Below are 114,174 nucleotides of genomic sequence, written 5' to 3' on the forward strand. Positions count from 1 at the left end.
TCAGTGCGGTTGGGCATCATGCCCGGAGTAGGCCGGGCACCGCCGGGACGCGGGGCACCGGGACGGGGTGCGCCGGGCCGCGCGGGAGCACCCGGACGCGGTGCAGCGCCGGGACGCGGTGCGGCAGGACGGGGGCCGCCCTGGCCGGCCGCCGGGGGACGCGGGCCGCCCGGACGAGGCATACCCTGCGAGGTTGCAAACGGGTTGTTGCCCGGACGCGGTGCACGCTCGGTGTCGCGGTCGCCGCGGCCACGGGGCATGCCCTGCGAAGTAGCGAAGGGGTTGTTGCCGGGGCGGGGGCCGCCGGGGCGCGGAGCACCCGGCCGTGCGGCGGCGGGACCGCCGGGCCGCGGAGCTGCAGATCCCGGCTTGGCAGCCGGTGCTTCTGCACGCTTCGGGGCTTCGGTCGCCTCCGCAGCCGGAGCCGCCGGAGCGGCCGGGGCAGCCGGAGCGGCCGGGGCGGCAGGCGACGGCTTGGCGGCTTCCGCGGCCGGAGCCGGTTCCGCCGCCGGGGCGGCCGGCGCTGCGCTCGGAGCGGGCTTCGCTCCCGGCTTGGGCGCTGCCTTTGGCGTTGTCTTGGGGGCCGCCTGTTCGCCCTTCGGGGCGGCGGCGGGGAACGCGTCGCGAAGCTTCTTCACGACGGGTGCCTCAATGGTCGATGACGCTGAGCGGACGAATTCGCCCAACTCCTGCAGTTTGGATACTGCATCTTTCGAGGTAATACCGAGCTCTTTTGCCAGCTCGTGTACGCGGACCTTGGCCACATTTCTCCTGTCTCGGTCCGCACGAGGCAGGTCTGCCGGGCACGAACCGTCTATTTCTTGCTGCGGCTTTCAGCAGAAAGGGCTGAAACGCCGCGGGCGGAGCACAATGAAGTACTCATCACTTGGCACTCATCGGGTTTCCATCAGTTTTCTGACCCGCTTTCAGGTTGGACGGTTGGGGTGACGGGGCCGGCCGCGGTGGCCGCCTCGTCGTCAGCACGGAACTGGTGTGCAACAGCGCTGCTGTCGACAGTGGCCCGGAAGGCCCTGCCGAAGGCACGCCGTTTCAGTGCCAGCTCCATACATTCCGGTTCGCGGTGCATCCAGGCACCGCGTCCGGGCCTGCGGCGGGCCGGATCGACGACGACGGTGGGAACACCGCCGACCTCTTCGACTGCCAGCCGCAGCAGAACGGCCTGGTCTTCCCGGCGCCGGCAGCCTATGCAGGTCCGCTGGGGCGGCGTGGCCGCCTGGGCGCGCGCCTGCATGGGCTTTTGACTGTCGGGAAACCCGGCCATGGATATTCTACCGCTTCCAGTGCCCGGCCAACGAACCGGGCGTGTTGCAGGCTCGCAGCCTGGCTTGGTCTTCGCTTCTACAGGCGCTATCCGGCCATGGCCGCGTCGGACACGATGTCGATCCGCCAGCCCGTCAGTTTCGCCGCCAGCCGGGCGTTTTGCCCTTCCTTGCCGATCGCCAGCGAGAGCTGGTAATCCGGCACCACGACCCGGGCGGAACGGGTTTCCGCGTCGGTAATGGTCACGGAGCTGACCCGCGACGGCGACAGCGCACTGGCGATGAACGTCGCCGGATCCTCGCTGAAGTCGACGATGTCGATCTTCTCGTCGTGCAGCTCGGTCATGACGGCCCGCACGCGCGAACCCATCTCGCCGATGCAGGCACCCTTGGCATTCAGTCCGGGCACGTTGGCCTTGACGGCGATCTTCGTCCGGTGGCCGGCCTCCCGCGCCAGGGCAACGATCTCCACGCTCTTGTCCGCGATTTCCGGTACTTCAAGTTCGAAGAGCTTGCGCACCAACCCCGGATGGGAACGGGACAGCGTGATCGAGGGGCCCTTCATGCCGCGGTGGACATCCACCACATAGGCGCGCAGGCGGGTGCCGTGGACGTAGCTCTCCCCCGGGACCTGTTCGGGCGGCGGCAGCAGTGCCTCCACAGTGCCAAGGTCCACCTGGACCATATGGGGGTTGTGGCCCTGCTGGATCAAGCCGGAAACCAACTCCCCCTCCTTGCCGCGGAACGCGCCCAGGACGTTGTCGTCCTCGGCGTCGCGCAGCCGCTGCAGGATGATCTGGCGTGCCGTGCTGGCGGCGATCCGGCCGAACCCGCTGGGCGTGTCGTCGAACTCACCGATCACGGTGCCGTCGTCGTCCACCTCGGCCGCCCAGATGGTGACGTGGCCGCTCTTGCGGTCCAGCTCGGCCCGGGCCTGGTCGATCGAGCCGGGGGACTTGTGATAGGCCACCAGCAGGGCCTGCTCGATCGTGGGGATCAGCAGGTCCAGCGGAATTTCGCGTTCGCGCTCAAGCAGCCGCAGGGCGCTCATATCGATATCCATCTCAGGCCTCCTCCTCGTTCTCCAGCTCGCCGTCGGCGTCGGCTGCAGTCGTGTCTTCGTCCGCCGGGGCAAATTCCACTTCGACCTTGCCGGAGCGGATGTTCGCAAAGTCCAGCTGGACCGGTTCGCCCGGACGGGGCTTCATGCCCTTCTTCGGCGCTTCTTCCGGCCGCACCGTCACGCCGCCCTCGCGGACTTCCAGCAGGCGGCCGGAAACGTCTTCCCCAGCCACCAGCTTGACCTTGACCAGCCTGCCCACGTTCCGGCGCCAGTGGCGCAGCTGGGTCAGCGGCCGGCTGAGCCCCGGCGAGGATACCTCCAGGCTGTAGGCCCGGCCGTCGTCCCGCGGATCCTCATCCAGCGTCTTGGAGAGCGCCTGCGACACGTCGGCGATGGCATCGAGCCCCACGCCGCCGGTCTGGTCCTCGGGGAGATCCACGACGACATGGACGGTGCGCTGTGATCCGGCGTAGCGGATTTCAACATCCTCAAGGAACAACTCGTGCGCAGCCACGGACGGTTCCAGCAGCTCTTTCAGGCGTGCGGCCTCCGCGGACGTGTCGGTACCGGATGTCCCTCCGGTAGTGGGCACGCCGCTGTGATCGCGCCGCTGGGCCATGCTGCCTCCCTGTCTTGTAAGTCTGTCTTCTAGACTAGCGACTTTACCGTGACTGGTGGCCTCCCCGCCGCCAGTACCGGCTGCCGCCGGTGCAGCGGAGGCCGAACCCGTGACATCATTTCCAGTTGTGGGATCTACTTCGAGGCGCCGCGGCGGCAAGCAGGCCGCGCCATCCCGGGCATGGCGCCGGGCGCCGCTGCTGTTGCTCACCGCGGCGATCGTGGTCAGCACCGGCACCGTGGTGGCGAGCATCACCGAGTCCGTCCCGCCCCCGAGCACCACCGAGCAGGCCCGCCTTGACGCTGTGGCGGGCCTGGAGGGCCTGGCGTCGGCCTTCGAGGAACACGACGACGACGGCGCCTCCCCCACCGCCGACCTGCTCCGCACCCAGGCGGACCTGCTGAAGCTGACCACGTCCTGGCCATCCGGATCCCCTGCCGCGCCCGGGACCGCCGCGCCGCCTTCCGCCGCCGCCTCGGCCAGCGGCTCCCCGCAAGCCGTGCCGCCACCCGGCCCCGGAGACCTGGCCGCGCTGGCCGGCGACCTGCTCGCCGACGCCCAGGAGACGGACCCGGGGCTCGCCCGGCTGCTGGCCTCGATCGGCTCCGCCGTCTTCGCCCAGGCGCAGGCGTTGGCCGGCGGGACGGAAGTAGCTGTGCCGTGGGACGCTCCGGAGAAACAGCTGGCGGCCGCCAGTTGCCCCGGCACTTCCGCTCCGGCGGAGGACGGGCGCGAGTCGCCAACGGCCGGCGCGCCGACCACGGCGGAGGCCATGGCCGCCGTCGTCCGCAGCCACGAACGCCTGGCGTACGCCTATGAAACGGTGCTGCCGCGCCTCGCCGGCGCCGAACGCGGGGCTGCCGCCGAACGTCTGGCGGCGCATTCCGACGCGGCCGGGAACTGGCGGGCGGTGGCGGCCGCCGAATGCCTGGACCTGCCGTTGCCGGAGCCGGCGTATGCCCTGGGCAGCGACTTCGCGGCCGATCCGCTGCCCGCGCTGCAGGACGCCGAGGAGGCCGCCCTCAACCCGCTGGCCGACCTGGTTTCGCTCAGCAGCGGCAGGGTGCGGCAGCACGCGGTGTCCGGCCTCGCCGCCGCCACGGCGGAGTTGGCGGCCTCCACCGGCGTCGTGCCGCCGGCCCCGGGACTGGACGACGAACTGTCGGCCGCGCCTGCCACCGCCTCGTGAGGGCGTGCATCCGCGCTCGATGTGGGCTCAGCGGCCCAGCACGTTCTCCTGCAGCACGTCGTAGCCTAGCTTGAGGATCAGGGCCGCGACCACGACCAGGAAGACCACGCGGATGAACTTGCTTCCTTGCGAGACGGCCATCCGCGCACCGACATAGCCGCCGGCCATGTTTGCGACGCCCAGCACCAGCCCGAGCCCCCACAGCAGCGCTCCGCTGGGCAGGAAGAAGGCCAGGGCGCCCAGGTTGGTGGCCATGTTGACGATCTTGGCCTTCGCGCTGGCGGCCAGGAAGTTGTAGCCGAGCATCGCCACCATCGCGATGATCAAAAACGACCCGGTACCGGGACCGATCAAGCCGTCGTAGAAGCCAATGACCAGGCCGATTCCGGCCGCCGTGCCCAGATGCCGGGCACCCTTGTACCTCAGCTTGGTCAAGGAACCTGCCGTCGGGCGGAGCGCGGTAAAGACGGCTACCGCGATCAGCGCGACGACGATGATCGGCTTGAACACCTCGGCGGGCAGCACGGTGGCCACGATGGCCCCGCCGAAGCTCCCTGCCAGCGCGATGCCGGCCATCGGCAGGGCGGTTTTCAGGTCCGGGTGGGCCCTGCGGTAATAGGTGACCGCGCTGGTGGTGGTGCCGAAGATGGAGCCCATCTTGTTGGTGGCCAGTGCCTGCACGGGACTGATCCCGGGTACCAGCAGCAGCACCGGCAACTGGAGCAGGCCGCCGCCGCCCACCACGGCGTCCACCCAGCCGGCGGCGAAGCCACCCACCACCACGAGGGCGAGGGTGGCCAGCTGCAGTTCCTCGAGTCCGGAGCTCACCTCCCGGCCAGTGCCGCCAACTGCCCGGCAGCCTCGGCCAGCGGCACGTTTTCGGCCTGGCCGGTGGCCCTGTCCTTGATTTCGACGACGCCGTCGGCCAGCCCGCGGCCGACCACCACGATGGTGGGCACGCCGATGAGTTCGGCGTCGGAGAACTTCACGCCCGGGGAGACCTTGGGCCGGTCGTCGTAGATGACCTCGACGCCGGCGCCGGACAGTTCCTCGGCCAGCTTGTTGGCTGCCTCAAAAATCTCCGTGCCCTTTCCGGTGGCGACAATGTGGACATCGGCCGGGGCCACGTTGCGCGGCCAGGCCAGGCCCTTGTCGTCGTGGTAGGCCTCGGCCAGCGCGGCGACCGCGCGCGTGACGCCCACGCCGTAGGAACCCATGGTCACCGTGGCCAGTTTGCCGTTGCGGTCCAGCACCTGCAGTCCCAGCGCCTCGGCATATTTGCGGCCAAGCTGGAAGATGTGGCCCATTTCGATGCCGCGGGCCGCCTCCAGCGGACCGGAGCCGTCGGGAGCGGGGTCGCCTTCGCGGACCTCGACCGACTCGACGACACCGTCCCAGCCGAAGTCGCGGCCGGCGACCAGGCCGAACACGTGCTTGCCGTCCTCGTTCGCGCCGGTGATCCAGCGCGTGCCGGGTACCACCCGGGGATCCACGAGATAGAGCAGGCCGGTGGCTGACTCGGTCCCGAGGACCGCGGCATCCAGGCTCTCGCCGGGACCGATGTAGCCCCTGACCAGGCCCGGATGCTTTTTCAGGTCTTCCTCGGTGGCTGCCTCGACCTCGACTTCGCCGCCGACAGGGAGGAAGGCACCGATGTTCGCCTCGACGCGCTTGAGGTCGACGGCGCGGTCGCCCGGTACGCCAATGACCACCAGGCTCCGCTCTCCGGTGGGCAGCTTGATGGCCAGGACAACGTTCTTCAACGTGTCCGCGGCGGTCCATTCCCCGTCCGCGCGCGGTGCCAGCTGGTTGGCCGCGGCCACCAGGGTATCGATGGTCGGGGTGTCCGGGGTGTCCTTGACCTCGGCAGCCGGGGCATCGGCGTAGTCCACCGGCTCCGGAGCAACGGTGGTGACGGCCTCCACGTTGGCGGCGTAGCCACCGGGCGAACGCACGAAGGTGTCCTCGCCGATCGCGGTGGGATGCAGGAACTCCTCGCTCTTTGACCCGCCCATGGCGCCCGAGGTGGCCTTGACGGTCACGACTTCCAGGCCCAGGCGCTTGAAGATCCGCAGGTAGGCGCGGCGGTGCGCGTCATAGCTGACGTCCAGGCCCTCGTCGTCGATGTCGAAGGAGTAGGAGTCCTTCATGATGAACTCGCGGCCGCGCAGCAACCCGGCGCGCGGGCGGGCCTCGTCCCGGTACTTGTTCTGGATTTGGTACAGCGTCACCGGCAGGTCCTTGTACGAGGAGTACAGATCCTTGACCAGCAGGGTGAACATCTCCTCGTGCGTGGGGGCCAACAGGTAGTCGGCACCCTTGCGGTCCTGCAGGCGGAACAATCCGTCGCCGTACTCGGTCCAGCGATTGGTCGCCTCGTACGGCTCGCGCGGCAGCAGCGCCGGGAAATGGACTTCCTGAGCGCCGATGGCGTTCATTTCCTCGCGGACAACTGCCTCCACCTTGGCCAGCACCTTCAAGCCCAGCGGCAGCCAGGAATAGATGCCGGGGGCGGCGCGGCGGATGTAACCGGCGCGCACCAGCAGCTTGTGGCTGGCAACTTCGGCATCGACCGGGTCATCGCGCAGGGTGCGCAGGAACATGCTGGACAGGCGAAGAACCACTGCAGGAATCCGTTTCTCAAGGTTTGGGCCGGCAGCGGCCCGCGACATCAACTGCCTTCTAATCTACTGGCTCCGCACGCGTGCCAGCGACAGCCCGCGGGGCCGGGCGGCGGCGGGCGGCAGGGGCGCCGGTCCGCCCCGCGCCTAGAACAAGACGGTGGCGAAGGTGCCGACCTGCCGGAAGCCGACCGCGGCGTAGGCGGCCATGGCCCGGTGGTTGTAATCGTTGACGTACAGGCTGGCCACCGGCGCGTACTTTCGGGACAGCTCGACGACGGCGGCCATGCAGCCGGAGGCCAGCCCCCGGCCACGGTAGGCGGGGTTCACCCACACGCCCTGGATTTGTACCGCATCGGCGCTGACGTTGCCCAGCTCTGCCTTGAAGACGACCTCCCCCTGGTCGTCCCGGCGGATCAGCGAGTGTCCCTTCCCAATCAGGGTGGCCACGCGCTGCCGGTAGTGCTGCCCGCCGCCGATCAGCGGCGAGTACCCGACTTCTTCCTCGAACATCGCCACGCAGGCGGGCACCAGCACGTCAAAATCGTCGTCGGTGGAGAACCGCACGTGCGGGTCGGCGGCCACGGCGGGAGTTCCGCGCAGCTCCATCAGGGGCTGGTTGGGCCGGACGTCGAAGGCCCGCGGATGGGCGTGCCGGAACGAAGACCAGATGCCGAGCACGCCTTCTGCCGGCCCGAAGATCGAGGACATGCGCCGCCCGCCGGCGGCCAGGTGGGCGCCCAACCGTGCGCCCTGTTCGGCATCCAGCCCGGACGGGACCACATTCACGCCGGCCCAGCAGGCCCCGGTGAGGACGCCGTCGTCGTACATTCCCAGGATCTGCGCACCGGACGGGGTGGGGCCGGCGGTGCCGGCGGACTCCAGGTGCGCGGCGAGGAAGACGTTGGCTACCGGATCGGCGCGCACCAGCTCCCACAGCTCGCCGGTATCCGCATGCTCCAGCGGCCGTATTCCGGCATGCTGATCGGAGGGCACGGCAGCTGCCGCACCCGCCGTGTCACGGCTAGCTGACGTTAACCACGGGGCTACCCTTGACAGCATTCTCGCCATCGGAGTCACCCATTTCCTCGGCAATCCTGAGTGCTTCTTCAATCAGCGTTTCCACGATCTGGTCTTCCGGGACGGTCTTGATGACCTGGCCCTTCACGAAGATCTGGCCCTTTCCGTTTCCGGAGGCCACACCGAGGTCGGCTTCGCGGGCTTCGCCCGGTCCGTTGACCACGCAGCCCATCACTGCGACCCGCAGCGGCACCTCCATGCCCTCGAGCCCGGCGGTGACTTCGTCGGCCAGCTTGTACACGTCGACCTGCGCGCGCCCGCAGGAGGGGCAGGAAACGATTTCGAGTTTGCGTTCCCGCAGGTTCAGCGACTGCAGAATCTGCAGGCCGACCTTGATCTCTTCCGCCGGCGGGGCGGACAGGGAGACGCGGATGGTATCCCCGATCCCCTGCGAGAGCAGCGCCCCGAAGGCGGTGGCGGACTTGATGGTGCCCTGGAAAGCGGGACCGGCCTCGGTGACACCGAGGTGCAGCGGCCAATCACCGCGTTCGGCCAGCAGCTCGTAGGCGCGGACCATGACCACCGGGTCGTTGTGCTTGACCGAGATCTTGAAGTCGTGGAAGTCGTGTTCTTCGAACAGCGAGGCCTCCCAGACGGCGGATTCCACCAGCGCCTCCGGAGTCGCCTTGCCGTACTTCTGCATCAGCCGCGGGTCCAGCGAACCGGCGTTGACGCCGATCCGGATGGATGTGCCGGCGGCCTTCGCGGCCTCGGCGATCTCCTTGACCTGGTCGTCGAACTTGCGGATGTTGCCCGGATTCACGCGGACGGCGGCGCAGCCGGCATCGATCGCGGCGAAGACGTACTTGGGCTGGAAGTGGATGTCAGCGATCACCGGGATCTGGGACTTCTTGGCGATGATCGGCAGGGCCTCGGCGTCGTCCGCGCTGGGGCAGGCCACCCGGACGATGTCGCAACCGGAGGCCGTCAGTTCGGCAATCTGCTGCAGCGTGGCATTGATGTCCGTGGTGGGCGTGGTGGTCATCGACTGCACGCTGATGGGCGATTCCGACCCGACCCCGACGGACCCGACCTTGATCTGCCGGGTCTTGCGGCGCGGCGCCAGGACTGGCGGTGGTGAAGCTGGCATTCCAAGATTGACCGAGGTCAAAACGTCCTCCATGTGCCGGTAGGCAGTTGCTGATCAGGTTTCATTATCCCCTTCCCGCACGGCCTTGGCACATGCTGCGCGAGTGGGATGAATCATGCGTGGTCGGCGAACGCCCCGGTGACCGGCTTCCAGTCGGTGACTTTCAGGCCGGAGACGAAGTTGTTGACGTTGAACGGATCCTGCTTCAGCTCCTCCAGCAGACTGGCTTCGTCCTCGGCGGTGAAGATCAGCAGCGCACCGGTGCCGTCGGTATAGGGGCCGGAGGCCAGCAGGCGGCCCCGGTCCATGAAGCCGCCCAGCCAGGCGCGGTGGGCGGGACGGTACTCGTCCCGGCCGGACTCGGAATCGGCGGCGTAGACGTATTCGACGGCAAAGACACTCATGGTCTTCACCTTACCCGCCGGCGGATGCGGGCGGGCTACTGGTAGGAAACGAACCACGGAACCGGCTTCACGCCGGTGTAGGTGCGCTCCGGGCTGAAAGTCGGGGTGTCTTCGTCGTAGAAGTTCTTCCAGCCCATCCAGATGTTCTTCGGCAGGTCCTCCCGGAGGACGCGCCAAGTATCCAGTTTCTGGCCGGGGTCGCCATGGCCGTCGGCGTGCAGCACCATGGCCAGCTCCTCGTGCCCGGTTTCCAGCTTCTCGCGGTCCGAAATCATCTGGTACTGGAACTGGTGCAGGATCAGCACCTTCTGGGGCAGGGAGTTCTTCCGGGTGAGTTTCGCCAGCCAGTCGCTGACGTGGTTGATCTCGGCAGCGGACACCGAGCCGATTTGCTCCATGTGCCGCTGCCCCTTGCCCAGCCGCCATTCCGGGTCCAGGGCCAGGCCCACGTGCGGTTCCTTCAGCAGGTCCTCATAGATTTTGGCCTGGGTGAGGAAGTCCGACCGCCCCGGCTGCAGGTCCAGCACCACGTACACCCCCGCCTCGCCGGCGGCATCAATCCAGGGGCGCAACTCGTCCGGATCGGTCTCCTCCGAATAGTCGCCGTCCTTTCCGGCCGAGGCACTGGCAACCGTGGCGATGATCTCGAACGCCGGGACCACCGGTTCCTTGCTGTGCGGTTGGTACTGCTTGGCGAGTTTCTTCACGCGCGTCACCGCCGCCTTGGCATCCTGCTCGCCGAGTGCGCCGAGGGCGGGCCCGGAGGGGTGCCCGTACAGCGCCACCATCCGCCGGGACGGGAAGGCGAACTGCCCGCCGCCGGGCAATTCCGGCACGGTCAGCGCTGCCGTGGTCCGGCGGGCGAAGGTGTCGCTGTTGCCAAAAGCTTCGCCGACGGCGAGCACGCGGTTGTCGGGCTCCTTGCGCAGGAAATCGATGGTGTCGCCACTCCGCCGCGGGTCTGCGTGCGGGTCCTGGAAGACCCGGGCGCCGGCTGCCTCCGCGACGGCCAGGGTCGCGGGGTAGTCCTGCCCGCCGTCCTTGCCGGTCAACACCGACACGGCCGCGGGCTCGTCCGGACGCTCGGGCGCCTTGACGTCCCCGTCCGGGGGGAGGATTTCCGCGTCCACCAGCAGCGGGGCCCACGCCTCGATGCCGCGGTCCGGTTCGGTGTCCGACACGGTCGAGGCGGTGTTCCGGGCGGCGGAGCCGGCAGCGTTCGAGGCGGTGGGCTCCGCCGCGGAGCCGGCAGCGTTCGAGGCGGAGGGCTCCGCCGCGGGGCCGGCCTCCGGCGCGGCGCTCGGGGAATCGACCGGCTCGGCGGGCGGCTGGCCGAAAGCCTTGACCCGGCGGACGCCGAGCCGCTTCAGCTCTTCGGCCAGCCCGTCTCCGGCCAGCAGCAGCGGCACGCCCATCGGCACCGACTCGGCAGCCGCGGCAGCGATGGCCTTGGCATCGTCCGGCGGTGCGACGAACGCCACGGGGCTGGAATCAAACAACGCCTCGCTGGCGGCCAGCGACGCTTCGGCGTCGGAGCCGGCGAGCACCTGCGCATCCGCGGCTCCCGCCCTCAGCTGCACGCGGTCCGGGGCGGCCTCTGCCGAGGCTTCCGATGATTGCGGGCCCTGCGCTTCGCCCGGCGCGGTGCAGCCGGCAAGTGCCACAGCGGCCGCCACGACAGCGGCCGCGCCGGTCCTGAACCAGGTCCTGCGGCGCGTCGTCTCCGCCCGGGCAATGCCCGGAAGGCTCGCTGCGGTACGGGCTGTCCGCGGTGCCGTGCTCACGGGTTGTGGCTCCCTTCGCCGGTTCCGGCCAGTCTAACCACGGGGACCTCCGGGGTTCCAACCTCCGGACGGCGTGCCGCGCATGCCGGCGCGTATCGCCGTCGTGCCGGGCCAGGGGTGCGGTTCGCCGAGGCCGCCGCCGGGAACCCCGCGTCAGCCGAAGATGTTGACCGGTTTGACGATGTCCGCGTAGATCAGCAGCGCGCCCATGCCCATCAGCACCACGGCCACGACGTAGGTCAGCGGGAGCAGTTTGGCGATGTCCACCGGTCCCGGATCCGGGCGGCGGAACAGCTTGGCGACGCCGCGGCGGATGGCTTCCCAGAGCGCACCGGCCACGTGCCCGCCGTCCAGGGGCAGCAGCGGGATCAGGTTGAACACGAACAGTGCAAGGTTGACCGAGCCGACCAACCCGATCAGCGAGGCCGCCCGCGCCTCGAAGGGGATCTCGTCCATCGCGCTGATCTCGCCGGCAATCCGGCCGACGCCCACCACGCTCATCGGCCCGTTCGGGTCGCGCGGAGCATCGCTGAAGGCGGCTTCGGCCACGTCGGCCAGCCGCTGCGGCAGATGGAGCACCACGCCGGTGATCGCCTGCAGGTTCTCCCCCACGGCAGGGAGCACGTCGCCGGCCGGCTGCGGCACCAGGGCGGTGGTGGCCCCCATCCCCACGAAACCTGCCTGCTCCGTCACCGGCTCGCCATTGCCGTCCAGCAGCGGTTGCCCGGCGTCGTCGAACACCGGACGTTCGGTGAGGATCGGGGTGATGGTGGTGGTGATTTCCCTGCCGTCGCGCAGCAGCGTGATCGGCGTCTCCTCCCCCGCTGCGTCCCGGATCCAGGCGGTCAACTGGTACCAGTCGGTGACCGGCTTGCCTGCGAAGGCGACGACGGTGTCCCCCGGCCGGATTCCCGCCGCCGTGGCCGGAGCTTCGGGATCGCTGGGCAGGCAGTCGGTCTGACCGGTCTCGGCGGCCTGCGACGCCGGGACCACGCATTTATTGACCTGGGCAATGGTGGTGGTGGCCTGGGCGGAGCCGAAGCCGACCAGCACGATGCCGATCAGCACCGTGCCGATGACCAGGTTCACGAACGGGCCGCCGAGCATGATGATGATCCGCTTCCAGACCGGCAGTTTGTAGAACATCCGGTTCCCGTCGCCGGGCTGCAGCCGCTCGGCTTCGGCCTGCCGGGCGTCGTTGGCCAGTTGCTGGAACATGCCGGTGCTGGACCGGCGGACCGAGCCGCCGCTCGCGCCGCCGCCGCTGATGATGCCGCTGCCGCCGCTGGCGCTGTCGCTGTCGCCGCTGCCGCCGCTGTCCTTGGCCGGCGGGTACATGCCGATCATCGAGACGTAGCCGCCGAGCGGGATGGCCTTGACACCGTATTCGGTCTCGCCGCGCCGGCGGGAGAAGAGGGTCTTCCCGAAGCCGACCATGTACTGGGTGACCCGCACCTTGAACAGCTTGGCGGGCAGCAGGTGGCCCACCTCGTGCAGGGCGATGGACACGGCGATGCCGACGGCCACGAAGAGGACGCCGAGAATGAAAAGCAAGATGGTCACAACATAGCCAAACGTTCGTGGGCCCGCGAGCGTGCCCAGTCCTCTGCGGCCAGCACGGCGGCAACGGTCAGTTCGCCGGAGGGAGCGTGTTCGTCCACCACGGCAGCCACCGTCTCCACGATCTCGTCGAAGCGGATCCGGCCGTCATGGAAGGCGTCGACGGCTTCTTCGTTGGCCGCGTTGTAGACGGCCATGAAGGTACCGCCGCGGCCGGCCGCCTCCTTGGCCAGCCGCACCGCGCCGAAGACCTCCTCGTCCAGCGGCTCGAAGGTCCAACTGGTGGCCCGGCTCCAGTCACACGGCTGCGCGGCGCCCGGCACGCGGGCCGGCCAGCCCATGCCGAGGGCGATCGGCAGGCGCATGTCCGGCGGCGAGGCCTGCGCGATGGTGGACCCGTCGGTGAACTGCACCATGGAGTGCACCACCGACTGCGGGTGCACCACCACGTCGATCCGCTCCAGCGGGACGTCGAAGAGCAGGTGGGCTTCGATGACTTCCAGCGCCTTGTTGACCATGGTCGCCGAATTGGTGGTCACCATCCGGCCCATGTCCCAGGTGGGGTGAGCCAGCGCCTGCGCCGGGGTAACGTCGCGCAACTCATCCCTGCCGAAGCCGCGGAACGGACCGCCGGAGGCGGTGACGATCAGCCGTTCCACTTCGGCGGCCGTGCCCGCCCGGAGCGCCTGGGCCAGCGCCGAGTGTTCCGAATCCACCGGCACGATCTGCCCGGGACGCGCCGCCTGCTTGACCAGCGGCCCGCCGGCAATCAGGGACTCCTTGTTGGCCAGCGCGAGCAGATGTCCGGCACCCAGCGCGGCCAGTGTAGGCGCCAAACCAATGGACCCGGTGATGCCGTTAAGCACGACGTCGGCGTCCGGCCACGCGGCGATCCTCGCGGCTGCGTCGGGGCCGGCGAAGAGCTCGGGCGAGTAGCCGGAAACGCCGGCGTCCGCCGCGGCGGCCTTGACCGCAGTCGCCAGGTCATCCACCGTTCCGGCGGCGATTCCGACGGCCTGGGCCCGGGTGTGGACCGCCTGCCGGGCCGCCAGCTCCACGTTGCCGCCGGCTGCGAGCGCCGTTACCTCGAAGCGTTCCGGGGCCGCGTCCACCACGTCGATCGCCTGGGTGCCGATTGAACCGGTGGAACCCAGCAGCACTACCTTGCGTCGGGCGGGATGCGGGGCGGCGGGGGGCGGATCTCGGAACTCCATGCGCTCAATTATCCAGCACCGGCGGCCCGCCCGCCGAGCACGGGCTGTGTGGCGTCCAAGTTACCCCTTGGCTTTGAGATCACCGGTTAAATGGGGTGACCTCGAAGCCATTCCCTGACCTGGTGGCGATGTCACCTATCTGGTGGTGAGATCACCCTCCACGGCGGGTTATCTCGACGACAACCCCTGACCGACCGCGCGGGCTGCTCCCCCGGTCGCGCGGGAGACGACACCGGTACAGGGAAAAACTGCCGGGGCAGGGCTCGTGCGCCCTGCCCCGGCAGCGGAACCCTGCCCCGGTGAATCCGGTCCTATCCGATTGCGGCTCCCGGCGCGCGCGGGATAGACGCAGGCGGTAGGGCCTGCCCCTCGGCGGTCCGCCCGGCGAGCGCGGGGGTGCCGACTGCGGCTGGTCATATCGCCGCTGGGCACCGGTTACCCCTGCTTCACCGCCAGCACGTTGCAGGACGCGCCCAGCAGGATGGTTTGCGCCGTGGAACCCATGACCAGCTTGCCCACCGGCGTGCGGTTGCGCACCCCGATGACAATCAGGTCCGCCCCGGACTCTTCGGCGGCGTCGAGCACGTCGTCGGCAGCCAGTCCGTCCGAGATACCGTGCCTGATGCTGTAGGTGACGCCGGCCCCGGACAGGACTGATTCCAGCCGGGTGACGTCGGCGGCGTCCGCATAGGTCGGATCCACCAGCCGGTCCGCCCTGGTGGTGTTGACCACCAGCAGCTCCGCCGAACGGCGGCCGGCCTCGTCGATCGCGGCGGCCAGTGCGGCGTCGCCCAGGGCGTTGGGAACATATCCCACCACTATCGTGGTCATGCGCTGACCTCTTTGCCTTGCGGGTTGTCGTCGTCGAGCACCGCCGCTTCCATCAGGCGTTGGCGCTTCTTCAGCCAGAAGGACAGCACAAAGATGACCACCAGGGCGATGTAGATGCCGGCCGAGATCGGGGTGGACACCAACGCCATCGGGTCGCCCTGGGAGATGGCCAGCGAACGCCGCAGCTGGCTCTCGAAAATCGGCCCCAGGATCATGCCCACCACGAGCGGGGCAATCGGGTAGCCGTAGCGGCGCATGAAGAAGCCCAGCACGCCCACCACCAGCAGCACGAACACGTCGACCGGGGTGAAGTTCACCGAGAACGCGCCCATGGCCGCGAAGACCAGGATGCCGGCGTAGAGGTATGGCCGCGGGATCTGCAGGATCTTCACCCAGATGCCCACCAGCGGCAGGTTCAGCACCAGCAGCATCAGGTTGCCAACGTAAAGGCTGGCAATCAGTGCCCAGACCAAGGCGCCCTCGACCTCGAACAGCAGCGGCCCGGGCTGGATGTTGTAGCGCTGGAACGCCACCAGCATCATCGCCGCCGTCGCCGTCGTCGGAATGCCCAGCGTCAGCAGCGGGACCAGCACGCCGGCCGCGGCCGCGTTGTTGGCCGACTCGGGCCCGGCCACGCCTTCGATGGCGCCGCGCCCGAATTGCTTCTTGCGCGCGCCCCTGGCCAGTTTCTTCTCGGACGCGTAGGACAGGAAGGTGGCCACGTCGGCGCCGCCGGCCGGCATGGTGCCGATCGGGAAGCCGATGAACGTCCCCCGCAGCCACGGCTTCCAGGAACGTTTCCAGTCCTCCTTCTTCATCCACGACGTCCAGCCCCCGGTCACCGGGATGACCTTGACGGGCCCGTGCCGCAGCCGGGACGCCACATACAGCGCCTCGCCCAGTGCGAACAGCCCCACGGCCACCAGCACGACGTCGATCCCGTCCGCCAGGAACGGGCTGCCGAAGGTGTAGCGCTGCTGGCCGGTCATCAGGTCCACGCCCATGAACGCCATGAACAGTCCCAGCCCCAGCGAGGCCAGGCCGCGCAGCACCGACGCGCCCAGCAGCGCGCCGACGGTCAGGAACGCCACGACCATCAGGGCGACGTACTCCACCGGACCGATCTGCACGGCGAACGCAGCCACGTAGGGCGCCACGAAACTCAGCAGCACCGTGGCGACCGTGCCGGCGATGAAGGAGCCGAGCGCCGCCGTCGCCAGCGCCGCGGCACCGCGGCCGGCTTTGGCCATCCGGTTGCCCTCGAGCGCGGTGACGATGGAGGCGGATTCACCCGGCGTATTCAGCAGGATCGAGGTGGTCGAACCGCCGTACATGCCGCCGTAGTAGATGCCGGCGAAAACGATGATCGCCGCCGTCGGCTCGAGGCTGTACGTGATCGGCATCAGCAGGGCAACGGTCATCGCCGGCCCGATACCCGGCAGCACGCCCACTGCCGTTCCGACCAGCACGCCGCCCAGGGCGTACAGCAGGTAAATCGGCTGCATGGCCACGGAAAAGCCCTCCAGGAGGGCGTAGAAGTTATCCATCCAGGAACGGCACCCCTTCGAGCACGCCGGCAGGCAGCGAGACGCCGAGGAGCCCGGCGAAAGCGAACTGCAGCAGCAGCGCCATGACTACGCCGACCACGGCCGCACGCCACAGCGGCTTGGCGCCGAGCGCCCAGGCGGCGCCGATGAACAGCACCGCCGCGGCAACCGGCCAGCCCAGCGGCACGATCAGGAAAATATGGACGACGACGGCGCCCGCCATCTTGGCGACGGTCAGCCAGTCCGTCTTGACATTCGGATCGATGTCTTCGCCCTCTTCAGCCTCGCCGGTGACGCCGCGCAGCAGCTGCACGATCAGCCCGGCACCGACGGCCACCAGCAGGCCGGAGACGATATAGGGCAGCGCCCGGGGCCCGATGTCGCTGGCCGAGTCGGGCGTCTGGATTCCTGCCCCGGCCACGAAGCCGACGATCCCGATGCTCAGGATCACGGCCGCGAAGATTATTTCTCCGAGCGGCTTGCCCGGGGCGGCGGTGCCGCCCCGGGCCGCTCCAGCAGTGGAAGAGGCCATGATTACTTCAGGAGACCGATATCCGTCAGGGTTGCGGTGACGGTCTTGATGTCCTCCGTCAGGAAGCTGGCGAATTCGTCGCCGGCCAGGAAAGCGTCGCCCCAGTTGTTCGTGGACAGGGTCTCCTTCCACGCATCGGTGCCGTGCAGCTCGGTCATCAGCGCGGTGAGCTTCTCGGCCTGGGCATCGTCGATGGACCCGGGAGCCACGACGCCGCGCCAGTTGGTGAGTACCACGTCCACGCCCTGTTCCTTCAGCGGCTTGACCTCGGGCAGCTGCGGCGCGGCCTCCGGGCCGGAGACCGCCAAGGCACGCAGCTTGCCGGCCTTGACCTGCTCCGCATACTCGCCCACGCCGGAAATGCCGGCCGAGACCTTGTTGCCCAGCAGCGCCGCCAGCGATTCGCCGCCACCGGAGTACGGGATGTAGTTCAGCTTGTCGGCGCCGATTCCGGCCTCCTTCAGCATCAGGCCGGCCAGGATGTGGTCGGCGCCGCCGGCGGAGCCGCCGGTGATCGAGACGCCCTTGCCCTTGGCCTTGACGTCAGCGATCAGGTCGTCGATCGTCTGGTACGGCGAGTCGGCGGGAACGACGACGACGAGCGGCTCTTCGGTGAGCCGGGCGATCGGCGTCGTGTCTTCGATCCGGTTTTTCGACTTGTTGGTTTCCACGGCGCCGACCATGACGTACCCCATCACCATCAGGGTGTCCGGGTTCTGTTCGGTGGCCAGCTTCGCCAGCCCATTGGTGCCGCCGGCGCCGCCGATGTTGACCACCGAGGCGCTGGAAACCAGGTCGTTCTCCTGCAGGTCCTTCTGGATGGCGCGGCCGGTTTGGTCCCAGCCGCCGCCCGGGTCTGCCGGGACAATGATATTGAGCTTGTCGATGCCGGCCTCTTCGGCGCCGTTGCCGCCGCCACCAGTAGTGGATCCGCAGGCTGCCAGGACCAGGGCGGACGCTGCCGCGGCGGCCACCAGGGCCGAACGGCGTCTCATCGTACGGTCGAGCTTCATGTGGGTTCTTCCTCCTCCAACCGGCGTGATGGGCATCACCATGCCGTGCGCCCCAGCGTAGGGGCCGGTTCGGCGCCCGGGAAGAATGCGGTCATTGTGGCCGTATTGGTCATTGTGGTCACAGCCGGTCCCGACCGGGGCGCAGCTCACAGCATTGAGAGTGGCGCAGCTAACAGCATGCGAAAATGGTGGTGTGTTCCGATCCCTGTCGCTGCGGACCCAGCTGTTTGTGCTGCAGCTGTCCATCCTGCTCGCCGTCGTCCTGGTGGCCGGCTCGGTCGCCATATCGATGCAGGAGCAGCAGATCCGCGATGCCTACGAGGGACGGATGATCGGTGTGGCGCGCTCGGTGGCGCAATTGCCGTCCATCGTGGAGGCCTTCGACGACGAAGACCCCAGCGAGACCATCCAGCCGATCGCCGAGCTCATAGCGCAGTCCACGGGCGTGACGTACGTGGTGGTCACGGACGACCGCGGGATCCGCTACTCCCACCCCAACGAGGCGTTGATCGGACAGATGGTTTCCACCGACCCGTCGATCCCCTTGTCCGGCGAGACGTTCGTCGGCAGGCAGACCGGCACGCTGGGCGAGTCGTGGCGGGTGAAGGTGCCCGTGTATGACCGGTCGGGGAGCACAGTGATCGGCACCGCGTCTGTCGGCACGTTGGAATCCACGCTGCGCGACGACCTCAACGACGACCTGCCCGTCCTGCTGGCCTGGCTCATCGCGGCGGCACTGGTCGGATCGGCCGGCGCCATCTACATCTCGCGGCTGGTCTGGCGGCGGATCTACCAGCTCGAGCCGGAGGAGATCGCCGCCCTGCTCGAAACCCGCGACGCCATGCTTCACGGCATCGGCGAAGGCGTGGTTGCCGTGGACGACCGCGGGCGCATCGCGTTGCTCAACGACGAGGCGAAACGCCTCCTGGAGGTCTCCGACGCCGCCTTGGGCCAGGCGGCCGGCAAGATCCTGGATCCCGTGCTGGCGGCCATGCTGGCGGCCACCGGCGGCGCCGACGAAACGGTCCTCGCCGGCGAACGAGTGCTGCTGGCCCGGGCCAACGCGGCCACCGTGGACTCGCGCCGCGTGGGCAGCGTCCTCATCCTGCGCGACCGCACCGAACTGCACCAGCTGCTGCAGGATCTGGACGGCGCCCGGGATGTCACCCAGGCGCTGCGGGCCCAGGCACACGAATTTTCCAACAAGATGCATGTGATCTCCGGCCTGCTGGAACTGGGCCGCGCGCAGCAGGCAGTGGACTTCATCTCGCGTGCCGGCCACGGCGGTTCGGTGGTGGCGGGCGAACTGGCCCCGGGCATCACCGACCCGGACGCGGCCAGCCTGCTAATGGCCAAGACCACTATTTGCGACGAAAAGGGCATCAGGCTGCTCATCGATCCGGCGTCCGAGCTCGCTCCGGACGGCACGACGGACCCGGTCACCGTGCTCGGAAACCTGATCGACAACGCCATCGAAGCCGTGGGTGTGCAGGGAACCATCACGGTCGCCATCACCAGTGGCCCGGGCGGTTGCACCATCACGGTCGCCGACGACGGTCCCGGCGTCCCGCCGGAGGAATACCAGCGCATCTTCGAGCCCGGCGTCTCCGGCAAGGAGGCCGCGCTGCCGGGCAGCCGCGGTTTCGGCCTCGCGCTGGTCAGCCGCGTTGCGGCGCGGCGCGGCGGCAGCGCCCGGGTGGCGGCCTCCGCCTCCGGCGGCGCCGAGTTCACGGTAACGTTCTCACCGACCCCGCCGAACGCCCGACCGCAAGGAGTTCCGGTTCCATGAGCCTGATCCGCACTGTCGTCATCGACGACGACAAAGAGGTCGCGGGGGTGCACACCGGCTTCCTGCTGGCCCACGGCGCCTTCGATGCCGTGGGCACCGCGTACACCGGGGCCGAGGGGCTGGCAATGGTCGCGAAGCTTCGCCCCGAGCTGGTGCTGCTGGACATTCACCTGCCGGACATGAGCGGCATCGAAGTACTGCGCGCGGTCCGGAACCTTCCCGGGGAACCCGTTGACGTCATCGCGATTACCGCGGCACGCGAACTGGACACGGTGCGGGCCGCGATGGCCGGCGGGGTGCTCCACTACCTGGTCAAGCCGTTCAACGCGCGGGTTCTCATGGAGCGGCTGGACGCGTATGTGGAGCACCGCCGGCAGATCAGCGGCGACGACTCCGCCGTGCTGGACCAGGACGGCATCGACCGGCTGCTCGCGCCGCAGCTCGACGCCGGCAGGGACTCCGCCCGGGAGGATGACAGCACCGCTGAAGGGCCGGCGTCCCGCCGTGCCCCCGGCCAACCGACGCTGCGGCGCGCTGCTGCGCCCGGAAGCGGCGCCGGCCGCGCCGCGCTTTCCGCCGTCACGCTGTCCGGCCCGGGGACTGCTGTTCCGCTGCCCAAGGGCCTGTCCTTGCCCACCCTGGAGGCCGTGATCGCCGACCTGAATGCGGCCGGCGCGGCCTCCTCTGCGTCCGAGGTCGCCGGGCGGCTGGGCTTGGCCCGGGTCAGCGCACGGCGCTATCTGGAGTACCTGGTGTCGCGCGGCGAGGCCCGGATCACCCCGCGGTACGGGGCTGCCGGCCGGCCGGAGAAGTTCTACGTCCCGCTCACCCGTTAGGAGTGAACTGCCGGGCCCGCCGCAGGATCTGCTCCGCGTGCTTGAGGACCGGCCCGTCGACCATTTGGCCCCGGAACCGGAAGGCGCCGGCTTCATTGGCGGCGGCGGCCAGCAGCGCCGCCGCCTGGTCGGTTTCCTCCTCGCCGGGGCGGTAGGCGGCCCGCACCACGTCGGCCTGGCTGGGGTGGATGATGGCCTTCGCTGCGAAACCCGAGGCGACTGCATCCTCGGCCTCGGCCGCGAGCCCGCCCAGGTCCGGTATGTCGATGTAGACCGAGTCGATGGCGGCCTTGCCGTAGGCGCCGGCGGCAAGCAGGACCTGCGAACGCGCCTGCCGGGCGACGTCCCGGTAGGTTCCGGACGCGAACCGGCTGGAACTGCCGCCCAGTGAGGCGACCAGGTCCTCCGCCCCCCACATCAGCGCGGTGACGTTCGCGCAGCGTGCCAGTTCCGCGGCGTGCAGCACGCCGAGGGCCGTCTCGCACAGGGCCACCACCGAGTACTCCCCCAGCCCGCCGGCCGCCGCCGCGTCCTCCGCCTTGGCCAGCATGATGGTGCGGTAGCCGGACCGGCGGACGGCGTCCAGGTCCGGCGCGTGGTCGGCTGTGCCGGCCGCGTTGACCCGCACGATCGTCCGTTCGGGGTCGAGCGGGTTGTCGATGATGGCTGACCGCGCCGCGGCGCGGTCCGCGGGAGCAACCGCGTCCTCCAGGTCCAGGATCACCGCGTCGGCGCGTTCGGCGGCCTTGCCGTACCGGTCGGGCCGGTCTGCCGGACAAAACAGGATGGCCGGTCCCATGCCGAAGCCGGTCATCGGACGCCCCCGGGCCGGCCGTCCCACAGTTCGGCGTCGCCGGTTTCCGAGCCTGCGATGGCTTCGGCGTGGCCGTCCTTGGTCCACATCAGGCAACTGCGCGTCACCGTGGCCACCACATCCCCGTGCTGGTTCCGGCCGGTGTGGTGCATGGTCACCACGCCGGTCCCGGGCCTGGACCTGGAGAGCCGCTTGTCGGTGACCACCGTCTCCGTATACAGCGTGTCCCCGTGGTAGAGCGGGTGCGGGAAGGTTACGTCCGTCATGCCCAGTTGAGCCACAATCGTGGACTGGGTGAGTTGGCCGACGGACTGGCCCACCACCGTGGCGAGGGTGAACATGGAATTCATCAGCCGCTGGCCGAACGGCTGCCCTGCCGCCCACGCCGCGTCCAGGTGCAGGGCCTGGTTGTTCATGGTGACGGTGGTGAAGAAGACATTGTCCGCCTCGGTGACGGTGCGGCCCGGCCGGTGCGCGTAGATGACGTCCGCTTCGATCTCCTCGAAGTAGAGCCCCCGCTGGATGATCACTTTCTGCGCCCCGGCGGCTTCGGAGGGCGTCGCCGCTGCCCCGGCGTCGGTGTTCACCGGGCACCCGCCTGGTACTGGTCGATCCGGAGCTCGGCTTCGGTGGCGGCCACGACGTCCTGCACGTCGACGCCCGGGGCCGTCTCGCGCAGCACCAGTCCCTGCTCAGCGACGTCGATGACCGCCAGGTCCGTGATGATGGTGTCCACGCAGCCCCTGCCGGTGAGCGGCAGCGTGCATTCGGTGAGGATCTTGGGGTTCCCGCCCTTGTCCACGTGCTCCATCATGACGATCAGCCGTTTGGCGCCGAACACCAGGTCCATGGCACCGCCCATGCCCTTGACCATCTTGCCCGGGATCATCCAGTTGGCCAGGTCTCCGGTCCGGGACACCTGCATGGCGCCGAGAACGGCGACGTCGACGTGCCCGCCGCGGACCATGCCGAAGGAAGCGGAAGAGTCGAAGATTGCCGCTCCGCGGTTGAGCGTCACGGTCTCTTTGCCCGCGTTGATCAAGTCCGGGTCGATGTTGTCCTCGGTCGGATACGGGCCGACGCCGAGGATCCCGTTTTCGGAATGCAGGATGACCTCCACGCCGTCGGGAATGTAGTTGGGAACCAGGGTGGGCATGCCGATGCCCAGGTTTACGTACTGCCCGTTTTCCAGTTCCCGGGCCACCCGGGCGGCCAATTCGTTGCGTGTCAGCGCCATGGCGTGCTCCTTTGCTTCCCGGTCGCGCCGGCGTCTTGGCCGGCCAGCCGCACCGTGCGTTTTTCGATACGCTTTTCCACCTCCGGTGCCACCACCACCCGCTGGACGAAAATGCCGGGGGTGTGGATCTGCTGGGGGTCCAGTTCGCCCGGTTCCACGAGTTCTTCGACTTCGGCGATCGTGATCTTGCCGGCCATGGCGCACAGCGGATTGAAGTTCATGGCGGTCACGTGGAACACCAGGTTGCCCAGCCGGTCGCCCTTCCAGGCATGCACCAGGCCGAAGTCCGGCCGCAGCGACTCCTCCAGCACGTAGTCGGCCCCGCCGAAGCTGCGCACTTCCTTCGGTTCCGATGCCTTGGCGACCCCGCCGTCGGCGTCGTATTTGCGCGGCAGCCCGCCCTCGCTGACCTGCGTGCCGACACCGGCGGCCGTGTAGAACGCGGGAATCCCGGCGCCGCCGGCCCGCAGCTTCTCCGCCAGCGTCCCCTGCGGGGTCAGCTCCACTTCCAGCTCGCCGGCCAGGAACTGCCGGGCGAACTCCTTGTTCTCGCCCACGTAGGAGCTGATGGTGCGCCGGATCCTCCCGTCGGCCAGCAGCACGCCCAGCCCCCAGTCGTCCACGCCGCAGTTGTTGCTGATGGTCTCCAGGTCGGTGGTGCCGGCGTCGTGCAGGGCCTGGATCAGCGCCACCGGAATGCCGCACAGGCCGAAGCCGCCCACGGCCAGCGAGGCGCCGTCCGGAATATCCGCCACGGCCTCCGCGGCGGAAGCCATTACCTTGTTGATCACTGCGTCCTCCTTTGCCTGTGCGCTCCGTCAAAGCCCCAGTTCGCGGGCGATGAGCATCAACTGCACTTCGGTGGTCCCTTCCCCGACCTCCAGGATCTTCGAGTCGCGGTAGTGGCGCGCCACCCGGAATTCGTTGATGAAGCCGAAGCCGCCGAAAATCTGCGTGGCATCGCGGGCGTTGTCCATGGCGGCTTCGCCTGCCACCATCTTGGCAATCGCCGACTGCGTTTTGAAGTGCCGGCCGGCGAGCATCCTGGCGGCGGCGTCGTAATACGCCAGCCGCGCCGTGTGCGCGCGGGCCTGCATCCGGGCGATCTTGAACTGGATGGCCTGGAAGGAACCGATGTTGGTGCCGAAGGCCTGGCGCTCCTTCGCGTAGCGCACCGCCTCGTCCACGCACCCCTGCGCCGCGCCCGTGGCCAGCGCGGCGATGGCGATCCGGCCCTCGTCCAGGATTTGCAGGAAGTTGGCGTAGCCCCTGCCGCGGGCGCCCAGCAGGTTTTCTTCCGGGACGCGGACGTTGTCCAGGGTGAGCGGATGCGTGTCGGACGCGTTCCAGCCCACCTTGTTGTACGCCTTCTCGGCGGTGAAGCCCGGGGTGTCCGTGGGAACCAGGATGGTGGAGATTTCCTTCTTCACCGAGCCGTCTTCGCGCTCGGAGGTGCCGGTGACCGCGGTGACGGTGACCAGCCGGGAGATCTCGGTGCCGGAGTTGGTGATGAACTCCTTGTGCCCGTTGACCACCCATTGCCCGTCCACGAGCTCCGCCCGGGTCTTCGTGCCGCCGGCGTCCGAGCCCGCTTCGGGTTCGGTCAGGCCGAAGCCGGCGAGCGCCTCGCCGCTGGCCAGCATGGGCAGCCACTGCTGCTTCTGGTCCTCGGTGCCGAAGCGGTAAATGGGCATCGCCCCCAGCGAGACCCCGGCCTCCAGGGTGATCGCCACCGATTGGTCCACCGCCCCGAGTTGTTCCAGCGCCAAGGCTAGCGCGAAGTAGTCGCCGCCCATGCCGCCGTATTCCTCGGGGAAGGGGAGGCCGAACAGGCCCATCTCGCCCATCTGTTCCACGACCTTGTACGGGAAACTGTGCTCCTCGTCGTGCCTGGCGGACACCGGGGCGACCACCTCGCGGGCAAATTCCCGCACGGTCTCCACCAGGTCCTGGTAGTCCTCGCTCAGTGAGAAGTCAGGCATGGTCATGCCCCTTTCTGTTCAGGTTCTCCGGGGACAGGATCCGCTGCCCGCACGACGGCGACGATCTGGCCGGCCTTGACCAGGTCGCCGGGTTTGAGGTTGATGCTGGCTTCGCCGTCGATCCCGGCGCTCAGCTGGTGTTCCATCTTCATCGCTTCCACCGTCAGCAGCGGCTGGCCGGCCACCACCCGGTCGCCGTTGGCCACCGCCACGGACGTCACCGTCCCCGGCATCGGCGAGCGCACCTCGGGTGATGCCTCGCCCTCGGACTGGCGGACCCCTGCCAGGGCGTCGGCGAGCCTGCCCTCCCGGCCGCGGACGGTCACCCGGGCCGACCAGCCGGCGTCGCCCAGCCAAATCGTGCCGTCCTCGCCGAACGCGTGGCGCAGCGGCCGGCGGACGCCGTCGACCTCCGCCGCCTGACAGGCCCGGTCCAGCACGACGGCGTAGCTGCCGCCGCCGGCCGTCACCAGGGCACCGGAGGGCCGGCCGGCGGCCGCGTCCCCCGTCCAGGCCACCGACATGTCGCGGTGTTCTCCGCCGCCGAGGTCGAAGCTGACGGTGCACGGACGCGGCCCGCTCAGCCGCCAGCCCTCGCTCCGCCAGGCGGACCCCGGCCGGCCGGCCGCGCCTGTCCGGATCCGCCCGTCCCGTTGCCGGAGCAGCCAGTCCACGGCGGCCACGGACAGTTCGGCGTCACCGGGCCGGCGGAACTGCTGGTGTTCGATCTTCCGGTCGATCAACGTGGTGTCGAGCCGCCCGCCCCGCACGTCGTCGTCGGCCAGCAGGCTGCGAAGGTGCTCGATGTTGGTGTGGACGCCCAGCACCATGGTGTCGGCCAGCGCACCGTCCAGCCGGGCCAGGGCCTGCTGCCGGTCCTCGCCCCAGGCGATCACCTTGGACAGCAACGGGTCGTAGTCGGAGGGGATGACCAGGCCCGGCAGCAGCGAACTGTCCACCCGCACGCCCTCCCCGGCGGCTTCGGCCAATTCCAGCACCGTGCCGGCCGAGGGCAGGAACTGCTGCGAGGGATCTTCCGCGTAGACGCGGGCCTCGACCGCATGCCCGGTGAGCACGACGTCGGACTGCGCCAGCGTGAGGGCCTCACCCGCCGCGATGCGCACCTGCCACTCCACCAGGTCCAGGCCGGTCACCAGTTCGGTGACCGGGTGTTCCACCTGCAGCCGGGTGTTCATCTCCATGAAGAAAAACTCGTCGGGTGCGTCGTCGGAGACCAGGAACTCCACGGTTCCGGCCCCCGTGTAGTCCACCGAGCGGGCCGCGTTGCAGGCCGCCTCGCCGATCCTGGCGCGGGTGGCGGCGTCGAGGAGCGACGACGGCGCCTCCTCGATGACTTTCTGGTGCCGGCGCTGCAACGAGCACTCGCGCTCCCCCAGGTGGATGGCGTTGCCGTGCCGGTCGCACAGCACCTGCACTTCGATGTGCCGCGGCCGCGCGATCAGCCGCTCCAGGAAGAGGGTGTCGTCGCCGAAGGCGGAAGCGGCCACCCGGCGGCCGGCGGCGAGCGCCGCACGCAGTTCCTCGGGCCGCTGCACGGCCATCATCCCCTTGCCGCCGCCGCCGGCCGACGGCTTGATCAGCAGCGGGTAGCCGACCTCTTCGGCGGCCCGGACCAGCCCGTCGTCGTCCAGCCCCGGTTCCGCGATCCCGGGGACCACCGGGACCGAATGCGATGCCACGTGGTTCTTGGAGCGGATCTTGTCCCCCATGATCCCGATCGCCCCCACGTTGGGCCCGATGAACACGATGCCGGCCGCCTCCAGCGCCTGGGCAAACGCCACGTTCTCGCTGAGGAAGCCATAGCCGGGGTGGACGGCCTCGGCGCCCGTGGCCTTGCAGGCTTCGATCACGGAGTCGATGCGCAGGTAGCTCTCGGCCGCGGGCGCGGGGCCGATCCGCACCGCGATGTCGGCCTCGCGCACGTGGCGGGCCCCGGCGTCGGCATCCGAATAGACGGCAGCGGCACGGATGCCCATGGCGCGCAGCGTGCGGATGACCCGGCAGGCGATTTCGCCGCGGTTGGCAACCAGGACGGTTTCGAACACGCTGATCACATCCTGAACAAGCCGAAAGAGGTATCGGGCAAGGGGCTGTTGGCGCAGACGTCGAGGGCGAGGCCGAGCACGGTGCGGGTCTGCGCCGGGTCGATGATCCCGTCGTCCCAGAGCCGCGCGGTGGAATAATACGGGTTGCCCTGGGCTTCGTACTGTTCCCGGATGGGGGCCTTGAACGCTTCCTCGGCCTCGGCGCTCCACTCCTCCCCGCGGGCTTCCAGCTGGTCCCGTTTGACGGTGGCAAGGACCGAGGAAGCCTGGTTGCCGCCCATCACGGAGATGCGCGCGGCCGGCCACATCCAGAGGAAACGCGGCGAGTAGGCGCGCCCGCACATGGAATAGTTGCCGGCACCGAAGGACCCGCCGATCACCACGGTCAGCTTCGGCACCCGGGCGGTGGCGACGGCGGTCACCATCTTGGCCCCGTGCTTGGCGATGCCGCCGGCCTCGTAGTCGCGGCCCACCATGAAGCCGGAGAGGTTCTGCAGGAAAACCAGCGGGATGCCGCGCTGGTCGCAGAGTTCGATGAAGTGCGCGCCCTTGAGGGCAGATTCGGAAAAGAGCACACCGTTGTTCGCCACAAGGCCCACCTGATGCCCGTGGAGCCGGGCGAAGCCGGTGACCAGCGTGGTGCCGTACTCCCGCTTGAACTCGTGGAAGCGGCTGCCGTCCACCAGCCGGGCGATGACCTCGCGGACGTCGTAGCCGGCGTTCACGTCCACCGGAACGGCTCCGTAGATTTCCTGCGGGTCGGCCGCCGGCGCCTCGACCGGCGCCGTCTCCCAGGCCGGCGTCCGGCACGGGAGCGTGGCGACGATGTCGCGGACAATCTCCAGCGCGTGCACATCGTTCTCCGCCAGGTGGTCGGTCACCCCCGAGGTCCGTGCATGCAGCTCGCCGCCGCCCAGTTCCTCCGCGGTCACAACTTCGCCGATGGCCGCCTTCACCAGCGGCGGGCCGCCCAGGAAGATGGTGCCCTGGTCGCGGACGATCACGGTCTCGTCGCTCATGGCCGGAACGTAGGCGCCGCCGGCCGTGCAGGAACCGAGCACCGCGGCGATCTGCGGGATTTTCGCCGCCGACATCCGCGCCTGGTTGTAGAAGATGCGGCCGAAGTGCTCGCGGTCCGGGAACACGTCGTCCTGCTTGGGCAGGAACGCGCCGCCGGAGTCCACCAGGTAGATGCACGGCAGGTTGTTCTCCAGCGCCACCTCCTGGGCGCGCAGGTGCTTCTTGACGGTCATCGGGTAGTAGGTCCCGCCCTTGACGGTCGCATCGTTGCAGACCACCAGCACGTGGCGGCCGTGCACCAGGCCGATGCCGGCGATCATCCCCGCCCCCGGCGAATCGCCGTCGTACATTCCCTCGGCGGCCAGCGGCGCGATCTCCAGGAACGGGCTGCCCTCGTCCAGCAGGGTGTCGACCCTGTCCCGCGGCAACAGCTTGCCCCGCTCCAGGTGGCGCCGGCGCGAGCTCTCCGGCCCGCCCGCCGCCACCGAGGCCAGGCGGCCGTGGAGCTCGTCGGCCAGCCGGCGCTGCGCCGCGTCGTTGGTCCGGAAGCTGTCACTGGTAGTGTCCACCCGGGAAGCCAGTGTCTCCATCGACACCTTCCTGGCCGAAGCCGTCGCGCGTCCGCAATCCGCCGCCCACCGCTGGGGAGCAACTGGCCTGCAGGACGCATTTTGGTTAGTCTGTACTAACTGAAATCAGGCTAGTGGCCGCTAACTGTCTTGTCCAGCACTTATTCAGCATCTGCGCGAGGGAACCGATCCATGTCAGCACCGCATGCCGCCGCCGCGACGCGCCAGACCGGCCGCAGCCTGGCCAAGGCGACCCGCAGGGCCGCACTGCTGGACGCCGCCGCCCGCCTCTTCGCCGAGCGCGGCTTCAACGGCGTTTCCATCGAAGACCTCGGTTCGGCGGCCGGCGTCAGCGGCCCGGCCGTCTACCGGCATTTCGACAGCAAGCATGCGGTGCTGGCGGCGCTGCTCACGGGCGTCAGCCAGGACCTGCTCGACGGCGGCCAGGACGTGGCGGCCGGCAAGCAGGACGCCGAGGAGGCACTCCGGGGATTGGTCGCCTTCCACGTGGACTTCGCCTTGAAGCATCCCGACGTCATCCGCGTCCACGACCGGGACCTGGACAGCCTGCCCGCCGAGGACTCGGCGTTGGTCCGGACGCTGCAGCGCACCTACGTGGAGGTGTGGGTTTCCGTGCTGGCGCGGCTGCTGCCCGAGGCCGATGCGGCGCAGTTGCGGGTCCGCGCCCACGCCGTCTTCGGACTGATCAACTCCACGCCGCATTCGACCCACCGGAGCCGGCAGCCGCGGGAAGCCTGGCGCCGCAATCTGCTGGAACAAATGGCCTGGGCCGCATTGAAAGCCGAGTAGGGTGTATCAGACACCAACTAGCCGAAAGGTCTGCTGTGATTGAGCTTCGTCCTGTAGAACCTGCCGACCTCGACGAGTTCTTCGAGTACCAGCAGGATCCCGACGCCAACCATATGGCGGCATTCGCCGCCCGGAATCCGTCTGACCGCGGCGTGTTCGATCTCCACTGGCAGAGCCTGCTCGACGACGAGACCATCACCGTGCGCACCGTCACCGTCGATGGCGAGGTGGTGGGCAGCGTACTGGCCTACCCGAACGAGGGGTACCCGGAACTGAGCTACTGGACCGCGAAGTCGCAGTGGGGCAAGGGCGTCACCACCGCGGCCGTCGAGGCCTTCTTGCGGGAATTCACCGCGCGCCCCATCCGCGCGCGGGTGGTCAAGGACAACCTTGGCTCGGTCAAGGTCCTGCACAAGCTCGGCTTCCGGACCGTCGGTGAGGCCCAGGGCTTCGCCAATGCCCGCGGCGCCGTGGTTACCGAGGAGATCCTCGAACTGGCCTGAGGCGCCTCCCCGCCGGCATCACACCATGGCCAGCACCATGGCCGGGTCCGACAGGATGGTGCCGATGTCGGCGAGGAAGCGTCCCGCCTGCTCTCCGTCCACCACGCGGTGATCGAAGGACAGGCTGAGCGTCACCACATCGCGCAGCGCCACCTCCCCCCGGTATTCCCACGGCTGCCGCCGCACCGCGCCGAGGGCCAGGATGGCCGACTCCCCCGGGTTCAGGATCGGCGTTCCGGCGTCGATGCCGAACACCCCGATGTTGGTGATGGAGATGGTTCCCCCGCGCAGTTCGGACGGGGCGGTCCGGCCGGCGCGTGCCGTCTCGGCCAGCTCCCCCAGGGCCTCGGCCAGCCGGCGCAGGTCCATCCGGTGCGCGTCCTTGATGTTCGGCACCGTAAGTCCGCGCGGGGTCGCCGCGGCAATGCCAAGATTCACGTAGTTCTGCTGCACGATCTCGCCGGCGTCCCCGTCCCAGCGGGAGTTCAGCTCGGGGCGGCGCTCCAGCGCCAGGCACAGCGCCTTGGCAGTGATGGTCAGGGGCGTGAGTTTCAGCCCGGCGAACGCCTTGCCCGCCTTGAGCCGCCGGATCAGTTCCATGCTCTCCGTGGCGTCGACGGTGAGGAACGACGACGCATGCGGGGCGGTGAAAGCACTGGCCACCATGGCTGCGGCGGTGTGTTTGCGAACGCCCTTGACCGGGATCCGCGTCTCCGCCCCGGCGGCGCCGCCGAGCCAGCCGACGGCCGTTCCGGGCACGGCACCCCCGGCCGCAACGGCCGGGGCCGCTGCCGCCTCGTGGAAGGCCCGGACGTCGTCGCGGGTGATCAGGCCCCGTTCCCCGGTCCCGGCCACCTGTGCCAGATCGACGCCGAGGTCCTTGGCCAGCTTCCGGACCGGCGGGGTTGCGCGTGGCCGCTCCGGGATCTTCCCGGACGGTTCGGCCGGGGCCTCGTCGGGCGCGCCGGCCGGCCGGCCGGCGGCGAAAACATCCGCGGTTCCGGCGGGCTCCGCGTCCGCTGCGCGTGGTGTCAGGGTCGCCGGGAGCGCTGCCGGGACCGCCGTGGCGAACGCCGCCCCGCCGGTCTTGCGTCGGCGCCGGGCCGGCCGTCCGTTCCCCTCGGCCGCCGCACCGTACCCCACCAGGTTCGCCTCGCGGCGCGGCTCCGGCGGTTTTCCGGCCGCCTTCACGCCGTCGTCTCCCGCGTCTTCCACCTCGATGGAGACGATTGGCTCGCCCACGCTGACGGTGGTGCCGGGCACTTCATGCAGGGTGCGGACCACCCCGGAGAACGGCGAGGGCAGCTCGACCACGGCCTTGGCAGTTTCCACCTCGCCCAGGATCTGGTTGAGCTGGACCGCATCGCCCTCGGCCACGTTCCAGCTGACGATCTCCGACTCGGTGAGCCCCTCGCCCAGGTCCGGCAATTTGAATACCTTGATCCCCACGGATTCAGTCCTCCAGTCCGGTCAGCGAGTTGGGCCTGCCGAGCACCCGGTCCACACCGTCCAGGATGCGGTCCAGATCCGGCAGGTGATGCCGCTCCATCTTGGCCGGAGGGTACGGGATGTCCATCCCGGTAATCCGCACGGGAGCGTGTTCCAGATGATAGAAACAGCGTTCGGTCAGGCTGGCCGCGATCTCCGCGCCGAGCCCGCCGGTCCGGGCCGCCTCGTGCGTGATCACCAGGCGGCCGGTCTTGCGCACCGAGGCCTCCACGGTGGGAAAGTCCAGCGGCGACAGCGAGCGCAGATCAATGACTTCCACCGACACGCCGTCGTCCTCGGCGGCCTGGGCCGCTTCCCGCGCCGTCTGGACCAGCGCACCGTAGGTCACCAGGGTCACATCGGATCCGGGCACCTCCACCCGTGCGCTGCCCATCGGCAGCGCGGACTCCAGCGCATTCTCGTCCACCTCGCCCTTGGTGTGGTAGCGCCGTTTGGGTTCGAAGTAGACCACCGGATCGTCGGCGGCGATGGCCTGCTGGATCATCGTGCAGGCGTCCTGCGGGTTCGACACTGCCACCACCCGCAACCCGGAGGTGTGGGTGAAATACGCCTCCGGCGATTCCGAGTGGTGTTCGGCGGCGCCGATGCCGCCGCCGAAGGGCACCCGAATGGTCAGCGGCATCTTCACCCGGCCGCGGGTGCGGTAGTGCAGCTTGGCCACCTGGCTGACGATCTGGTCGAACGCCGGGTAGATGAAACCGTCGAACTGGATCTCGCAAACCGGCCGGTAGCCCCGGTAGGCCATGCCGACGGCGGTGCCCAGGATCGCGGACTCGGCCAGCGGGGCGTCGATCACCCGGTGGGCGCCGAAGTCCTTTTGCAGTTCGTCGGTAATGCGGAACACCCCGCCCAAGGCTCCAATGTCCTCGCCGATGATCACCACCCTGGGGTCATTCTCCAGGGCCTTGCGCAGCCCGGTGTTGATGGCGCGTCCAAACGTCATGGTGGTCATCAGCGGCCTCCCTCGGCAGCGTCGAACGAATCAAGATAGCGCTCGTAGTGCGCGCGCTGTTGTGCCAGCACGGGGTGCGGCGCCACGTAGACGTTCTCGAACAGTTCCAAGTCGGCAGGATCGGCCATCGTCGTGCAGCCGGCGCGCATCTCGGCTGCGGCCTGGTCGGCCGCGTCCCGGACCCGCTTTTGCAGCCCCTCGTCCAACAGGCCCTCGGCGGCCAGGAGGGCGGCCAGCCGGTCGATCGGATCCCGGCTCTTCCAGTCCTCCAGCTCGTTGGCATCGCGATAGCGGGTGGGATCGTCGGCGGTCGTATGCGGTCCCATCCGGTAGGTGACCGCTTCGATGAAGGACGGGCCGCCGCCGCTGCGCGCATGCTCCAACGCCCTGCGGGTCACGGCCAGGCAGGCCAGAACATCGTTGCCGTCCACGCGGTAACTGGGAATCCCGAATCCGGGTGCACGCTCGGACAGTTTGCCTTGTGCCTGCAGGGTCACCGGTTCGGAGATCGCCCACTGGTTGTTCTGGCAGAAGAAGATCACCGGTGCCTGGAAGCTGGCGGCAAACACCATGGCCTCGTTCACGTCGCCCTGGCTGGTGGCGCCGTCGCCGAAATACGTCACCGCCACCGCATCGTCGCCGTCGAACTTCACCGCCATGGCGTAGCCGGTGGCGTGCAGCGTTTGAGCCCCGATGATGACCTGCGGGGTGGCCATGTTGATTTCGTAAGGGTCCCAACCGGAGGGCCTGTTGCCGCGCCAGACGCGGATCATGTCGGTCAGGTCCACGCCGCGGCAGTAGGCGACGCCGTTTTCCCGGTAGCTGGAAAAGACGAAGTCGTCCTTGCGCAGGGCGCGGCCGGAACCGATCTGGGCCGCCTCCTGCCCCAGCAGCGGCGGCCACAAGGCGAGCTCTCCCTGCCGCTGCAAGGCTGTGGCTTCCTGGTCCAGGCGGCGGACCACCACCATGTCCTGGTAGAGACCGGCGAGACGGTCGCCGTCGATATCCTCCAGCCAGGGGTCGAACTCCCCGTTGGGGACCCGCGTACCGTCCGGCGCGAGCAGTTGGATGTAGCTTTCCTGGTTGAGCGGACCGGCCGGGTCCGTGCCTGGTAAGGACACTTGCGACACTCCCTTTGCGTCTTCAGGGCCGGGAAGGTCTTGTGGACCTCTCGGCGCCGGACAGCCCCGCCTGCACCTTTGCCCGCGGTTGATTGTGACACTACTCACATCCCGCAAGTCGCGCAATGATCCGGAAAAAAGTTGAGCAGAATGCCCTGCCGGGGCGGTGCCCGGCGTGCTAGTCTGCGCACTATGCGGAATTTGGACGGCACCGACCTGCGGTTGCTGGGTGCCCTGGCGCAGGATCCGCGGCGGACCGTGGTGGCCCTGGCGCAGATGTTGGGCCTGTCGCGCAACACGGTGCAGGCGCGCATGGCCCGCCTCGAAAGGGACCACGTGTTCCTCTCCTTTGACCGGCGGATCAATCCTGCCGCCGTGGGCTATCCGCTGGCGGCCTTCATCCACATCCACGTGCACCAGCCGAAACTGCAACAAATCACCGACGAACTGGCCCGCATCCCGGAGGTACTCGAAGCCATTGGCATCACCGGCCAAGCGGACATCCTGGCCCGCGTCGTCTCCGAGGGCGCCGAGGACCTGTTCCGCGTCAACGGCAAGATCCTGGCGATCGATGGCGTGGAGCGGACCGACACGTCGCTGGCCATGCACGAACTGATCCCGTTCCGGATCGAACCGCTGCTCTCCCGCGGGGTCCGGGCAGCCGGCTAGCTGTAAGCTCGGGTGCATCGGGCAGGCCCCGTGCCGCTGGCCGGGGTCCGGGGACCGGACCGCCGGCCGGCGTCCGACCAGAAGGGACGGCGTCCATGCGCATTGGAGTGCCACGCGAGGTCAAGAACAACGAGTCCCGGGTGGCCATCACGCCGCCCGGCGTCCATGAATTGAGCGCCGCCGGCCATCAGGTACTGGTGGAGGCCGGCGCCGGCCTCGGCTCCTCCATCACCGACGGCGATTACTCGGCGGCCGGCGCCAGGATCATGGATTCGGCCGACGCCGTCTGGGAGCAAGCGGAGCTGGTCCTGAAGGTGAAAGAACCGGTGGCAGAGGAATACCACCGGCTGCGCAGCGACCTGACCCTGTTCACCTACCTGCACCTGGCCGCCGACGCCACCCTCACCCAGGAACTGTGCTCCCGCGGCACCACCGCGATCGCCTATGAAACCGTGCAGCTGCCGGACAGGTCGCTGCCCTTGCTGGCCCCGATGTCCGAAGTCGCCGGCCGGCTCGCCGCCCAGGTTGGCGCGTACTCCCTGATGCAGCCGCTGGGCGGACGCGGCGTCCTGATGGGCGGGGTCCCCGGCACCAGGCATGCCGACGTCGTGGTGATCGGCGCGGGAGTGGCAGGGGCCAACGCAGTGTCCATGGCGGTGGGCATGCGGGCCAACGTCACCGTGCTGGACACCGACGTGCGCCGGCTGCAGCGGCTCGATGACCAATACCAGGGCCGGGTGGCCACGTTGGCCAGCAACGCGCTGGAACTGCGCCAGGCGGTCCTGGCGGCAGACCTGGTGATCGGGGCGGTGCTGATTCCCGGGGCCAGGGCGCCGAAACTGGTCACGAATGAGATGGTCAGCCGGATGCGGCCGGGGGCCGTCCTGGTGGACATCTCCATTGACCAGGGCGGCTGCTTCGAAGATTCCCGGCCGACCACGCATGCCGACCCCACGTTCAAGGTCCACGACACGGTGTTCTACTGTGTGGCCAATATGCCCGGAGCGGTGCCGCGCACCTCGACCTACGCGCTGACCAACGCCACGCTCCCCTACGCCAAACTCATTGCCGGCGAGGGGTTCGATGCCGCGGCCAAACGACGGCCGGAACTGCTGCCCGGGCTCAGCACCCGGGACGGGAAGATCGTTTCCGAACCCGTTCGCCTGGCTCACGCCCGCTGATCCCCGAGCGCCCGCATGGCTGCGGGCCCGGCATCCATCCGCCGGGCCCGCAGTGCTATCCGAGACGGCGCGTTTCAGGCGCGCGCCGCCGTCGTCGCATCAGTGGACCGTCGCCTTCTCCGCGCCGACGCCGGTGAGCGAGCGGACCTCCATCTCGGCCTGCTTGGACGCGTCCTCGCGGTTCTTGTCCAGCACGGTACCCAGCCAGCCCAGGAAGAACGCCAGCGGGATGGAGACGATGCCCGGGTTGTTCAGTCCGAAGATGGCGAAGTCCGCGCTGGGGATCATCGACGTCTCCTTTCCGGAGACCACCGGGGAGAACACGATCAGGACGATGGCCGCGCCGAGGCCGCCGTACATGCTCCACACCGCACCCTGGGTGGTGAAGCGCTTCCAGAACAGCGAGTAGACAATGGTGGGCAGGTTGGCCGACGCGGCCACCGCGAAGGCCAGCGCCACCAGGAAGGCCACGTTCTGGCCCTGCGCGCCGATGCCGCCGAGGATCGAGACGACGCCGATGACCACCACGGTGCGGCGGGCCACCTTGACCTCGCCGGCCGAGTCGACCTGTCCCTTGCGCACCACGTTCGCGTAGATATCGTGCGCGAAGGAGGCGGCCGCGGTGATGGTCAGGCCGGCCACCACCGCCAGGATGGTGGCGAATGCCACTGCCGAGATCAGCCCCAGCAGCACCGGGCCGCCGAGCGCGAAGGCCAGCAGCGGCGCGGCGGAGTTGACCCCACCCGGAGCGCTCTTGATGGCTTCCGGACCAATCAGCGCCGCGGCGCCGTAGCCCAGCACCAGGGTGAACAGGTAGAACGCGCCGATCAGCCAGATGGCCCAGACCACGGACCGGCGGGCCTCCTTGGCCGTGGGCACGGTGTAGAAGCGCATCAGCACGTGCGGCAGGGCCGCGGTGCCCAGCACCAGGGCCAGCGCCAGCGAGATGAAGTCCAGCTTGGACGCCTCCGAGACACCGTACTGCAGGCCCGGGTTGAGCAGCTCGGGGTTGCCGGCGGTTTCCACCGCGGCGCCCAGCAGCTCGGAAAGGTTAAAGCCATGCAGTGCCAGCACCCACACGGTCATGATGAACGCACCGGCGATCAGCAGGCAGGCCTTGATGATCTGGACCCAGGTGGTGCCCTTCATGCCGCCTACCAGGACGTAGAGGATCATCAGTGCGCCGACGACGGTGATCACCAGGGACTGTCCCAGCCTGGAGTCAATGCCGATCAGCAGCGAGACCAGGGCGCCGGCTCCGGCCATCTGCGCCAGCAGGTAGAAGAAGCACACGGCCAGCGTGGTGATGGCCGCGGCGATCCGCACCGGGCGCTGCCGCAGCCGGAAGGACAGTACATCGGCCATGGTGAACTTGCCGGTGTTGCGCAACAGCTCGGCCACCAGCAGCAGGGCCACCAGCCAGGCCACCAGGAAGCCGATCGAGTACAGGAAGCCGTCGTACCCGTTGATCGCGATCGCGCCGCAGATGCCCAGGAACGACGCCGCCGAGAGGTAGTCGCCGGCAATGGCGGTGCCGTTCTGGCCGCCGCTGAAGGACCGGCCCGCCGCATAGTAGTCGGCCGCGGTCTTGTTGTTCCGGCTGGCCCGCAGCACCACCACCAGGGTCACGCCGACGAACAGGGCGAAGATCAGGATGTTGATCCAGGTGGAATCCTTGATGTCGTCCGCCGTGACGGCCAGCGGAATGTTCACGGCGTGCCTCATTTGGTGTCCTCCGGTAGGCCGACGCCCTCGTTTTCGAGGCTGTGGCGGATGTCAGTGGCGATCGGGTCCAGCTTCTTGTTCGCGTAGCGGACGTACCAGGTGGTGATGGCGAAGGTGCTCACGAACTGCAGCAGGCCCAGCACCAGGCCGACGTTGATGTTGCCCCACAGCTTGGTGGACATGAATGCGTGCGCATAGTCGGCCAGCAGCACATAGGCGAAGTACCACAGCAGGAACGCCGCGGCCATCGGGAACACGAACGAGCGGTGGCGCTTGCGCAGTTCGGTGAATTCCGGACTGCTCTGGACCTCTCGGAAGTCCACGGCCGCGGCCTCGCCGGCGTCCGGGTGTGGGTTGTTGCCCATCTTTTCCTCCTCATCGGGCACACGCTTCGGTGTGTGACTGCGATCACTCTGCTAGCTGGCGGTGCCGGTGGCCAGCCGCCGGGCGGCGCGCATCGCCCAACGGTCCACCGGCTGCGGTGAACGGCGCTCCCCTGCGCCGAGCTGCATTCGGCCGTTCGGCCCTGCGGCTAGGCTTGAGGGCATGCTCAGCCCGGCCGTGGACATCGCGCTCATCGCCGCCCTGGCCGTGGTGGCGGTGGCGGTGATCGCGCTGGTGGGCTTCAAACTGACCCGTTCCTACCGGGACCTGGGCTCCGAGGCCGACCGCGCAACCTACGCCACGCTGCACACCGCGGGGCTCGCGGGCCAGTACCTGCGCTCCGGGCTGACGCCGGCCGGCGCGGGCAAGGCGAGCAAGCACCTGCGCGGCCTGCTGGGCTCCGAGGTGCTGGTGTTGACCGGGCTGGACGATGTGCTCGGCTGGGACGGATCCGGCCAGCCGCCGGAGTCGGCCCTGCGCCTGGCCGGCAAGACCATCGGATCGGGCCGCACCCAGGTCTTCCGCGGCAACCAGTTGCTGCCGGACGGCCTGGTCCCGCAGGTGGCCGCCGCCCGGGACGGCGGCCTGACGGAAGCGGTCTTCGCCCCGATCCGGGTCCAGGACCGGGTGGTCGGCACCGTCGGCGCCTACACCGGACACGTAGCGGCTTCGCTCGTGCGGGCCACCAACGAGGTCGCGGCCTGGGTGGCCACGCAGATCGAACTGGCTGAGCTGGACACCTCCCGGACGTTGCTGATGGAAGCCGAAGTGCGGGCGCTTCGGGCACAGATCAGCCCGCACTTCATCTACAACGCCTTGAACGCCATCGCCTCCTACATCCTCACCGACCCGGCGCGGGCACGGGAACTGGTGATCGAGTTCGCCGACTTCACCCGCTACTCCTTCCGGCGGCACGGAGACTTCACCACCCTGGCGGAGGAACTGAAGTCGATCGACCGCTACCTGCTGCTGGAGCGTGCCCGGTTCGGCGACCGGCTCAAGGTCAGCCTGCAGATCGGCCCTGAAGTCCTCAGCACCGTCATCCCGTTCCTCTCCCTGCAGCCGTTGGTGGAGAACGCGGTGCGCCATGGGCTGGAAGCCAAGGAAGGCCCGGGACAGATCACCATCACCGCCCACGACGCCGGCGCCTACGCCGTGGTCACCATTGAAGACGACGGCGTGGGCATGGATCCGGAGCGGCTGCGCACCGTCCTGGCCGGCCGCACCGAAGGCGATCATGTGGGCTTGCGCAATGTGGACGTGAGGCTGCGGCAGGTCTACGGCGAGGAACACGGCCTGGTGGTGGACACGGCGCCCGGGGCCGGCACGCTGGTCACGCTGCGGGTGCCCAAGTTCCAGCCCGGCAACCGCGTGGACTAAAGCGGCCGGCGCGGAGCTTCATCCCGCGTACCTAATAGACTGTGGGCCATGGTCAATGTGGTTGTCGCCGATGACGAAGCCCCCGCCGTCGAGGCCCTGGCGTACCTGCTCGCCCGGGATTCCCGGATCGGTGAAGTCCACAAAGCCACCAGCGGCGCCGAAGCCCTGCGTGCCTTGGAGCGCCACGACGTGGACGCGCTCTTCCTGGACATCCACATGCCGGCTTTAACGGGGCTGGACATCGCCAAGGTCATTTCCCGTTTCAGCCGCCCGCCCGCGGTCGTCTTCGTCACCGCCGATGAAGACAAGGCGCTGCAGGCCTTCGAACTGGCCGCCGTGGACTACCTGCTCAAGCCGGTGCGGGCAGACCGGCTGGCGGAATCGGTGCGCCGGATCTGCGAACTGATGGAAGACGGCGGGGCGGCGAAGCCGGAAGTCGTCACCGTTGACCAGGGCGGCATTACCAAGATGATCCGGCGCGACGAGATTCAGTACGTGCAGGCCCAGGGCGATTACGCCCGGCTGCACACGGCCGACGCGAGCTACCTGATCCGGGTGCCGCTCAATGACCTGGAGCGCCAGTGGGCGGACGCCGGCTACCTCCGGATCCACCGTTCCTACCTTGTGGCGATGGACCAGGTGCAGCAGATGCGGACCAGCGCCGGCAGGGCCAGCCTCCTGGTTGGCGGCGCCGAACTGCCCGTCAGCCGGCGGCATCTGCCCGGCGTCCGCGACAGGCTGGAGGCCACGCGGGTGAGGCCGCGCGGATGAGCAGCGGTCCGGGCCGCAGCGAGGTTCCCCGCTTTTCCGACGGCGGCGCACCGCTTCCCGACGGCGATGCGCAGGTCCCGTCGGCCGGATTCCCGGAGCGGGTCCGCGTCACCGCGCCGCGTTCGGCTGCGCCTCGTCCATCGGGGGGCTACACCTTCTCCCGCGAAGTGGCCGAGCAGTCCGAGGTCGGCGAACTCTTCGTCCGGTCCCTGGTCCGCTCCCAGTTGCGCCTGGCCCTCGTGGTGGCGGCCGGCTTCGGGCTGATCCTGCTGGGCATGGCAGTACTGATCGCGCTGGTGCCGTTCGCGGGCACGCTGACCCTTTTCACCGTCCCGCTCCCCTGGCTGCTGCTGGGCATCGGGATCTACCCGATCATCCTGGCGTGCGCCGCCCTGTACAACCGCGCGGCGGCCCGCAACGAGCGCCGGTTCCGCGAGCTGACGGCCGACTGGATCGATCCGGGGACGAAGCAGTGAACGCGGCCACCGGGCTGGCGGCGGTGGCCACCGTCTGTGCCGCCACCGTGCTGATCGGCATTTACGGGCTGCGGATTTCGCGCACCACCGGTGATTTCTACGTGGCCTCGCGGACGGTCAAGCCGTGGTGGAATGCGTCGGCCATCGGCGGCGAATACCTCTCCGCCGCAAGCTTCCTGGGCGTGGCAGGGCTGATCCTGGTCTCGGGCATCGACGCGCTCTGGTTTCCCGTCGGCTATACCGCCGGCTATCTGATGCTCCTGCTGTTCGTGGCGGCCCCGCTGCGCCGCTCCGGCGCCTACACGATCCCCGACTTCGCCGCGGCCCGGCTCGATTCCGCCGCCGCCCGCCGCGTCACCAGCCTGCTGGTGATAGCGGTCGGCTGGCTGTACATTGTCCCGCAACTGCACGGGGCCGCCCTCACCGTGCGCATCGCCACGGGCCTGCCGGGCTGGGCAGGCGCCCTCACCGTCGTCGTCGTGGTGGTGCTGTCCGTGGTCACCGGCGGCATGCGCTCCATCACCTTTGTGCAGGCCTTCCAGTACTGGCTCAAGCTGACGGCCCTGGCCATCCCGGTGGTGTTCATCCTGCTGGTCCTCGCCGGGTCGGGCCAATCGGCCACCGGCGGCGGCGCGGCCTTCGACCCGTCGCTGGACGTCGTCGGCGATGCATCGCTGTACCGGAATATCTCGCTGATCATCGCCCTGCTGTTCGGGACCCTGGGGCTGCCGCACGTGCTGGTGCGTTTTTACACCAATCCCGACGGCGCCGCCGCCCGCCGCACCACACAGCTGGTGCTGGGGCTGCTGGCGTTGTTCTACCTCTTCCCCACCCTCTACGGCGTCCTCGGCAGGCTGCACACGCCGCGGCTGGCCGACGGCGGCCAGTCCGACGCCACGGTACTGCTGCTGCCGGGGCGGATCGTGGAGGGTTTGGCCGGCGACTTCCTGAGCGCGTGCGTGGTGGCCGGCGCCTTCGCCGCGTTCCTCTCCACCACCTCCGGGTTGGTGGTTTCCCTGGCCGGCGTGGTCAGCCAGGACCTGTTCCGCGGCAGCGTCAGGGGCTTCCGGCTGGCCGCGGTGCTGTCGGCCATCGTGCCGCTGGGCATCGCCCTGGGAACGGAATCGCTGGCCTTGGCCGGCAGTGTGGGCACGGTCTTCGCGTTCACCGCCTCGACCATTTGCCCGCTCTTGCTGCTGGGCATCTGGTGGCGCGGGCTCACCGATGCCGGCGCCATCGCCGGCATGGTGTCGGGGGCCGTGCTCTGCGGCGGTTCGCTGCTGGCGGCTGCCGTGGCGGGCCCGAAGCTGGGAGCCTGGGCCGAGCCGCTGGGGCAGCCGGCGGCGTGGACCGTCCCGGCGGCGTTCCTGGTGACCGTGGCCGTTTCCCGGGCTACCGCTTCGCGCAGGCCGGCCACCACTGCCCGGGTCATGGCACGACTGCACACGCCGGAGCGCGCGGACACGCTGGATGCGGCCGGCTGGTCCGGTCACGCGGACTGAACGAGGTTCAGCCCGGTCAGTCGATGGCTGCCATCAACTCGACGACGCGGTCCAGGAATGCGTCCACCTGGTTTTCCTCGTAGCCGTCCTTGCCCTTGGCTTCCCGGAACACTGCCCTGCGGACCACGTCGACGCTCATCGGCTGGTCGTGCTCGAAATATCCCAGCAGTTCCACGCACAGCGCGTCGACATCCTCGACGTTGTAGCTGACGGCGTTCCGCTTCGTGGGCCGGCGGAAGCGTTCGCCGGGAGCCCGGTGGAGGCGGGCCCGCAGCATCGCCGACACGCGGCCGATCTGCGTCAGCCAGGCCTGTTCGCCGTCGCGCTTGATCAGCGCGTCGCGCTCCCGCTGGGCGAAGACATCCTCCAGGCGGTCCAGCGCGGCGTCGACGGCCCGCGGGTCGTAGCCGCCCTTGGCCGGATCGAACGTCATGGCCCGGACATCTCGGCTGGTGATGGGGGCGTCGCCGGGCTCGGGGTTGTTGTAGTACTCCCGGGCCCGGCCGAGGAAGTCGTCCACCTGGCGTGCGTTGTAGCCGAAGTTCCGCCGGTCCACGTGGTCGAACGGGGCACTGCCCTTGCCGGCATCAATGGTTCGTCGCGCCATGGTGTCCTGTGGTTCCTGTTCCTTCAATACGTTCCGCTTGTCTACGGTGCCAGTCTATGCGGGCCGTCGCACGCCACCGGGTCAAACACGTTCCGCGCGCCTAGACTGCCCCTGGTGCCAGCAGCAACGCGAACACGTAAGCCACCGGTGCCGCAAACACGATGGAATCCAGCCGGTCCATCACGCCGCCGTGGCCCGGCAGGAAGTTGCTCATGTCCTTGATGCCAAGTTCCCTCTTGACCATCGATTCGGCCAGGTCGCCCACGGTGGATGCGGCCACGGTGGCCACGGCCAGGACGAGCCCGAACCACCACTGCAGGTCCAGCAGCAGCACCGAGCACAGGACACCGACCAGGATGGCCCCGCCGACCGAACCGGCAAACCCTTCCCACGACTTCTTGGGGCTGATCTTCGGCGCCATCGGGTGCTTCCCGAACAGCACCCCGATGAGGTAGCCGAAGGTGTCGTTGGAGACCACCAACAGCAGCATGGTGGCAACCTTCAGGGCACCCGATTCCTCCAGCAGCAACAGCAGGGAGAAGCTGATGAAAAAGGGGACCCAGCAGAGAATGAAGGTGCCGCTGAGCACACTGCTGACCGCGCCGTCGGTGCTGTCCAGGCACTTCCAAACCATCAGGGCGACGCAGCTGGCCACCAGGGCAAAGGCCAGCCCTTCCGGCCCGCCGTAGTATGCGGCCACAGGCATGGCGATGGCACCGGCGAACAGCGGCGGCAGCGGCACCTTGATGTTCTTGACCGTCAGGGCGCGGGAAACCTCCCACACGCCGACGGCAGAGAATCCGGCCACCAGCAGCACGAACGCATCGGGCAGCAGGAAAAGCCCCACCAGGACAACAATGAGCAGCGAGAGTCCGACGACGATGGCTGCCGGCAGATTGCGCCCGGCACGGGACGGCTTGGCGGCGGCACGCAACGCCCGCCGTCCGGGTTCGGCCGGCCGTTGTCCCGGACCAGCCGCCGGAGCCGGCGTATCGCCAGCCATGGGTTGAGGCTGGTCCGTACTCATCAGACCTCGAGCAGCTCGGCTTCCTTGCGCTTGAGGAGCTCGTCCACGTTGTCCGTGTGCGACTTGGTCTTGGCGTCCAGTTCCTTTTCGGCCCGGTTGCCCTCGTCCTCGCCGACGTCGCCGTCCTTGACCAGCTTGCCGATGGTGTCCATGGCCTTGCGGCGGATGTTGCGGATGGAGACCTTGGCGTCTTCGGCCTTGCCCCGGACCACCTTGACGTACTCCTTGCGGCGTTCCTGGGTCAGTTCCGGCAGGACCACGCGGATCACCACGCCGTCGTTGGCCGGGTTCGCGCCCACATCCGAATCGCGCAGGGCCTTCTCGATGTCGTTCAGCGCCGACTTGTCGTACGGCGTGATCAGCAGGGTGCGCGGTTCGGGGTTCTGGAAGGACGCCAACTGCTGCAGCGGGGTCGGCGTGCCGTAGTAGTCGACCGTGACCTTGGAGAACAGTGCCGGATTGGCGCGGCCGGTGCGGATGGTGGCGAAGTCTTCCTTGGCCACTTCGACTGCCTTGTCCATCTTCTCGGCAGCTTCGCGCAGCGTCTCGTCTATCACGGTCTCTCCTTCACGTCCTTCATTCATTCCGCGGTGCCCGCGGTCCTGGCTCTTTTCCATCCTAGGCTATCGGGCGGATGGCCCGGCGCCAGTCAGGCGGTGACGTAGGTGCCGATCTGCTCGCCCAAAATCGCACGGGTCACGTTGCCTTCGCCCTCCATCCCGAAGACCACCATGGACAGCTTGTTGTCCCGGCACAGGCTGAAGGCGGTCTGGTCCATCACCCGGATATTCCGGCGCATCGCTTCGTCGTAGGTCAGGGTGTCGAGCTTCTCGGCAGCCGGGTCTTTCTTCGGGTCGGCCGTGTAGACGCCGTCCACGCCGTTCTTCGCCATGAGTACGACGTCGGCGTGCACCTCGAGCGCGCGCTGGGCAGCGACCGTGTCGGTGGAGAAATAGGGCAGGCCGGCGCCGGCACCGAAGATGACCACGCGGCCCTTCTCCATGTGCCGGATGGCCCGCCGCGGAATGTAGGCCTCGGCTATCTGCCCCATGGTGATCGCGCTCTGCACGCGGGTGTCCACCCCGGCCTGTTCGAGGAAGTCCTGGAGGGCCAGGCAGTTCATGACGGTCCCGAGCATGCCCATGTAATCGGCACGGGAGCGGTCCATGCCCGACGTCGACAGTTCGGCGCCGCGGAAGAAGTTGCCGCCGCCCACGACTATGGCCACTTCGACCTGGCCGACGGTGGCGGCGATCTGCTTGGCGACGCCCCGGACGGTGTCCGGGTCCACGCCCAGCTTCCCTCCGCCGAAGACTTCGCCCGAAAGTTTCAGCAGGACGCGGCGGCGTTTGGCCCCGGCATCAGCGGTGGTCTGGGTGTTCTGGGATTCCATGGTGCCTCCCGGCGTGCGTGGTTCTGGGGAAAGAGTATGTGAGTGGCCGCGCGGCTGCCCGACGGCTGAAGCCGCGCGGCCGATCCGGACATGAAAAAGGAGTGGTCACCGGTTGGTGACCACCCCCTTGTCATCTGAATCAGCCAGTTCGCCTAAGCGTTGCGACCGAGGTTACGCTCCGACGCGGAAGCGGGCAATGGCGGTGGCGTTGACGCCGGCCGCTTCCAGCACCTTGCCGACAGACTGCTTCGGGTCCTTGGCAAACGGCTGGTCCAGCAGCACGATCTCCTTGAAGAAACCGTTCAGCCGGCCTTCGACGATCTTGGCCAGTGCGGCCTCGGGCTTGCCTTCGGCGCGGGCGGTCTCGTCGGCGATGCGGCGTTCGTTCTCCACCGTCTCGGCCGGAACCTCTTCGCGGGTCAGGTAGGCCGGTGCGTAGGCGGCGCTGTGCACGGCGACGTCGTGTGCTGCCTCGGTGGCTGCAGCCCCCTCGCCGTCAACGGCGAAGAGGACGCCAACCTGTGCCGGCAGGTCCTTGGAGGTCTTGTGCAGGTAAGCATCCACGGTCTTGCCCTCGACCCGGGCAACCCGGCGGACGACGATCTTTTCGCCCAGCACGGCGCCTTCCTCGACGACGAAATCGCCCAGCGGCTTGCCGTCGACGTCGGCGGCCAGCAGCGCGTCGAGCTCGGCAGCGCCGGACTCAACCGCTACGGCCAGTACCTTGTCAGCGAGTTCGATGAACTTGGCGGACTTGGCGACGAAGTCGGTCTCGCAGTTGACCTCGATCATGACGCCGACCGTTCCGTCGATGACCTTGGCGGCAACCAGGCCTTCGGCAGTGGAACGGCCCTCACGCTTGGTGGCGCCCTTCAGGCCCTTGATGCGGATCAGCTCAATGGCCTTCTCGGCATCTCCATTGGCCTCGTCCAAAGCCTTCTTGACATCCATCATGCCGGCGCCGGTGCGCTCGCGCAGGGCCTTGATATCAGCAGCGGTGTAGTTCGCCATTTGGACTCCAGTCCTCCCGTATTAAGTAGTGTTCGGTGCCGCTGGCGGCGGGACCACAGCAGGCCCGGCCGCCAGCGGAAGTCCGGCGGCGCACAAGGCGCCGCCGGTGAGTCGGATTTACTTCTCGGTGTCCGCGGCGGGTGCTTCGTCGGCCGGGGCGTCCGCTGCGGGTGCTTCGGCGGCCGGGGCTTCGGCGGCGGGAGCGTCAGCAGCAGCTTCGGCGGCGGGGGCTTCGGCGGCCGGGGCCTCGGTCGAACCCTCGAGCAGTTCGCGCTCCCACTCGGCCATCGGCTCGGCCGGAGCTTCGGTGTTGCCTGCGGCGCGGTTGTTGCGGGCGATGAGGCCCTCGGCAACGGCGTCGGCGATCACGCGGGTCAGCAGGTTGACGGAGCGGATGGCATCGTCGTTGCCCGGGATCGGGAAGTCGACTTCGTCCGGATCGCAGTTGGTATCCAGGATGGCCACGACGGGGATGCCGAGCTTCTGGGCCTCGTCAATGGCGAGGTGTTCCTTCTTGGTGTCGACAACCCACATGACCGAAGGGGTCTTGGTCAGGTTGCGGATGCCGCCCAGCGTGGTTTCCAGCTTGGTCTTCTCGCGCTGCAGCAGCAGCAGTTCCTTCTTGGTGCGGCCGGAAGCAGCAACGTCGTCGAAGTTGATCTCTTCGAGTTCCTTCAGGCGCGAGATGCGCTTGGAGACGGTCTGGAAGTTGGTCATCATGCCGCCGAGCCAGCGCTGGTTGACGTAGGGCTGTCCGACGCGGGTGGCCTGCTCGGCAATCGCTTCCTGGGCCTGCTTCTTGGTGCCGACGAACAGCACGGTGCCGCCGTGGGCAACGGTGGCCTTGACGAACTCGTAGGCGCGGTCGATGTAGGACAGCGACTGCTGCAGGTCGATGATGTAGATGCCGTTGCGCTCGGTGAAGATGAAGCGCTTCATCTTCGGGTTCCAACGGCGGGTCTGGTGACCGAAATGTACGCCGCTGTCGAGCAGCTGGCGCATGGTAACGACTGGCATGTCGTCACTCCTTCCGGCAGCATCGGGCTGGGCCTGGGCTGCTGCCTGTAGACGGTTGTTAGCTTTTCGCCCGGCGGGCTAAGCTCCTGGCGTCTGTCGGCGCCACCGGCACGGCGGCGCAGGTGCCCGGACCGGTTTCCCGGACCGCCTGGACACACTTCCATCGCTCACATCGAGCCGATGGATTTCAGACACGCGTAGTCAGCCTCCGCCCGGACATGGGTCATGGACGGAAAACTGCTTCGTCCAGTGTACTACAGGCAACACCGTGTTCCCGCGCGTTCCCGCCCTCCACAGCGGCCGGCGCCAAGGGGGTTGCGCACACCGTCCTGCGCCGCCGTGGCACGCACCGGAGGCAGCGGCAACGATCGGCTGCATGACCCCGTCCTTGTTCCGCTGCGCAGCCGCCGCGGCCTCTGCCGTGCTGCTTGCCGCGGCCGGTTCGCCCGAGCCGGCAGGCCTGCCCTCTTATTCGCCGCCGTGGAGCTGGCCTGCCAGCCCGCAACCCGTCGTCGTGCGCGGCTTTGAACCGCCGCCCGAGCCCTGGCTGGGCGGACATCGCGGCGTCGATTTGGCGGTTCCGGCCGGGACGACCGTCCTCTCCCCCGCCGCTGGCCGGGTCAGTTTCTCAGGCCGGGTCGTCGACAGGCCGGTGATTACCATCGATCATGGCAACGGCCTGCGCAGCAGCCTGCTGGCCGTGGCGTCCGAACTGCGGGCCGGAGATACCGTTTCGGCGGGCGATCCGGTGGGAACGGTGGCCGCGAGCAGCCATTGTGCCTGCCTGCATTGGGGCGTCCGCCGCGGTGACGCCTACATCAACCCCCTGCAGTTCGTCATGGACCTGCGGCCTTCGGTACTGCTGCCGGTGCCGGATGGCTAAACGAACGCCGCCAGCCCGGTGATTGCCCGGCCGGCCACCAGGGAGTTGATTTCGTGGGTTCCTTCGTAGGAGTAGATGGCCTCGGCGTCGGCAAAAATCTTGGCCATTTCGTAGTCGGCGACAATGCCGTTGCCGCCCAGGATGTTGCGGCCCAGTGCAACGCTTTCACGCATCCGGGCAGTGGTGAACGCCTTGGCGAGTGCGGACTGCTCGTCCTTGGCCTGGCCGGCGTCTTCCAGCTGCGCAAGGCGGACCATCATGCCCATCGACGCCACCGTGTTGCCGAGAATCTGCACCAACTGGTCCTGCACCAGCTGGAACGAGGCCAACGGCCTTCCGAACTGGTGCCGCTCGACCGCATAGCGCCGTGCCACATCGAAGGCAGCCATCTGCTGCCCCACCGCCTGCCACGCCACGGCGAGCCGCGTCACCTTCAGCACCTTGTTGGTGTCCCGGAAGCTGTTGGCGCCCTTGAGATGGAAATCATCGGGGACCACCACATTCTCCAAGGTGATGTCCGCGTTCTGCACGGTGCGGAGGCTGATCTTGTTCTCGATCTTCGTCGCGCCGTAGCCGGGGGTGGCCGTGTCCACCAGGAAGCCCTTGACCTGGTTGTCGGCCAGGTCGCGTGCGTAAATCACGACCCAGTCCGAGAATGTCGCGTTGCCAATCCAGCGCTTGGCCCCGTTCAGCACCCAGTTGGCCCCGTCCCGCCGGGCCGTGGTGCGCGTGCCGCCGGCGACGTCGGAGCCACCGAGCGGTTCCGTCAGCCCGAAAGCGCCGATCTTCTTGAGGGCGTAGATGTCCGGCAGCCAGGCCTCCTGCTGCTCCTTCGACGCGAGGGCTTCGATCGATCCGGCGAAAAGGCCGTCGTGGACCCCCAGGAACGTGGCAATGGAAGTGTCTGCGCGGGTGAACTCCGCGTGCACGAGGCCGGCGAACAAGTTGGAATAGCCCTGCCGCCTGACCGGGCTGACCACATCAAGGTCCGCCAGTTTCGGGATGATCTCCAGGGGGAACTCCGCCCGGTTCCAGCAGTCGACGGCGATGGGGCGGACTTCCTTGGCCAGCCAGTCACGGATGTCATGCAGCCGCGAACGTTCGTGCTCCGAGAGCATCTCCTCGAAGGCGTAGAAGTCGCCATCGGCGTAGGGGAGGTCGTTCGGATCGATGACGCGCTGGCCCATAGTGGCTTCCTTTTCTGTGAACAGGTCGCGGTCCCGGGCATGAGGCCACGGGGAAAAAATAAGTTACTGAGCAGTAACTTAGCGCAAGACCGGCAATCGGGCAACGGCCGAAGGAGTAGACGCCCACCCCGGCTCTGCGACCTCGTGGGGGTTTGGCCGGCGGCACGACAAAGGCCCCGGACCATGTGGTCCGGGGCCTTCGCTAAACGTAGGGCGGGTGGGGCTTGAACCCACGACCAAAGGATTATGAGTCCTCTGCTCTGACCGGCTGAGCTACCGCCCCTCGTTGCCGGACAGTGCCCCGCAGAGCGGGGACCGTTACCGGCACCTTAGACATACTAAGTCCTCCCGGCCGGCAGGCGCACGTTGGCCTAGTCGAGGTAGTCGTCCGCCGAGGCGCCGCGGTAGAGCTGCTCAAAGGTGTCCATGGTCTTATCGATACCGTGCCGCATCGCCTTCGCGTGGCTGGCTTCGCCCATGGCCTCCAGCCGCTCGGGGCTCTGGCCTAGTACGGCGTTGAGCTTTGCCGCCAGATCGGCGGGATCGCGCGGGGCAAACAAGTAGCCATTGACCCCGTCGTCCACCAAGTGCGGCAAGGCCATCGCATTGGCCAGCACCACCGGCTTGCTGGCGGACATTGCTTCCAGGGACACCAGCGATTGCAGTTCGGCGGTTCCGGGCTGGCAAAACACAGCCGAGCGCAGGTACGCCTTGCGCAGTTCGGCGTCGTCCACATGGCCCAGGAATGCGACCCTGCGGCCGAGCCCCATCGCCGCAACCCTCGCTTGGAGGTTCTTCCGCTCGTCGCCGTCGCCGATGATCTCCAGATGGACATTCAGCGCGGGATCCGTCATGGCCAGCGCCTCGATCAGCGTGTCCACGTTCTTTTCCACCGCCAGCCGGCCCACAAACAACACCGTGGGGTGTTCCGGCCTCTCGATTGTTTCCCCGGGGGCCAACTCATAGGCAGCGGCGTCGATGCCGTTGGACAAGGGCATCACCTTGTGCAGGAACGCGTGATCACGCATCGCCTTGGCGGCCAGCGGCGTCGGCGTCGTCACCACGGCGGCCTTGCCCATGATCTTGCCCATGTCGCGCCAGGAGTTCTTCGCCACGATGTCTAGGAACCACTGCGGGAACGGCAGGAACGGCTCCAGGTTCTCCGGCATGAAGTGGTTGGTCGCGATGGTGCGGATGCCCCGTCGCACTGCTTCGGCGATGGTGGCCTGTCCGATCATGTAGTGGCACTGGATGTGCACTACGTCCGGCTGGACCTCATCGAATATCCGCTTGATGTCGCGCCTGATCTCCCAGGGAAAGCAGATGCGCCAGGTCTCGTGCGTCGGCACCGAATGGGAGCGGAGCCGGTGCACCTTGGCCTCCGGACGGTGCTCCACGAAGGTCGGACCCTTGTCGTACCGGCCCGCGATGATGTCAACGCTGTGTCCGCGCTTGGTCATCGCCGTGGCCAGCCGGAACCCGAAGACGGCCGCTCCGTTGACATCTGGCGGGTAGGTATCGGCTGCAATCAGGATCTTGAGGGGTTTCGGTCCGATGTCGTCGCTCACCTGCGGCAGGACTCCTTGGTTCGTAGTCACGGTATCCTTCATCGGCGTCGGGGCCCTATGGTTTCTTGCCCGAGGCTTGGGCCCGGCGCCGGGCTTCTTCCTGTTTCTGCAACACGTCCGGATGGTGCCTCGAGAGGGCAATGACCCCAACAATAGCAACCAAACCTGCCCCCACCATGCCAATCGCAAACACCGGTTCGACGTCGGGCCTGAGCTCTCCGAGGATGAAAATGCCGATCGCGATGCCCACCAGCGGATCGATCACTGTCAGCCCCGCGATGACCAGATCGGGCGGGCCGCTGGCATAGGCACTCTGGACAAACCAAGCCCCCAGGCCGCCCGCTGCGGCGACCGCGATGACAGTGTAGATCGGCACGTTCGCGATGAAACCGCCGCCCGGCTCCAGCAGCCGCAGGCCAATAATCCTTACCAGCACGGCGACGAAGCCGAACAGCATGCCGGCTCCCAGGATGTAAGCGAAGGCGTTCAGCCTGCGCCGGAACATCAGTTCCAGCGAGAGGAAGACTGCAACGACCACGGCCAGCAGCAGGACCGCTGAGAGTTCCTCCTCTGCCCGTACCCGATGGCTGGCGCCGGTGACGTTGACGGCCAGCAGCACGAAAACGGCGCTTCCTGCCACACAGGCCGAGATCGCTACCACCGTCACGCGGTTTAGCCGGATCCCTTGGTCTTTGGAATTGATGATCGTGGTGATGACCAAGGCGATGGCGCCGATTGGCTGGACGACGGTCAGCGGCGCGCTCACCAAGGCAACCACGTTCAGTCCCATTCCGACGACCAACAACAGCAGTCCCAGGACCCAGCGGGGGTTGCGGAGCATCCGCAGCAAACCGGAGACGCTCATCGCCAGGCCGCCGGTATTGGCTTGGACGGCACTGGCTTGGCGCTGGGTGCCGAGGGCGAGGAAGAAGGCGCCGAGCAAGGCACAGAAGATTGCTAACCAGACCATGGAGTCCCGTCAGGAGATGTCCGCTGCCGCCCGGATTCCGGATCAACCACGGTGTGGATCGTCCTGGCCGACCGCGCGCTGGCGCTTGTACTTGCCCCATGCCGCCCGCATGTAGCCCAGCCAGGCGAGGACGTGCCCAACACAGCCCGCGGCCAGGATGACGTAGGCCAAAATCAGCAGCCAGTCGTGGCCGAAGCCTTCCACCCGATGGAGCAGCAGCAGCGGAGTTCCCACCAGCAGCAAGGCGGTCCGGATCTTGCCGATGTCGGTGACGGGAAGGTCGGGGCTGCCATGGAACAGGAGCAGCGAGAACACGAGCAGGATCGCGTCCGGGATGATGATGGACAACAGCAGCCACCACGGGGCAATGCCGGCAGCGACGAACGTCGTGGCCACGATGATGAGGGCCAGCCGGTCGGCAACCGGATCGAGCCACTTGCCGACCGAGGAGACTTGGTCGAGGCGACGGGCAATGTAGCCGTCGACCCAGTCCGTGGACCCCAGCACCACCAGCGTGATGGTGGCTGCCCCGTAGGACTGTCGGGCGATCAACCAGACAAACAGCGGCACTGCGAGGAAACGCAGCACGGTGATGAGGTTCGGGATGGTCCAGAACGTGTGCAGCTCACGGTACTCGAAGTCGCGCCGCGTCCCGGCACCGATGATCCTCAAACGCTGTCCCTCCCCTCAGTCGTCGTTCCACGCTGGGCAGCCGACTGCGCTGCAGCCGGCTCCCGTGCCGCCGTGCGGCGGTCAGGAATTCTTATTTTTGCAGCAGCCGCCGGAGCATGACGCCCATCGCAGTCAGCGAGACCGCCAGCGTCGCCAACGGCTTCCAACGCTCCCGCAGCTCCGGGCCGGCCTCGCTTACGGCCTCGTTCACGGCCTCGGCACCTGCCACGAGGCGCTCGGTGGCAGCGTCTGCCACATGCTTCGCCCGGCGCTTGGCCTGCTCTGCACGGGGCCGGGGGTCGACCCGGCGGCCGAGATCGTCCCTGACTGCCGCCAAATGGTCGCGGCGCTCGGCCGTACGGGCACGCAGTTCGTCCATCGTTGGTGCCGGCGCCTTGGCTTCCTTGCGCTCTGCCTTTTCCGCCTTGGTCTCCTTCTCGGGCTTTTCATCCAGTGTCGCCGGATCGAAGCTGCTGCCCTCACGCAACACTCCGACGTCGTACTTGACGCCGCGGATCGCCTCGGCGGGCACGAGCGGCATGGCCTTCTTGCCCCTCGAGATTCCAATGAGCGCCAGGATACCGCCCAGGATCAGGAACACGGCTGCGACGATCAGCGCCGCCAGCCATGCCGGCATGATGAGCGCCAGTCCCATGATTGCCGCTATCAGAAGGGAAATGACCATGAAGACCAGGAACACCAGCGCGGCCGCCAGGATCGCAGCCGCGATACCTGCCTTGACGCCCTTCCCCTTGAGCTCGAGCACGGCCAGCGAGAACTCGTCCTGAATCTGGCGGGGGGTCAACTGGCCGGCGAGCCGCGCAAGTCCCGGCGTCGACAACCTCGCACCGGCAGCGGTGCTCCCGGCCTGCCCGACACGGGCAGCCGTGGTTCCGGGCGGACGTAACCCGGTTACGGTGCTTCCGGGATTCCTCGCACCGGCTGCGGTGCTCCCGGCATTCGTCGCACCGGCTGCGGTGCTCCCGGCATTCGTCGCACCGGTGGCGGTGCTTCCGGGATTCCTCGCACCGGTGGCGGTGCTTCCGGAATTGCTCGCACCGGTGGCGGTGCTCCCGGACATCCTCGCACCGGTTGCGGTGCTTCCGTGGCTTTCCGGACCGGTCATGGGCTCTGCCTCCATCATTGTCGGTAGTGCGCGAGTGTCCACACCTTCAAATTATCATTCTGCCCCAGTCTGCCCCCTCAGCCGTAGGGAGGACATTCAACGGAGGGCTGTGGAACAGAAAATAAGAGTAAACGCTTACGTTCGTCCCCCCGCCGAACTAGGCTGGCAGGCAGTCCGTGTCGATGCTGCGTTTGCGTAAGGGATGGGATGAGCAAGGGCCTGCAATTTCCGAAGCAATTCCTGTGGGGCGCCGCGACGGCCGCCTACCAAATCGAAGGCGCGTCCCACGACGACGGGCGCACCGATTCCATCTGGGATGTCTTCTGCCGGCTGCCCGGAGCCATCGTGGGCGGCGAGACCGGCGAACGCGCCTGCGACCACTACCACCGCTACCGCGAGGACGTCGCCCTGATGTCCTCCCTGAACCTGGGTACTTACCGGTTTTCCACGTCGTGGCCGCGGGTCAAACCGGACGACGCGGCAGTGAATCCCGCCGGCCTGGGTTTCTATTCACGCCTGGTGGACGAGCTGTGTGCGGCGGGCATCAAGCCCTGGCTCACGCTGTACCACTGGGATTTGCCGCAGGCGCTGCAGGAGAACGGCGGCTGGGCGAACCGGGACACCGCCTACCGCTTCGCGGAGTATGCCCTGGCGGTCCATGAGGCGCTCGGCGACCGGGTACGCGTCTGGACCACGCTCAACGAGCCATGGTGCTCGGCTTTCCTCGGCTATGGTTCGGGCGTCCACGCCCCGGGAATCCAGTCGCGGCCGCAGGCCTTGGCCGCCATGCACCACCTGCTGCTGGGACACGGGCTGGCCACCGGGGAACTGCGCCGCCGTGATCCGGCTGCCGAGCTCGGCCTCACCCTGAACTTCACGGTGGCGGATCCCCTGGGCCCGGAGGATCCCGTCGATGTCGATGCCGCCCGCCGTATCGATGGCCAGTTCAACCGCGCTTTCCTGGACCCCGTCTTCCGCGGTTCGTACCCGGCGGATTTTCTGGTGGACGTGGAGCCGTACGGACTGGATGCCAGGATCCGGGACGGGGACCTGGAACTGATCGGAACCAGGATCGACGTCCTGGGGGTCAACTACTACCACGGAGAGGCAGTGACCGGGCATCCCCGCCCGGACGCGGAGAACACGCATGCTGCCCCGGTCGAGCGGCCGGTTGCGCCGCCCTACCCCGCGGCCGACCATGTCAGTTCCGTTTCCCGCGGGCTGCCCACGACGGCGATGGGTTGGGAAATCCAGCCGGAAGGACTGCACCGGCTGCTCATCCGCTTGCAGGACGAGTACAGCGGGCCGGCCGGGACGGGACTCTTCGTCACTGAGAACGGGGCTGCCTTCGACGACGAGGTCGCTGCCGACGGGGCCGTGCATGACCGGCAGCGGCTGGAGTTCCTGCGCGCGCACATCATTCAATGCCACCGTGCGATCCAGGACGGGGTGGACCTGCGGGGCTACTTCGGCTGGTCGCTGATGGACAACTTCGAATGGGCCTGGGGCTACCGCAAGCGCTTCGGCCTGACCCGGGTGGACTACGACACGCTGGAGCGCACCGTGAAGGACAGCGGCCGCTGGTTTGCGCAAGTCGCGGCCGGCAACCGGGTGGCCTCGGCGTAGCCAAAGAAAAATCCCGCAACCGGCGCGCGGTGCGGGATTTTGCCTTGCAGCTCCCCCGACTGGACTCGAACCAGTAACCCTTCGATTAACAGTCGAATGCTCTGCCAATTGAGCTACGGGGGATTGAAGCGAGTAAAACTCTAGCAGGATGGCCGGGTGGAGACGAAATCGCCCTGTCACCGAGGCCCGGACGCACAGGATCCCCGCCTTCGGACGAAGACGGGGATCCTGGTTTGTCCGCTCCCCCGACTGGACTCGAACCAGTAACCCTTCGATTAACAGTCGAATGCTCTGCCAATTGAGCTACGGGGGAAAGCTGCCATCCGCCAATCGGCGGTTTGACCTCCAACAGCATACTCAATGCAGGCCGGAACTTGCCAATTGGAGGCGGGCCTACTCCGCGCGAAGGGCCCGCCGCTGCATCTCCAGTTCCATCAGTTCACGGTTGATCTGTTGGAAGCTCGCGGGATCTGACGCCGGATCCATCCGTTGCAACTGGCCCAGCTTGTCGGCCTTCAGGTGGGTGATCTGCAGGTCCTGCAGCCGGTTCAGGATGCCCCGGCAATACAGCCGCAGGGCGTCGTCGTTCTGCGCAGGCAGCGGGGTCACCGCAAGTTCCGAGACGAAAGTGCGCAGCTCCTCCGGGACCTCCTGGCGAATCGTCTCCACCCACTGCGACGGGGTAGCACCGGAAACGCCGGCCGCCCGGACGGCGCCGTGGATGGCCACGTGCACGGGCGCCAGGAAGCGGGCCTGCATGAACTGTTCCCACTGGTTGGCATCAAGGAGGCCGGGCTGTTGAATCGCCACTTCCAGCGCCTGGTGTTCCAAGCGGACCACGGGATCACGCAGGTCCGGGCGCGGAAAGGCCGGGGGCGCCGCATACTGGCCGGCATCCTGGGCGTAGGCCGCTTCACCGCTGGCATCGGTGTCCCGGCCGTAGCCGTGCTGCGCAGCGTGCCCGTAGGCAGGCTGGCCCTGGCTGTTCTGTTGCCGGCGGGAAGCATTTCCCGGATTCCACGCGTCCTCCCGACCGTGCGGGCCGCCGTCGCCTCGCCGGTCCCGTGCGGGCGACTGCTGCGTGCCGCGGTTCGGTTCCTGCCCGCGGTCCTGCTGGCCCCGCTCGCGGCCTGCCGACCGGGCCCCGGATTCCTGTCCCCGTTTCGCGGCTCCGGCCACGGCGCGGGTGACATCGTCAATGTCCATGCCCAGCCAGCCGGCAAGTTCACGCGAGTAGCCGGGCCGCATGGCCGGGTCCCTGATTTCGGCAACCACCGGGGCGGCGGCCCGCAGGGCCTGGACCCTTCCTTCGACCGTGTCCAGGTTGAACTTCTTCAAGGTGGCCTTGATCGCGAACTCGAACAGCGGGCGGCGTGAGCTGATCAGCTCGCGCACCGCACCTTCGCCGTGGCTCAAGCGCAGGTCGCATGGATCCGCGCCGCTCGGCTCGACGGCTACGTAGGTCTGGGCAACGAAGCGCTGGTCTTCCTCGAAGGCCCGCAGCGCGGCCTTTTGGCCCGCCTCGTCGCCGTCGAAGGTGAAGATCACTTCGCCCCCGGTCCCGTCATCGGAGAGCAGGCGCCGGGCAATCTTGATGTGGTCGGTGCCGAAGGAGGTGCCACAGGTCGCCACGGCCGTCCGGATGCCCGACAGGTGGCAGGCCATCACGTCCGTGTAGCCCTCCACGACCACCAGTTGGCGGCTCCGGGCGATGTCCCGTTTGGCCAGGTCGATTCCGTACAGGACCTGTGACTTCTTGTAGAGCACCGTCTCCGGCGTATTGAGGTATTTGGGCCCCTGGTCGTCCTCGAAGAGCTTGCGGGCACCAAACCCTATGGTGGCCCCCGTCAGGTCGCGGATGGGCCAGATCAGCCGGCCGCGGAAGCGGTCATAGATCCGGGCGTTCCGGCCGTCGGATCCGTCCGATCCGCCGGAAAACATGCCGGTCATCCGCAATTCGTCCTGGGTGAAGCCGCGGCCGGTCAGGTGCTTGAGCAGGCCGTCCCAGCCCTGCGGGGCATAGCCCACGGCGAACTGCTCTGCGGCAGCCTGGTCGAAGCCACGCCCGGAGAGAAACTCCCGTGCCGTCGCGGCACCCGGGCCCTGGAGCTGCTCCCGGAAGAACTCCGCGGCAACCTTGTGGGCGTCCAGCAGCCGCTGCCGCTTGCCGACGTCCTCCCGGCGGGGACCGGTGCCGCCGTCTTCGTACCGGAGCGTGTAGTTGATCCGGTGGGCGAGCTTCTCCACGGTCTCGGAGAACGTGGTGTGATCCATCTTCTGCACGAAGGAGATGACGTCACCGCCCTCGCCGCAGCCGAAGCAATGGTACGTGCCCACCTGCGGACGGACGTGGAACGACGGCGATCGCTCGTCGTGGAAGGGACACAGGCCCTTGAACGAACCGATGCCGGCCGACTTCAGCGTGACGTAGCCGTCGACGACTTCCTTGATGTCGGTACGCTGGCGGACTTCATCGATGTCTTCGCGCTTAATGAGTCCGGCCATGCTCCTATCGTATGCAGCCGCGCCAAATCGGCGGCGGAACCGCCTGCCGCTGGTGACGGTGGCGCCGCCGCAGCCGCCTGTGGAGGGAGGCTGCCGCCGCCCGCGCCCCTCACAGCAGGGTGCGGTGGGCCCCCATTAGGCGTTCGTGCAGCGCCAGGGCCGAGACATCGGTGAGCGAGGCGATCTGGTCAATAACCACGCGCAGGCGGCCGCCGTCGTCTTCCGCATCCCGCCAATCCGAGGCGAAGGGTTCCTCCAGATGCTTCTCCCCCGTGGCGTGCAGCTCGCTGACCAGGTCGTGCAAAATCTCCTGCTGGTGTTCGTAGACCGGCTGGCGCAGGTCCGCGGTCATTACGAACGTGGTGGCCAGCCCCTTCATCACCGCGATCTCGGTGGCGGTCTCCTGCGGCACCACCAGTTCCGCTCCGTAGCGGGTCAGCTGCTGCGGGCCGTAGATGGAGCGGGTGGCTTCCATCGCGCTGGAACAGAAGCGGCCGATCAACTGGCTGGTCATGTCTTTGAGCGCGGCCATTGCCTTGCGGCTGCCGTCGGCCTCGCGCACCCACACGCCGGAGCGCTCCAGCCGGATGAGCGCCTCGTCCACTTCCTGGGCGTCGCTGTGGGGCAGGTACCACTGCTGGGTGTAGCCGATAACCCGGCTGCGGGTGTCGGGGCTGTCCAGCCACTTGAGCTGGATGCGTCCGGCCACGATGGCGTCTTCGACGTCGTGCACGGAGTAGGAGATGTCGTCGGCGAGGTCCATCACCTGGGCCTCCAGGCAGGAACGGCGCTCCGCGGCGCCTTCGCGCAGCCAGTTGAACACGGGAAGGTCGTCTTCGTAGGCGCCGAACTTGCTCGTGCGCTTGCCGTGGATGACCGGCGCGTCGTCGGCGGACCACGGGTACTTGCACGCCGCATCCAGGCTGGCCCGGGTCAGGTTCAGTCCGGCCGGGGATCCGTCCGGGCGCAGGATCTTGGGCTCCAGCCGGGTCAGCAGCCGAAGCGTCTGGGCGTTGCCTTCGAAACCGCCGATGGCATGGGCCGCGGCGTTGAGCGCGGTCTCCCCGTTGTGTCCGAAGGGAGGATGGCCAAGGTCGTGGGACAGGCAGGCGGCGTCCACCACGTCGGGGTCGCAGCCCAGGGTGCGTCCCAGTTCGCGGCCCACCTGGGCCACTTCCAGGCTGTGGGTCAGCCGCGTCCGCACGAAGTCGTCGGTGTCCGGGGACACCACCTGCGTCTTGGCGCCCAGCCGGCGCAGCGCCGACGAGTGCAGGACCCGGGCCCGGTCGCGTTCGAACTGCGTCCGGTAGGTGCTCTTCGGCTCCTCCGTGTACCAGCGTTCCTGGTCGAAATCCGTGTATCCCGGCGTGGGCGGGGCCGGGCGCCCGGTGCGTACCTTAGCCACCGGAGACGTCCAATTCGGCGGCGGCGATCATGGCCTTGTGATCGGCGTTCAGCTCCCGGCTGGACAGCCAGCCGTCGGGCAGCGCCGGGCGTTTGGGTGAGCCGGCACGGCCCCGCGGGCCCTCGGCGTCCGCCCCCGGGTAGGGGGCGTCGGCATCCAGTTCGGCCAGCAGCTCGCGCAGCACCTCGAGGGTAGGCACCTGTGCCAGCGCGGCCCGCAGCTCCCCGCCCACCGAGTATCCCTTGAAGTACCAGGCCACGTGCTTGCGGATATCCCGCAGCGCCTTGCCCTCGTCCTCGAAGTAATCCACCAGCAGCTCGGCATGCCGGTAGAAGCTGTCCGCGACGTCCTTCAACCCTGGGCGGAAGCGCCTGTCGGTCCCTTCGAAGGCGGCCTGCAGGTCGCCGAACAGCCATGGGCGGCCTTGGCATCCGCGGCCGACGACGACCCCGTCCACGCCCGTCTGTTCCACCATCCGCACCGCATCCTCGGCGCTCCAGATGTCGCCGTTGCCGAGCACCGGGATATCCGGCAGGGCTTCCCGCAGTTCGGCGATCGCGTTCCAGTCGGCCTTGCCGGAGTAGAACTGGCTGGCGGTACGGCCGTGCAGTGCCACGGCGGCAACCCCGGCGTCGCGGGCAATCTTGCCGGCCTCGATGAAGGTCAGGTGCTCGTCGTCGATCCCCTTGCGCATCTTGATGGTCAGCGGCACGTTGCCCTTGGCCGCCTCGCGCGTCGCGGCCTGGATGATCGCGGTAAACAGTTCGGTTTTCCAGGGCAGCGCCGAGCCGCCGCCGCGGCGGGTGACCTTCGGCACCGGGCAGCCAAAGTTCAGGTCGATGTGGTCGGCGCGGTCTTCCTCCACCAGCAGCCGGACGGCGGCACCGACGGTTTTGGGGTCCACGCCGTAGAGCTGGACGGACCGCACGTCCTCGTCCTCGTCGTGCGAGATGATCCGCATGGATTCCCTGTTGCGTTCGACCAGCGCGCGGGACGTGACCATCTCCGCCACGTACAGGCCGCCGCCGTACTGGCGGCAGAGCCGGCGGAACGCCTTGTTGGTGATGCCGGCCATGGGTGCCAGCACCACCGGGGTGTCGACGGTTATCGGTCCGAGTTTGAGCGGCGGGAGCTCAAGCTTGGCGGCCGATTCGGGTGCAGCGGTAAGTGTCACCCCACCATTCTCTCAAAACCGGGCAAATCCGTCCGCCGGCACCCGCGCCTGTGGACCGGCCCGTCCGCTTCATCGCGATTCGCCCGCCCCCGCCGGGGTCCGTCCACGTCCACCGGACATCGGGACCGCGCGCGCCCTTAGCCGCGCAGGAGGGTGCCGAGGGCGCTGTCCATGAAGTGTTCCAACAGGTCCTGCGGGTCGCGGTACACCTCTGCCGCACCGGCGCGGAGCAAGGTCTCCGCGGGGGTCCCGCCGCATTCGAGGCCTATGACCGGGATTCCGAGGTCTCCGGCCGCCTGGACATCCCAGACGGCGTCTCCCACAAAAACGGTGTCTTCGGGCTGCAGGCCCGCCGCGGCCAGGGCCGCTTGCAGGATGTCCGGCGCCGGTTTGCTGTTCTCCGCGTCCGCGGAGCTGGTGGCGGCGGTGATGGACCCGTCGGCGTCGATCACGCGGCGCAGCACTTCCAGCTCCCTTTCCTCGGCGGAAGAGGCCAGCACGACGGCGAACCCCTCCGCGGCGGACCGGCGCACCAGCTCACGGGCACCGTCAAAGCGGCGGAGGGCCGGCCAAAAGGTGGAGAAGACGGTTCCGTGGGCGGCCTTGAGGTCCTCGTCCCGGGACTGGTCGCGGTCCTCGTCGAGCAGCTGTGCGATGAGCCTGCCGCCGCCCATTCCCACGCAACGGTGGATGTCCGCCATCGGGACGTCGACTCCCGCCTGCCGGAAGGCCTGCCACCAAGCAAGCACGTGCAGGTAGTTCGAGTCCACCAGCGTTCCGTCCACGTCAAACAGCACGCCTTTCATAAGCACTCCTCCTGACGACGGCGATGGTTCATGCGGCACCGGCCGGTCCGGCACAGGGCCATTGTGTGCAGTCTAGCCGCTCGGATCGGCGGGCTTGCCGTGGCCGGCCGCAGCGGCCTCGCCGGGGTCCCGGACCCCGCCGTCGGCGTCCGGCGCGGCGCCGGCAAGGAGGTGACGGGGGCCCGACCGCTCCCCTGCCGCCACCGGTCCCCGAATGCCGGTGGCCTTGACCACCAGCACCGCGATCAGCGTGGTGATCGGGATAGCCAGCACCAGGCCGATGGAACCGACCAGGGTACGCACTATCTCCTCGGCCAGTTCCCCGCTCGTCAGGGTGGCGAACAGCGGCCGGTCGTGGAGCGACACCAGGATCAGCACCGGAAGGGAGGCACCGGCGTAGGCGAAGGCAATGGTGTAAACGGTGGAGGCGATGTGGTCCCGTCCCACGCGCATCGCCCCGGTGAACAGGCGCTTGGCCGAGGCACCGGGAGCCAGTTCGTACATCTCCCACACCGCCGAGGACTGGGTGATGGTGACATCGTTGAGCAAGCCCAGCCCGGAGATGATCAGCCCGCACATGATCAGCCCCGAGACCGAGAGGCTGCCGCCCATGTTGATCAGCTGGTAGGTGTAGTCGTCGTCCACCCCGGTCAGGTACGCGGCATCGGTGGCCCAGGCCGCCAGCAGGGCGGTCACCCCCAGGCCGAACAGGGTGCCCAGCAATGCGGTGGACGTGCGCGCGGAAAAGCCGTGCGCAAAGTAAAGCACCCCGACCATGATGACCACCGAACCGATCAGCGCCAGCAGCAGCGGCGGCTTGCCTTCCATGAGGCCGGGCAGGATGAACTGCGCCAGGACCAGGAAACCGCCCGCCAGACCCAGCATCGCGCGGAAACCCCGCCAGCGGGCCACGGCCACCACTACCAGGGCGTAGAGCACGGCCAGCAGCACCATGGGGACGCTGCGCACGAAGTCCACGAAGACGTAGGCCCCCTCCTGCCCGCCCATGACGCCCGAAAGATTCAGGTAACGGATGGTGTCGCCGGCCTCGACGCCGCGCGACGCGGCGATCTCCGGGGTGATCTCCACGGGCAGCGGCGAGCCGCCGGCGTCGGGCTGGGTATAGGCGACCAGGCACTCCTGCGCTTCCATGCCGGCGTCCACCGCGGCCTGCGAGGTGGGGCAATCTTCCAGCTCCACCCGCTGCACGGTGCCGACGTCGAAGGTCACCCCCGGTGCCGCGGCATAGGGATCGGGGACATCGGCTCCGGTTCCGGCTCCGGAGGGCCAGAGCAAAATCATGCCCACCAAGGTCAGGACGGTGACCGGCAGCAGGATGGCTGCCAGGAGCAGGTTGGCCCGGCGCCGGGCGGCCAAGGCGGCGGCGCCGGGATTGGAGGTCCCGTGGGAGTGGCTGTGCCCCATCTGTCAGTCGCTGACGATGGAAGTTTCCGGACCCAACTGGTGCGCTAGGCCGGCGTCCAGCAGCGGCTGCAGTACGGCCACCACCGCGGTCATCGAGTCATCCACCTCCAGCTGCACCGGATACTGCGCCACCAGCATGGCCAGCAGCGCCCGCACCGCAGCCTCGGCGTCTTCGGCCGGCAGCGCCGTGTCGTATCCCAGCAGCACGTCTGCCGGGGCGTCCGTCCGCTCGTGCGTGTAGCTGACGGCGAAAGCCTGGATGGTGCCGCCGTCGGACTTGGGCGCACTGCGCAGCACCACCGCTCCGCCGGCCCCCGCGCTCTCGCTCAGCAGCATCTGCTGGGCGCGTCCCACGGTCATGTCCGCCCGGTCCCACACGTGGACGGAGTTGTAGAAGTCTGCCACGGCCCGGGTCAGTTCCACCGACCCGGTGGCTGCCTCCTCCAGTTGCGGACCGGTCTCCCCGAGGTCGGGCAACGGCAGCGCGCCGGGCGAGACCAGCACCACGCGCGAGCTCTGGATCTGGGTCAGGCCCGAAGCCCGGGCGAAGGCGGCGCCGGAGGTGTCCGGCTCCACCTTGGCCCGCAGCTTCCACACGCCCGACGGCGCATGCTCGGCCTCCGCGCGGAGCCTTGCCAGCAGGTCGCGCGCGACGCCGGCGCCGCGGTGGTCGCGGGCAACCTCCACGTACACCCACAGCCGGTCCGGATGCAGGCTGGTTTCGTACACGGCGCCGGCGGCAACGGCTATCCCCTGGTCTTCGGCCACGATGCACCGCGACCACGGCTGGTCGGCGGACGGGCGGAGCATGGCACGAAAATGACCGGCCTGGCCGGTTTCCGGGTCGCCCCAGATCTCCAGCAAGGCCAGGTCATCGTCCTCGCGCCAGTCGCGGTAGGTCAGCTGGGCCATGGTTCTCCTTTGTGGGTGCGCTGCCCTGATCGGGCGGACGGTTGCCGAAGCTGCTACGGACGGCCTGCCCGTACCTGGTTCAGGCTCCGATCAGGCGGGCTGCGAGATATCCTTCGACCTTGTCCAGGGAGACCCGTTCCTGCGCCATCGAATCGCGTTCACGGATGGTCACCGCCTGGTCCTCGAGCGTGTCGAAGTCCACCGTGATGCAGAACGGCGTGCCGATCTCATCCTGGCGGCGGTAGCGGCGGCCGATGGCACCGGCGTCATCGAAGTCGATGTTCCAGTTCTTGCGCAGCGCCTCCCCCAGCTCCTTGGCCTTGGGCGAGAGGTCCTCGTTGCGGGACAGCGGCAGCACGGCGGCCTTGACCGGGGCCAGCCTCGGGTCCAGCCGCAGCACGGTGCGCTTGTCCACGCCGCCCTTGGCGTTCGGTGCCTCGTCCTCGGTGTAGGCGTCCACCAAAAAGGCCATGAAGGACCGTGTCAGCCCGGCGGCAGGCTCGATCACGTATGGGGTGTAGCGCTCGTTGGTGGCCTGGTTGAAGTAGCTCAGGTCGGTGCCCGAGTGCTTGGTGTGGGTGGACAGGTCAAAGTCCGTCCGGTTGGCGATGCCTTCCAGCTCACCCCATTCCGAGCCCTGGAAGCCGAAGCGGTACTCGACGTCGGTGGTGCCCTTGGAGTAATGGCTCAGCTTTTCCAGCGGGTGCTCGAAGAGGCGCAGGTTGTCGCGCTTGATGCCCAGGTCCACGTACCACTGCAGCCGCGCGTCGATCCAGTACCGGTGCCACTCTTCGTCGGTCCCGGGCTCCACGAAGAACTCCATCTCCATCTGCTCGAACTCGCGGGTGCGGAAGATGAAGTTGCCCGGGGTGATCTCGTTGCGGAAGCTCTTGCCGATCTGGCCGATGCCGAAGGGCGGCTTCTTCCGCGAGGTGGTCAGGACGTTGTTGAAGTTCACGAAGATGCCCTGCGCGGTCTCCGGGCGCAGGTAGTGCATGCCTTCTTCATGGGCGACCGGGCCCAGGAAGGTCTTGAGCAGGCCGGAGAACTCCTGGGGTTCGGTCCACTCGCCCTTGGTGCCGCAGTTGACGCAGGCGATGTCCTTCAGCCCGTTTTCCGGGGCGCGGCCCTTTTTCTCCTCGTACTCTTCTTCGAGGTGGTCGGCGCGGTAGCGCTTGTGGCAGTTGAGGCACTCCACCAGCGGGTCGGAAAAGACGTCCACGTGGCCGGAGGCTTCCCAGACCTGGCGCGGCAGGATGACCGACGAATCCAGTCCGACCACGTCGTCGCGGCCGCGGACCATCGTCTGCCACCACTGGCGCTTGATGTTTTCCTTCAGCTCGACGCCGAGCGGCCCGTAGTCCCATGCGGAGCGGGATCCACCGTAAATCTCACCAGCCTGGAACACGAAGCCGCGGCGCTTGGCCAGCGAAGTAATCGAATCGAGGGCTGATTTGGCTGCTGCCATGAGGTGGTTCTCCGTATCTCTCCAGGGCCGCTGGGTGCGGTCCGAGGGTTGTCATGGCACAGATCCGTCCGGCGGCTGCAGGCACGGATCGGCGCATAGCGAAGCTACAACGTTAGCCTACCGAAAACGGGAACCCGAACCCGAACGGCGCGGGCGCATCCGGCTTCCGCGCCGGCGGCCAAGTGGCCGTGCAGGGCGGGTGCCGCATCGGACGCCGCATGCCCCGCGGCATCGGGCATGATGGTTCCATGGCTTCCGACGAAATGTATGACGTGCCGATCCGCGACGAGATGATCCGGCTGGGCCAGCTGCTGAAGCTGGCCAACCTGGCCGACGACGGAATCCAGGCCAAGGAATTCGTCGAGAATGGCCTGGTCCAGGTGAACGGCGAGATCGAAACGCGCCGAGGCCGGCAGCTCCACGCCGGGGATACCGTCAGCTGCAACGGGCAAACGGTGCGCGTCAGCCGCAGCTGAGAGGCGCACCGCTTGCTCCTGCGCTTGCAGTACCTTTACTTCGCCTGCAGCACGTTGTAGGTCAGGAACTCCTTCACGTGTGCCAGTTCCTGGGCGTTGATGCCGTGGCCGATGCCGGGATAGAGGACCTTGGTCAGGTCCACATGCTCGTTCGCCCAGGCGTGGGTGAACTCGATCTTGTCCTGGGTGATGACCTGGTCTGCCTGGTCCCGGCCCCAGAAGAGCGGCGGCTTGATCGCCTTGACCGCATCGTCGCGGAAGAAATCGTTCCCCGCGGCCGGCACGGCGAATCCGGACAGGCCGACCACCGCGGCAATCTCCTCCGGGCGGTGGCGCAGCACCGACGTGGCCACTGCCATGCCCATGGAAAAGCCCAGCACGGAGACGCTGCTGTGCTGATCCTTGACTCCATCCAGCCAGGACACCACGTCGCTGACGGCCTTCGTGACCTTGTCCACGGAAAAGTCCGGCTCGTGCATGAGGGGGAACCAGGTAAAGCCAGGTCCCATCGCCACCGGTGCGCGCACGGCCGCCACGGTAAATTCCTCGGGCAGCCCGGGCACCAGACCCATCAGGTCCTGCTCGTGGGATCCGTAGCCATGGAAGAGCACGAGCAGTGGCGTCCCCGCCCGCTCCTGTTCTGACTTGGACCAGGCAACCACGGGCTGATAAGCAGTTTCAGTCATGCGGTCCATGATCGCACAGAAAGCCCATTGCTTGAAACTTAAAGCTTCTTCGGTGTCGAGTCTCCCGGGCATCGGGCACCGAACCGGTGCCCGCCCGCCTCGCCGCCTACCCGGCCTTGCCGCTCCGTTCGATGTGCGCCGTCAGCTCGGCGACGAACCGCTCCGGATACTCCACATGCGGCGAATGTCCGCAGTCTTCCAGGAGCACCTCGGTGAAGCGCCCGCCGTTGGCCGCATACTTTTCCAGCACCGCCCGGGTCTGCGAGACCATCGGCTGCACCGGGGCCGCCTCCGCCCCCGGCCAGCCCGGCACCACGGCGGCCCTGCCGAGGAAGTTCAGGTCGAAGAAGGAAGCATCGGAGACGATCGCGTCACTGTCGCCGTGGATCCAGAGGATGTCCGGCTTGTCCGCCAGTTCGACAATGCCGCTGGTGTTGAAGACCCCCGGTGCCATCGTGTTCAGCACCCCCCTGCGCCCGGGAGCGAAGCCGGGCCAGTTCGACGAGGGGACGGAATCACCCGGATAGTTGTCGGGTCCCGTCTTGGTGCTGAGCATCGATTCGACCCAGATCCGTTCGTAGGGCGATACGAATCCGGAGTGCACATAGGTCGAGCGGTACACCGACAGCGGCGAGGCAGCCGCGTCACCGCTGGTGTCGCCGGCTTCCAGTCGCGCCACGAAGTCGGGGTTGGCACCCCCGCCGCCGGTGCCGGCGTCGTCCTCGGTGAGCCTCCGCCCCTCCGGTCCCGCCGTCCCGCCGAAACCGTACGGCGAGACCGGAGCCTGCAGCGTGAGGCTGCGGACCGGATGCTCCAGGGCGTATTGCATCACCACGCCGCCGCCCATGCTCCAACCGGCCAGGTGCACGGGCGCCAGTTGCAGGCTCTCCAGTGTGGCGTGGAGGTCGTCGGAGAAGTCCCGCAGCCCGCGGCCGGCGTCCACCGGCGCCGTGTCAGTCTGGCCGAAACCCCGCAGGTCCACCGCGAGCACGCGGTAACCTGCCGGCAGCGCCTGCATGGTCTCCTGCCAGAACAGCGAGGAGGAAACATTCCCATGCACCAGGACCACCGGGATGCCGTCGGGCCGGTCTCCGTCGCGCTCGAGAATGTTCACCGTCAGACGCTCCGTCGGCACCCGCCGCGCCACGATTCCCGCCAGCAATTCCATCTCAGCTCCTCGAGGTCGAGGCGGCCGCCGTTGGCCGCGTCAAGCACACAGTAGCCGGGAATTCGCCCGCTGACCATGACTTTCTGAAAGGTGATTCAGGTTTTGGGTCGTGCCTCCCTGTGCATCCGCCGCGGCTTCTTGGGAGAATGTACCTGTGAGTAACTTGTCCCTTCCTGAAGCACAAGCATCCATCGCCGCGGCCCGCCACCCCTGGAGCCGTTACGTTGCCCTGGGTGATTCCTTCACCGAAGGGATCGGTGATCCGGACCCCCGGAGCCCGGGCGGACACCGCGGATGGGCCGACCGCGTGGCCGAGGAACTCGCCCGAGGCCACCACGACTTCGCCTACGCCAACCTCGCGATCCGCGGCCGCCTGCTGCAGCAGATCATCGATGAACAGGTCGAACCGGCCCTGGCCCTGCAGCCTGACCTCATTTCGATCTGCGCGGGCGGCAATGATGTGATCCGGCCCGGCGGCGACCCTGACGCCCTCGCCGAGAAGTTCGATCGCGCGGTCACCCGGTTGGCAGCGTCGGGAGCCACTATTGTCCTGTTTACCGCGCCCGACATCGGCGATACGCCCGTGATCGGCAGTGTCCGCGGCAAGGCCGCCATCTACAACGAGAACCTGCGCACGGTGGCGGCCCGCCATAATGCCGTCGTGGCCGACATGTGGGCGCTGCGCCAGCTGAAGGCACCGCAAATGTGGGCACCTGACCGGCTGCATTTCTCCCCGCTGGGGCACCACACCATCGCCGCCATGGTCCTGGACGCCCTCCACGTGGAGCATTCGCTGCAGCCCGAGACGCCAAAACCGCTGCCTCCCAAGGGCTGGCGCACCGCCCGTACCGAAGACCTGGAGTGGGCCCGCCAGCATTTGGTCCCGTGGGTGCTGCGCCGGGTCCGGCAACAGTCCTCGGGCGACGGGATCCTGCCCAAACGTCCGACCGCCGGCCCCTTCTTCGGCCCGGGCATGCCTCCCGGCGCGGCAGGGTAGCGGGAGCAGCGGTGCAGCAGCCGAGTGCCCAGGAAGTCCGCCGTCACCGGCTGCGGGCACAGCGGCTGTGGGACAGTCCCGGGGACGACGCCGTCGCCGCCTTGCGCTGGCTGCTCGCCTTCCAGTCCCAGGAATATGCCTACGCCCGCTGGTCGCTGGCCCAGCGCTGCGGCGGACCGGCCCGGGACAACGCCGCGGGCGTGGATGCGGCCATCGCCGACGGCCGCATCCTGCGCACGCATGTGCTGCGGCCCACCTGGCACTTCGTGCCCGCCGAGGACCTGCGCTGGCTGATGCTGCTCTCCGGCCCCCGGCTCAAGGCGGGGAACAAGGGCCGGGACCGGCAGCTGGGTTTGGACGAGGCGACGGTGGCGCGCAGCAACGAGGTGCTGGCCGCGGCCGTCGCCGGTGGCCGTCACCTCACCCGGGACGAGCTCGCCGCCCGGCTCGCCGAAGCGGCGCTGCTCAAGGACGACGGCGCGAGGCTGAACGGCGCGACGCTGCGCGGACAGCGGCTGGGACATCTGGTGTTCCATGCGGAAATGGATCGGGTGCTGGTGAGCGGGCCTCCGCGGACGGCCGGTTCGGGCGCGGTGCAGCAGACGTACGCGGCCTTCGACGAGCGGGTGCCGCCGCTGGCCGAGGACTTCGACCGCGACGCCGCGCTGGCGCGACTGACCGGGCGTTACTTCGCCAGCCGCGGACCGGCGACCTTGAAGGACTGCTCCGACTGGTCCAAACTGCCCCAGGCGGACCTGAAGCGCGGCCTCGAAGCGGGCGGTCGGGAGGGACTGGAGCGGACCGGAACCGAGGGCGACCAACTCTGGTACTCCCCCGCCGCCGGCGAGACGACCGGCGGCACTGCTGCCGCGGACGACGGACACCCGCGGGCGGACCTGATCCAGTGTTACGACGAATATGTCATGGGCTATTCCAAGACCCGCGGCTATCTGGGCGGAAGCGCCCCGGCGGCATTGGGCAGCGACGTGCCGATGCACGTGCTGCTGCTGGACGGAAGGATGGCCGGCAACTGGAGACACGTCCTCCGGCCCGACTCGGCCGACGTGCGGCTCAAACCGCTGCGGGTCTTCACCGAGCCGGAGCGGCAGGCCGTGGACGCCGCCGTGCAACGCTACTCGGCCTTTCTGCGGCGGCCTGTCACACAGGTGTTGGCCTGACCCGCTCTTGTCAGGCGCCCTTTACGCTGCGGAAGCGGAGGGTCAACAACTGGAACGGCCGAAGCTCGAACGCGGTTGAGCGCTCCGCAGGCTGCTCCAGCCGCAGACCGTCCACGTCCAGCTCCAGCAAATCAGTGGCCGTTACCCGCGCGTAGTCAAAGCCGGCGCTGACCGTGGCCTTCGCACGGCTGCCGAAGGCCTCGTAGCAGCGCAGGATCACGTCGCCGCTTCGGTCTTCGGCCAGCTTGACCGCCTCCATGACTACTGCCCGATTGTCCACGGTGAACAGGGGTTCCACTGGGCCAGCGCCGACTCCGTGCATGTGGCGCAGAGGCAGGTTCAACCGGTAGCCCTCCTGCACGGCCTCCGGGATACCGGCACCGATCACCAACGCCGTCCGGAAGGTGTGCCCGCCTTGGTCGGCCTGCGGATCAGGGTACAGCGGCGCCCGCAGCAGCGACTGCCGCACCACGGTGGCGGGCGAAGCGGTCGGATCGGTCCGCCGGATGTCGTACCCGTACGTGCAGTCGTTGGCGACGGCGACCCCGAAGCCGGGCTCGCCCACATGCACCCAGCGGTGCGCGCAGGTTTCGAACCGCGCTGCGTCCCAGGACGTATTGCTGTGCGTGGGCCGGAAGACGTGGCCGAACTGGATCTCCGACGCTGCCCGCTCTGCGTGGAGGTCGAGCGGGAAGGCCAGCTTCAGCAGTTTCTGGCGCTCGTGCCAATCGACCGTCGTCTCGATCTCCAGCGAGCGGGAGCCGGCGGCCAGCGAGACCGTTTGCTCAACCAGCGAGGCCCCAAACCGGCGGCTGACCCGGAGCCCGGCGACCGGCATGCGGTCCGAAGGCGTGCCTGAAGGAGCCGCAGCGGAGTCACGTGGATCCGGAAGGGCGGCGTCGGAGCCCACCTTGCTGGAAAACACCTCGATGGCATGGACATCCCGCAGCTCCCGGCAGACGGACTTGTAGTGCTCCTCCAGGTCCCAGGCATCCCACATGGTCGGGGCGTCGCGGAAGAGCTGCAGGACATTCGCCTGCATGCCGGCGGGAATGACTTCCCGCCCGGTGTCCAGATCCAAGAGCGAGGAAATCAGCCCCTCGGAGTCGATCACCACCCGGAGCAGGTCGTTTGCCAGCAGCCAGCCGTCGCCGCTGGGCTCAACGCCGACGCTTAACGAGGCGCCCCGGCCGGGCTGCGGTGCCGCGCCGACGGCACCCATCGCGGACACGCCGTCCACCGGATACGGGCCGGCGTTGGCCACGGTGCTCCCGGTGCCCCGGCCGAGGAGGGCACGCAGCGAGCCATCGATCATGCCAGCCAGTTCCGCCGCCAACAGTGCGTAGTTGGCCTCCGCTTCGCGGTGCACCCAGGCGATCGAGGATCCCGGCAGGATGTCGTGGAACTGCTGCAGCAGCACCGTCTGCCAGGCCCGCTCCAGCGCATCGTACGGATAGGGCGCGGCGCCGCGCACCGCCGCCGTCGCTGCCCAGAGCTCGGCCTCGCGCAGCAGATGCTCGCTGCGGCGGTTGCCCCGCTTGGTGCGCGCCTGCGAGGTGTACGTGCCGCGGTGGTATTCCAAATACAGCTCCCCGGACCAGACCGGCGGCCTGGCATATTCTTCCTCGGCTGCCCGGAAAAACTGCTCCGGGCTGGAGAGCTGCACCCGCGGCGAGCCTTCCAGATCGGCGGTGCGGTGCGCGGCGGCGAGCATCTCGCGCGTCGGTCCGCCGCCGCCGTCGCCGTAGCCGAAGGGCAACAGCGATGTGTTTGCCGCTCCCTTCTCCGCGAAGCGCCGTTCCGCCCGGGCAAGCTCGGCCGCGGTCAGTTCGGCGTTGTAGGTATCCGCCGGTGGGAAGTGCGTGAAGATGCGGGTGCCGTCGATGCCCTCCCACCAAAAAGTGTGGTGGGGAAAGGTGTTGGTTTCGTTCCAGGAGAGTTTTTGGGTCAGGAACCAGCGGGATCCGGCAGCGCGGGCAATCTGCGGCATCGCGGCGGAATAGCCAAAGGAGTCCGGTAGCCAGACTTCCTGCGGATTGATGCCGAACTCGGCCAGGAAGAATTTCTTACCGGCAATGAACTGGCGGGCCAGCGCCTCGCCGCCGGGCATATTCGTGTCCGATTCGACCCACATCCCGCCGACCGGGACGAAACGGCCGGCCCTGGCTTGCTCCGCCACCCGTGCGAACAGGTCGGGGTACGACTCCTTCAGCCAGGCGTACTGCTGCGCGGAGGAGGCGGCGAAGACAAATTCCGGGTCCGAGTCCAGCAGTGCCAAGACGTTCGCGAAGGTTCGGGCGACCTTGCGCTTGGTCTCCCGGACGGGCCAGAGCCAGGCACTGTCGATGTGGGCGTGGCCCACTGCGTGGATCCGGTGCGCGCTGCCGGCCGCCGGCGCAGCGAGCACAGGCTCCAGGACGGCCCGGCCGGCCGCCGCTGTGCCGGCGACGTCCACTGGGTCCAGCGCGTTCAGTGCGTGCTCCAGCGCGCGCAGGATCCGGGCACGGCGCGGCTGCCCCGGGTCAAGCTGGAGCATGAGCTGCTCCAGCACCGTGAAGTCCTGCAGCAGTTCCCATGCGGCCACATCGCACAGCGCGATGTCGGCACGGAGGAAGGTGTAGCACGGACTGCGCCCGGAGGTGGCGGGGTCCCCGAACGGCGTGGGCTGGAAGGTGAAGCCGTCGATCATGTCCGGGTTGGCCGCCGCCTCCACGAAGAGCTCGACGCCGCCGCCGGACGTGACGTCCAGCGGAACGTAGGCGTTCCGCGGCTCGATGGCCTTGATGATCCGTCCCTGCGGAGTGTAGATCAGCCCTTCGGCCTGGAAGCCCGGGATGCCGGGCGTGAACCCCGGGTCCAGGAGGAGTTCCGGCCGATGGCCGGCGTCCACGGCCCACTCCGCGGGGATCTGTCCAGTGATCCGAAACCAGGTCGTGGACCAGGCCGGCCCCCACATGCTGCCCGCCGCGAAGTCCGTAAAGGTTTCCGCAGCCGCCTCCGCGAAGGGGACCGGCTCGCCGGGACCCTGCCAGGCCTGGAGCCGGACTGGCACCGCCGCGGCGTAAACGGCCGGTTGCAGCCGTTCGACAATAAACCGGCGGATCCGCGCCTGGACCTGCGCCCCGTCGTCGTGCATGGCACCGTCCTTTCGGTCAGAGCGGTTGTTTAACCCTTCACGGCGCCGGCCATGGCAAAAGAACCGCCGATCCCGCGTGACACCAGGACGTAGAGCAGCACCACCGGCACCGAGTACAGCACCGAGAACGCCGCCAACTGCCCATAGGCTATGGCACCATGCTGGCCGAAAAAGCTGAAGATGCTCACCGCTGCGGGCTGCTTGGCGGAAGAGAGCAGCAGGATGAAGGGAACAAAGAAGTTCCCCCACGCTTGGATGAAGACGAAGATGAAAACCACCGCCAGCCCCGGACGCATGAGCGGAACCACGATCCTGGCGAGGGCGTTCATCGCCGAGGCACCGTCCACCCAGGCCGCTTCTTCCAGGCTGACCGGGACCGAATCCATAAAATTCTTCGTCATCCAGATCGCCATCGGCAGTGATGATGCAGCCATGAAGAACGTGGTGGCCGCCAGCGAGTCCAGGAAGTTCAATTGCACGAACAGGCTGTAGACCGGAACCATGATCGCCGTGACCGGCAGGCAGGTTCCGAAGAGCACGACGTAGAGGAACGGCTTGTTGAACCGCATCTGATACCGCGAGAGCGGGTAAGCGGCCAGCACGGCCGCCAGCACTGTGACCACGGCCGTACCGCCGGCAAGCATGAAGCTGTTGAGCAGCGGAACGAAGGTCAGGTCTGCGGTGAGCACCGCGGCGTAATTGGCAACCGAGATAGCGGACGGGAGCTGGGTCTGGTAACTGGCCTGCGCATCGAGCGACGCCAGGAGCAGCCAGCTCAGCGGCAGCAGGAAGCAGGCGGCGACGACCAGCAGCGAGATGTTCGCCAGCACGGCAACGGTAGTTCCCCGGCCGGAGGCCACGGACAACGGTCCGGAGCGGTTCATCTGCTCAGCCCTTCCTTTCGCGCAGCGCTCGGATGTAGATGACGGAGAAGACCGCCCCGATCAACAGCATGACGACGGCGATGGCGGTCCCGTAGCCCACGTCGCTGTAGCGGAATGCCTCTTCGTAGGCCATCAGCGGCAGCGTGGTGCTGGCTCCTGCCGGCCCGCCCGCGGTCATCACGTAGATGAGCGTGAAAACCGACAGCGTCTGCAAGGTGATGAGCATCAGGTTGGTGGCAATGCTGCGCCGGATCATCGGCAGCGTGATGTACCACAACCGCTTCGACCCGCCGGCGCCGTCGATCATCGCCGCTTCCGTGATTTCCTCCGGCACATCGTTGAGCGCCGCCTGATACACCATCATGGAAAACGCCGTTCCCCGCCAGATATTGGCCAGGATCACTGCCAGCATCGGAAACGTAAACAGCCAATCGGTGGCATCGAGGCCGAAGACGGCCGAGAGTTGGTTCAATGTTCCGTCCCGGTTGAAAAAGGCATAGGCGACGAAGCCGGCCACGATTTCCGGCAGCACCCAGGCCGCGACCACGCAGACACCCACGACTGCGGAAACCGCCTTGCTTGCTTTCGTCATCAGCAACGCGATCGCCAGGCCCAGCAGGTTCTGCCCGATCACGGCCGAGACAAGCACGAAAATGACGGTCAGCCAGACCGACTGCAGGAAGTCGGGGTCGCTAAGCAGTTCCGTATAATTTTCCAACCCGACCCACTGCGGGTCCTTGGCCGCGACGCCGGTCAGCGAAGCATTGGTCAAGGATCCATAGAAGGACCAAAGGATCGGTCCGGCCAGGAACACGCCCAGCAATGCCACGGCCGGGCCAAGCGGCAGCAGCCGCAGGGCAGTCCTCCCCGGCGTACGGCGAGGGCGGCGCAGCTCAGTGCCACGCTGCCTTGCAGCGGCGCGGGCCACCACATCGGCGGTCAAGGCTGCTACTTCTGTACTACGTTTTCTTCGCCGACAAGGTCGGTGACGGCGGCGTCGTAGTCGGCCGCGGCCTCCTCAGGTGTCTTCTTCCCCATCATCACCGCTTCGGTGGCTTCCTGGACAGCGGTTGATATCTGCGGATAGTCCGCCGTGGCGGGCCGGTAGTGCGTCACCGAGACCAGTTCCGAGACCTCGCCCACAAACGGGTTGGCGTCCAGGTAGGCGGGGTCCTCGGCGACATCGGTACGCACTGCGATCTGGGAATTGGCCACGGTGTACTCCAGCGAGTTCTCCTGGCTCATCACCTCCGTCAAGAACTCAAACGCGAGATCCGGATTCGCCGAATTGGCCCCGACCGCGAGCGTCCAACCGCCGGACATACTGACCGCGCCCGGCTCCTGGCCGTTCTGGGTGGGGAACGGAGCCACGCCCATCACGTCGGTATATTCGGGCCAGTCCACCAGACCTCCCTCTTCCCAGAACGACGGCGAGTATGAACCTTCCACGGTTCCGCCTAGTTTGTCCTCGGGGAAAAGCTGCCCGAAGACCATTTGCCACACGTTTGGATCCAGCGCCTCGGCGGGGCTTACTGCGAGTTCTTCCTGATAAAGAGTCTCCAGGAAGGCCAGGGAGTCGACGAAGCCTTGAGAGCCCACCACCCACTTGCCCTCATCGGCGTCGTAGAGCGTGTCGCCGGTGCCATAGAGCAGTTCGTAGAAGCTCTGCATGACGGTCCCTTCGCCGGTGCCCGTGCCGGCGTACATGTTGAACGGAACCACCTCCGGTTGGGAGGATTTGATGGCCCGGGCGGCCTCCAGAATGGCGTTCCAGTCCTTGGGTGCCCAGGGGACGTCGACGCCGGCTGCTTCCAAGACGTTCTTGTTGTACCAGATGGCGCGAGTGTCGGTGCCCAGTGGCACTGCATAGATACTGCCGTCGTCTGCACGCCCGGCTTCCTTGGCCCCTTCGTTGAAGTTCGCCCAGTCGTCCCACTCGGCCAGATAAGGATCCAGGTTCAACAGGTAGCCGGCGTCTACATCCGAACGGATCTTGAAAGTGTCCTCATAGAAGACGTCCGGGGCGGTGTCCGGGGAGCGCTGGGACAGGGCGAGCTTGGTGGCGTAATCTTCGTCGCTGCCAGTAATGGGCTCCAAATTGACCGTCACGCCTTCGTGGGCGGCTTCAAAGTCTGATTTCGCCTTCTTCATCAAGCCGTCCATCGTGGCGTTGGCTTCGGTCGTCTGGTAGACGATCCGCAATGCGGCGGCGCCTTGGTCCGTTCCGCCCTCACCGCCGCCGCCTCCACCGGCGCAGCCAGCCAGTGCCAGTGTGCCTATCGCCAACAGGGACACTTTCACAGTGGCGTCACGCAGCATAGTTCCCCCCTTGTAGTGGAGGCCTCCGGGCCAGACGTCGGATGGCGCGCCCGCGGGCCTACCGGCATGCTACCGACAGGCTCCATCGAATGGATTTATTCGTTCCAACCGTGATCAAACTGCAATGGTCACTCGTTCAGCAACCGGTCTCAGGCCTCGACGGAGCCGGCGCTGTTGCCGCTGGCGACGTCAGCCCTGCGCGAAGAACGCCTCGGTGAGGGCCTCGTGCAGCTGGTGGATATCGGTGAGGAAACCGTCGTGGCCCAGCGGTGTTTCGATGGTGTGGACCTTGACTGCCCCGGGCAGCGCCTCGGCCAGCTGCCGCGACTGTTCCGGGAAGTACAGGCGATCGGAATCCACCGCGGCGACGAAGAACTGCGTGTCGGTGAGACCGCCCAGCGACTGCTCCAGCGAGCCCCGGCCCCGGGCGACGTCGTGGCTGATGAGGGCCTCCGTGAGCAGGATGTAGCTGTTGGCGTCAAAGCGCGCGACGAGCTTGTCCGCCTGGTAGTCGAGGTAGCTTTCCACTGCATAGCGGCCACGGGCGGACGGCGTGATGCCGCCGTACGGCTGCTCCTCCGCCTGCGGCTTGCGGCCGAACCTGTACTCCAGCTCCGGCTCTGAGCGGTAGTTGATGTGTGCGATGCGCCGGGCTATGCCAAGTCCGGCCTCGGGAGCGGGACCATCGTAATAGTCGCCGCCGGCGAAGTGCGGGTCCAGCCGGATGGCCGCGACCTGCGCCTGCGCGAAGGCAATCTGCTCGGCGGTGCTCGCGGCGCCGCACGCCAGGACGGCGCACCGGGCGGTGCGCTCCGGGAACGTCGCCGCCCATTCAAGCGCGCGGGCGCCGCCCATCGACCCGCCGAGCACCGTGTGCCAGCGCCGGATACCCAGTGCGTCGGCCAGACGCGCCTCCGCCCGGACCGAGTCGCGGATCGTGACGAACGGGAAGCGTGAGCCCCACGGCGTCCCGTCCGGTGCCGGCGACGAGGGACCGGTGGAGCCGTAGCAGCCGCCAACCATGTTGGCGGCCACTACGAAATAGCGCTCCGTGTCGATCGTGGCGCCGGGACCTACCAGGTCATCCCACCAGCCGTCCTCATGCGAGTAGCCGCGTGCGACATGCGTGCTGCCGGTCAGGGCGTGCTGTATCAGGACGGCGTTGGACGCGTCCGCGTTCAAGGTGCCCCAGGTTTCAAAGCCGAGGACCACCTCGGGCAGATAGCCGCCGGCTTCCAACTCCAGCGCACCAACCGGCATCCGGCGCAGGATGCCGTCGGTCGCCTGTTCCACCAGTTCCTGCGGTTGCACTATCGTCACGCTGCGCTCTACCTGCTTGCCTAGTCGTCCGCGCCCTTGGCGGCGCGGAAACCGGCCTCCAGATCGGCGATGATGTCGTTGACGTTCTCGATGCCCACGGACAGCCGGACCAGCCCGTCGGTCACCCCGGCCGCGAGCCGCTCCGGGGCGGAGAGCTGGGCATGCGTGGTCGACGCCGGGTGGATCACCAGCGAGCGGACATCGCCCAGGTTGGCCACGTGCGAGTGCAGTTCAAGGCCGTCCACAAAGCGCTTGCCGGCCTCGATGCCGCCCTTGATCTCGAACGAGACGATGGCGCCCGTGCCCTTCGGGCCGTACTTGCGGCCGCGGTCGTACCACGGGCTGGAGGGCAGGCCGAGGTACGCGACGGAGGCAACGTCGTCGTGCTCTTCCAGGAATTCCGCCACCTTCTGCGCGTTGGCCACGTGCCGCTCCACGCGCAGGCTCAGCGTCTCCAGCCCCTGGGCAATCAGGAACGCGTTGAACGGCGAGATCGCGGACCCCAGGTCGCGCAGCAACTGCACCCGGGCCTTGAGGATGTAGGCCAGGTTGGCGCCCAAAGCGCCGTTGACGCCGAGGTCGCGGGCGAAGACCAGCCCGTTGTAGGTCTCGTCCGGCGTGTTGAACCCGGGGAACTTCCCGGGGTCCGCGGCGAAATCGAACGTTCCGGCATCCACGATCACGCCGCCGATGGCCGTCCCGTGGCCGCCGAGGTACTTGGTGGCCGAGTGGAGCACGATGTCGGCCCCCCACTCGATCGGTCGGATCAGGTACGGGGTTGCCAACGTGTTGTCGACGATCAGTGGCACACCGTTCTCATGGGCGATGGCGCTGACCGACTCCAGATCCAGCACGTCCTGGCGCGGATTGGAGACCACCTCACCAAAGAACGCCTTGGTGTTCGGCTTCACGGCATCGCGCCACTGCTGCAGGTTATCCGGATCCTCGACGAATGTGACGTCGATGCCGAACTTGGGCAGCGTGGTGCGGAGCAGGTTGAAGGTGCCGCCGTACAGGCTGGGGCTGGCCACGATATGGTCGCCGGCTTCGGCGAGGTTCAGGATGGAGAACGTGGATGCTGCCTGTCCCGAGGCAAGCAACAGGGCGCCCACGCCGCCCTCCAGGTTGGCGATCCGGGTCTCCACAGCCTCGGTGGTGGGGTTGCCGATCCTGGTGTAAATCGGCGCAAGTTCGGAGAGGGCAAAACGGTCCGCGGCGCTCTGCGTGCTGGGGAAGACAAACGAGGTGGTCTGGTAGATCGGCAGGGCGCGGGCGCCCGTTGCGGCATCCGGCTCCTGACCTACGTGAATCTGACGGGTCTCAAAGGACCAATCTGCAGTGGACATGGTGCAACTCCTTCAGTGGAAGGGGCCATCCGGGATCCGGCCGTGCCGGCATGTCTATCCCGGGTGTGACCCGCGCTTGCGCACCGCCTTATGGCGGCTGCCTGGTCTTCACCCGGGGCACCCCACCGCGGTTGGAGGGTTGCCGGCCAGCAAACCGGGGTTTCGCGCTGGCACTCATGACCTGCCTCCAGTCTCCGCAGACAAACCGGCGGCCGCAACAATATGACACCTTGTGACTGGCCGTTCACCGCCCGCCCGCCTGTCCGCCCGCCCGCCGCCATTCTCCCCTGGGAGGCATGCCGGCCGCGCGGAATCCCTGTCAGGAACGCCGCGCCCCGCACGTGCCGCAAGCTGAGTGACTTAGGTCACCCTAAGTCGAGAGCGGGTTCACAAAGTGCCAAGATAATGCCATGCGCTTCGACCATGTTTCTTATGCTGCTGAACCCGACGGTCTGGCTGCCACCTCCGAGCGGATCTCCAAAGCCCTGGGCATCGACGCCGTCAAGGGCGGGGTTCACCCACGCTTCGGCACCCGCAATATGATCTTCCCCCTCACCGACCACCACTACCTGGAGGTGGTGGAGGTTCTCGACCACCCCGCTTCCGACAAGGCCCCCTTTGGCCAGGCCGTGCGTGCGCGGTCCGAGGCCGGCGGCGGCTGGATGGGCTGGTGCGTGGCGGTTGACGACCTGACCCCGTTCGAAGAACGGCTGGGCCGCCACGCGGTTCCCGGCAACCGCAAGTTCCCGGACGGACAGGAACTGAGCTGGCAGCAGATCGGGATCAAGGGCCTGATCGCCGACCCGCAGGTGCCCTACATGTTGCGCTGGGATGACGGCACGGAGGCGCTGCATCCGTCCAACGCCCGCCCCGCAACAGTGAAGCTGATCGGCCTGACCATTGCCGGCTCCTCCGAGCGGGTGGCGGACTGGCTCGGCACCCCGGTCGACGGCCTGCTCGACGACGTCAAGGTGGCTTGGTCGGCCCCTAACGGCACGCCCGGCATCCTGTCCGTTCGCTTCGAGACCGCCAACGGGATCGTCGAACTCTAAGTTCTCGCGGCATCGCTCCGTTTCGGGCGTCCGCTCCACTTTATAGAAGGAGCAGACGCCCGAAACGGAGCTTTTGAGTGGTCAAGCCCTCCAGATCGTCCTGCAGGCCAAGGTTTTCCACATAGCTCTTCCCCGCGTGCCCGACCGGCGCCAGGTCGCCGAGGCTGTTCCGCATGGACGTGAAACTGATCTATGTGAGGGACCTGGAGACGGCAGGTTCAGGACGCCGGGACGTCGCGCGACAAGCTGCGGAAGGGCGATTGGTCCGAGTGCGGCGCGGCGTGTATGCGGCCACCGGGGAATACGCCCGGTTGCCATGGTGGGAGCAGCAGCGCCTGCACATAGAGGCCGCTGTCGGCAGCGGACGCACCACAAGAGTCCTTATCCAACGCTCTGCGGCGGCGATGTGGGGGCTTCCGGTAATGGGCCGCTCTCTGGACGTGGACTTGCTGGCTTACAACGGCACGCATGGTCGATCTCGTGGCGGAATCCGGTGGCATCGCAGGGAACTCTTGGAACCCCTTGTTAACCGCGACGGCTACCTGATGACTTCCCGGGCACAAACCGTTGTCGATTTAGCGGCGCACTGTTCCTTCGCTGAGGCGGTTCCGGCAATGGACCATGCGCTTCGCATGGACCGCCACCTCGGCCTTCCCGCCCTGAAGGCCAGTCATATTCTTGATCTGGCCGATTCTCTGCAGCCAGGAATGTCAAACCGGGTGAAACGGGTTCTCGCCTTCGCCAATCCTGCCTCGCAGTCGCCAGGCGAATCCTACTCCCGGGCTCTGATCTACCTGAACCACTTCCCAGAGCCGTTGCTGCAGTACCCTGTCTTCGATTCGCAGGGAGTCCGTGTCGGCATCGTCGACTTCTACTGGGAACAATTCCGTCTCGCCGGCGAATTCGATGGTGCAGGGAAATACTCCCGAAACGAGTACCTTCGGGGCCGTAGTCCCGCCGACGCAGTGGAGGCGGAAAAAAGGCGGGAGGACCGCATTCGGGCCACCGGGGCGGGAATGGTTCGCTGGATGTGGGACGCGCTCCAGCCCACCAGTACCAATACTTCACCGGGCATAGTCCGGTCCCTTTCCATGGCGGGCCTGCCCCAGGATAGGTGGAACAACTCGTGGACGGGCATGTAGCGGTCAATTCTCCCCCACACCACTCCTGATTGCGGGGCGAGCCGTTGCTCCGGTTTGGGCAGCGGCTCCCGGAAATAACCGGAGCACGCGCACCAGGCGGAGCAATAGATGTCCGGCAACTCCCTTGTGCCCGCTACGTGCCGATGCCGATGGCCGGCCCCACCAGCGCGTAGCCGACGAAGCCGGCGATATCCAGCAGCGCGTGCGCCACCACCAGCGGCATCACCCGCTTCACCTTGGTGTAGGCGTAGCCGAACATCAGGCCCATGAGGAAGTTCCCGATGCCCGGCCCGATGCCCTGGTAGAGGTGGTAGGTGCCGCGCAGCGCGGCGCTGACGAAGATCGCGGACCACATCCCCCAGCCGAACTTTGCGAAGCGGTTGAAGAGGTAGCCCACCATGACTACCTCTTCGAGGACCGCATGCCGCAGCGCGGACAGGATCAACACCGGAACGGTCCACCAATATTCATCCAGGGCCGCCGGGACAATGGCGGTGGTGATTCCCAGTGCCCTGCCGGCAGCATAGACGCCCAGCGTTCCAACACCGATCACCAGCGCCAGCAGGAAGCCCAGGCCGAAGTCCAGCCGCGGCCGGGAAAACGTGAACCCGATCGTCCGGAAGGCCGACCGGCCGGGAGCGGTCATCAAAAACAGCACCAGGACAACCGGCACCAGCGCAAAGACGATGCCGAGCATTTGGTACACAAAATCGAAGAGTTCCCGCTCGTTCAGCACCGGGTTCAGCGTGGTCGTCTGCGAGGCCAGCGGCGCGCGGGTCATCTTTTCCAGCAGGTTCACCACGGCGTAGACAGCCGACTGGCCCAGCGACAGTCCGAGGACGATCAACACCTCGGCCCGGTAGTACCTGACCGTGCGCGGTGTGCTCGCGGTGGCGACCTTCTGGTTGTCCATAGCCCCATCTTGCCAAGAGAACCGCGGGCGGAGATACAAGGCTTGGAGTGCATCCATGCTTTCCGCGGCTCGTCGCGTAAGTCGCTTCGGCGCCGGGAACTTTTCCCGCTATAAGTCCAGCAGCAGGCGCTGGCCCTTGCAGCGGGAGACGCAGATCATCATGGTGTCTGAAGCCTCGCGTTCATCGTCCGAGAGCAGCGAGTCGCGGTGGTCGATCTCGCCACCCAGTACGGGGGTTTCGCAGGTTCCGCAGATTCCCTCCCGGCACGAGTTCAGCGGGTTGATCCCGACCGCTTCGAGCGCCTGCAGGATGGACTCGTTCGAGCCCACCGGGACCTCGGTGCCGTCGGCCAGTTCGACCATGAAGGCCGAATTCTCCCCTTCCGGTGGCGCCGGGGTTTCCCCGGTGGCCGTGAACCGCTCACAATGAAAGCGCCCGGGGGCGTCCCAGCCGTCGGCGATCGACTGGATGACATTGAGCAACGGCCCGGGGCCGCAGGCGTAGACGTGTGTTCCCGCCTGCAAATCCCCCAGCAGCTCGGCCAGCGGGTAGAAGCCGCTTTCGTCGTCGGCGTGAATATGGACGTCGCCCGCAAGCGCCTGGATCTCCTCAAGGAACGCCATCGATGAGCGGCTTCGGCCCAGATACAGCAGACGCCAAGGAACTCCGGCTTCGGCAGCCGCGCGGATCATGGGCAGGATCGGGGTAATGCCGATGCCGCCGGCGATAAAGAGATAGCTGGCGGCTGGAGCCAGGATGAAGTTGTTGCGCGGTCCCCGGACCTGGATCTTGGTGCCCGGCTTGAGCATGTCGTGGACGTAGGCCGAGCCACCGCGCCCCTCGGGCTCCCGCAATATCCCCAGGCGCCAGGCGGAACGGTCCGTGCGGTCGGAGCACAGCGAGTATTGGCGCAGGATCCCATTGGGCAGGAGGACGTCCACATGGGATCCTGCGTCCCACTCCGGCAGCTCCTCCCCCAGCGGATGTGCCAACTGCAGGGAGACCACGCAGTTGGACTCTTGGTGGATCGACCGGACTTCGACGTCGAAAAATTCTTCATTCATGGTTGCGCTCACAGTGGGTATCAGGCTGCTGCCGGTTCGGCGAGAACGGAGGCCAGGAAGGCCTTGGTGCGTTCGTTCTGAGGGTTGGTGATGACGTCACGGGCCGGCCCCTCTTCCACGACGTGGCCATCGTCCATGAAGACCACGCGGTCTGCGACGTCGCGGGCGAAATTCATTTCGTGCGTGACCACCACCATGGTCATGCCGGACATCGCCAGATCCTTCATCACCTTCAGGACCTCGCCGACCAGTTCGGGATCCAGTGCGGACGTGGGCTCATCGAATAGCATCAGTTTCGGTTCCATGCACAGGGCGCGGGCAATCGCCACCCGCTGCTGCTGCCCGCCGGAGAGCTGGCGCGGGTACGCGTCCGCCTTTTCGCTCAAGCCGACTTTTTCCAGCAGCGTCTTGGCCCGCGCCACAGCTGTGGCTTTCCGCTCCTTCCGGACCAGCCGCGGGGCCTCGATGAGGTTCTGCATCACGGTCATGTGCGGAAACAGGTTGAACTGCTGGAACACCATGCCGACGTCGGAGCGGCTGTGGCAGATATCGTTATGGCTTTGCTCGTAGAGCCTGCCGCCCTTGAGGTCGTAGCCCACGATCTTCCCGTTGACCCACATCCTTCCGCCGTCGATGACTTCCAAGTGGTTGATGCATCGCAGAAACGTGCTCTTTCCGGATCCGGAGGGGCCGATAAGGCAGACCACCTCGCCCTGCCGGACATGCAGGTCAATCCCCTTCAGGACAAGGTTGGAGCCGTAGTTCTTGCAGACCGCGTTCGCCTTGACCATCGGCTCGGCACCGTTCACTGCTGTCATTTCTTGCCGCCTTTCAGGGAGAGTGCATCATGCGTTGCGAAGAACCGCTTGAGCTGCTGCATCGGCGTCGGCGGCAGGTTCCGCTGGTTGCCGCGGGCGAAGCGCCGCTCCAGGTAGTACTGGCCGATCGTGAGGATGGAGGTGATCAGCAGGTACCAGAGGCTGGCAACGATGAGCAGCGGGATGGTCTCGAAAGTGCGCGCGTAGATGATCTGCGCCGAGTACAGCAGCTCCGGCACCGAGATCACGCTGACCAGAGCGGTGGTCTTGAGCATTCCGATGGTTTCGTTGCCGGTGGGCGGAATGATCACGCGCATTGCCTGCGGCAGCACGATCCGGCGCATCGTCTGCAGCTTGGTGATGCCCAGCGCCCCGGCGGCCTCGGTCTGGCCATGGTCGACGGAGAGGATGCCGGCCCGGACAATTTCGGACATGTAGGCACCCTGGTTCAGACCGAGGCCGAGGATCGCGGCCGTCATCGGCGTAATGAACTGATTCGCGTCCAGGTGGACACCCGGGATCCCCAGGGTGATGACGGGGTACAGCGCCGCCAGGTTGAACCAGAACAGCAGTTGGACCAGCACCGGGGTGCCGCGGAAGAAGTGCACGTAGGCGAAGGCAGCGACGCGCACCACCGGGTTGACCGACAGCCGCATGACGGCCAGGACCACGCCGAGCACGATGCCGATGGCCATGCTGACCGCCGTGAGCCCCAGCGTGACGAGAATGCCCCGGCCGATGGAGATATCGCGCAGGTACATTCCCACCACGTCCCAACCGAAGTTTGGATTGGTGAAAACGGAGTGCAGCAGCAGTCCGCCGATCAGGAAGATCACGGCTGCGGCCAGCCAGCGGCCGGGGTGCTTGGCCTTGACGATGGTGTAGTCATCGACCGGTTTGGCGACCGGCTCGCTTCGGGCAGTCACGGCAGTCATCAGCTGGTCTCCTCTTTCGCTACTTCGCCTCAAGCGCGTCGGCCGGGATCAGCACGGACTTGGGGAAGTCCCACTTCTCGCCGATTTCCTCGTAGTGGCCATCGGCGATAATGCCCTTCACCGCCGCCGCTACGGCTTCCTTCATCCCGGTGTCCTTGGCCAGAGCGATACCGAAGGGTGCCGGATCGTGATCCTCGCCCTCGGCCAGTTCGAACTGGCCCTTGGCTTCCTTCCCCTGGAAGGCCAGCGGCATGCTGTCGGCGATGACCCCGTCAACCCGGCCGGACGTCAGCGCGAGGTTGGCGTCGGTCTGCCCGGGAAAGTTCTGGATCTTGATCGCTTCCTTGCCGGCGGCCGTGCATTCCTTGGAGAACTCCGGCAGGTACTCCATCGATTGGATGGACCCCTTCTGGCCGGCAATCTTCTTTCCGCACATCGTCATGGGGTCCATGGAGATGCCCAGTGGATTTCCGGGGGCGACGGCGATGCCCGTGCCGGTGTTGAGGTACGGCACGAAATCGACGATCTTCTCGCGTTCGGGCGTGACCGAGAAGGCCGACATCGCCATGTCGTACTTCCCGGAGGCCAAGCCCGCCAAAATCGTGTCGAACGTTGCCGGCACGTGCTCCACCTCCAGTCCCAACGCCGCGCCGACGGCATCGGAGAAGTCAACGTCGAAGCCGATCATCGTCTGGTTGTCGGTGTCGTAGTACTCGAACGGTGCGTAGGTCGGGTCGGAGGCGACCTTCAGCTTCCCGGCGGACAGGATTCCCTCCGGCAGCAGGTCCCGGGCTGCTTCGTTGATCTCCACGGGTCCCGCCGCAGCGCCGGAAGCGGCCGGAGCGGCTGTGTTCCCGGAGTCGGTAGCCGCACCCGAGGCGTTCGTGCAGGCAGCCAGGGACAGCGCGGCCAGCAGCACAGTTCCCGTGAGGAGATTGGCACGGATGGCACGTTGACGTGAATGACGCATGGACTTTCCTTTCATGGTCCGGACGGCGTTGTCCGGTATGGATATCCGCACTGATCAGGAGACGATCAATGCCTCGGTGCTTCAATTTCAGGTGCAGGGTGCAGCAGGCAGCGGCGGGAAAACCAAGTGGACGCCGCAGCGCGACGGCCACCACTGGATCCAGCCAGATCGCACAATTGCCCGGTGGATCGCAATTGCGGTGGGTATTGCGCGGTGCAGATGGTCAGCGAATAGCGGTCAGGGGACCCAGCGCAGCACCTTGGCCTTCCGCGGGGCGAGGGTGATGACTTGGACCGCGGATGCTCCCCCGGCCAGCGAAAGCCGGATTTCCTCGCCATCCTCGCCTTCAACAATGAAGATGTCGCCGGCGCGCAGCCAGCGCTGCCATGGGCCACCCTGCGCGGCAACCAACGCCTCGCCGGCCAGTCCGGCCACAATCAGCTGCTCGCCGGGCACGCGCTGCAACGTGCCGGTGTGGTTGCCGGTGTAGCGCTGGCTTTCGGAGGCAATGTAACTCTCGTCGGCTTCGAGTGCGACGGCGGGCTCCGGGCCGGTTTCATCCAGCGCCACCGTCCAGCGCCACGGGTCGCCGCGCTCGGCTGAATCCGGACACGCCGCAAGGATCTTGGCGCCCGACTCGGCCGAGGTCTCCGCACCGAGCGCGTTGGCTCTAATCAGCATCCACATGTGGGCACCTAGGCCATCCTGGGAGCAACCGGCTCCCGGCGGGCGGCCGAAGCGGGGGCGGACTTGGCCTGCTGCTCTTTTTTCAGCAGCGCGGCCAGGACGCGCCGCGCCTTCGCGACCCCGCCGTCCTGAGCGATCAGGACATCGAACTCGCCCTCGGGCCGGGTCTGCATCCCGATTTCCTGGGCCTCCAGCGCCGATGCGTCCTCGTCCAGGACCGTCGCCAAACCTACGCGGAGGTCCTCGGTCGCCTGCTCATTGTCGACGGCGAAGTTGCGGCTGAAGGCGTAGTAGTACCAGGAATTGTGCTGATCGATCGGTGTGATGCCGTTCAGCACCTTGATCAGGAAGCCCTCTTCGCGCGGCTTGCCCTCTCCGGTGATGCCGGAGTGCAAAACATGCAGGTTCGGCACGAAGAACTCCGTGCAGTGGAAGCGGTCGAACAGTCCGCGGGCGTCCATGGTTTCGGCGTAGAGCGGCGGCGCTTCCACCGAGGGCATCAGGCGGTCGACGCTGACCACGTTGCCCTCCACTTCCACCGTGATGCCGTGCTCGTAGATGTAGTCATCCCCCACGGTGGTCTTGTGCAGGAAGGACTCGTGGGTCAGGTCCAGCAGGTTGTCGTGGATCAGGTCGGCCCGGCACTTGAAGTGGTACGAATGGGTGACGGTGGCCCACTCGGGATCCACCATCCAGTGGGTATCCGGGACATCGGCCGGATCGGCCAGTTCCGGATCGCCGGTCCAGACCCAGATCCACCCGTCCTGCTCCACCACCGGGTATTTGCGCACCTTTGCGCGCTCGGGGATTGTCGACTGGGCCGGCACTTTGGTGCACATGCCGTCCGGGCCGTAGGTGAAGCCGTGGTATCCGCACTCCACCGAATCACCGATGGTCCGGCCTTCGGAGAGCGGGAAGGCGCGGTGCGCGCAGCGGTCCGCAAGGGCAATGGCTTCGTTGTCCTGGGTCCGGAACAGGACGATCGGCTGCTCGCAAATGACCCGCCGCACCGGCTTGCGCGTGACCTCCGTTGACCACGCCGCCACGTACCAAGTGTTCAGCACATACATTTTAGGTTCTCCTCCATCACGTGTGTATACACTGTATTCAGAGCCGGAGTGTGACGTCAAGCACTTTCGTCCGGAGGGTGGGAAGTCCCCCGTTTCGGGGTTTCTTGCCTCGCCGTTCCGGGTGCTGCCGCAGGCTGGACTATAGAGTGCACTATGGAAAACAGAAGGAGGCCATCATGGCTGCGATACCGAATGACGTGAGGCCGCTGTCGGTCCGCGTCCACGAGCAGTTGAGCGCCGACATCATCAGCGGATCCATCCAACCGGGGTCAGCCCTGGCCCAGGAGTCGGTGGCGGCACAATACGGCGTCTCCCGCACGCCCGTCCGCGACGCACTCACCCAGCTGACGCTGGAAGGACTGACCACCCTCGTCCCGGGCAAGGGTTATATCGTCAACCAGCTCGACGAGCGTGAGATCGAGAACGTCTTCAAGGTGCGCTACGCCCTGGAATCACTCGCGGTCCGGGACGCCATCGGCTCCTACACACCGCAGCAGCTGGTGCGGCTCAGCAGCCTCGTGGACGAGACGGAAACCGTCGACCCTCAGGACAGCGGTGAACTCTTCCGGCTGGGCCGGACGTTCCATCTGGCCCTCATCGAACCGTCGGACAACGACTACCTGCGCGGCGTGATCTCCTCCATCTGGAACCACCCCATCCAGCACCGGATTACCTTGACGTACCGGCAGGGACCGGACCACCAGGCCAAGGTCATCCACGACCACCGCAGCATCCTCCAGGCGCTCAAGGACCACGACGCCGAGCGTGCCGTCGAGGTCCTGGCCCACTGCCACGACGTCAAGGACCCCAACCGCTACGAACACATCGGCTGAAGGCCGCTCCTGGCCTTCAGGAGCCCGGGGAGGGCCACACGCCCCTAGGCGCCCACGGCCGACCGCACGCCAGCCCGCCACACCGCGGCCGTCAGGGGCATGCCGGGGCGGTAGGCGAGGTGGGTGGCCGAAGGGGCGTTGAGCAGGTGCAGGTCGGCGCGATGACCGACGGCGAGGGAACCCACGGCACGCTGGCCTTCCGCGTCCACACCGGCATGCCGCCCGAGCGCCAGCGCCCCGCCGTAGGTGGCGGCCCGGACCGCCTCGTGCACGCTGAGTCCCATCTGCAGGACGGCGGTGGTGACGCAGAAGTTCATGGAGCTCGTGAACGAGGTCCCAGGGTTGCAGTTGGACGCCAGGGCGATTTCCACGCCGGCGTCAAGCAGTTGCCGGCCGGGCGCCAGTGGCTGCCGCGTGGACAAATCGCAGGCCGGCAGGCAGGTGGCCACCGTGCCGCGCTCCCCCGTGCCGCTGGCCCGGTCCCAGCCCGCCCAGGTGCCGGCGAGCGCGGCGACGTCGTCGTCGGACAGGTAGTTCACGTGGTCCACGCTGGCCGCCCCGAATTCCACGGCGAGCCGCACGCCGGGACCTTCACCCAGCTGGTTGCCGTGCACGCGCAGGCCCAGGCCGGCGTCGCGGCAGGCAGCCAGCACGCGGCGCGACTGGGCCTCGGTGAAGGCGCCGCGTTCGCAGAACACGTCGGCCCACTGCACGTACGGCCTGACGGCTGCGAGCATGTCCCCGCAGACCAGGTCGGTGTATTCGTCGGCATCGATGCCGTCCGGCACCAGGTGCGCCCCGAGATACGTGACTTCATCCGCCACCGTGGACGCGATGCGGGCGCTGCGGGCCTCCTGCTCCACGTCCAGGCCATAGCCGGTCTTGGTCTCCAGGTAGGTGGTGCCGCCGGCAGCCGCCTCCGCCACCCGGGCCAGCAGCAGGCGGGTGAGATCGTAGTCGCTGGCTTCGCGGGTTGCGCCGGTGGTGACGGCGATCCCGCCGGCCTGATAGGACTCGCCCGCCATCCGGGCTTCGAACTCGGCGGTGCGGTCTCCGGCAAAGACCAGGTGCGTGTGTGAATCCACCCAGCCCGGCAGCACGGCCCGTCCGCCGGCGTCGAACTGCTCGTCGGCATCGGGGGCCTGGGCCGCGGGGCCGAGCCACGCGATGCGCTCCCCCTCGATGATCACCGCGGCATCGTGCAGCACAGAGTCCGCGCCGCGGGCCGGGTCCTGCGTGTGCAGTTCGCCGATGTTGGTGACGACAGTACTCATTCAAACTCCTTCAGGGCGTCGGCCAGCAGCTCGGCCGGCCAACCCAGGCGCCGGTGGTGGCCGTTGACGGCCAGCAAGTCACCGGCAACGACGACGGCGGAAACGTCCGCTGCGCTGGCGCTCAGCGGCAATTGCCCGGGCTCTGAGCCTACCGTGCGGACAGTGCCGGGGTTCACGGCCACCAGATCGCAGGCCATTCCGACGGCGATGCCGGCCACCGGGGTGCCCATCGCGGCGGCGGCTCCGGCGGACGCCGACCCCAGCAGCTCGGCCGGCGCAAACCGGCCGCGCTGGCCGCTGGCCAGCCGTTCGCCGTGTTCCAGCGCCCGCATCTCCAGCCACGGATCGATGAAGGCGTGCTGGTCGGTGCCAACGGCGATCCGGGCGCCGGCGTCTGCCAGCTCCCGGGCGGGGCCGATTCCGTCGGCCAGGTCCGCCTCCGTGGTCGGGCACATCACCACCGTGGCACCGGCCTTCCCGAGCAGCGCGATGTCTTCGGCGGTCAGGTGGGTGGCGTGGACGGCGCTCAGGCGCGGCGACAGCAGCCCGTGCCGGGCCAGCAGGCCGGCCGGTGTCACGCCGTAGGCGGCCAGGCAGGCCTCGTTCTCGGCCGGCTGCTCGGAGAGGTGGATGTGCAGCGGCAGCCCGGCGGGCAGGTGCTCGGCGATGAACGGCAGCGCCGCCTCGGGCACGCCGCGGACCGAGTGCAGGGCGGCGCCCACCGTGATGCGGGCCGGGTCGAACCGGTCCGCAACGACGCGGCGCAGCGAGTCCAGCCGGGCGAGCCAGGCCTGCACGTCGCGGTCGCCGAAGCGCTGCTGCTCCGGGGCCAGCGGGGTGCCGATGCCGCCGGACAGGTAGCAGGTGTCCAGCAGCGTCAGCCGGATGCCTGCCGCCTCGGCGGCCCGGCACAGCGACAGTTCCATTGCGTGCCCGCCATACCCGGCGCTGTCGGGGTCGTCGCCGGCGGCCTCCTGCCCGTCGCGGCTCCCGTGGTCCGGCGATGTGGCTCCGTACGGGGTTCCGTCCGGGCGGTGGTGGACGTAGTGGAACTCCGCAACGCTGCTGAAGCCGGCCGCCACCATCTCCGCGAACACGGCCGTGGCCAGGCGCTCGTAGTTCTCCGGCGTCAGGATCCCGGCCGCGCGGTACATCTGCTCCCGCCAGGTCCAGAAGTCGCCCCGGCCGGTGTGCGTGCGGCCCCGCAGCACCCGGTGGAACGCGTGTGAGTGTGCGTTGGCGGCGGCGGGAAAGACCACGCCGTCGAGCACCAGCGCGCCGTCGGCCGGATCGGGCCGGGGCGCCGCAGCCACCCGCGTCACGGTTCCGCCGTCGTCGCATTCAACCAGGACTCCGTCGGACACGCCGTCCGGGCCCAGCCAGGCGCGTTCGCACCAGATACTGCTCACAGCAGGGCCTCGAGCACGTCCGCCAAGGCTTCCGCGCCGGCGTCCGCGTCCCAGGGCTCCACGTATTCTTCCGGGGAGTGGGAGATGCCGGACGGGTTTTTCACGAACAGCATGCCGGACGGCACCCGCGAGGCCAGCACTCCGGCGTCGTGTCCTGCGCCGGTGGCCAGCACCGGCGCGCCGGGCAGGGCGTTCTCCAGTTGGCGCTGCAGCGCGGAGTCGAAGTGCACGGTTCCGCTGTAGGACTCTTCCGTCAGCGACACGGAGCAGCCCTCGAACGCGGCGATCTTCTGCGCCTTTCCGTGAATCGTTTCGACCAAGTGCGCGGTGACGGCGTCGTCCGGGTGGCGGGCATCCAGCCACAGATCCACGCGCGAGGCGATCACGTTGGTCCCGCCGGGCACCGGCTGGATCCGCCCGACGGTGGCCCGGGCGTCGGGCTGCCTGGCGGCGGCCTGCTGCACGGCCAGGATGATCTGCGCGGCGGCAACCATCGGGTCGGCGCGGTCGGCCATCAGGGTGGTGCCGGCGTGGTTGCCCTGGCCGGCGACACTGATGCGCCACCGCCCGTGGCCCAGGATGGAACTGCCGACGGCGATGGCCGGTCCGTCCTCGCCCAGGCCGCGGCCCTGCTCCACATGCAGCTCGACGAAGTCGCCGATCCGCGCCAGCGCCTCGTCGTCGCGCCCGATGTGCGCAGGATCCAGCCCGTTGGCCCGGGCTACGTCGGCAAAGGTGTTGCCGCTCTCGTCGCGAAGGTTCCGGGCCTTGTCGGGATCGATCGCGCCGGCCAGCAGCCGCGAGCCCAGGCACGCCACACCGAACCGCGAGCCTTCTTCTTCCGGGAAGACGGTGACGGCCAGCGGCCTGTTCGGCTGGATGCCTCGCTCCTTGAGGACGTCGACGGCGGCGAGCGCGGACGCGACGCCCAGCGGCCCGTCGAAGGCGCCGCCGCCGGGAACCGAATCCAAGTGGCTGCCGGTGACCAGCGCGCCGCGCTGCGGCTCGCCCCACCACGCCCAGATGATGCCGTTGCGGTCCGTCTCCACGCCCAGGCCGCGGCGTTGGGCCTGGTCGACGAACCAGTCGCGCAGGCCCAGTTCCGCGGTGGAGTAGACCGGCCGCGAGTATCCGCCGCGCTGAGCGTCGCGGCCGACGTCGGCAATGGATTCCAGCAGCGAGGTCACAGTCTGCATCTGCCGGCCGCCTATTTGCTCATCGGGATGTGGACGCCCCGTTCGGCCGCGACTTCGACGGCGCGGTCGTAACCGGCGTCCACGTGCCGGATCACTCCCATGCCGGGGTCGTTGGTCAGCAGCCGCTCCAGCTTCTGCGCGGCCAGCTCCGTGCCGTCCGCCACGGACACCTGGCCGGCGTGGATGGAACGGCCGATGCCGACCCCGCCGCCGTGGTGGATGGACACCCAGGTTGCCCCCGAGCTCGCGGCGGTCAGGGCGTTCAGCAGCGGCCAGTCCGCGATGGCGTCCGAGCCGTCCGCCATCGCCTCGGTCTCCCGGTACGGCGAGGCGACGGAGCCGGAGTCCAGGTGGTCGCGGCCGATCACGATCGGCGCCGAGACCTTGCCCTCGGCCACCAGCCGGTTGAAGAGCAGCCCGGCCTGGTGTCGCTCCCCGTAGCCGAGCCAGCAAATCCGCGCCGGCAGCCCCTCGAACTCCACCCGCTCGGCGGCGGCGTCCAGCCACCGGTGCAGGTGCTCGTTCTCCGGAAACAGTTCCTTCAGCGCGGCGTCGGTCACGGCGATGTCCTGCGGGTCGCCGGAGAGCGCCACCCAGCGGAACGGGCCCAGTCCCTCGCAGAACAGCGGCCGGATGTAGGCCGGGACGAAGCCCGGGAACTCGAACGCGCGCTCGTAGCCGCCCTTGCGTGCCTCGTCGCGGATCGAGTTGCCGTAGTCGAACACCTCGGCGCCGGCGTCCTGGAACTCCACCATGGCCTGCACGTGCCGGGCCATCGAGGCCTGGGCCTTCTTGGTGAAGCCGTCCGGATCGGCCTGGGCCTCGCGCTGCCAGTCCGCCACGGAAATGCCTTCCGGCAGGTAAGACAGCGGATCGTGCGCGGAGGTCTGGTCGGTGACCACGTCCACGGTGATCTCGCCGGCCCGATGCCGGCGCAGGATTTCCGGGAACACCTCCGCGGCATTGCCCACGTAGCCCACCGACCAGCCGCGGCCTTCTTCCTTGGCCTTCATGACCTTCGCGACGGCGGTGTCCAGGTCGGTCTCCACCTCGTCCAGGTAGCGCTTGCCCACGCGGCGGCGCAGCCTGGCCTCGTCCACGTCAACGATCAGGCAGGCGCCGTCGTTGAGCGTGACCGCCAGCGGCTGGGCTCCGCCCATGCCGCCGCAGCCACCGGTCAGCGTCACCGTTCCGGCTAGGGAGGGCGCGGCGGTCCTGCCGGCCTCGTGCAGCTTGGCCCCGACGGCGGCGAAGGTCTCGAAGGTGCCCTGCAGAATTCCCTGGGTGCCGATGTAGATCCAGGACCCGGCCGTCATCTGGCCGTACATCATCAGCCCTTCGGCCTCGAGGCGGCGGAATTCCGGCCAGTTGGCCCAGTCGCCCACCAGGTTCGAGTTGGCGATGAGCACGCGCGGCGCCCAGGGATTGGTCCGCAGCACGCCCACGGGCTTGCCGGACTGGACCAGCAGCGTCTCGTCGTCCTCAAGTTCCGCCAGCGTCTTGACGATCGCGTCGTAGGCTTCCCAGGAGCGTGCCGCGCGGCCGGTGCCGCCGTAGACCACCAGGTCCTCGGGACGCTCCGCCACTTCCGGATCCAGGTTGTTCATCAGCATCCGAAGCGGGGCCTCGGTCTGCCAGCTCTTGGCGGTCAGCGCGGTGCCCCTGGGGGCCCGGATGCTGCGGGAAGGATCGTGCTGGGTGAACGTCATTGTTATGCCCTTTCCGGCGTGGAAGTACGTGCCTGATGTTGTTCTTCGGTCCTGTGTGCCGCCGCCAATTCCGGCGCGGTGAAGAGCGTGCCCGCCTGTTCGGCCAGCAGCAGCCCGAATTTCTCGGCCGCTTCGGCGGTGGTGCGGTAGCTGGGCGCGACGATGCTCAGCGCGGCGATGACTTTGTCTCCGGCGATGACCGGAGCCGCGACCGCGGTGACGTCGGCCTCCACGCTGTCCGCCTGGACGGTGAACCCGCCCCGGTCCACCCGTCCGCTGAGCGCCGCCCCGGCCGCGCTGCCCTCGATCGGGAAGGTCCGGCCCACCCAATTCACGTGGCGCACGGTGTGGGTGCCCTCTTCGATGGATATGTACAGCCCGTGGTCGTTGCCGGCGGTCACGCTCAGGTACGCCGATTCCCCCGTCTGGTCCACCAGCGTGCGCAGGACGTCCCGGCCCGCATCGACCAGCGACTCGTGGCTGAGGGCCTGCACGCCCAGCTGCACCATCCGGAAGCCGGGCCGGTAGAGCGCGTTGTCCCGTTTGGCTGCGAACCCGTTGGCTTCCAGCGTGCGCAGCAGGCGCAGCGCGGTCGACGCCGACAGGCCCACCGCCTTGGCCGCATCGGCGAGCTTGACGCCGTCGTTCTCGCAAACGATGCGCAGCAGCGCCAGGGTGCGGTCCGCCGCCCTGGTCGTGGGATCCGCGGTCGTCGCCATGCCTGCCCTCCGTTGACTGTGCAATATTGCAGCCAGTAAAACATCAATTTCATTGAGCGGCAAGAATTTAGCCGAAAACCCTTGACCGGGGCAGCGCTGGATGGGTAGCTTCGGGTATCAGCCCGGTCGTTTTATTGCTCGAAACAGGTATGCCGCGTACCGGCAGAACAAGGAGATCCTGATGCGCCCACAGTTGTTCGTGGCCCCCACGCCCCGCCGCTCCCTGCTTGCGACCGCCTCGGCGGCGGCGCTGGCCGGCACGCTCATGCTGACGGGCTGCGGCTCCGGCAGCCCGTCGTCAACCGGTGGCGGAACGGAAACCGCGGGAGCGCCGGCGGACGCCGGCCTGGACCAGGTGAATCTTGGCCTGATTCCGATCACGGACGTTGCCCCGGTCTATCTGGGCATGCAGGAGGGGTACTTCGAGGACGAAGGCATCCAGTTGTCTGTCCAGCTGGCACAAGGCGGCGCGGCGATCGTACCGGCGGTCATGACCGGCGAATACCAGTTCGGCTACTCCAACGTCGTCTCGCTGCTGATCGCCCGGGACAAGGGGCTGCCGATCACGGTGGTCTCCAACGGCTCGAGCTCCACCAATGTCCCCGGCGAAGACGTCACCGAGGTGGCGGCCATGCCGGACAGCGGCATCGAGAGCGCCGCCGACCTGGTGGGCAAAACGGTGGCCGTGAACGCGCTGAACAACTTCGCCGACGTCACCATCCGGAACTCCGTGGAGCAGGCCGGCGGCGACCCGGACGCCGTCGACTTCGTCGAAATGCCGTACCCCAACATGCCCGCGGCGCTGGAGCGCGGCGACGTCGACGCCGCCTGGACCACGGAGCCGTTCCGGACCCAGATCCTGGACGCCGGCGGAAAGATCGTGGCCAGCCCGATGACCGACCTCACCGACGACTTCGATTCGGCCTTCTACTTCGCCTCCGAGCAAACCCTGCAGGAGGACCCCGAGCTCGTGGAGCGCTTCCGCCGGGCGCTGGAGAAGTCGTTCAAGTTCGCCTCCGAGAACGACGACGAGGTGCGCACCATCATCCAGGATTATGCCAAGGTCACGCCCGAGTTGGCCGAGACGGTAGTGATGTCCCGCTGGTATCCGGAGGTCAACATGGAGGGCCTGCAGAAGCTGGGGTCGGCGGCCACCAAGTACGGCGTGCTGGAGAACGAGCCCGACTATGATGCACTGATCGCGGACTGATCCCCGCCCCCGCCCCGCACTCCCACTACTTTCGAAAGGCACCATGTCCCAGCTTCAGACCGCCCCCGTCTCCGTCTCTGTCGGACCGCTCTCTCCCGCCGAGGTTGTCGCCGTCGCCCGCCACGGCGCCGCCGTCGAACTCAGCGAAGAGTCGCTGCAGGCCATGGCCGAATCACGCAAGGTGATCGAGGCCTTGGTGGACGACGACGTCCCGCACTACGGGGTGAGCACCGGCTTCGGTGCCCTGGCCACCAAGCAGATCCCGGTTCAGCTGCGCACCCAGCTGCAGCGCAGCCTGATCCGCAGCCACGCTGCCTCGTCAGGGGCCGAGGTGGACCGGGAGGTCGTGCGCGGGCTGATGCTTAACCGGCTCGCCACGATGGCCACGGGCCGCACCGGCGTCCGCCCGCTGGTGGCGCAGGCCTACGCGGGCATCCTCAACGCCGGCATCACCCCGGTGGTCGGCGAATACGGTTCCCTGGGCTGCTCCGGGGACCTCGCGCCGCTGGCCCACTGCGCGCTCGCCCTGATGGGTGAAGGCCAGGTCCGCACCAGGGACGGTGAACTGGTCGCGGCCGCAGAGGCCCTGGCCGCCGCGGGCCTCGAGCCGGTGGAGCTGCGGGAGAAGGAAGGCCTGGCGCTGATCAACGGCACCGACGGCATGCTGGGCATGTTGATCATGGCGTCGGCCGACCTGCACCGGCTGCTGAAAACGGCCGACCTCGCCGCCGCCATGAGCATCGAAGGCCTGCTCGGCACCGACTCGGTGCTGGCCGAGGACCTGCACGCGCTCCGGCCGCACCCCGGCCAGATCGCTGCCGCGGCCAACATGCGCACCATCCTGTCCGGCTCCGTCCTGATCGAAGAGCAAAAGTCCGCAGGAGCCGATGCCCAGCACCGGTTCACCCGGGTCCAGGATGCGTACTCCCTGCGCTGCGCACCCCAGGTGCACGGAGCGGCGCGCGCCACGCTTGCCCACGTGGAATCGGTGGCCGGCTATGAGCTGGCTTCCGCCGTCGACAATCCCGTGGTCACCCCCGACGGCCGGGTGGAGTCCAACGGCAACTTCCACGGCGCACCGGTGGGCTACGCGCTGGATTTCCTGGCCATCGCGGTGGCGGACCTTGCATCGATGAGCGAACGCCGCACCGACCGGTTCCTGGACACCGCCCGCAGCCATGGCCTGAACGCTTTCCTGGCCGATGATCCGGGGGTGGACTCCGGGCACATGATCGCCCAGTACACCCAGGCGGGCATTGTCAGCGAGCTCAAGCGGCTGGCCAACCCGGCGTCGGTGGATTCCATCCCGTCCTCGGCCATGCAGGAAGACCATGTCTCCATGGGGTGGTCCGCGGGGCTGAAGCTACGCCGCGCCCTGGACGGGCTGACCCGGGTGCTGGCCATCGAGCTGCTCACGAGTGCCCGCGCCCTGGACATGCGCGACGGCGGCGTGGAGACCTCCCGCAGCGCCCCCGCCGTCACCGCGGTGCGCCGGGAGATCCGCAAAACGGTCGCCGGCCCGGACACCGACCGTTATCTCTCGCCGGAGATCGAGGCGGTCCGCCTGTTGGTGGACAGCGGCGTGCTGGTGGACGCCGTCGAAAAGGCAGCAGGCACGGCACTGAACTGATGTGTTCGGCATAGACTGGTGCCGGACAGCCGTCGCGTCCGGCAGGCCGGACCGGACGCGGCGCAGCAACTTTGGGGGCCGGCACCAGAAGGACCTGCCGCATGGTCGCCAACACACCCGAGGGAACGCCGAGCCGGCGTAAGCTGCTGCAGCGGACGGTTCCCGTGCTGGCGGCCGGCATCGGTGCAGGCGCCCTGGGCACGGCGGGAGCTGCCGCGGCCCGGCCGGATTCCCCGGCGGACGACGAACAGATTGCGCGGTTGGTGGCGGACCCGACGTCGGCCACCCACCGGGCGCTGCTCCGGATCCTCGCCCCGGCAGCCGCCGCGCAAACCGCTCCCAACGGGCGCGTCGATCCCCGGCGGGCCGGGCATGACATCGTCCTGTTGCTGGGCCAGTCGAACATGCAGGGCTGCGGCCTCCCCTTCGACCCCGCCATCGATGTGGAGCTGGACGGCATCGACCAACTGGCGGGTTCCGGCCCGTCCGCCGGCCACGTCATCACGGCCAGCGAACCGCTCTGCCATGTCTCCAGCGTGTGGGTCGCCGGACGGCCCGCGGTGGGCCCGGGTCTCGAATTCGCGCGGCAGCTGTGGCTGGCGCAACCGGCCGGCCGCAAGGTGCTGTTGGTGCCCGCCGCCCTGGGCGGCACCTCGATCACCGGCAACGCCGACTACTCCTGGGACCCGGACAACAAAGCCGCCCGAACGAACCTGTGCCGCCGCGCGCTGGATGCCGCCCGGCAGGCGCTCTCACTGAATCCGCGCAACCGTCTGGTGGCGGTCCTGTGGCACCAGGGCGAGTCCGACGCGGTGCTGGGTGCCTCGGAGGCCTGGTACCGCCGCAAGTTGCTGCAGATTATCGATCTCGTCCGCGACTCGCTGGGGCCGGTGCCGTTCCTGATCGGCGGCATGGTGCCCGAATGGCTGCCCGACGACCCGCGGCGACGCGGCATCGAGGCCGCCCACCGCTCCGTGGCGACGCAGCGGTTGCAGACTGCGTTCGTCGAGGGCCCGTCCGGCGCCAGCCAGGACGCCGAACAGATCCACTACAGTGCCGCCGGCGCCCGCGAACTCGGCCTGCGCTTCTACCGCGCCTTCGAAGCGGAAACCGCGGGCCGGGCCGAGTAGCCGGGCCCGCGGGCCGGGCGGTCAGCCAGTGGTCCGCGCGCCGCGCGCCCCTGGACGCGGCCCCCGGCAGCCGGCCCAGTGGCCTGCAGCGTCCGCTGCGGGCCGCACTGAGCCGTGCAGTGTCAGGCCTGCTGGACCTCATGCCGGGAGGCGACGAACGCCGCGACGCAGGCCTCGACGTCGTCGGCGCTATGGGCGGCCGAGAGCTGCACGCGGATCCGCGCTGCGCCCTTGGGCACCACCGGATAGCTGAAGGCGGTGACGTACACGCCGTGGGCGAGCATGGCCTCCGCCACCCGCCCGGCGAGGACCGCGTCGTGGAACATCACCGGGACGATCGGATGCCCGCCTTCCAGCAGGTCGAACCCTTCCTCGGCCATCCGCCGGCGGAACAACGCCGTGTTGTCCTGCAGCCTGGACCGAAGGTCGGCCGAACCGCCCACCAGCTCCAGCGCCTTCAAGGTGGCGGCAACGATGGCCGGCGCGACCGAGTTGGAGAACAGATAGGGCCGGGCCTTTTGCCTTAGCGCGGCAACGATCTCGCGGCGGCCGGACACGTAACCGCCGGAGGCACCGCCCAGCGCCTTGCCGAAGGTGCCGGTGTAGATGTCCACCCTGTCAGCCACCCCGGCATGCTCCGGGGTGCCGGCACCGTTGGCACCCATGAAGCCGACGGCGTGCGAGTCGTCGACCATCACCAGCGCGCCGTATTCCTCGGCCAGTTCGCATATCCGTTCCAACGGGGCCAGGTAACCGTCCATGGAGAACACGCCGTCGGTAACGATCACGGTCCGCCGGGCGCCGGCGCCGTCGTTCATGGCCGCAGCCTGCTGCAGCCGCTCCTGAAGTTCGGCCATGTCCCGATTGGCGTAGCGGAACCGCCCGGCCTTGGACAGCCGGATGCCGTCGATGATCGAGGCATGATTCAGCGCGTCCGAGATGATGGCGTCCTCCGGCCCGAACAACGATTCGAAGACCCCGCCGTTGGCGTCGAAACAGGACGAGAACAGGATGGTGTCCTCGGTGCCCAGGAAGCGCGACACTTCCCGCTCCAACTGCAGGTGGAGATCCTGCGTGCCGCAGATGAAGCGCACGCTGGCCATGCCGAATCCGCGTTCGTCCAGGGCGGCCTTCGCGGTGGCGATGATGTCCGGATGGTCGGCCAACCCCAGGTAGTTGTTGGCGCAGAAGTTCAGCACCTCGCGGGTTGCTCCATCCTGGCCGGCGGAGATGTGGCTGGACTGCGGGGTGGTGATGCGCCGTTCGGCCTTGAACAGTCCGGCGGCGCGGATCTCTTCCAGCTCCGAGGCCAGCTGGTCCTTGAGCGTTCCGTACATGCTTCCCTCCCCTAAATCCGTGTCCAGTCCAGGACCACTTTGCCGCTTGTCCCCCGCCGGGCCGTCTCGAACCCGCGCTCCCATTCGGCGGCCGGCAGCACATCGGTGATCACGGAGGAAATCGCCGCGTGCAGGGCCGGGCTGGAGGAGAGCATGGCGCTCATCGCGTACCACGTTTCGAACATCTCGCGCCCGTAGATGCCCTTGAGCGTGAGCATGTGGGTGACGACCTTGGCCCAGTCGATGGTGATGTCTTCGGCCGGCAGCCCCAGCAGCGCGATCCGGCCGCCGTGGGTCATGTTGTCGATCATGGCGCGCAGGGCCGAGCCGCGGCCGGACATCTCCAGCCCGATGTCAAAGCCTTCGACCAGTTCGAGCTGCCGTTGTGCGTCCGCCACCCGGGCGTGGCTGACGTCCACCACCATGTCGGCGCCCATCTGTTTGGCCAGCTCCAACCGCTCGGCCGACACGTCGGTGACGGCGATCTTGCGGGCGCCGGCGTGGCGGACCACCGCTATGGCCATCAGCCCGATGGGCCCGGCGCCGGTGATCAGGACGTCTTCGCCGACCAGCGGAAAGCTCAGTGCCGTGTGCACGGCGTTGCCGAACGGATCGAAGACCGCGCCCAGTTCGGGCGTGACGGCCGGGTCGGTGTGCACCCACACGTTGGTTTCGGGGATCACCACGAACTCGGCGAAGGCACCGTCCCGCTGCACGCCGACGCTGACCGTGCGGATGCACATCTGCCGCCGGCCGGCGCGGCAGTTCCGGCAGGTCCCGCAGACGATGTGGCCCTCCCCCGAAACCCGGTCGCCGATCTGCACGTCCTGCACGGCGCTGCCAGCCGCCACGACCTCGCCATAGAACTCGTGGCCGGGGATCAGCGGCGCCCGGACCGCACCCGCGGCCCAGTCGTCCCAGGCCTGGATGTGCAGGTCGGTGCCGCAAATGCCCGTGGTGTTGACCTTGATCTTGACCTCGCCGGTGCCGGGTTCCGGTTCCGGCCGGTCGACCAGCTCGAAGCCGGCCTGTGGGCCGGACTTGTAGAGCGCCTTCACGCGGTGTCCTTTCGCTAAAGCGGCCGGCGCACCCGGCCGCCCGGGGCTGTGGCCCGGATCACTAGGCCAACTCTACGTAACTGTTCTGGCGAAGTGGAGCGCGTCACAGTACCCGTCGGGTCCTGGGCACGGTAGCTTTGCTCGCAAGCACTTCTTCCCTACAACGCAAGCGAGGCAAACGCGTGGCAACCATGACCCATCACAGCATCCCGGTAATCACCGATGACCCGTATTCGGATGCGGTGCTGGCCGAGCCGTACGGGCTGTTCGACCGCATGCGAGCAGCCGGGCCGGCGGTTTGGCTGGAGAAGTACCAGGTGCCGGCCTTCGCCCGGTACGGCGAGTGCCGGGACATCCTGGCGGACCATGAAACGTTCATTTCCGGAGCGGGAGTGGGCCCGAAAGACCTGCTGAAGGAACCGAACTGGCGGCCGCAGGGCATCCTCGAGTCGGACCCGCCCCGGCACACCGTGATGCGGGACGCGATGGCCGGGGTCATCTCGCCCAAGGGGACCCGCGCCCTGCGGGCAGGATTCGAGGCCTTCGCCGACCAGTTGCTGCCCCAACTGCTCGAGCGCGGTTCCATCGACGGCGTCAAGGATCTGGCCGAAGTGTTCCCCCTCCGGGCGTTTGGCGACGCCGTCGGCATTCCCCGTGACGGGCGCGAGGAGAACCTGCTGACGCATGGGGCTATGAACTTCAGCCACTTCGGCCCCGAAAACGAACGCCACCGCTTCTACTTTGAACAAGGTGCCGGGACGCCGGAGTGGGTGATGGACCGGACGCGGCGGGAAAACCTCAGTCCCGGCGGGATGGGTGAACAGCTGTGGCAGTACGTCGACCGTGGCGAACTGCCGGAGGACATGGCGCCGCTGGTGGTGCGCGCGCTGCTGTCGGCCGGCCTGGACACCACGGTGATCGGCATTGGGAACGCCCTCAAGCTCTTCGCCGAACATCCGGAACAGTGGCGCATCCTGCGGAAGAATCCGCAGATGGTTTCGCTGGCCATCAACGAGGTGCTGCGTTTCGAGAGCCCGTTCCAGTCGTTCTACCGGACCACGTCGGCAGCCACGGAGATTTCCGGCGTCAGCCTGGCGGCCGGCAGCAAGCTCGCCTTGTTCCTCGGGTCTGCGAATCGGGACGAAGCCCAGTTCGGGCCCGATGCGGACGTCTTCCGGATTGAACGCGACGCAGCCAGCATGATCGCCTTCGGCAACGGCATCCACCGCTGCGTCGGCCAGCCGATCACCCGGCTGGAAATGCATGTTGTCCTGACCTGGCTGGCACGGAACGTGGAGCGGATTGAGCCCACCGGCGCGCCGGTCCCGTACCTGCACAACACGTTGAAGGGCTACTCCTCGCTGCCCTTGCGCCTGGTGGCCGCCTGAGCTCTCGGGAGCACCAGGCCGGCCGGACCCATGGAAACATGTAAACCCGCGCGGAAACCGCGTGCCGTGGAAGCCGGTGGAAAGGCCGCGGAAGCGCAGGCTAGACTGTGACCCCGGCCACAGGTCGTGGCTGTGATCCGGTACAAAGGGGTTCTCCAGTGCCGCACCCAGCCCAGCCATCGTCCCGGCCCGTGCAGGACCAGGCCTACGCCGCGCACGAACGACTGGATCCGGTCCGACCGTCCGGTGGGACCGGGGGCATCAGGGGGCTGCGCGCAGTGGTGCGCGACTCCTGGCAGCGGTCCTTGCAACACGCGGCGGATCCCGATCGTGCGCTGGCTCCGCTGGTCATCGCCGCCGACGCGCTGGACGTGTTCCGGCGGAACCATCCGTTGTCCGCCATCATGCCGGTCTTCGGCCGGCTGCTGGTGGAACCCAGCCTCGACGCGGGAATGCTGGTGGCCGTGGGAGACCAGCACGGGCGGCTGCTGTGGGTAGACGGAGATGCCCGTTTGAAGGACCGCGCCGAGAACATGATGTTCATGCCCGGCACCGATTGGTCGGAAGCAACCGTGGGCACCAGCGCACCCGGCACGGCGCTCGCCTTGGGCCGCGGGGTCCAAATCGCCGGTGCCGAGCACTTCAGCCGGGCGGTCCACTCGTGGAGCTGCACCGCCGTCCCCATCAGTGACCCGGAGACCGGCGCTGTTCTCGGCGTCGTGGATCTGACCGGCGGGGAGGAAGCGGCCGCTCCCCACACGCTGTCCTTGGTCCGGGCGGCGGTAGCGGCGGCCGAGGCAGAACTGCGCATCCTTCGCCTCCAGGCCGCCGCCCGGCGCACTCCGAGGACACGCAGCCGCACGGTGCCCGCCGGCCCCACCCCACGGCGCGGCGGTACGGCGGCTCCACCGGAGGGCGAATCCGGACCCCGCGCGAAGGCCAGCCTCCACATCACGGGCCGGGACCAGGGACTGTTGGAACTGGCCGGCCAGCGGATCGAGTTGTCGCAGCGGCACACGGAAATCCTCACCCTGCTGGCCCTGCACCCCGCCGGCCTCACCGCCGAGGAGCTGGCGGACCAGCTCAACCCGCAGGCCCAAGGCGCCACCTTGCGGGCCGAGATGGTGCGGCTGCGCAAGCTGCTGGCTGGTATCAGCCCTGCCGCCGTCCCCGCATCCCGGCCCTACCGCCTCCCCCAGAAAGTGACGGTCGATGCGCAGCAGGTCCTCCGGTGCCTGGCCCGCGGGGCGCACCGGCGGGCGCTTGACGTGTACCGGGGGCAGGTCGTTCCACGGTCGGAGGCGCCCGGGATCGTCGGTTTCCGCCGGCACGTCAGCGCCACCCTGCGCGAGGCCGTGCTCAGCAGCGCCTCGCCGGAAGAAGTGATGCGCTACCTGCAACTTTCTGAAGCAAAGTACGACGCCGAGGCCTGGCGGGCGGCGCTGCGCCTCCTGCCGCCGCGCTCACCGAAGCGGGCCGGGGTCGTCGCGGTGCTGGAACAGTTGGAAACCGGGGACTGACGGTTCCTTCGAAAACGGTGCCAGTGCAGCCGGAACCGGAGACTGACGTCCCCACCGGATGGGTCCCGCGGCCGGCGCCGCCGCAAGGACGGCCGCTGCAACCTGATTGCAACGTTGCCCTCCGTAGGCTCTGGGGACACAGACAGTGCCGTCTGCCGGACCGTGGGGGTCCGGACACCGAAGCCAAAGGAGTCGACCATGACTGTTTACGCCCAGCCCGGAACCGAGGGATCACCAGTACGCTTCAAGCCGCGCTACGAGAACTGGATCGGCGGCGAATGGGTCGCCCCGGTGAAGAACCAGTATTTCGAGAACCCCTCCCCCGTGACCGGCAAACCGTTCTGCGAAGTGGCACGCGGTACCGCCGAGGACATCGAACTCGCCTTGGATGCCGCCCACAAGGCGGCACCGTCGTGGGGCAAGACCTCGGTAGCGGACCGGGCCGCAGTCCTGAACCGGATCGCAGACCGGATCGAGGAGAACCTGGAACTGCTGGCCGTGGCCGAGACCTGGGACAACGGCAAGGCGGTCCGCGAGACCCTGGCCGCCGACATCCCGCTGGCCGCTGACCACTTCCGCTACTTCGCCTCGGCCGTCCGGGCGCAGGAGGGCAGGCTGTCCCAACTGGACGACGACACCACCGCCTACCATTACCACGAGCCGCTGGGCGTGGTCGGGCAGATCATCCCCTGGAACTTCCCCATCCTGATGGCCACCTGGAAGCTGGCGCCGGCGCTGGCGGCGGGCAACGCCGTCGTTCTGAAGCCCGCGGAGCAGACACCGGCGTCCATCCTGGTGCTGATGGAGCTGATCGCGGACATCCTGCCGGCGGGCGTCGTCAACGTGGTCAACGGTTTCGGCGTGGAAGCCGGCAAGCCGCTGGCGTCCAGTCCGCGGATCCGCAAGATCGCGTTCACCGGCGAGACCACCACCGGCCGGCTGATCAGCCAGTACGCCTCGCAGAACCTGATTCCGGTCACGCTGGAGTTGGGCGGGAAGAGCCCGAACATCTTCTTCTCCGATGTGGCCGCCGAAAACGACGCGTTCTACGACAAGGCGCTGGAGGGCTTCACCCTGTTCGCGTTCAACCAGGGCGAAGTCTGCACCTGCCCGTCGAGGGCGCTGGTGCAGGAGTCGATCTACGACTCGTTCATGGCCGACGCACTGGCGCGGACCGAGTCGATCGTCCAGGGCAACCCGCTGGACACGGACACCCAGCTCGGTGCCCAGGCCTCCAACGACCAGCTGGAGAAGATCCTGTCCTACATGGACATCGGCCAGCAGGAGGGCGCCAAAATCCTGACCGGCGGCGGCCGCAACATCCTGGACGGTGACCTCGCCGAAGGCTACTACGTGAAGCCCACCATCTTCGAGGGCGACAACAGCATGCGGATCTTCCAGGAAGAGATCTTCGGGCCGGTTGTCTCGGTTACCCGGTTCGGAAATTATCAGGAAGCCCTGGAAATTGCGAACGACACGCTCTACGGGCTGGGGGCCGGAGTGTGGAGCCGCAACGGAAACGTGGCCTACCGGGCAGGGCGCGAAATCCAGGCCGGCCGGGTGTGGGTGAACAACTACCACGCCTACCCTGCCGGGGCGGCGTTCGGCGGCTACAAGTCCTCGGGCATCGGCCGGGAAAACCACGCGATGATGCTGGACCACTACCAGCAGACCAAGAACCTGCTGGTCAGCTACAACGAGAACAAGCTCGGCTTCTTCTAAAGACAGGTCACGTCATGGCGTCTGCTTCACCGCAGGGGCAGGGTGGACCCACCCCTGCCGCTGCGAAACACGAGGCGGCGCTCGAGGCCGCGGTGGCGCTGCCCGGGGAGGACTTTTCCCGGGTGGCGCTCACCGGACCGGCCGTCGGGCTGCTGCAAAAACTGTGGGAGACCCATGGGCCGCTGATGTTCCACCAATCCGGCGGCTGCTGCGACGGTTCTTCCCCCATGTGCTATCCGGCCGGTGAATTCCTCACCGGCGATGCGGACGTGCTGCTGGGCACGTTCGACCTTCCCGACCGCGGGAGCCTGGACTTCTGGATGTCGCGGGAGCAGTTCGCGTACTGGAAACACACGCATCTGACCGTGGACGTGGTGGAGGGGCGCGGCAGCGGGTTCTCGGTGGAGGCCCCGGAGGGCAAACGCTTCCTGATCCGCTCCCGGCTGTTCGACGGCACGGCACAGCCGGCCTGAGGCGTGGCTCCGAGCCGGAGCGCCGGCCGGGGCGGCGCTCCGGTTTGGGCTCCTGCTCAGCTTATGAGGTGGAGCAGGGTCGCAAACCGGAGCGGGGGCGGCTTGACTGCCCGCGCGTCTAGTGTTCGAAGAGGCAGAACGGATGCCCCGCCGGATCGAAGTACACCCGGACGTCGTCCTGCGGCTGGAATCCGGCCAGTTCGGCTCCGGCCGCTTCAGCGTGAAGGCAGGCGGCGGCCAGGTCGTCGACCAGGATGTCCAGGTGCATCAGCATTTGCTGTTCGCCGGGTTCTTCGGGCCAGACCGGCCGGCGGTAGTCCGACTCCAGCTGGAAGGACAGCCCCGGCCCACCGTGCGGATTGGCCAGTGTCACCCAGTCGGGCTCGTTGGTGCGGATGTCCCAACCCAGCAGCCGACCGTAGAACTCCGCCAAGGCCAACGGATTCGGTGCCCCCAAAACCGTTGCATGCAGTTGCAGGCCTGTAGAACCGGGCATCGCCACTCCTCCTTGTAGACGCAATTCCTGTTGGCAATCCGGTCATGCTACTGCGGCTCCGGCGCGGGTGCTAGCTCCCGGACAGGACCTCGGCCAGCGCCCGCTCCCCCACGCCGCGCAACAACCGGTTGTCGTCGGAGGAGGTCAGCAGCACGGTCGCGATGTTCAACGCCCAACCGCGGCCGCGCTGCCAGGTCTCCGGGGAAACGTCGGTGCGCGCTTCGACGGCCGCGATAAACTCCCGGCGCCCCGGGGCATCGAACACCAGCCAGGCGGCAGCCAGGTCGGTGGCCGGATCCCCCGCCGTGATGTCCCCGAAGTCGATGACGGCCGCCAACCGGTTGCCGTCCACCACCAGGTTTCCCGGGTGAAGGTCGCCGTGCAGCCACAGCGCCGGTCCTTCCCACCCGGGCACGGCGGACAGCTGGCGCCACAGCGCCGTGACACGTTCTGCCTCCGGAATGGCCCTGGAGGCCAGGCGCTGCTCCACGGCCGCGTTGCGGGAGGCCAGCGGCACTCCGCGCACCGGGTTCACCGGGGCCCCGGACGGGGCCGGCAGGTGCAGCGCGGCCACGAACGCCGCCAACCCCGGGGCCAGCGAACGCCGCTCCTCCGGCCGGAGGCGCCAGGCAGCCCGGCCCTCCAGCCACGGCACGACCGACCAGGACCACGGATAGTACGACGTCGGGCTGCCGCAGCGCGTCGGGGCAGGCACGGCGACGGGCAGCTCAGGGGCCAGGGACGGCAGCCACCGTTGTTCGTGCAGCACCAGGTCGGCTGCCGCGCCGCGCCGCGGCAGCCGGATGGCCAGATCGGACCCGAGCTTGAACGTCACGTTGTCCCACCCGTTGGCCACCCGCACCAGGGACAGCCGGGCGAGGTCCGGGAACTGGTCCGAGAGCAACCGCTGCACCAGGTCATTGGTGATGTCGATTTCGGCAGCGGGCGTCGAAGCCATCTGTTTCCGTTCTTCCTTCAATCGGCGGGCATGGCCCCGCCGGCGGCGAAGGCGTTTTGCCTGCCGGCCTGTCTGGTGTGGGGCGGGACTCCCATCAGATCATCTGCGGGCGCCGGCGGGCCAACGGACACGCCCTGCTCAGCCGATGACTACCTGCTCCAGCGCATGGTATCCCGCCGTCCTGTCCTGCGGCTCCGATGCAGACAACGCCCCCACCGGTAACGGCAGGGGCGTCGTCTACATGCGGGCTGTCGGACCCTGGTCCGCTAGGCCAGCGGAACCGGCCCGATGTCGGCGCCGGTGGACGCGCGCGTACCCGGGCCGGCCGAGCGCCGCGGAACCGGGCCGATGTCGGCGCGGGTGACGCCCCACGCCGTGCCGTTCATCGTCCGCTCCACCGGCTAACCCTGAACGCCGAGACGTTCAAAGATCAGCTCACGGACCCGACCGGCGTCGGCCTGCCCGCGGGTGGCCTTCATGACCCCGCCCACGATGGCGCCGGCGGCCTGGACCTTGCCGCCGCGGATCTTCTCGGCCACGTCAGGCTGGGCCGCCAGCGCGGCGTCGATTGCTTCCAGCAGGGCCGAATCGTCCGACACCACTGCCAGGCCGCGCTTCTCCACGACCTCCTCGGGTGTGCCCTCACCGGCGAGCACGCCGTCGAGCACCTGGCGGGCCAGCTTGTCGTTGATCTTGCCGGCCTGCACCAGCCGGTCCAGCTCGACCACGGTCAGCGGGGTCACGCCCAGTTCCGAAGGCTCAATTTCGGCCTCCTTGGCGCGGCGGGAGATCTCGCCCATCCACCACTTGCGGGCCACAGCAGCGGAGGCACCGGCGGCAATGGTTTCTTCGATCGACTCCATCACGCCGGCGTTGACCACGTCGCGGAATTCGGCGTCGGAATAGCCCCATTCGGCCTTCAGCCGCTTGTGCCGCTCGGCGGGCGGCTCAGGCAGCCGGGCACGCAGTTCTTCGATCCACTCTTCGGTGGTGACCACGGGGACCAGGTCCGGTTCCGGGAAGTAGCGGTAGTCATCGGCGTCGGACTTGGGCCGGCCCGCGGTCGTGGAGCGGGTGTCCTCGTGCCAGTGGCGGGTCTCCTGGACCACTTTCTGGCCGGCATCCAGGACCCCGGCGTGGCGCTGGATCTCGAAGCGGACGGCACGTTCCACCGCACGCAGCGAGTTCACGTTCTTGGTCTCGGACCGGGTGCCGAACTGCTCCGAGCCCTTGGGCATCAGGGACACGTTCGCGTCGCAGCGGACGTTCCCGCGTTCCATCCGTGCGTCGGAGACGCCCAGGTTCTTGACGATCTCGCGGACGGCGGCCACGTAGGCACGGGCCAGTTCCGGAGCACGGGAGCCGGCTCCGACGATCGGCTTGGTGACGATCTCCACGAGCGGGACGCCGGCGCGGTTGTAGTCCACCAGCGAGTACTCGGCGCCTTGAATCCGGCCGGTGGCGCCACCCATGTGGGTGAGCTTGCCCGCGTCCTCCTCCATGTGCGCGCGTTCGATCTCCACACGGAACACTTCGCCGTCTTCCAGCTCGATGTCCAGGTAGCCGTCGTAACAGATCGGGTCTTCGTACTGGGAGGTCTGGAAGTTCTTCGGGGTGTCCGGGTAGAAGTAATTCTTCCGGGCGAAGAAGCAGGATTCGGCGATCTTGCAGTTGAGCGCGAGCCCAATCAGGATCGAGTACTCCACCGCCGACTTGTTGACCACCGGCAGGACTCCGGGCAGGCCAAGGTCCACCGGCGACACGTTCGTATTCGGCACATCGCCGAACGCGTTCGGAGCGGCGGAGAACATTTTGGTCTTCGTGTTCAGCTCGACGTGGACCTCGAACCCGAGGACCGGGTCGTACTTCGCCATCGCCTCTTCGAAGGAGACCAACTCTTGTGTTGCAGCCATTTACTTCACACCTCCGAGGACAGGAGCCTGGGCCAGCAGCGGGCCGCCCCACTGGGCTTCCAGCAGGTTTTCAAGACCGGCGCCGGCGCGGTACAAACGGGCATCTTCACGGGCGGGGGCCAGGAACTGGATACCCACCGGCAGTCCGTCGGCCAAGCCGCCCGGCACCGAGATGCCAGGTACTCCGGCAAGGTTCGCCGGAATGGTGGCCACGTCGTTGAGGTACATGGCCATCGGGTCGTCCAGCTTCTCGCCCAGCTTGAACGCGGCCGTCGGCGCCGTGGGAGAGACCAGCACGTCGACGGTCTCAAACGCTGCGGCAAAGTCGCGCTGAACCAGCGTGCGGACCTTCTGCGCCGAACCGTAGTAGGCGTCGTAGTAGCCGGCGGACAGGGCGTAGGTGCCCAGGATGATGCGGCGCTTGACCTCGTCGCCGAAGCCGGCGGCACGTGTCGCACCCATCACGCGTTCGATCGTCATCGGGCCCTCCGCCGGCAGCACGCGATGTCCGTAGCGGACGCCATCGAACTTGGCCAGGTTGGAGGAAACCTCCGAGGGCATGATCAGGTAGTAGGCGCCCAGCGCGTACTTGAAGTTCGGGCAGGAGACCTCCAGCACCTCGGCACCCGCCCCGCGCAGCAGTTCCAGGGCCTCGTCGAAGCGGACCTGCACGCCGGCCGCGTAGCCTTCGCCCTGCAGTTCCTTGATCACGCCGATGCGCATGCCCCGCACGTCGCCGTTCCGGGCGGCCTCGACCAGCGCACCCACCGGGTCGGTCAGCGAGGTGGAGTCGGCCGGGTCGTGTCCGCCGATGACCTCATGCAGCAGCGCGGCGTCCAGCACCGTGCGCGTCACCGGACCGATCTGGTCCAACGAAGACGCCATCGCAATCGCGCCGTAGCGGGACACTCCGCCATAGGTCGGCTTGACGCCCACCGAACCGGTCACCGCGGCCGGCTGGCGGATGGAACCGCCGGTGTCGGTGCCCAGCGCCAGCGGTGCCTCGAAAGCGGACACGGCGGCCGCAGAGCCGCCGCCGGAGCCACCGGGGATCCGGTCCAGGTCCCACGGGTTGCGGGTGGGACCGTAGGCGGAGTGCTCGCTGGAGGAACCCATGGCGAATTCGTCCAGGTTGGTCTTGCCCAGCATCGGCATGCGGGCCGCCCGGATTTTCTTGATCACGGTGGCGTCGTACGGGCTCATCCAGCCCTCGAGGATCTTCGAGCCGGCGGTGGTCGGCTGGCCCACGGTGACGATCAGGTCCTTGATCGCAATCGGTACGCCCGCCAGCGCATGCAGCTCTTCGCCGGCGGCACGGGCTTTGTCCACGTCCGCCGCCACCGCGAGCGCCTCGTCGGTGTTCACGTGCAGGAACGCGTTGAGGTCGCCGTCGACCTCGGCGATGCGGTCCAAATGCGCCTGGGTGACCTCGACCGAGGACACCTCCGAGGCGGCCAGCATCTCGGCCATTTTGGCCGCACTATGGGTAATCAGTTCGCTCATGGTTGCGTGTTACTCCTCGTCCAGGATCGCCGGAACTTTGAACCGGCCGTCGGCCTGGTCCGGTGCGTTCGCCAGGGCAAGTTCCTGGCTCAGCGTCTCGCCCACCACGTCCTCGCGGAACACATTGTTCAGCGGGATCGGGTGCGAGGTCGCCGGAACATCGGGGCTGGCAACTTCCTGGACGGACTTGATCGAATCGACAATGACGTCGAGTTCGCCGGCCATCTTGTCCAGTTCTTCGGCGGTCATCTCAATGTGGGCCAGCCGCGCCAAATGCGCCACCGCCGCACGATTGATCTCAGACATGAGTCTCCTACGCGGATGGAATGCTTTTCCTTCTCAGTCTACCGGCGCAGAAGGGTCGGGATTCGCCAGGGAACGCCGAGGGACTATCCCACGGCGACGGCCTCGGGTTCCCTGCGTTCGCCCTTGGGCTTGGCGAACCGCAGGTACAGCGAAGGGACCACGAAGAGGTTCAGCAGCGTGGAAGTGACCAGCCCGCCGAGGATAACCAACGCCATCGGATGCTCGATCTCGTGCCCCGGGATGCTGCCCATCACCACCAGGGGCACGAGCGCCAATCCGGTAGCGAGCGTGGTCATCAAAATCGGCGAGAGACGTTCGCCCGCCCCGCGCAGCACCAGAGCCGGACCGAAGGTCTCGCCCTCGAACTTCTCCAGGTGCTGGCAATGGTTGATCAGCAGGATGCTGTTGCGCGCGGCTATGCCCATCACGGTCAGGAACCCGACGATGGAACCGAGGGAGAGCACGCCGCCGCCCAGGAAAGCCGCAAACACGCCGCCCACCAGCGCGATCGGCAGGGTCAGCATGATCATCGTCGCCAGGCGCCAGCTGCCGAAGGACACTTGCAGCAGCAAGTAGATGACGGCGAGCGCCACAACGGCGAGGGTCAGCAGCAGTTGCGTGGCTTCCTGCCGTTCTTCGTACTCGCCGAGGATTTCGGCATGGAATCCGGGCGGCAGTTCGATCTCTTCCAGCCCGGCCTCCATCGCCGCGACCACTGACGCCAGCGCCCCGTCTTCGACGTTGGCCTCAATGTCGATGCGCCGGGAGTTGTCGTCACGTTCGATGACGTTCGGCGTGGGCCGCAGGCTGACGTCGGCGACGTCCGCCAGCCGGATGCGGTCGCCGCTCGGGGTGTCGATGGGCAGGTTTCTGATGCTGGTCACGTCGGATCGGATTTCCTCCGGGCTCCAGACCTGGACGTCGTAGGCCTTCCCGCCCCGGTAGACGTCGCCTACCTCTTCTCCGGCCACCAGCGTTGCCGCGGCGCGCCGGACGTCGCCGGGTTTCAGCCCGTACCGCTGTGCCGTCTCCAGGTCGACGGTCACTTCGAGTTGCGGCACGTCCGTCTGCAATGACACGTGCTCGTCGATGGCGCCGTCGGTGGCCAGGAATATCTCGTTGATCTCCTCGGCTTTCTCCCGCAGCATGTCCAAGTCATCGCCGTAGAGCCGCACCACCACCGCGTTGCTCGATCCGGTCAGTACCTCGCGGATCCGTTCCTTAAGGTAGGTCTGCACGTCGCGGTGGATGCCCGGGTAGCCTTCCACGACCTCCTGGACCGCGGCCAGGGTCTTGTCGTAGTCCACCGCCGGGTCGATGCTGATCCAGTTCTCGCCGAAGTTGACCCCGACCACCTCGTCGGCGGCAAACGCCTGTCCGATGTGGGCGCCGCAGTTGCGCACGCCCTCGATTTGCAGCAGTTCGGCGCACGCACGCTGGCTGATGCGGTACTCCTCCTCCACCGAGGTGCCGGGCTGCGTGACCCAGTGCATCAGGAAGTCCCGCTCTTTGAAGTCGGGCAGCAGCGACTGCCCGAGGAATGGCGCCATCACGGCGCCGGCGACCGCGATGGCGCCGGCGACCACGTAGCTCGGGCGCGGGCGCCGCACGAAGCGCTTGAGGATGGCGTGGTAGCCGCGTTTGAGGACCCGTACCAGCGGAGGCTCGCGGGATTCCAACGGCACGTTGCGCATGAGGATCAGGGCCAGCGCCGGGGTGACCGTCAGGGCGACCAGCATCGAGGCGAGCACGGCCAGGGTGTAGGAGATGGCCAGCGGCCGGAAGAACGCCCCGGTGAGTCCTTCGAGGAAGAAGATGGGGATGGCCGCCACGATGATGATCAACGTGGCATAGACGATCGGCCCGCGGACCTCAAGGGAAGCGTCCAGCACCACCCGCATGGTGGACCTGCTGCCGCCTTCGGCGCGGTGCTGGCGCAGCCGCCGGATGATGTTCTCGATGTCGATGATGGCATCGTCTACGACCACGCCCACGGCGATGACCAGCCCCGCCAGGACCATCGTGTTGACCGAACTGCCGCTGAGGTAGAGCACCAGCGCGGCGGTCACGAGCGAGAGCGGAATCGCGATGATGCTGATCAGCGCGGTGCGCCATTGGAACAGGAAGGCGCCGAGGACCATCATCACCAGGACGGTTCCGAGCAGCAGCGCCAGGGTCAGGTTGTCCAGCGATTCTTCGATGAAGCTGGCGGGGCGGAAGATTTCCGTGTCGATCTCGATGCCGCTCAGGCCCGGCTCCATCGTCTTCAGCGCCGCTTCCACCCCCTTGGTGACTTCCAGGGTGTTGCCCCAGGGCAGTTTCTCCACGATGAGCATGAGCCCCTCGCCCTGGTTGATCACGGCGTCCCCGATGAGTGGCTGGTGGTCCTCAACCACGCGCGCAACATCGCCCAGGCGCAGCGGATCGCCGTCGCGCTCGTCGATGGTCACCTTCGCCAGGGCTTCCGGCGTCGTAATGGGCAGCACGTGTTGGATGCCCAGCCGCTGATTGGGTGTTCCGATGTAGCCGCCGGTGCCGATCACCGCGCCGGGGGAATATTGCAGCAGCCCCGCATCCAGGGCGTCTGCGGTGACCGTCATCACCTGGTTTAGCGACACGCCCTCGGCGCGCATCTTCTCGGGTTCGGCCTGCACCTGCAGCATCTGCAGGCGCTCGCCCCAGATGGCCACGTTCGCGACGCCTGGCACGCGGAGCAGGTGGGCGCGGATCTTCCAGTAGCTGATCATCGACATCTCGATCAGCGAGCGCTCGTCTGAGGTCAGGCCAATCTTCATGACGCGGCTGGTCGACGACAACGGCTGCAGCATGACCGGCGGCGATGCCCAGGTGGGCAGGGTCGGGGTGGTGTTGGCGATCCGCTCCGATACCAGTTGCCGGGCGGTCAACAGGTCCGTGTCCGGTTCGAAGATCAGCACGATGGAGGACAGCTGGGAGACCGATTTCGAGCGCAGGTCGTCCAGGCCCTCGACGCCGTTCAGCGCCTCTTCGAGCGGGACGGTGACCAGCTCTTCCACCTCGGAGGCGGTCAGGCCGATGCAGATCGTCTGGATTTCGACCTTCGGCGGCGCGAACTCAGGAAAAACATCCACCGACGCGGTACTCAGGCTGACGCCGCCGAACAGCATGATTCCGACGGCGATGGCAACCACCACGGACCGGAATTTGAGGCTGAAAGCGACGATCCGGCGCATGTCAGTGGGCCGTATCGAACTCGGCGCCGAAGAGTTCGGCGGCACCGAGGGTGACTATGTCGGTGCCGGGCTCCGGGCCGTCGCTGAGGTGCACGACGTCGCCCTCGATCCGGTCCACCTCGACCGGAGCCCGGACGAAGACCAGGGGTTCGGGGTTGGTGTAGACCCAGGTGTCGCCGGCGGGATCGTAGATCAGCGAGCTGTAGGGAATCTCCAGCCCGCTCCCGGTTCCGGCGGCCACCGGCTCCGTGGTCAGGTCCAGCCGTTCCGCCGCTTGCTCGGTGAGGGTGAGCCGGTTCAGCTCAGAGCCGGGAATCGTCTCCTTGACGGCGGCCTCGATGCCCTGGGGTTCCATTTCCGGGCCGGCTGCCGCGCAGCCGGACAACACGATGGTTGCCGCGGCCGTCGCTGCGACCAGCGCACCGTGGCGTCCATGACGTTGGCCAGTCATGACATTTCCTGCCTCCGTTGCAGTACAGACTCGTGCATATTGACAAGTGAGTTCGACCAGTCGGGTTGGCCGGAAGAACCGAGTGTGAGAACCAGAACCGGCAGGACCCACAGCACCAGCAGTGCGGTGGTGATCAGGCCGCCCCAAACCACTACGGCCAGGGGCAGGATGGTGACGGCTCCGACGGTTCCGCCGAGGGCGACCAAGGGCACCAGTGCCAGGGCAGCGACCGCAGCGGCCAGGAGCATCGGCAGCAACCGGTCGCCGACGGCCCTGCGCATCAGGTCGACCGGACGACGGGACGGGTCCTCGCTCTGCAAGGTCTGGAAATGCCCCAGCAGCTGCAGCGCTTCCCGGATGGCAAAGCCGAGCACTGCCGCGAGCCCCACCAGCGCATACAGTGATCCGTCGCCGCCGGTGAGCAGGATCGCGAGCACTCCTCCGGAAAGCGCGACCGGCAGTGCCAGCAGCACCAGGGCGGCGAGCCGCCAACTACCGAGCACGGTTTGCAGCAGGATCAGGATGCCGACGGCAGCCGCGGCCGCGAGCCACCAAATCAGCTGGGCTGAGACCTGCTGTTCTTCGTACTGGGGCGGGATTTCCGCGTGATACTCGACCGGAAATTCCATTTCGGCGATCGCTGCGCGGATTTCCGACTGA

Annotated in this window: 102 protein-coding genes, 3 tRNA genes and 1 riboswitch (1 of these 106 only partly in view); of the genes, 26 read left to right on the forward strand and 79 right to left on the reverse strand. The window is 67.9% G+C overall.

Annotation, left to right across the window (positions count from 1 at the left end):
• The 4 genes from AC5RVD_RS10575 to rimP form a co-directional block, all read right to left on the reverse strand.
• Positions 1-764, reverse strand: a 764-nt coding sequence (locus tag AC5RVD_RS10575) for a translation initiation factor IF-2 N-terminal domain-containing protein (RefSeq protein ID WP_494126887.1), incomplete at its 3' end; no start/stop codon positions are given.
• A gap of 143 nt (positions 765-907) precedes the next feature.
• Positions 908-1,282 carry a YlxR family protein gene (locus AC5RVD_RS10580; RefSeq protein WP_494113862.1) on the reverse strand — a complete coding sequence of 125 codons (375 nt, stop codon included), beginning with the start codon at positions 1,280-1,282 and terminating at the stop codon, positions 908-910.
• Positions 1,283-1,368: 86 nt separating this feature from the next.
• Entirely contained in the window at positions 1,369-2,343 is a 975-nt protein-coding gene (gene nusA / locus AC5RVD_RS10585; protein WP_494113863.1) for a transcription termination factor NusA, read from the reverse strand.
• Between the two features lies 1 nt (position 2,344).
• Positions 2,345-2,962: a ribosome maturation factor RimP gene (gene rimP / locus AC5RVD_RS10590; protein ID WP_494113864.1), complete on the reverse strand. Its 618-nt coding sequence runs from the start codon at positions 2,960-2,962 to the stop codon at positions 2,345-2,347.
• A gap of 127 nt (positions 2,963-3,089) precedes the next feature.
• Here rimP and AC5RVD_RS10595 point away from each other — a divergent pair, with 127 nt between their 5' ends.
• The gene (locus AC5RVD_RS10595; RefSeq protein ID WP_494126888.1) at positions 3,090-4,151 is read left to right on the forward strand and encodes a DUF4439 domain-containing protein; all 1,062 of its coding nucleotides are present in this window, start codon (positions 3,090-3,092) and stop codon (positions 4,149-4,151) included.
• A gap of 27 nt (positions 4,152-4,178) precedes the next feature.
• Here the strand turns inward: AC5RVD_RS10595 and AC5RVD_RS10600 are convergent, their stop codons facing one another.
• The 12 genes from AC5RVD_RS10600 to AC5RVD_RS10655 all read right to left on the reverse strand — a co-directional run bounded on the left by AC5RVD_RS10600 (position 4,179) and on the right by AC5RVD_RS10655 (position 17,827).
• The gene (locus AC5RVD_RS10600; protein WP_494111358.1) at positions 4,179-4,979 is read right to left on the reverse strand and encodes a sulfite exporter TauE/SafE family protein; all 801 of its coding nucleotides are present in this window, start codon (positions 4,977-4,979) and stop codon (positions 4,179-4,181) included.
• Positions 4,976-6,775, reverse strand: a complete 1,800-nt coding sequence (locus AC5RVD_RS10605; protein ID WP_494111359.1) for a proline--tRNA ligase — start codon at positions 6,773-6,775, stop codon at positions 4,976-4,978. The genes AC5RVD_RS10600 and AC5RVD_RS10605 overlap by 4 nt, the downstream gene beginning before the upstream one ends.
• 144 nt (positions 6,776-6,919) lie before the next feature.
• The gene (locus AC5RVD_RS10610) at positions 6,920-7,768 is read right to left on the reverse strand and encodes a GNAT family N-acetyltransferase (RefSeq protein WP_494126889.1); all 849 of its coding nucleotides are present in this window, start codon (positions 7,766-7,768) and stop codon (positions 6,920-6,922) included.
• A 28-nt stretch (positions 7,769-7,796) separates the two neighbouring features.
• Positions 7,797-8,963 carry a flavodoxin-dependent (E)-4-hydroxy-3-methylbut-2-enyl-diphosphate synthase gene (ispG, locus tag AC5RVD_RS10615; protein ID WP_494111361.1) on the reverse strand — a complete coding sequence of 389 codons (1,167 nt, stop codon included), beginning with the start codon at positions 8,961-8,963 and terminating at the stop codon, positions 7,797-7,799.
• Positions 8,964-9,055: 92 nt separating this feature from the next.
• Entirely contained in the window at positions 9,056-9,346 is a 291-nt protein-coding gene (locus AC5RVD_RS10620) for a YciI family protein (protein ID WP_494111362.1), read from the reverse strand.
• Positions 9,347-9,381: 35 nt separating this feature from the next.
• The gene (locus AC5RVD_RS10625; RefSeq protein WP_494126890.1) at positions 9,382-11,130 is read right to left on the reverse strand and encodes a hypothetical protein; all 1,749 of its coding nucleotides are present in this window, start codon (positions 11,128-11,130) and stop codon (positions 9,382-9,384) included.
• A gap of 153 nt (positions 11,131-11,283) precedes the next feature.
• Entirely contained in the window at positions 11,284-12,693 is a 1,410-nt protein-coding gene (locus AC5RVD_RS10630) for a M50 family metallopeptidase (protein WP_494126891.1), read from the reverse strand.
• On the reverse strand, positions 12,690-13,904 hold the full coding sequence (gene dxr / locus AC5RVD_RS10635; protein WP_494126892.1) for a 1-deoxy-D-xylulose-5-phosphate reductoisomerase: 1,215 nt from the start codon (positions 13,902-13,904) through the stop codon (positions 12,690-12,692). Before dxr ends, AC5RVD_RS10630 begins: the two co-directional genes overlap by 4 nt.
• Positions 13,905-14,339: 435 nt before the next feature.
• Positions 14,340-14,735: a universal stress protein gene (locus tag AC5RVD_RS10640; protein WP_494111366.1), complete on the reverse strand. Its 396-nt coding sequence runs from the start codon at positions 14,733-14,735 to the stop codon at positions 14,340-14,342.
• Positions 14,732-16,282, reverse strand: coding sequence for a tripartite tricarboxylate transporter permease (locus AC5RVD_RS10645; RefSeq protein WP_494111367.1), 1,551 nt, complete (start codon positions 16,280-16,282; stop codon positions 14,732-14,734). Before AC5RVD_RS10645 ends, AC5RVD_RS10640 begins: the two co-directional genes overlap by 4 nt.
• The gene (locus AC5RVD_RS10650) at positions 16,275-16,814 is read right to left on the reverse strand and encodes a tripartite tricarboxylate transporter TctB family protein (protein WP_494111368.1); all 540 of its coding nucleotides are present in this window, start codon (positions 16,812-16,814) and stop codon (positions 16,275-16,277) included. Before AC5RVD_RS10650 ends, AC5RVD_RS10645 begins: the two co-directional genes overlap by 8 nt.
• A gap of 2 nt (positions 16,815-16,816) precedes the next feature.
• Complete coding sequence (locus tag AC5RVD_RS10655; protein ID WP_494122807.1) at positions 16,817-17,827, reverse strand: Bug family tripartite tricarboxylate transporter substrate binding protein; 1,011 nt, start codon at positions 17,825-17,827, stop codon at positions 16,817-16,819.
• 193 nt (positions 17,828-18,020) lie between these two features.
• Between AC5RVD_RS10655 and AC5RVD_RS10660 the strand changes: the two genes are divergently transcribed.
• Both AC5RVD_RS10660 and AC5RVD_RS10665 read left to right on the forward strand, forming a co-directional pair.
• Positions 18,021-19,616, forward strand: a complete 1,596-nt coding sequence (locus AC5RVD_RS10660; protein WP_494126893.1) for an ATP-binding protein — start codon at positions 18,021-18,023, stop codon at positions 19,614-19,616.
• Complete coding sequence (locus tag AC5RVD_RS10665) at positions 19,613-20,452, forward strand: response regulator (protein WP_494126894.1); 840 nt, start codon at positions 19,613-19,615, stop codon at positions 20,450-20,452. The genes AC5RVD_RS10660 and AC5RVD_RS10665 overlap by 4 nt, the downstream gene beginning before the upstream one ends.
• Here AC5RVD_RS10665 and AC5RVD_RS10670 read toward each other — a convergent pair.
• From AC5RVD_RS10670 to AC5RVD_RS10700, 7 genes are read right to left on the reverse strand one after another with little or no spacing between them, the layout of a single operon-like run.
• Positions 20,442-21,266, reverse strand: coding sequence for an HpcH/HpaI aldolase/citrate lyase family protein (locus tag AC5RVD_RS10670; RefSeq protein ID WP_494126895.1), 825 nt, complete (start codon positions 21,264-21,266; stop codon positions 20,442-20,444). The genes AC5RVD_RS10665 and AC5RVD_RS10670 overlap by 11 nt on opposite strands.
• Positions 21,263-21,853 (reverse strand): MaoC family dehydratase, encoded by a 591-nt coding sequence (locus AC5RVD_RS10675; RefSeq protein WP_494126896.1) that lies wholly within the window; start codon positions 21,851-21,853, stop codon positions 21,263-21,265. Before AC5RVD_RS10675 ends, AC5RVD_RS10670 begins: the two co-directional genes overlap by 4 nt.
• Entirely contained in the window at positions 21,850-22,503 is a 654-nt protein-coding gene (locus tag AC5RVD_RS10680) for a CoA transferase subunit B (RefSeq protein WP_494126897.1), read from the reverse strand. The genes AC5RVD_RS10675 and AC5RVD_RS10680 overlap by 4 nt, the downstream gene beginning before the upstream one ends.
• Positions 22,494-23,294 carry a CoA transferase subunit A gene (locus AC5RVD_RS10685; protein ID WP_494126898.1) on the reverse strand — a complete coding sequence of 267 codons (801 nt, stop codon included), beginning with the start codon at positions 23,292-23,294 and terminating at the stop codon, positions 22,494-22,496. The genes AC5RVD_RS10680 and AC5RVD_RS10685 overlap by 10 nt, the downstream gene beginning before the upstream one ends.
• A gap of 27 nt (positions 23,295-23,321) precedes the next feature.
• Complete coding sequence (locus tag AC5RVD_RS10690) at positions 23,322-24,485, reverse strand: acyl-CoA dehydrogenase family protein (protein ID WP_494111376.1); 1,164 nt, start codon at positions 24,483-24,485, stop codon at positions 23,322-23,324.
• 2 nt (positions 24,486-24,487) lie between these two features.
• Positions 24,488-26,551 carry an acetyl/propionyl/methylcrotonyl-CoA carboxylase subunit alpha gene (locus tag AC5RVD_RS10695; protein ID WP_494126899.1) on the reverse strand — a complete coding sequence of 688 codons (2,064 nt, stop codon included), beginning with the start codon at positions 26,549-26,551 and terminating at the stop codon, positions 24,488-24,490.
• A gap of 5 nt (positions 26,552-26,556) precedes the next feature.
• Positions 26,557-28,161 carry a carboxyl transferase domain-containing protein gene (locus AC5RVD_RS10700; protein WP_494111378.1) on the reverse strand — a complete coding sequence of 535 codons (1,605 nt, stop codon included), beginning with the start codon at positions 28,159-28,161 and terminating at the stop codon, positions 26,557-26,559.
• Positions 28,162-28,332: 171 nt separating this feature from the next.
• Between AC5RVD_RS10700 and AC5RVD_RS10705 the strand changes: the two genes are divergently transcribed.
• Positions 28,333-28,950 carry an SACE_7040 family transcriptional regulator gene (locus tag AC5RVD_RS10705; protein WP_494111379.1) on the forward strand — a complete coding sequence of 206 codons (618 nt, stop codon included), beginning with the start codon at positions 28,333-28,335 and terminating at the stop codon, positions 28,948-28,950.
• A 35-nt stretch (positions 28,951-28,985) separates the two neighbouring features.
• Positions 28,986-29,453 (forward strand): GNAT family N-acetyltransferase, encoded by a 468-nt coding sequence (locus tag AC5RVD_RS10710; RefSeq protein ID WP_494107947.1) that lies wholly within the window; start codon positions 28,986-28,988, stop codon positions 29,451-29,453.
• 18 nt (positions 29,454-29,471) lie between these two features.
• Here AC5RVD_RS10710 and AC5RVD_RS10715 read toward each other — a convergent pair whose 3' ends face one another.
• From AC5RVD_RS10715 to pdhA, 3 genes are read right to left on the reverse strand one after another with little or no spacing between them, the layout of a single operon-like run.
• Positions 29,472-30,902: a dihydrolipoamide acetyltransferase family protein gene (locus tag AC5RVD_RS10715; protein WP_494126900.1), complete on the reverse strand. Its 1,431-nt coding sequence runs from the start codon at positions 30,900-30,902 to the stop codon at positions 29,472-29,474.
• Between the two features lie 4 nt (positions 30,903-30,906).
• A complete protein-coding gene (locus tag AC5RVD_RS10720; protein WP_494122816.1) occupies positions 30,907-31,914 on the reverse strand; it encodes an alpha-ketoacid dehydrogenase subunit beta in 1,008 nt (335 codons plus the stop codon).
• On the reverse strand, positions 31,914-33,035 hold the full coding sequence (gene pdhA / locus AC5RVD_RS10725; RefSeq protein ID WP_494126901.1) for a pyruvate dehydrogenase (acetyl-transferring) E1 component subunit alpha: 1,122 nt from the start codon (positions 33,033-33,035) through the stop codon (positions 31,914-31,916). The genes AC5RVD_RS10720 and pdhA overlap by 1 nt, the downstream gene beginning before the upstream one ends.
• Before the next feature lie 192 nt (positions 33,036-33,227).
• Between pdhA and AC5RVD_RS10730 the strand changes: the two genes are divergently transcribed.
• Positions 33,228-33,704 carry an Lrp/AsnC family transcriptional regulator gene (locus AC5RVD_RS10730; protein ID WP_494126902.1) on the forward strand — a complete coding sequence of 159 codons (477 nt, stop codon included), beginning with the start codon at positions 33,228-33,230 and terminating at the stop codon, positions 33,702-33,704.
• A gap of 95 nt (positions 33,705-33,799) precedes the next feature.
• Positions 33,800-34,885 (forward strand): alanine dehydrogenase, encoded by a 1,086-nt coding sequence (gene ald, locus AC5RVD_RS10735; RefSeq protein WP_494126903.1) that lies wholly within the window; start codon positions 33,800-33,802, stop codon positions 34,883-34,885.
• A 99-nt stretch (positions 34,886-34,984) separates the two neighbouring features.
• Here ald and AC5RVD_RS10740 read toward each other — a convergent pair whose 3' ends face one another.
• Positions 34,985-36,610, reverse strand: coding sequence for a monocarboxylic acid transporter (locus tag AC5RVD_RS10740; RefSeq protein ID WP_494111385.1), 1,626 nt, complete (start codon positions 36,608-36,610; stop codon positions 34,985-34,987).
• On the reverse strand, positions 36,607-36,975 hold the full coding sequence (locus AC5RVD_RS10745; protein ID WP_494111386.1) for a DUF485 domain-containing protein: 369 nt from the start codon (positions 36,973-36,975) through the stop codon (positions 36,607-36,609). Before AC5RVD_RS10745 ends, AC5RVD_RS10740 begins: the two co-directional genes overlap by 4 nt.
• Positions 36,976-37,156: 181 nt before the next feature.
• Here AC5RVD_RS10745 and AC5RVD_RS10750 point away from each other — a divergent pair, with 181 nt between their 5' ends.
• Genes AC5RVD_RS10750 through AC5RVD_RS10765 form a run of 4 tightly spaced genes read left to right on the forward strand, consistent with a single transcriptional unit; the run spans position 37,157 to position 41,123 of the window.
• Positions 37,157-38,374 carry a sensor histidine kinase gene (locus tag AC5RVD_RS10750; RefSeq protein ID WP_494122821.1) on the forward strand — a complete coding sequence of 406 codons (1,218 nt, stop codon included), beginning with the start codon at positions 37,157-37,159 and terminating at the stop codon, positions 38,372-38,374.
• Positions 38,375-38,422: 48 nt separating this feature from the next.
• A complete protein-coding gene (locus tag AC5RVD_RS10755; RefSeq protein ID WP_494111388.1) occupies positions 38,423-39,145 on the forward strand; it encodes a LytR/AlgR family response regulator transcription factor in 723 nt (240 codons plus the stop codon).
• Entirely contained in the window at positions 39,142-39,621 is a 480-nt protein-coding gene (locus AC5RVD_RS10760; RefSeq protein WP_494126904.1) for a DUF485 domain-containing protein, read from the forward strand. Before AC5RVD_RS10755 ends, AC5RVD_RS10760 begins: the two co-directional genes overlap by 4 nt.
• A complete protein-coding gene (locus AC5RVD_RS10765; protein WP_494126905.1) occupies positions 39,618-41,123 on the forward strand; it encodes a sodium/solute symporter in 1,506 nt (501 codons plus the stop codon). Before AC5RVD_RS10760 ends, AC5RVD_RS10765 begins: the two co-directional genes overlap by 4 nt.
• 16 nt (positions 41,124-41,139) lie before the next feature.
• Here AC5RVD_RS10765 and AC5RVD_RS10770 read toward each other — a convergent pair whose 3' ends face one another.
• The 6 genes from AC5RVD_RS10770 to rpsB all read right to left on the reverse strand — a co-directional run bounded on the left by AC5RVD_RS10770 (position 41,140) and on the right by rpsB (position 46,178).
• A complete protein-coding gene (locus AC5RVD_RS10770) occupies positions 41,140-41,730 on the reverse strand; it encodes a DivIVA domain-containing protein (protein ID WP_494111391.1) in 591 nt (196 codons plus the stop codon).
• Positions 41,731-41,830: 100 nt separating this feature from the next.
• A complete protein-coding gene (locus AC5RVD_RS10775) occupies positions 41,831-42,733 on the reverse strand; it encodes a phosphatidate cytidylyltransferase (protein WP_494126906.1) in 903 nt (300 codons plus the stop codon).
• A gap of 23 nt (positions 42,734-42,756) precedes the next feature.
• Positions 42,757-43,314, reverse strand: a complete 558-nt coding sequence (gene frr / locus AC5RVD_RS10780) for a ribosome recycling factor (RefSeq protein WP_494111393.1) — start codon at positions 43,312-43,314, stop codon at positions 42,757-42,759.
• A 92-nt stretch (positions 43,315-43,406) separates the two neighbouring features.
• The gene (pyrH, locus tag AC5RVD_RS10785) at positions 43,407-44,150 is read right to left on the reverse strand and encodes a UMP kinase (protein WP_494068035.1); all 744 of its coding nucleotides are present in this window, start codon (positions 44,148-44,150) and stop codon (positions 43,407-43,409) included.
• Between the two features lie 171 nt (positions 44,151-44,321).
• Positions 44,322-45,161 carry a translation elongation factor Ts gene (tsf, locus tag AC5RVD_RS10790; RefSeq protein WP_494111394.1) on the reverse strand — a complete coding sequence of 280 codons (840 nt, stop codon included), beginning with the start codon at positions 45,159-45,161 and terminating at the stop codon, positions 44,322-44,324.
• A 117-nt stretch (positions 45,162-45,278) separates the two neighbouring features.
• Positions 45,279-46,178: a 30S ribosomal protein S2 gene (gene rpsB / locus AC5RVD_RS10795; protein ID WP_494111395.1), complete on the reverse strand. Its 900-nt coding sequence runs from the start codon at positions 46,176-46,178 to the stop codon at positions 45,279-45,281.
• Positions 46,179-46,554: 376 nt separating this feature from the next.
• On the opposite strand from rpsB, the gene AC5RVD_RS10800 reads away from it, so the two are divergent.
• The gene (locus tag AC5RVD_RS10800) at positions 46,555-47,061 is read left to right on the forward strand and encodes a murein hydrolase activator EnvC family protein (protein ID WP_494126907.1); all 507 of its coding nucleotides are present in this window, start codon (positions 46,555-46,557) and stop codon (positions 47,059-47,061) included.
• Here AC5RVD_RS10800 and AC5RVD_RS10805 read toward each other — a convergent pair.
• The 6 genes from AC5RVD_RS10805 to AC5RVD_RS10830 all read right to left on the reverse strand — a co-directional run bounded on the left by AC5RVD_RS10805 (position 47,058) and on the right by AC5RVD_RS10830 (position 52,263).
• On the reverse strand, positions 47,058-48,248 hold the full coding sequence (locus tag AC5RVD_RS10805; protein ID WP_494111397.1) for an acyl-CoA dehydrogenase family protein: 1,191 nt from the start codon (positions 48,246-48,248) through the stop codon (positions 47,058-47,060). The genes AC5RVD_RS10800 and AC5RVD_RS10805 overlap by 4 nt on opposite strands.
• 209 nt (positions 48,249-48,457) lie before the next feature.
• Positions 48,458-48,531, reverse strand: a tRNA-Ile gene (locus AC5RVD_RS10810).
• 88 nt (positions 48,532-48,619) lie between these two features.
• Entirely contained in the window at positions 48,620-49,846 is a 1,227-nt protein-coding gene (locus tag AC5RVD_RS10815; protein ID WP_494111398.1) for a glycosyltransferase, read from the reverse strand.
• Positions 49,847-49,871: 25 nt separating this feature from the next.
• Positions 49,872-50,786: a DMT family transporter gene (locus tag AC5RVD_RS10820; protein WP_494111399.1), complete on the reverse strand. Its 915-nt coding sequence runs from the start codon at positions 50,784-50,786 to the stop codon at positions 49,872-49,874.
• 42 nt (positions 50,787-50,828) lie between these two features.
• Positions 50,829-51,458 (reverse strand): CDP-alcohol phosphatidyltransferase family protein, encoded by a 630-nt coding sequence (locus tag AC5RVD_RS10825; RefSeq protein WP_493988112.1) that lies wholly within the window; start codon positions 51,456-51,458, stop codon positions 50,829-50,831.
• A 91-nt stretch (positions 51,459-51,549) separates the two neighbouring features.
• Complete coding sequence (locus AC5RVD_RS10830; RefSeq protein WP_494111400.1) at positions 51,550-52,263, reverse strand: phage holin family protein; 714 nt, start codon at positions 52,261-52,263, stop codon at positions 51,550-51,552.
• A gap of 528 nt (positions 52,264-52,791) precedes the next feature.
• Between AC5RVD_RS10830 and AC5RVD_RS10835 the strand changes: the two genes are divergently transcribed.
• Complete coding sequence (locus tag AC5RVD_RS10835) at positions 52,792-54,210, forward strand: GH1 family beta-glucosidase (protein ID WP_494126908.1); 1,419 nt, start codon at positions 52,792-52,794, stop codon at positions 54,208-54,210.
• 50 nt (positions 54,211-54,260) lie between these two features.
• Here AC5RVD_RS10835 and AC5RVD_RS10840 read toward each other — a convergent pair.
• The 9 genes from AC5RVD_RS10840 to AC5RVD_RS10880 form a co-directional block, all read right to left on the reverse strand.
• Positions 54,261-54,333: transfer RNA gene (locus AC5RVD_RS10840), tRNA-Asn, on the reverse strand.
• 117 nt (positions 54,334-54,450) lie between these two features.
• Positions 54,451-54,523 (reverse strand) — tRNA-Asn (locus AC5RVD_RS10845).
• Positions 54,524-54,603: 80 nt separating this feature from the next.
• Positions 54,604-56,715: a DNA primase gene (gene dnaG, locus AC5RVD_RS10850; protein WP_494126909.1), complete on the reverse strand. Its 2,112-nt coding sequence runs from the start codon at positions 56,713-56,715 to the stop codon at positions 54,604-54,606.
• 109 nt (positions 56,716-56,824) lie between these two features.
• Positions 56,825-58,120: a deoxyguanosinetriphosphate triphosphohydrolase gene (locus AC5RVD_RS10855; protein ID WP_494111403.1), complete on the reverse strand. Its 1,296-nt coding sequence runs from the start codon at positions 58,118-58,120 to the stop codon at positions 56,825-56,827.
• Positions 58,113-59,294: a tRNA dihydrouridine synthase DusB gene (gene dusB / locus AC5RVD_RS10860; protein ID WP_493988107.1), complete on the reverse strand. Its 1,182-nt coding sequence runs from the start codon at positions 59,292-59,294 to the stop codon at positions 58,113-58,115. Before dusB ends, AC5RVD_RS10855 begins: the two co-directional genes overlap by 8 nt.
• A 137-nt stretch (positions 59,295-59,431) precedes the next feature.
• The gene (locus tag AC5RVD_RS10865) at positions 59,432-60,100 is read right to left on the reverse strand and encodes an HAD family hydrolase (RefSeq protein ID WP_494111405.1); all 669 of its coding nucleotides are present in this window, start codon (positions 60,098-60,100) and stop codon (positions 59,432-59,434) included.
• A gap of 72 nt (positions 60,101-60,172) precedes the next feature.
• Positions 60,173-61,525, reverse strand: coding sequence for a YibE/F family protein (locus tag AC5RVD_RS10870; protein ID WP_494126910.1), 1,353 nt, complete (start codon positions 61,523-61,525; stop codon positions 60,173-60,175).
• Positions 61,526-61,528: 3 nt separating this feature from the next.
• Positions 61,529-62,437, reverse strand: coding sequence for a GNAT family N-acetyltransferase (locus tag AC5RVD_RS10875; RefSeq protein ID WP_494126911.1), 909 nt, complete (start codon positions 62,435-62,437; stop codon positions 61,529-61,531).
• Between the two features lie 79 nt (positions 62,438-62,516).
• Entirely contained in the window at positions 62,517-63,905 is a 1,389-nt protein-coding gene (locus AC5RVD_RS10880; protein ID WP_493988103.1) for a glycine--tRNA ligase, read from the reverse strand.
• Between the two features lie 248 nt (positions 63,906-64,153).
• On the opposite strand from AC5RVD_RS10880, the gene AC5RVD_RS10885 reads away from it, so the two are divergent.
• Positions 64,154-64,381 (forward strand): RNA-binding S4 domain-containing protein, encoded by a 228-nt coding sequence (locus AC5RVD_RS10885; RefSeq protein WP_493988102.1) that lies wholly within the window; start codon positions 64,154-64,156, stop codon positions 64,379-64,381.
• 35 nt (positions 64,382-64,416) lie between these two features.
• Here AC5RVD_RS10885 and AC5RVD_RS10890 read toward each other — a convergent pair whose 3' ends face one another.
• Positions 64,417-65,067, reverse strand: coding sequence for an alpha/beta hydrolase (locus AC5RVD_RS10890; protein ID WP_494122835.1), 651 nt, complete (start codon positions 65,065-65,067; stop codon positions 64,417-64,419).
• Positions 65,068-65,173: 106 nt separating this feature from the next.
• Positions 65,174-66,235 carry an alpha/beta fold hydrolase gene (locus tag AC5RVD_RS10895; RefSeq protein ID WP_494126912.1) on the reverse strand — a complete coding sequence of 354 codons (1,062 nt, stop codon included), beginning with the start codon at positions 66,233-66,235 and terminating at the stop codon, positions 65,174-65,176.
• A gap of 154 nt (positions 66,236-66,389) precedes the next feature.
• Between AC5RVD_RS10895 and AC5RVD_RS10900 the strand changes: the two genes are divergently transcribed.
• Together AC5RVD_RS10900 and AC5RVD_RS10905 are read left to right on the forward strand one after the other, a co-directional pair.
• Complete coding sequence (locus tag AC5RVD_RS10900) at positions 66,390-67,232, forward strand: SGNH/GDSL hydrolase family protein (protein WP_494111411.1); 843 nt, start codon at positions 66,390-66,392, stop codon at positions 67,230-67,232.
• 11 nt (positions 67,233-67,243) lie between these two features.
• Positions 67,244-68,410 carry a winged helix DNA-binding domain-containing protein gene (locus tag AC5RVD_RS10905; protein ID WP_494126913.1) on the forward strand — a complete coding sequence of 389 codons (1,167 nt, stop codon included), beginning with the start codon at positions 67,244-67,246 and terminating at the stop codon, positions 68,408-68,410.
• A 10-nt stretch (positions 68,411-68,420) separates the two neighbouring features.
• On the opposite strand, the gene AC5RVD_RS10910 is transcribed toward AC5RVD_RS10905, so the two are convergent.
• From AC5RVD_RS10910 to AC5RVD_RS10935, 6 genes are all read right to left on the reverse strand, one after another.
• Positions 68,421-71,546 carry an alpha-mannosidase gene (locus tag AC5RVD_RS10910; protein WP_494126914.1) on the reverse strand — a complete coding sequence of 1,042 codons (3,126 nt, stop codon included), beginning with the start codon at positions 71,544-71,546 and terminating at the stop codon, positions 68,421-68,423.
• Between the two features lie 29 nt (positions 71,547-71,575).
• Positions 71,576-72,430: a carbohydrate ABC transporter permease gene (locus tag AC5RVD_RS10915; protein WP_494126915.1), complete on the reverse strand. Its 855-nt coding sequence runs from the start codon at positions 72,428-72,430 to the stop codon at positions 71,576-71,578.
• A gap of 4 nt (positions 72,431-72,434) precedes the next feature.
• Complete coding sequence (locus AC5RVD_RS10920; RefSeq protein WP_494107968.1) at positions 72,435-73,373, reverse strand: carbohydrate ABC transporter permease; 939 nt, start codon at positions 73,371-73,373, stop codon at positions 72,435-72,437.
• 5 nt (positions 73,374-73,378) lie between these two features.
• On the reverse strand, positions 73,379-74,749 hold the full coding sequence (locus AC5RVD_RS10925; RefSeq protein WP_494126916.1) for an extracellular solute-binding protein: 1,371 nt from the start codon (positions 74,747-74,749) through the stop codon (positions 73,379-73,381).
• 189 nt (positions 74,750-74,938) lie between these two features.
• Entirely contained in the window at positions 74,939-76,009 is a 1,071-nt protein-coding gene (gene metX / locus AC5RVD_RS10930) for a homoserine O-acetyltransferase MetX (protein WP_494122891.1), read from the reverse strand.
• Between the two features lie 80 nt (positions 76,010-76,089).
• On the reverse strand, positions 76,090-77,415 hold the full coding sequence (locus AC5RVD_RS10935) for a bifunctional o-acetylhomoserine/o-acetylserine sulfhydrylase (RefSeq protein WP_494126917.1): 1,326 nt from the start codon (positions 77,413-77,415) through the stop codon (positions 76,090-76,092).
• Between the two features lie 67 nt (positions 77,416-77,482).
• Positions 77,483-77,597: riboswitch (SAM riboswitch) on the reverse strand.
• A gap of 228 nt (positions 77,598-77,825) precedes the next feature.
• Between AC5RVD_RS10935 and AC5RVD_RS10940 the strand changes: the two genes are divergently transcribed.
• Both AC5RVD_RS10940 and AC5RVD_RS10945 read left to right on the forward strand, forming a co-directional pair.
• Entirely contained in the window at positions 77,826-78,467 is a 642-nt protein-coding gene (locus AC5RVD_RS10940) for a VOC family protein (RefSeq protein WP_494111418.1), read from the forward strand.
• 173 nt (positions 78,468-78,640) lie between these two features.
• Positions 78,641-79,609, forward strand: coding sequence for a type IV toxin-antitoxin system AbiEi family antitoxin domain-containing protein (locus AC5RVD_RS10945; RefSeq protein ID WP_494126918.1), 969 nt, complete (start codon positions 78,641-78,643; stop codon positions 79,607-79,609).
• Positions 79,610-79,742: 133 nt separating this feature from the next.
• On the opposite strand, the gene AC5RVD_RS10950 is transcribed toward AC5RVD_RS10945, so the two are convergent.
• The 7 genes from AC5RVD_RS10950 to AC5RVD_RS10980 all read right to left on the reverse strand — a co-directional run bounded on the left by AC5RVD_RS10950 (position 79,743) and on the right by AC5RVD_RS10980 (position 86,067).
• Positions 79,743-80,522, reverse strand: coding sequence for a CPBP family intramembrane glutamic endopeptidase (locus AC5RVD_RS10950; protein WP_494111420.1), 780 nt, complete (start codon positions 80,520-80,522; stop codon positions 79,743-79,745).
• 108 nt (positions 80,523-80,630) lie between these two features.
• A complete protein-coding gene (locus AC5RVD_RS10955; RefSeq protein WP_494126919.1) occupies positions 80,631-81,587 on the reverse strand; it encodes a PDR/VanB family oxidoreductase in 957 nt (318 codons plus the stop codon).
• 20 nt (positions 81,588-81,607) lie between these two features.
• Positions 81,608-82,405 carry an amino acid ABC transporter ATP-binding protein gene (locus AC5RVD_RS10960; protein WP_494122848.1) on the reverse strand — a complete coding sequence of 266 codons (798 nt, stop codon included), beginning with the start codon at positions 82,403-82,405 and terminating at the stop codon, positions 81,608-81,610.
• Positions 82,402-83,340: an amino acid ABC transporter permease gene (locus tag AC5RVD_RS10965; protein ID WP_493988087.1), complete on the reverse strand. Its 939-nt coding sequence runs from the start codon at positions 83,338-83,340 to the stop codon at positions 82,402-82,404. Before AC5RVD_RS10965 ends, AC5RVD_RS10960 begins: the two co-directional genes overlap by 4 nt.
• A 19-nt stretch (positions 83,341-83,359) precedes the next feature.
• A complete protein-coding gene (locus AC5RVD_RS10970) occupies positions 83,360-84,310 on the reverse strand; it encodes an ABC transporter substrate-binding protein (RefSeq protein ID WP_494126920.1) in 951 nt (316 codons plus the stop codon).
• Positions 84,311-84,547: 237 nt separating this feature from the next.
• Positions 84,548-84,997: a hypothetical protein gene (locus tag AC5RVD_RS10975; protein WP_494126921.1), complete on the reverse strand. Its 450-nt coding sequence runs from the start codon at positions 84,995-84,997 to the stop codon at positions 84,548-84,550.
• 8 nt (positions 84,998-85,005) lie between these two features.
• Positions 85,006-86,067, reverse strand: coding sequence for an aromatic ring-hydroxylating dioxygenase subunit alpha (locus AC5RVD_RS10980; RefSeq protein WP_494126922.1), 1,062 nt, complete (start codon positions 86,065-86,067; stop codon positions 85,006-85,008).
• 176 nt (positions 86,068-86,243) lie between these two features.
• Between AC5RVD_RS10980 and AC5RVD_RS10985 the strand changes: the two genes are divergently transcribed.
• Positions 86,244-86,900: a GntR family transcriptional regulator gene (locus AC5RVD_RS10985; protein WP_494126923.1), complete on the forward strand. Its 657-nt coding sequence runs from the start codon at positions 86,244-86,246 to the stop codon at positions 86,898-86,900.
• Between the two features lie 44 nt (positions 86,901-86,944).
• Here AC5RVD_RS10985 and hutI read toward each other — a convergent pair whose 3' ends face one another.
• The 5 genes from hutI to AC5RVD_RS11010 are packed head-to-tail and all read right to left on the reverse strand — an operon-like array spanning position 86,945 to position 93,207.
• Positions 86,945-88,174 carry an imidazolonepropionase gene (gene hutI, locus AC5RVD_RS10990; RefSeq protein WP_494126924.1) on the reverse strand — a complete coding sequence of 410 codons (1,230 nt, stop codon included), beginning with the start codon at positions 88,172-88,174 and terminating at the stop codon, positions 86,945-86,947.
• The gene (locus AC5RVD_RS10995) at positions 88,171-89,583 is read right to left on the reverse strand and encodes an amidohydrolase family protein (RefSeq protein ID WP_494126925.1); all 1,413 of its coding nucleotides are present in this window, start codon (positions 89,581-89,583) and stop codon (positions 88,171-88,173) included. The genes hutI and AC5RVD_RS10995 overlap by 4 nt, the downstream gene beginning before the upstream one ends.
• A complete protein-coding gene (locus tag AC5RVD_RS11000; RefSeq protein WP_494126926.1) occupies positions 89,580-90,779 on the reverse strand; it encodes an allantoate amidohydrolase in 1,200 nt (399 codons plus the stop codon). Before AC5RVD_RS11000 ends, AC5RVD_RS10995 begins: the two co-directional genes overlap by 4 nt.
• 11 nt (positions 90,780-90,790) lie before the next feature.
• Positions 90,791-92,488, reverse strand: coding sequence for a urocanate hydratase (hutU, locus tag AC5RVD_RS11005; protein WP_494126927.1), 1,698 nt, complete (start codon positions 92,486-92,488; stop codon positions 90,791-90,793).
• A 2-nt stretch (positions 92,489-92,490) separates the two neighbouring features.
• Positions 92,491-93,207 carry an IclR family transcriptional regulator gene (locus tag AC5RVD_RS11010; RefSeq protein WP_494111433.1) on the reverse strand — a complete coding sequence of 239 codons (717 nt, stop codon included), beginning with the start codon at positions 93,205-93,207 and terminating at the stop codon, positions 92,491-92,493.
• 181 nt (positions 93,208-93,388) lie between these two features.
• Here AC5RVD_RS11010 and AC5RVD_RS11015 point away from each other — a divergent pair, with 181 nt between their 5' ends.
• The 3 genes from AC5RVD_RS11015 (at position 93,389) to AC5RVD_RS11025 (ending at position 97,177) form a co-directional block, all read left to right on the forward strand.
• Entirely contained in the window at positions 93,389-94,417 is a 1,029-nt protein-coding gene (locus AC5RVD_RS11015) for an ABC transporter substrate-binding protein (RefSeq protein WP_494122857.1), read from the forward strand.
• Between the two features lie 43 nt (positions 94,418-94,460).
• Positions 94,461-96,047, forward strand: coding sequence for a histidine ammonia-lyase (gene hutH / locus AC5RVD_RS11020; protein WP_494126928.1), 1,587 nt, complete (start codon positions 94,461-94,463; stop codon positions 96,045-96,047).
• A gap of 101 nt (positions 96,048-96,148) precedes the next feature.
• Positions 96,149-97,177 carry a sialate O-acetylesterase gene (locus AC5RVD_RS11025; protein WP_494111436.1) on the forward strand — a complete coding sequence of 343 codons (1,029 nt, stop codon included), beginning with the start codon at positions 96,149-96,151 and terminating at the stop codon, positions 97,175-97,177.
• A 122-nt stretch (positions 97,178-97,299) separates the two neighbouring features.
• On the opposite strand, the gene AC5RVD_RS11030 is transcribed toward AC5RVD_RS11025, so the two are convergent.
• A complete protein-coding gene (locus tag AC5RVD_RS11030) occupies positions 97,300-98,514 on the reverse strand; it encodes a glycine C-acetyltransferase (RefSeq protein WP_494126929.1) in 1,215 nt (404 codons plus the stop codon).
• Positions 98,515-98,525: 11 nt separating this feature from the next.
• Complete coding sequence (gene tdh / locus AC5RVD_RS11035) at positions 98,526-99,572, reverse strand: L-threonine 3-dehydrogenase (protein ID WP_494126930.1); 1,047 nt, start codon at positions 99,570-99,572, stop codon at positions 98,526-98,528.
• A 191-nt stretch (positions 99,573-99,763) separates the two neighbouring features.
• Here tdh and AC5RVD_RS11040 point away from each other — a divergent pair, with 191 nt between their 5' ends.
• The 4 genes from AC5RVD_RS11040 (at position 99,764) to AC5RVD_RS11055 (ending at position 104,675) form a co-directional block, all read left to right on the forward strand.
• Positions 99,764-100,960, forward strand: coding sequence for a cytochrome P450 (locus AC5RVD_RS11040; protein ID WP_494126997.1), 1,197 nt, complete (start codon positions 99,764-99,766; stop codon positions 100,958-100,960).
• A gap of 158 nt (positions 100,961-101,118) precedes the next feature.
• The gene (locus AC5RVD_RS11045) at positions 101,119-102,480 is read left to right on the forward strand and encodes a GAF domain-containing protein (protein ID WP_494126931.1); all 1,362 of its coding nucleotides are present in this window, start codon (positions 101,119-101,121) and stop codon (positions 102,478-102,480) included.
• A 198-nt stretch (positions 102,481-102,678) separates the two neighbouring features.
• Complete coding sequence (gene exaC / locus AC5RVD_RS11050) at positions 102,679-104,202, forward strand: acetaldehyde dehydrogenase ExaC (RefSeq protein WP_494111440.1); 1,524 nt, start codon at positions 102,679-102,681, stop codon at positions 104,200-104,202.
• A gap of 14 nt (positions 104,203-104,216) precedes the next feature.
• Positions 104,217-104,675 carry a DUF779 domain-containing protein gene (locus AC5RVD_RS11055; protein WP_494111441.1) on the forward strand — a complete coding sequence of 153 codons (459 nt, stop codon included), beginning with the start codon at positions 104,217-104,219 and terminating at the stop codon, positions 104,673-104,675.
• 118 nt (positions 104,676-104,793) lie between these two features.
• Here AC5RVD_RS11055 and AC5RVD_RS11060 read toward each other — a convergent pair whose 3' ends face one another.
• The 8 genes from AC5RVD_RS11060 to AC5RVD_RS11095 form a co-directional block, all read right to left on the reverse strand.
• Positions 104,794-105,171 (reverse strand): VOC family protein, encoded by a 378-nt coding sequence (locus tag AC5RVD_RS11060; protein WP_494111442.1) that lies wholly within the window; start codon positions 105,169-105,171, stop codon positions 104,794-104,796.
• A 70-nt stretch (positions 105,172-105,241) separates the two neighbouring features.
• A complete protein-coding gene (locus AC5RVD_RS11065) occupies positions 105,242-106,129 on the reverse strand; it encodes an aminoglycoside phosphotransferase family protein (protein WP_494126932.1) in 888 nt (295 codons plus the stop codon).
• A 401-nt stretch (positions 106,130-106,530) separates the two neighbouring features.
• Entirely contained in the window at positions 106,531-108,042 is a 1,512-nt protein-coding gene (gatB, locus tag AC5RVD_RS11070; protein WP_494111444.1) for an Asp-tRNA(Asn)/Glu-tRNA(Gln) amidotransferase subunit GatB, read from the reverse strand.
• Positions 108,043-109,545 carry an Asp-tRNA(Asn)/Glu-tRNA(Gln) amidotransferase subunit GatA gene (gatA, locus tag AC5RVD_RS11075; protein ID WP_494126933.1) on the reverse strand — a complete coding sequence of 501 codons (1,503 nt, stop codon included), beginning with the start codon at positions 109,543-109,545 and terminating at the stop codon, positions 108,043-108,045.
• A 9-nt stretch (positions 109,546-109,554) separates the two neighbouring features.
• A complete protein-coding gene (gatC, locus tag AC5RVD_RS11080) occupies positions 109,555-109,851 on the reverse strand; it encodes an Asp-tRNA(Asn)/Glu-tRNA(Gln) amidotransferase subunit GatC (RefSeq protein WP_493977642.1) in 297 nt (98 codons plus the stop codon).
• An 83-nt stretch (positions 109,852-109,934) separates the two neighbouring features.
• Positions 109,935-113,024, reverse strand: coding sequence for an efflux RND transporter permease subunit (locus AC5RVD_RS11085; protein WP_494126934.1), 3,090 nt, complete (start codon positions 113,022-113,024; stop codon positions 109,935-109,937).
• Positions 113,025-113,064: 40 nt separating this feature from the next.
• Entirely contained in the window at positions 113,065-113,514 is a 450-nt protein-coding gene (locus AC5RVD_RS11090; RefSeq protein WP_494111447.1) for a hypothetical protein, read from the reverse strand.
• Positions 113,511-114,174, reverse strand: the final stretch of a protein-coding gene (locus AC5RVD_RS11095) for an efflux RND transporter permease subunit (protein WP_494126935.1). The gene runs 2,603 nt beyond the window's last position; only the last 664 of its 3,267 coding nucleotides appear in the window; its start codon lies beyond the right edge, outside the window — the gene reads right to left on this strand; its stop codon occupies positions 113,511-113,513. The genes AC5RVD_RS11090 and AC5RVD_RS11095 overlap by 4 nt, the downstream gene beginning before the upstream one ends.

Source organism: Arthrobacter sp. THG-b23 (genome assembly GCF_059091265.1).

Coding starts and splice junctions, on each gene's coding strand:
- AC5RVD_RS10690 (WP_494111376.1), bottom strand. CDS start 24,485: ATGCCTGACTTCTCACTGAGCGAGGACTACCAGGACCTGGTGGAGACC.
- AC5RVD_RS11025 (WP_494111436.1), top strand. CDS start 96,149: ATGGTCGCCAACACACCCGAGGGAACGCCGAGCCGGCGTAAGCTGCTG.
- AC5RVD_RS10655 (WP_494122807.1), bottom strand. CDS start 17,827: ATGAAGCTCGACCGTACGATGAGACGCCGTTCGGCCCTGGTGGCCGCC.
- hutH (WP_494126928.1), top strand. CDS start 94,461: ATGTCCCAGCTTCAGACCGCCCCCGTCTCCGTCTCTGTCGGACCGCTC.
- AC5RVD_RS10915 (WP_494126915.1), bottom strand. CDS start 72,430: ATGAACCGCTCCGGACCGTTGTCCGTGGCCTCCGGCCGGGGAACTACC.
- AC5RVD_RS11000 (WP_494126926.1), bottom strand. CDS start 90,779: ATGCAGACTGTGACCTCGCTGCTGGAATCCATTGCCGACGTCGGCCGC.
- AC5RVD_RS10870 (WP_494126910.1), bottom strand. CDS start 61,525: ATGGGGCACAGCCACTCCCACGGGACCTCCAATCCCGGCGCCGCCGCC.
- AC5RVD_RS10980 (WP_494126922.1), bottom strand. CDS start 86,067: ATGTATGTGCTGAACACTTGGTACGTGGCGGCGTGGTCAACGGAGGTC.
- AC5RVD_RS10970 (WP_494126920.1), bottom strand. CDS start 84,310: ATGCGTCATTCACGTCAACGTGCCATCCGTGCCAATCTCCTCACGGGA.
- AC5RVD_RS10720 (WP_494122816.1), bottom strand. CDS start 31,914: ATGACCACCATGACGTTTGGACGCGCCATCAACACCGGGCTGCGCAAG.
- AC5RVD_RS11015 (WP_494122857.1), top strand. CDS start 93,389: ATGCGCCCACAGTTGTTCGTGGCCCCCACGCCCCGCCGCTCCCTGCTT.
- exaC (WP_494111440.1), top strand. CDS start 102,679: ATGACTGTTTACGCCCAGCCCGGAACCGAGGGATCACCAGTACGCTTC.
- gatA (WP_494126933.1), bottom strand. CDS start 109,545: ATGAGCGAACTGATTACCCATAGTGCGGCCAAAATGGCCGAGATGCTG.
- AC5RVD_RS10925 (WP_494126916.1), bottom strand. CDS start 74,749: ATGCTGCGTGACGCCACTGTGAAAGTGTCCCTGTTGGCGATAGGCACA.
- AC5RVD_RS11010 (WP_494111433.1), bottom strand. CDS start 93,207: ATGGCGACGACCGCGGATCCCACGACCAGGGCGGCGGACCGCACCCTG.
- ald (WP_494126903.1), top strand. CDS start 33,800: ATGCGCATTGGAGTGCCACGCGAGGTCAAGAACAACGAGTCCCGGGTG.
- AC5RVD_RS10865 (WP_494111405.1), bottom strand. CDS start 60,100: ATGAAAGGCGTGCTGTTTGACGTGGACGGAACGCTGGTGGACTCGAAC.
- AC5RVD_RS10670 (WP_494126895.1), bottom strand. CDS start 21,266: ATGACCGGCTTCGGCATGGGACCGGCCATCCTGTTTTGTCCGGCAGAC.
- hutI (WP_494126924.1), bottom strand. CDS start 88,174: ATGAGTACTGTCGTCACCAACATCGGCGAACTGCACACGCAGGACCCG.
- rimP (WP_494113864.1), bottom strand. CDS start 2,962: ATGGCCCAGCGGCGCGATCACAGCGGCGTGCCCACTACCGGAGGGACA.
- AC5RVD_RS10985 (WP_494126923.1), top strand. CDS start 86,244: ATGGCTGCGATACCGAATGACGTGAGGCCGCTGTCGGTCCGCGTCCAC.
- AC5RVD_RS10890 (WP_494122835.1), bottom strand. CDS start 65,067: ATGACTGAAACTGCTTATCAGCCCGTGGTTGCCTGGTCCAAGTCAGAA.
- AC5RVD_RS10580 (WP_494113862.1), bottom strand. CDS start 1,282: ATGGCCGGGTTTCCCGACAGTCAAAAGCCCATGCAGGCGCGCGCCCAG.
- AC5RVD_RS10700 (WP_494111378.1), bottom strand. CDS start 28,161: ATGGAGACACTGGCTTCCCGGGTGGACACTACCAGTGACAGCTTCCGG.
- metX (WP_494122891.1), bottom strand. CDS start 76,009: ATGCCGGTTGGTGCGCTGGAGTTGGAAGCCGGCGGCTATCTGCCCGAG.
- AC5RVD_RS10805 (WP_494111397.1), bottom strand. CDS start 48,248: ATGGGCCAGCGCGTCATCGATCCGAACGACCTCCCCTACGCCGATGGC.
- AC5RVD_RS10705 (WP_494111379.1), top strand. CDS start 28,333: ATGTCAGCACCGCATGCCGCCGCCGCGACGCGCCAGACCGGCCGCAGC.
- AC5RVD_RS10800 (WP_494126907.1), top strand. CDS start 46,555: ATGACCCCGTCCTTGTTCCGCTGCGCAGCCGCCGCGGCCTCTGCCGTG.
- AC5RVD_RS11065 (WP_494126932.1), bottom strand. CDS start 106,129: ATGGCTTCGACGCCCGCTGCCGAAATCGACATCACCAATGACCTGGTG.
- AC5RVD_RS10955 (WP_494126919.1), bottom strand. CDS start 81,587: ATGAATGAAGAATTTTTCGACGTCGAAGTCCGGTCGATCCACCAAGAG.
- AC5RVD_RS10895 (WP_494126912.1), bottom strand. CDS start 66,235: ATGGAATTGCTGGCGGGAATCGTGGCGCGGCGGGTGCCGACGGAGCGT.
- hutU (WP_494126927.1), bottom strand. CDS start 92,488: ATGACGTTCACCCAGCACGATCCTTCCCGCAGCATCCGGGCCCCCAGG.
- AC5RVD_RS10935 (WP_494126917.1), bottom strand. CDS start 77,415: ATGTCCACTGCAGATTGGTCCTTTGAGACCCGTCAGATTCACGTAGGT.
- AC5RVD_RS10975 (WP_494126921.1), bottom strand. CDS start 84,997: ATGTGGATGCTGATTAGAGCCAACGCGCTCGGTGCGGAGACCTCGGCC.
- AC5RVD_RS10755 (WP_494111388.1), top strand. CDS start 38,423: ATGGTCAATGTGGTTGTCGCCGATGACGAAGCCCCCGCCGTCGAGGCC.
- AC5RVD_RS11055 (WP_494111441.1), top strand. CDS start 104,217: ATGGCGTCTGCTTCACCGCAGGGGCAGGGTGGACCCACCCCTGCCGCT.
- AC5RVD_RS10835 (WP_494126908.1), top strand. CDS start 52,792: ATGAGCAAGGGCCTGCAATTTCCGAAGCAATTCCTGTGGGGCGCCGCG.
- gatB (WP_494111444.1), bottom strand. CDS start 108,042: ATGGCTGCAACACAAGAGTTGGTCTCCTTCGAAGAGGCGATGGCGAAG.
- AC5RVD_RS10640 (WP_494111366.1), bottom strand. CDS start 14,735: ATGACCACGATAGTGGTGGGATATGTTCCCAACGCCCTGGGCGACGCC.
- AC5RVD_RS10950 (WP_494111420.1), bottom strand. CDS start 80,522: ATGGACAACCAGAAGGTCGCCACCGCGAGCACACCGCGCACGGTCAGG.
- AC5RVD_RS10770 (WP_494111391.1), bottom strand. CDS start 41,730: ATGGCGCGACGAACCATTGATGCCGGCAAGGGCAGTGCCCCGTTCGAC.
- AC5RVD_RS10730 (WP_494126902.1), top strand. CDS start 33,228: ATGCGGAATTTGGACGGCACCGACCTGCGGTTGCTGGGTGCCCTGGCG.
- AC5RVD_RS10645 (WP_494111367.1), bottom strand. CDS start 16,282: ATGGATAACTTCTACGCCCTCCTGGAGGGCTTTTCCGTGGCCATGCAG.
- AC5RVD_RS10945 (WP_494126918.1), top strand. CDS start 78,641: ATGGACGTGAAACTGATCTATGTGAGGGACCTGGAGACGGCAGGTTCA.
- AC5RVD_RS10880 (WP_493988103.1), bottom strand. CDS start 63,905: ATGGCAGCAGCCAAATCAGCCCTCGATTCGATTACTTCGCTGGCCAAG.
- AC5RVD_RS10875 (WP_494126911.1), bottom strand. CDS start 62,437: ATGGCCCAGCTGACCTACCGCGACTGGCGCGAGGACGATGACCTGGCC.
- AC5RVD_RS10910 (WP_494126914.1), bottom strand. CDS start 71,546: ATGCACGACGACGGGGCGCAGGTCCAGGCGCGGATCCGCCGGTTTATT.
- AC5RVD_RS10760 (WP_494126904.1), top strand. CDS start 39,142: ATGAGCAGCGGTCCGGGCCGCAGCGAGGTTCCCCGCTTTTCCGACGGC.
- AC5RVD_RS10740 (WP_494111385.1), bottom strand. CDS start 36,610: ATGAGGCACGCCGTGAACATTCCGCTGGCCGTCACGGCGGACGACATC.
- AC5RVD_RS10750 (WP_494122821.1), top strand. CDS start 37,157: ATGCTCAGCCCGGCCGTGGACATCGCGCTCATCGCCGCCCTGGCCGTG.
- AC5RVD_RS10620 (WP_494111362.1), bottom strand. CDS start 9,346: ATGAGTGTCTTTGCCGTCGAATACGTCTACGCCGCCGATTCCGAGTCC.
- gatC (WP_493977642.1), bottom strand. CDS start 109,851: ATGTCTGAGATCAATCGTGCGGCGGTGGCGCATTTGGCGCGGCTGGCC.
- AC5RVD_RS10820 (WP_494111399.1), bottom strand. CDS start 50,786: ATGGTCTGGTTAGCAATCTTCTGTGCCTTGCTCGGCGCCTTCTTCCTC.
- AC5RVD_RS10940 (WP_494111418.1), top strand. CDS start 77,826: ATGCGCTTCGACCATGTTTCTTATGCTGCTGAACCCGACGGTCTGGCT.
- dnaG (WP_494126909.1), bottom strand. CDS start 56,715: ATGGCCGGACTCATTAAGCGCGAAGACATCGATGAAGTCCGCCAGCGT.
- nusA (WP_494113863.1), bottom strand. CDS start 2,343: ATGGATATCGATATGAGCGCCCTGCGGCTGCTTGAGCGCGAACGCGAA.
- AC5RVD_RS11030 (WP_494126929.1), bottom strand. CDS start 98,514: ATGTACGGAACGCTCAAGGACCAGCTGGCCTCGGAGCTGGAAGAGATC.
- AC5RVD_RS10745 (WP_494111386.1), bottom strand. CDS start 36,975: ATGGGCAACAACCCACACCCGGACGCCGGCGAGGCCGCGGCCGTGGAC.
- AC5RVD_RS11040 (WP_494126997.1), top strand. CDS start 99,764: ATGACCCATCACAGCATCCCGGTAATCACCGATGACCCGTATTCGGAT.
- AC5RVD_RS10680 (WP_494126897.1), bottom strand. CDS start 22,503: ATGGCGCTGACACGCAACGAATTGGCCGCCCGGGTGGCCCGGGAACTG.
- AC5RVD_RS10650 (WP_494111368.1), bottom strand. CDS start 16,814: ATGGCCTCTTCCACTGCTGGAGCGGCCCGGGGCGGCACCGCCGCCCCG.
- AC5RVD_RS10965 (WP_493988087.1), bottom strand. CDS start 83,340: ATGACTGCCGTGACTGCCCGAAGCGAGCCGGTCGCCAAACCGGTCGAT.
- AC5RVD_RS10960 (WP_494122848.1), bottom strand. CDS start 82,405: ATGACAGCAGTGAACGGTGCCGAGCCGATGGTCAAGGCGAACGCGGTC.
- dxr (WP_494126892.1), bottom strand. CDS start 13,904: ATGGAGTTCCGAGATCCGCCCCCCGCCGCCCCGCATCCCGCCCGACGC.
- rpsB (WP_494111395.1), bottom strand. CDS start 46,178: ATGCCAGTCGTTACCATGCGCCAGCTGCTCGACAGCGGCGTACATTTC.
- tsf (WP_494111394.1), bottom strand. CDS start 45,161: ATGGCGAACTACACCGCTGCTGATATCAAGGCCCTGCGCGAGCGCACC.
- AC5RVD_RS11060 (WP_494111442.1), bottom strand. CDS start 105,171: ATGCCCGGTTCTACAGGCCTGCAACTGCATGCAACGGTTTTGGGGGCA.
- pyrH (WP_494068035.1), bottom strand. CDS start 44,150: ATGGAATCCCAGAACACCCAGACCACCGCTGATGCCGGGGCCAAACGC.
- AC5RVD_RS10775 (WP_494126906.1), bottom strand. CDS start 42,733: ATGGCTGGCGATACGCCGGCTCCGGCGGCTGGTCCGGGACAACGGCCG.
- AC5RVD_RS10885 (WP_493988102.1), top strand. CDS start 64,154: ATGGCTTCCGACGAAATGTATGACGTGCCGATCCGCGACGAGATGATC.
- AC5RVD_RS11090 (WP_494111447.1), bottom strand. CDS start 113,514: ATGACTGGCCAACGTCATGGACGCCACGGTGCGCTGGTCGCAGCGACG.
- AC5RVD_RS10665 (WP_494126894.1), top strand. CDS start 19,613: ATGAGCCTGATCCGCACTGTCGTCATCGACGACGACAAAGAGGTCGCG.